This window comes from Nocardia niigatensis NBRC 100131, from assembly GCF_000308655.1.
GTDB lineage: Bacteria > Actinomycetota > Actinomycetes > Mycobacteriales > Mycobacteriaceae > Nocardia > Nocardia niigatensis.
The window spans coordinates 56,175-170,480 of sequence record NZ_BAGC01000035.1 but is presented as its reverse complement, the minus strand read 5'-3'; the positions used below and the strand labels follow the sequence as shown (position 1 = coordinate 170,480).

Sequence of the window (114,306 nt, the reverse complement as noted above, 5' to 3'; positions counted from 1 at the left end):
ATCTTCTGCAGGTTGCTGTTGATCTGGTCGCGCTCGGACAGCAGGGTGTCGAGGTCCTCGCGGCCGAGCACGGAACGCAGTGTGGTCTGGGCGATCTGGGAGGTGGCGACGGCGTGGTTCTCCACCTCGATGACGCTGCGGACCGCGTCGATGACGCGAAAGTACGCGACGGCGTTGACCCGGACCGGCACATTGTCGCGGCTGATGGCTTCCTGCGGTGGGATGGTGAGTGTGATGGTGCGCAGGTCGACACGCACCATGCGATCGACGAGGGGAATCAACGCCACCATGCCCGGACCACGCAGCGGGCGCAATCGGCCCAGCCGGAACACCACGGCCCGCTCATATTCGCGCAGAATCCGCAGGCTCGACACCGGGAGCAGCAGGGCGGCGGCCACGGCCGCAGCGACGCCGATCATGAACACCGGGAACTCCTTTCGGCCACCGGAACTCCGGCGGGGAAGTCGGCGGGCGTGTGCCGAAAATGGGCGGTCAGAACGAAGGCGGCGCACACCCAGCCGAGTGTGATCGGCGCCAGCGCAATCAGATCCGTGGACGTGGGATGCATGGCCGCCGCGATGATCAGGAACGCGGCGGCCAGCACGATCAGCACCAACGCGATCCCCCGATGGAAACGACCGGCCTCCGAATGCGGCCAGGGGTCGACGGCCTTGGTGATCTCCCGGCCCGCAGCGGAGTCGGTGCAGTCGCGCTTCTCAGGGCAAGCGTTGCATACCGACGGACGTGCCCGATAGCGGATCAGGCGGGCCCGGTCGTCGATGCTGTGCGGCCACAACGGCTCATTCGCCGGGCACACCCAGTAGTCGTGTTCGGGGAGATACCGGAATCCGGCATTGCGATGCCGATCGGAGCGCCGATGGATCTGCCGCGCCAGCAGATCCAGGCCGAATGCGGTGGCGATGAGCAGCATCGCGTACCCGCCCATCAGCAGTGTCTCGACCGCCGGGTGCACCACCATCATCGGCTCTCGTTGCCGGTCAGCTCCACCAGTTCGTCGGCGGGCACCTCCCGTGCCGCGCCGGTGATCTTCGTACTCTCCGGCGGTGGCGTTCCGCCCGTGCCGCGGTATTTCACGGCCAGCCACATGATCCACGCCAACGGCGCGATACCGCCGGCGATGAACAGGATGTCGCCCGGCATGCGCAGCCATTCCAGCACCGAATTGGCGTTGCTTTGAATGTAATTCAGCTCCCGCGCCTCGTAGTATCCACTGTCGACGGCCTTGTAGAGCTGCAGGATTCCGATCGGCAGCAGGGTGGCGAACACCATCCACGCCAGCCCGATGTTCAACGACCAGAACGAGATTCTCGCCAGCCTGTCCGGCCATTTGTCGGCCGGAATCATATAGCGCACGCAGAACAGCGCGAAGGCGCAGGCGAGCATGCCGTAGACGCCCATCATCGCCGCGTGCGAGTGGTTGGCGGTGAGCGCGGTGCCGATCTCGTAATAGGACACGATCGGCAGGTTGATCAGGAACCCGAAGATGCCCGCGCCCAAGAAGTTCCAGAATCCGACCGCGACCAGGAACATGACCGCCCACCGGTGCGGGAACTGCGCGGCCGACCGCGACTCCTGCTTCGACCCCAATTGCAGGAAGCTCCACGCCTCCACGGTGAGGAAGGTCAGCGGGACCACCTCCAGCGCGGAGAACACCGCACCGAGTGCCATGTGCTCCACCGGAGTTCCGTTGAAGTACAGGTGATGCATGGTGCCGATCACCCCGCCCGCGGAATACAGGATGATGTCGAGATAGATGACGATCATGCCGACCCGCTCACGCACCACCCCGAGCAGGACGAACATATAGGCGACCATGACGGTGGTGAACAGTTCCAGGAAGTCCTCCACCCACAGGTGTACCACCCAGAACCGCCAGAACTCGGTGTGGGTGAAGTTGTCGCCCGGCCTCGCCAGCAGCCCGACCGCGTAGACCACCGGAATGGCGAGCGCGGCGAGGAAGAACAGCCACGGCATATTGCCCTTGTGCTCGTCTGCCAGCCGCCCGCGTAACCCGCGCCACAGGATCCCCGCCCAGATGGCCAGCCCGGCCACCAGCAGGAGCTGCCAGACACGGGCCAGGTCGAGGAAGGTGAATTGCTGTGCGGCGAAGAAGTTGCCGTACGACACCTTGCCGTGGATGCTCAGCGCCTCGCAGATCAGGCTGCCGAACACCACCACCGCCACCGCCCCGAGCAGGACATACGACAACCGGCCCTGCCCGCGCGGTTCGCGCCGGGCGATCAAGGGCGCCAAGAAGATTCCCGCGGCGAGGAACGCCGCCACCACCCAGAACAGCGCCAGCTGCAGATGCCAGGTGCGAGTCAGGTTGTAGGGCAGGATCTTCGCCAGATCGAAGCCGAAGAAACTGGTGACATCCGCGCGGTAGTGTTCGGTAGCGGCGCCGAGCAGGCTCTGCGCACCGAACAGAATCACCATGATCGCGAAATACCATCGGGTGGAGCGTTGCCCGGGGGTCAGCGCTACTTCGCCGGGCGCCCGGAACGACAAGGTGGCCGCCTCTCGGCCCTTCCACCCGAGCCGGTAACCCCAGCGGCCGAAGGCGGCGAACAACAGCCCGATCCCGCCCAGCAGTGCGATGAGCGAGACAACGCTCCAAACCACCACATTCGCGGTGGGGGCATTGCCGACCCGAGGTTCCGCCGGCCAGGAATTGGTGTAGGAGTAGTCGTGACCCGGACGATGCGCCGCCGACATCCACGCCGTCCACGAGAAGAAGGCGGTCAGATCGTGGATCTGCGCTCGATCGGTGAGCAGCTCCGGCCGCAGCCCCAACCCGGTTCCGGTGCGGCCGAACACGTCGGCGTAATGGTCGGCAAGACGTCCGAACGCCTGCGCCTGCTCAGTGCTGTAGACCAGCACACCGGTGTTCTCGTCGAAGCGATTGGCCTGGAAATCGGCGAGCACGCGCGCCCGCGCCCGATCGTCGTTCCCCAACTGCTCCAGCGCGAGATCCGTCGACCGGCGCAGATAGTCGGCGGTGTAATCCGGTCCCAGCCACGCGCCGTGCCCGAGGATCGACCCGTACTGCATGAGACCCGCCGCCAGGAAAATCTGCTGACCGTGTTTGACATCGTCGGCGGTGAACAGCGTCTGGCCGGTCGGCGACTGCACACGTTCGGGAATCGGGGCCGAACCGGAATAGGTCCGGTACGCCAGCAACCCCATCACCAAGAACCCGAACATCGCGACCAGCACGCACGCCTGAATCCATCCCCTACCGACGAGCAATTGCCGCTTCGTCTCGCCGCCCACCTTCTCACTGCTCACGCTCGGTCCTCCGTTTGATGAGAACTCGCTGATCGCCGAACCGTTCGCCGTTCGCTCCGGCGCCCAGTGGAATCTTGGAGGTACCACGCCAATACGTGTGGCAACTTTCCAGCGTGTCGCCCAAACAGGCGATTGCCCGGGCCTCGCCGATCTGGTTCGAGTACATCGGCCACACCCCACCCCGCGCGCCGACCAGATCGTCCTGTGCGGCAACCCCAGGACTCACCGCCCACTACCAGTCGGATCGAGTCGATGTTTCACATCCGGTACCAACAGCGTGCCGACCCGGCCGCCGCCATCGAGGAGGGCTCGCGGCCCACGCACGCCGGCATCGGGCTCGATCGATCCGACCCCTCACCACGCTGCGCGGGCCTGGTTTTCGACCATGCGGGTCGCGAGACCCGCCGGGCAGTTCAGCGGATGGTCTGCGCTCGGACCGATCCCACGGTTGGGTTCACAGTGGGGCCGACCAGTGCACGCGGGTGCCGGGCCCGTGGAGGCCGGTAGCGGTGGCGGGGCCGAGTTCGCAGTGTCCGCCGGCAGTGTGGGCTCGGTGGGTGAGGTTGGTCAGGCCGCTGGGGGTCAGCCCGTCGGGTAGGCCGCATCCGTTGTCCTCGACGACGATCACCAGATCGTCGTTCACGGTGAGTTCGACGGTGAGGGTGTCGGCGCCGGAGTGGCGGACCGCGTTGGAGACCGCTTCGCGGACAACGGCTTCGGCGTGGTCGGCCAGTGTCGCGTCGACGACGTCGAGGGGGCCGGTGATGCGGACGCTGGTGTGCAGGCTGGTGTCGGCGGTGTGGCGGCGGATGAGCTCGTCGAGGCGTTGGCGCAGCCGGGTGGGTCCGTTGCCGTCGTGCAGGTCGAACACGGAGGTGCGGATTTCGGTGATGACGGTCTGCAACTCGTCGATGTGGTCGGAGAGGCGTTGGCGGACCTCGGGGTTGCGGGTGCGGGCGGCGGTGCCCTGGGCGGCCATGCCGATCGCGAACAACCGCTGCAGGACGTGGTCGTGCAGGTCGCGGGCGATGCGGTCGCGGTCGGCGAGCACGTCCAGCTCCCGCATTCGTTGCTGGGCTGCCGCCAGTTGCATGGCCAGTGCGGCTTGGCCGGCGAATGCCTCGGTCAGCTCCGCGGTCTCGCGCGGGTAGGGCAGGGCGTCGCCGCGCTGGACCACGAGCAGCCCGAGGGTGGCCTCGCCGGTGTGCAGCGGCAGCACCAGCGCGGGGCCCGCTCCGATCGGCAATTCCCCGGCATCGACGTCTGCGGTGGTGTCGTCCAGGTGTAGTGGTGTCGCCGAGGCCAGTGCTCGGGCCAGGATCGTGCCCGTGATCGGGATGCGTTCGCCGCGGTGGGTGTGGCCGGGCCCGGACCATTCGGCGATGGCCAGCTCGGTGGCCTCGCCGACGGGCAGGTCCGGGTCGGGCAGGACCGCCAGCCACGCGTACTGGGAGTCGGACAGGGTACGGACTCGGTCGACGACCTGCCCGAGCACGGTGTCGGGGGTGGCGGTGGCCAGGAAGGCGGTGGTGAGGTCGCGGGTGGCCGCGATCCATGCTTGCCGGGCCTGCGCCGTCTCATAGAGGCGGGCGTTGTCGATCGCGACACCGGCTGCGGCCGCCAGCGCGGCGACGATGACCTCGTCGTCCTCGGTGAACGGCATTCCGTTGTCCTTCTCGGTCAGATACAGGTTGCCGAAGATCTCCCCGCGGATGCGCACCGGCATGCCGAGGAAGGTGCGCATCGGCGGGTGCCCGGGCGGGAACCCCACCGAGTCGGGATGATCGGCGAGATTATCGAGGCGGATCGCCTTGGGTTGGGCGAACAGCAACCCGAGCACGCCCCTGCCTTCGGGCAGGTTCCCGATGGCTTCGGCGGTGTCGGCGTCGATGCCTTCGTGGATGAACCGGGCCAGCTGCCCGTCGGGGCCGCGTACCCCCAGCGCGCCGTAGTGGGCGTCCACCAGCGTGATCGCGGTGCGCACGATCCGGCGCAGGGTGTCCTCCAGATCCAGGCCCGTGGTCACGGCGAGCATCGCCTCCACCAGGCCGTCGACTCGGTCACGGGCGTCGATGATCTCCGCGACGCGGTCGCGCACCTCGGCGAGCAGTTCGCGTAACCGCAACTGCGACAGCGTCTCTCGAATCATGCCACCGCCGGTGCCGGTGTCACCGTGGTCGTTGCGAGCGTCAGTCGGACCTGACATAACCGCAGCACCCCTTCCTTGACCAGTCACTGGTCAGTAGACCAGTCTAGGGTCCAAGGCCCCTTTGTCGCAGAGACCAACGAATCAATCTTGGGTGAATACTTCTCAGCGGGAACCAGCACCCCCTGCCGCCGCACAGCAGCACCCGGTTGCCGTGGTCGCGGCGGAGGGGAAGCCGGTCACCGAAACCCTTGGCGGCACCGGCACATTCAGCGACAACAACACCGTCTACCGCATCCCGTTGGTACACACCTGAATCTGACGAGATGGCACCAATGGTGGGCAGCGGCACGCCTGCAGCGGTGATTCCGCCGTCGTCTGAATCCAGCAGAGGGTCCCTGGAAGCAGACACTCCGCATGTCGAGTCGTGTACCGAGCTGTGCGGTCCGGGAAGTTCGATCTCGGCTGATGTCCGGGGATGGCCAGGGCTCGGGCCGCGGCATGTCGATGCCCACGCCGCTCCGGGCCGGCTGCCGGCCACCGCGGGGGTCGCCTCGGCTACGTGCCCGCGCGGGGACATTCCTCGAGCCGCACCCTCGCCGCGCGGGTCACCGGGGACCACAGCGGCACAGGTGTTCCCTGGCTCGACGCGGGTGCGGTCAGCCTGCGGTGATGCCGATCGGGCAGCGGTCGAATCACGGTCCGTGCCAGGACCGGTCATTCCGTATCCCTGGCGATGGTCACGCAGAATTGGGGCGCTTCGCGGGATGCATGACCTCGTGCCACCACGATTCGAGCCGACTCGGCTCCGGCCAGCGCACCACTGGCACATCGTCATCGGAACCGCTGGTGATGGTGGGTGGCGTCGGACGCCGTTTTCCCGGCCGGCGAGCGTGCCTGTCGCCGCGTGGTTCAGGTGGTGTTTCTGTCATGACGTGCCTCCGAATCTGTGCCCGACGCCGGGTCTCACCGGGCGGGCTGGATTCTCAGCTCGCGGCGGCGGTGTACGCCGAGGTCGACCGCGCGCTAGGAACGCCACGAAGGCCCAGGGGCAATGCCGAGGGGTCTGCGCCCACCGCAAAGGGGGCCGACGTGCGCCATAGTAGGCATTCAAGGTCAACAGCAGGCTACGTTCGAGCCGATTCCTGGGGACTACATCCGAAATCGCACCCCGGAACGCACCGCCACCAGTCGCCCGCAGTCGTCGTGGGCTGCGACAAGCAGCGACCCGAAGACCTCGCTGCTGGTGTTGCCGGTCGGCCGGCCGACCGGCAACACCAGCGGAGCGTCGCAGCAGGAGCATGCGTCACGCCTGCCACCGCCCGGCCCGGTAGGTGCTGTCCACGCGCTTGCCGATCACGCCCTCGAACACTGCCGCGAAAGATACCGAATGGTCGCATTATTGTGATGCTCCGGAATCTCGTACCCCTCGCGCTGTTCGCGCAGAATTTAGGGCGCTTCACCCCCCATTGATCAGCACGTCCGGACATGAGGAGGCAGCCCTATGACCACGGCACGAGACATCATGAGACCCGGTGCCCAGTGGATATCGCAGGATGAGACCGTCGGCAAAGCAGCACAGGTGATGGCCGAGCTCGGCGTCGGATCGGTGGTCGTCGCCGATGAGAACGAACGGATGGTCGGCATCATCACCGACCGAGATATCGCGGTGAAGTGCGTTGCCCAGGGGCTGTCGCCGGAGACCACCCGAGCCCATGCGCTGTGCGAGGCCACGCCGCGCTGGGTCGCCGACGACGCCGACATCTCCGAAGTACTCGGGTCGATGGAAAGCCACCGGGTCAAGCGCATGCCGGTGATCGACGGCCACAAGCGCATGGTCGGCATGATCAGCGAGGCGGACCTGGCGCGGCACCTCGACGAACACGCACTCTGCGAATTCGTCACCGCCATCTACGGACGGGCTTGAGCCACAAGACCGATCAGGGGCCATAGATGGCTCGTGCGACTCCGATGAAGATTGGGCGGCCCGGACGCTGCGGGAAAGGCGTCCGGGCCAGGCCCGGAAAGTGGTTGCCAGCGCCGCGGCCTGCCGGGCGCTGACCGGTGGGGTGTCCGGGGATCGGCGGGCGGTGTAGATCGCGATCTGTGAACACTGCGGGGGTCGTCGGCCTGGTGCTCGCTCGGTCCGGCACGCCCTGCATCAACCGATCCGGACCAACCGGCGAACCGGTCACCTCTCAGTGTGAAACACCCACGCCGCCAACGTATCCCACCAATCCGGGGCAGCTGCGGGCACCTGCGGGGCCCGGCCGGGCCGACAATACGTGGTGCGGGTGGATCGGCCGGCGAGCACGTGGCCGCGGGGTGCAGGCGGCGGCGAGGTACCGCGGAACGTGATTCGAACCCGTGCACGACCCAGCGCTACTGCCGGAGAGCTTCGAGCGCATCGAGTATCAGATTCAGGCCGTACGCGAATTCGCCGGTGTGGTCGTAGCCCGGCCGCAGAGCATGGTCGACGATCATCTCGCGCAGGTACGGCAGTTGATCCGGCGGCACGCGTTCGAGGACGTCGCCCGCGACGTTTTCGACATCGGCGGGCGTCGTCACCGGCAGGTTCGCCTCTTGGAGAACGTAGCCGTTGGTATAGCTGTCGATGAGCGAGACGGCGTGCGCAGCCATCGGCAGCGAGAAGCCCGCCCCACGAAGCACACCGAGGACCGCGTCGTGATGGCGTAGCGTAGCCGGGCCCGGGTTGCGCCGGGAGTCCATGAGCCCGAGCGCCCAGCTGTGCCGCGACAGGATCTCTCGCGCGGAAAAGGCCCGGACACGAATCGCGTCACGCCAATCGCCGCCTTCGGCCGCGGGCAGCTCGATCGCGGCGAACACCGCATCGACCACACCGTCCAGGACCGCGTCCTTGTTCGGTACGTGGTGATACAGCGACATCGCCTCCACGCCCAGCTCCTGCGCCACCCGGCGCATCGTGATCGATTCCACGCCGCCGCGATCCGCGACTCGGATTGCGGCCTCCATTACGCGGTCCCTGCTCAGTGGTCGAGGTGGTCGTGACACGGCGGCTCCCGAGATGAGGTGTTGACAGGCTTACAAGCGTAAGACACCCTTACGGGTGTAAGTCCTACTTACGCCCGTAAGGCAGTCGATGTCGAGCCGGGCGCCGTCCTCGTCACCGTATTCGGCCCGGTGGCGATGGCGCTCTACCGTCGCGAACGCTGAGATGAAACACCGCACGAGAGAAGGAGATTCACCATGCCGATGCCGAAATGGTGGGGGCGCGTGAACAAGCGGGTGTTCAACCCGCGTGCGATCGCGAGCGGGAAGTGGCCGGTGTTGACGCACGTCGGCCGCATCTCCGGCGCGACATACCACACTCCGCTGGACGCGTATCCCGTCGACGGAGGCTACCTCTTCATCCCCGTGTACGGATCGGGCTCGGACTGGGTGCGCAATGTCCTGGCGGCGGGCGGGGCCAGACTCCGGATCGATGGGAACGAGGTGGAGCTCACCGCGCCGCGTTTGGTCGGGGTGGACGAAGCATTCCAGGCTTTCCTCGACGAGTCAGCGCGTCCACCGCGCTGGCTCCGAATCACCGAGTTCCTCCGTATGGATGTGGTCGCGCACTGATCGTTCGCACAAGTGCCGACGTCGTCCCCGCGCGCCCTCGGCCTTCCATCGAACGCGGTGGGCCAGGATCGCGCTGACCTGCCGATCGAATGTCGCGATTCCAGGATGCTCGGATTCTTGCGGCTGTTGGGTAGTCTCGGCCCATGGGTACGTTCTGGCACTCCGTCACGCCGCCGCCGGCCGCCTGATCGGGCGCAGCGGCAGATTTTCGTTTCGCGCTCCGGCTGACCCCTCCGGGTAGGCCGGATTCGTCGTGCGCCCGTTTCGATTCCTTCCCCCTTCGGAATTCGACGACGGAGTACTCGACAGTGTCCGAACGCATCTCCACGCGCACTCCTGCACACACCTCCTCGACCTCCTGGCGCGGCAGCGCGCCGATTCTCGCCGCCTCGGTGCTGTGGGGCAGCACCGGTACGGCGGCCTCGCTGCTCCCGGCCGGAATATCCGCTGCCGCAATCGGTTCGGCCGGATTGGTCCTCGGCGGACTGTTGTTGTTCCTCACCGGCTGCGGGCACCGAATGCGAGCCTCGGCGGCGGAGCGCTCGCTGCTGATCCTCGGCGCCTGTGCGGTGGCCGGGTACCCGGTCACCTTCTATCCGGCCGTGGCCCGCACCGGCGTCGCCGTGGCCACGGTCATCGCTCTCGGGAGCGCCCCGGTCTTCGCGGGCCTGCTGGCCTGGCCGACCGGACCCCGTCGGCCGGCCGCGCGCTGGTGTGTGGCCACCGGAATGGCCGTAATCGGTTGCGCCGTACTGGTCATCGGCCCGAGGTTCGGCGCCGATGTGGCGATCGATCTGCTGGGCGTGCTGCTCGCGGCCTGCGCCGGCCTCAGCTACGCCGTCTACTCGTTGATCGGCGGCACCCTCATAGCGCGCGGTCACGCCTCCGGCTCGGTCATGGGCGCCATGTTCGGTCTCGCTGCCGTCCTGGTCCTGCCCGTGGTCGCGACGTGCGACCCGATCTGGCTGACCACTCCACGCGGCGCGGTGGTCGCCCTGCACCTGGCGCTCTTCACGACGTTCCTCGCCTACCGCCTGTTCGGATACGGCCTGCGGCACACCACCGTCGCGGCCGCCACCACCCTCACCCTCGCCGAGCCCGCGGTCGCCGCCCTCCTCGGCGTCACCGTCGTCGGCGAGCGGCTTCCCATCCTGTCCTGGTGTGGCCTGGTCGTGCTGGGTGCGGGTCTGGCCGTCCTGACATTTCCCGTCAAACGCTGAAAGGCGCTGCTCACCAAGCACTTCCATGGCAGCGCTCGCTCATCGCGGTCCGGCGCGGCAGATTCGCCCCGGCGTCAGTCCTTGAAGTACACGAGTTGGTGGCTGGTGGCCAGCGCGGTGCCCTGCTCGGTCCACAGGTGGGCCGACTGGTCGAAGAAGCCATTGCCGAAGTGCTGTGCCCGGGCGGTCGCCAGGACGAACCGTCCCGGATCCGCCTGCGGGTCCAGCTCGGCGTGGAAATAGACCGTGAGGGAGACGGTTCCGGCGGGCACCATGCGGCCCAGGCGCAGCATGACGCGCGGGAAGAAGATGTCGCTCATCGCCGCAACGGCCGGGTAGTCCAGCGTGCGAGCGGGCGTGTCCCGAACCCACAGGGTGGAGGTGGAGGTCGAGGCCGGCGCGGCGTCACCCGCGAACGGGCCACGGCCGGCCACGAACCGCATCTCGTAATTGCCCAGCCACGCAGGAGTTTCCGGCAGCTCGGCCACTTCGAGGGCGTCCGGCGCGGGCGCGTCGGGCGGGGCGATCTCGGTGTCGGACCAGGTCGGGCGACGCAGCGCGCACACGACGGTCGCGGTGGTGGCCACGGTGTCGTCCTGGCGCATGGTCACCATCCAGTGCTGGGTGGTGCGATTGGTCCGTACTGGCTCGGCCTCGATGGTGAATGCCCCTGTCGCGACGGGCCCGGCGTAATTGACCGTCAGCGACAGCGGGCTGCCCGCGCAGCGCTGATCGTCGAGCACGGCCCGCAGCATGGTGGCCGCCGTGATTCCGCCGAAGGGGCCCACCATGTTCGAGTACTCGACGCTGGTGTGGCCGAGGAAGCGGCCCTCCCCGTCCGGCTCCAGCGTGGTGGCGGCATCGAACGGGTGCTCGAGGGCTGTGGTCGACCCCAAGGCGAAATCTCCTTCGAACAGGTGCGTATTCGTGCGCGCGAGCGCGTGGCTCTCCGTCTCGCCGGAGAATAGCCTGCCCCGACTATAACGACCGTTATATCGGACCGGTGGGCGGGGACCCGCCCGGCATGGAATCGCCCGGCCGCGACACGAATTCGAGATCTATTGCCTGGCCGATGCCCGTGGTTACAGCCGGCCTATGACGGTTCACGCCACGCTTGCCGCCCGCGGCCTCCTGCTCGACATGGACAGCACCCTCGTGAATTTGCACGGCCGCCAGGGTTGGGCAACCATGGCCGACCGGACCGCGGCGCCGACCAGCCGCCCCGTCCAGGCACGGGCCGCCAAAGCCCATAGGACCGCGAGAATTCCGGTGAAAGCCAGCGCGAAGGTCACGCCGCGAGATTAGCCCGCCGCGGATACGGCACGAGCGGGCCCAGCAGCGGTTCATCACGGGATCTCCACATTTCCCGCGGTTCTGCTGCATGCTCGGCAGTTGCTGTCGTCGGTGACGGGAGGGACGGCGGCATCGGGGGACGCAGAGGTGAGCGAAATCGCATCCGCGACAGCGGAATTAGCGGGATTCTGGCGGGCGGGCCAGGAGTGGCGGCGGGCAGGTATCGGTACGAGGGTGACCCGGGGTCTGGGCGGCGCCGTCGTCGGTGCGCCGCCCGGAGTCCTTCCGGCTCAGATGTTCTCGATCGAGGCCGGACGGCCCAGACGGGAATTGAAGCGGGAATAGCCGAAGTAGATGATGAAGCCGACCACCAGCCAGGTCACGAAGCGCACCCAGGTTTCCCAGGGCAGAGACCAGATCAGGTAGATGGAGAAGCCGATGCCGACCACCGGGACCATCGGCATGAGTGGCAGGCGGAATTCACGTGGCTCGTCGGGGCGAGTATATCGGAGCACGATCACCGACACGCTGACCACGATGAAGGCCATCAGGATACCGATATTGGTCAGTTCCGCAACGGTATTGATGGGCAGCAGCCCGGCCAGGCTCGCCGAGCCGGCGCCGACGATCCACGTCACGCGGGTAGGCACCCTGCGGGTGGGATGGGTCTTGGCGAACCAGGCGGGCAGCAGTCCGTCGCGGCTCATGGCGTACCAGACGCGGGTCACGCCGAGCATGAACGTGAGGACCACGGTGATGATGCCGACGATCGCGCCCACGGCGATGATGTTCGCGATGCCGGGCATCCCTGCGGATTTGAACGCGGTGGAGAACCCGGAGGTCGGGCTGATCTCGGTGTACTTCTGCATGCCGGTGAGCACCAGCGTGGCCAGCACGTAAAGCACCATGGCGATGGCCAGTGAGTAGATGATCGCCTTGGGCAGATGCTTTTTCGCCTCGGTGGACTCCTCGGCCGCCGTGCTCATCGCGTCGTACCCGAACACGGCGAAGAACACCGTGGCCGCGCCCGTCCACACCGCGCTGGTGCCGAACGGGAAGTACGGGTGGTAGTTCGCGCTGTCGATCTTGAACAGGCCGAGCACGATGATCAGCAGCACGATCGCCACCTTGATCCCCACCGCGACCGTCTCGAACCGGCCCACGCTCTTGATCCCGCGCGACAGCACCCATGCGCTGCCCAGGCAGAACAGGATCGCGAACACATCGACCACATGTCCGTCGCCGGTGCCGGAGGCCCCGAGCATCCAGTGCGGCAACGTGATTCCGATCTGATCCAGCAGGAAGTTGAAGTACCCGGACACGCCGATGGCGACCACCGCCGCCACGGCCACGTACTCGAGCAGCAGGTCCCAGCCGATGAACCAGCCCGCCAGCTCACCCAGCGACACATACCCGTAGGTGTAGGCCGACCCGGCCTTGGGCACCATGCCCGCGAACTCCGCGTAGCAGAGCGCCGCGCACGCACTGGCCACCCCCGCGATCAGGAACGAGATGAGGACCGAGGGCCCGGTCGTAGTGTGGGCGACCGACCCGGCCAGGGCGAAGATGCCCGCGCCGATGATGCCGCCCACCCCGATGGCCGTCAGCTGCCACAGACCGAGGTGTTTCGACAGCCGCTCGTCGGAGGGCGTGTCGTCGTCTACCTCCGAGATCGGTTTGCGGCGCAGGATCTGGCCGCGCAACTCCGCAAAAGACATGCGGGATCCTTTCGTTCCGCTGCGTTCGCCGCACTGCGGTAGCGCAGGTCACACTAAGCTAGCTCAGCTAATCGGACCACGACCGCCGCTGTGATCGGGCGGTTGGTTGAATAAAGTTCAGAAACGTTGTCCGACCGGCCGACGCGGCCGGCCCCGGCGCAGCACGGCCGGGGCGGCGCGGTCTGGTCATCGGATGGATCAGCTGCGCGAACCAGGGCCGAACGAGCGCAGGAAGAACGCGAGATTGGCTGGGCGCTCGGCCAATCGGCGCATGAAATAGCCGTACCATCGATCGCCGTAGGGCAGATAGGTGCGCAGATGCGCGCCCGTGCCGACCATCCGCCGCTGCTCGTCGTCGCGAATGCCGTAGAGCATCTGGAATTCGAAGCCGTCCGGGCCGCGACCCGTGCACCGTGCGGACTGCGCGGCCGCCTCGAGCATGACCGGGTCGTGGGTGGCTACCATGGGATAGCCCCGGCCGCGCATCAGGATGTCGAGGCAGCGCAGATAGGACGCGTCCACCTCGTCGCGGCTCTGGAACGCGACCTGCGCCGGCTCGCGATACGCGCCCTTGCACAGGCGGATTCGCGATCCCGGGCCCGACAGCTCGCGGCAGTCGGCCTCGGTGCGCAGCAGATACGCCTGCAGTACCGTGCCCACCCACGGGAAGTCGGCGCGCAGTGCACGGACGACGGCCAGCGTGGAATCGGTGGTGGCGTGGTTCTCCGCGTCCACCGTCACCCAGGCCCCGGCCGCCGCGGCCGCGGTGCAGATCTTGTGGGCGTGTTCGAGGGCGATCACGTGGCCGTCGCGGGGCAGCGACTGGCCGAGGGCCGACAGTTTGAGCGAAACCTCCAGCGGGCGAACCTCTCCCGTGGAACCGGGTAGCGCTCCGAGCGCCCCGAGCAGGGTGAGGTAGTGCGAGACGGTCGCCCGCGCCTGCTCGATATCGGTGGTGTCCTCGCCGAGGTAGTCGATGCTGACGAAGCGGTCCGAATCGAGCAGTGCGCGGGTGGCCGTGGCCGCCTGGGTCTCGGTCTCCCCAGCGACGAAGCGCCGCACCACCTTCCGGGTCGACGTCAGCCCCGTCACCGCTCGTTCCACCCGGGGCGACCGCGAGGCCGCCAGCAGCGCCGGACGCAGCACGGTCGTGAACATCAGCGCTTCCCCGCTTCCGTCGCGACGGCCTGATGCGGATACCGGTGATCGGTCGGCGGCACGAAGGTCTCCTTGATCGTGCGCGCCGAGGTCCAGCGCAGCAGGTTCTGCGCCGATCCGGCCTTGTCGTTGGTGCCCGAGGCCCGCGAACCGCCGAAGGGCTGCTGCCCGACCACCGCACCGGTCGGCTTGTCATTGATGTAGAAGTTGCCCGCCGCGTAGCGAAGTCGTTCGGACGCCGTCGCGACGGCCGTCCGGTCGTCGGCGATCACCGCGCCGGTGAGCCCGTACGCCGACCCGCGATCGACCAGATCCAGCACCGCGTCGAACCCGGCAGGTGCTGTGTCGTCGTAGACGTGCACGGCCAGGATCGGGCCGAAGTACTCCTTCCGGAACGCCTCGTCGGTCGGATCCTCACCGAGCAGGACGGTCGGTTCGACGAAGAAGCCGATGCTGTCATCGGCCCGTCCACCGGTGAGCACGGTCAGGCTCGGTGTGGCCTTGGCGCGGGCCAGCGCCTCGGCATTGCGTTCGAAGGCATGCCGATCGATCAGCGCCCCACCGAAATTCGTGAAATCGGTGATGTCACCGTAGGTCAGTTCCGACACCTTGGCCAGGAAATCCCCGGACATGCGGGACCACACCGACTTCGGAACGAACGCCCGCGACGCCGCGGAACACTTCTGTCCCTGGTAGTCGAAGGCCCCGCGAATCAGGGCCGTGCTCAACACGTCCGGATCCGCCGAACTGTGCGCGACCACGAAATCTTTGCCGCCGGTCTCCCCGACCAGCCGCGGATAGGTGTCGTATCCGGCGATGTTCTCCCCCACCGCGCGCCACAGATGCTGGAATGTCCCCGTCGAGCCGGTGAAGTGGATGCCCGCCAGCCGCCGATCGGCCAGCGCCACCGCCGACACTTCCGGCCCGTGCCCGTGCACCAGATTGATCACACCGGGTGGCAGCCCGGCCGCCTCCAGCAGCCGCATCGTCCAATAGGCCGAGAAGGCCTGTGTGGGTGAGGGTTTCCACACCACGGTGTTGCCCATCAGCGCCGGCGCGGTCGGCAGATTGGCCGCGATGGCGGTGAAGTTGAACGGCGTGACCGCGTAGACGAACCCTTCCAGCGGCCGGTACTCCACCCGATTCCACACTCCCGGCGTCGAGATCGGCTGTCCGGCCAGGATCCCGCGCGCGAAGTGCACATTGAATCGCCAGAAATCCACCAGCTCACAGGGCGCGTCGATCTCGGCCTGATACGCCGTCTTCGACTGTCCCAGCATGGTCGCCGCCGACACTGTCTCCCGCCACGGACCCGCCAGCAGATCCGCGGCCCGCAGGAACACCGCCGCCCGCTCATCGAACGACAGCGCCCGCCACCCCGGTGCCGCAGCTGCCGCGGCCGCGATCGCATCGGCCGCATCCCGCGCCTCGGCGATGGTGATGGTCCCGAGCACCGTCGAATGCCGATGCGGCTGCACCACATCCACTACTTCTCCCGCACTGCGTCGCTCTTGCCCGCCGATCACATGCGGAATCTCCAACGACATATCGCTGAGCTCGGTCAGCTTGGCCTGCAGTCGCGCGCGCTCCGGTGTGCCGGGCGCGAAGGTCCCCACCGGTTCGTTCACCGGCGGCGGAGTGACTGTGACGGCGTCCATGAAATCCTCCTGGCTGATGTGGCCCGGGTCACTGGGCGAATACGCCGAGTCAACCCCGAACCACACCGGAGATATTCAGCCGATCGGTCAAGGAACTGCTGCCCGTGTTGTACGTTCGGCCGAAGGGTGAGCCGCTCTGCGCACACGGCGAGAAGTGCCGTCGCAACGATGGGGCGCGCCCGCTCGCATCGAGGACACAGGAGGCAGGATCGTGGCCGCACACAAACCGAACAGCGCACCCGCGACGCGACCGGCCCTCTCGCGTGAGGCGCAATCCATGGCCGCAATTCCGGATGGGCCCGACGGAATTCCGGACGAAGGCGGCGGGGCTCGGTCGAAATCGGGGACGCCCGATCGCGAACCGGAGGGAGCGGCCGAACCTGAGGCGCCGCTCCACGGAACGCTCGACGAGCCGGTTGGCCGCCATCGCGAGCGCCCCGGTAGCGGCGTCATCTTGCGGGATCTTCTCGCGGCCCTTGGTACGACACTTGTCGAACTGGTGGACGCGCCACTCGGGGACGAGCTGGCTATTCGGTCGGTCGCCCTGGTGGACGGCTCCGATCTGAGCTCGGAAGCCGTTGTGCACGAGCCTATGTCCGATATGTATCTGCATGTCGGGGTCGTCGAGGTCGAGGCGGTGCGGTGGCTCGAGGAAGTAGGGCAGCGCCCGCCCGGGCAACGGCCTCGGGCGGTGCTGACCAAGTCGGCCGTCGAAGCGGCCGGTCTGCGCCGGGCGGCCCTGCGGGTAGGAGTGGCGGTGGTGGCGGTGCATCCGCAGGCGCGCTGGGATCACGTGTATCCGCTGATCCGGCGGATGCTGGACCGCACCCGACCGGCTCGGGACAGCGCGGAACAGGATCTGCTGGTGGCGGACACCGATCTGTTCGGGCTGGCGCAGATCATCGCGCGGAACGCGGGCGGGATGGTGACCATCGAGGACGCGCACTCGCAGGTGCTCGCCTACTCCGCGTCGAATGCGGCCGCGGATCCGCTTCGGATCCAATCGATTCTGGGTCGCGAGGGCCCGCGCGAGTACCTGCGCATTCTGCAGCAGTGGGGTGTCTTCGACCGGCTGCGGCAGACCGACGAGGTGATCGATCTGCCCGCGCACCCCGAGTTCGACATCAAACACCGTCTGGTCGTGGGGATTCGGCGGCCGGGTGCGGGCAGTACCGCCCGGGTCCTCGGGGCGATCTGGTTACAGGAGGGCGAGCAGCCCTTCACCCCCGATGCGGCCGAGGTGCTGCGCGGCGCGTCGGCGATCGCTGCCCGCATCATCTCCCGCAGCCTGGACGCCCCCTCCACCGAGGAGGTGCTCGTACAGCGGTTGTTCGGTGCGCGCGGCGGCGGCGTCGACGTGCCTTCGGTGGCGAGCGGGCTGGGTATCCCGATGGACGGTCCGGCCGCGCTCATCGGCTTCGCGCTCATCGGCGCGGCCCCCGCCGGCGCGGACCTGTCGGCGGTGGGCAGCACACTTCGCCTGCGCGCGAGCGCCTTTCGCCACGATTCGCTGGCGACCCTGATCGGCGACCGCGCCTACATCCTGCTCCCCGGCTACCAGTCCGCCCGCGCGGTGACCGCCTGGACCCGGCAACTGGTCGAGCAGCTGGAATCCACCGGAGCGCACATCCTGCGCGCCGCCATCGCCATCCCCGTCCCGGACCTGACCGAGGTCGCCCGCGCCCGTCTCGAGGTGGACCGCGTCCTGGACAGCACCGAGGCGGGCGGGTCGAAGGACCGTGTGACCACCCTCGCCGAATCCCGTACGGCCGTACTGCTCGGCGAGATCCTCGATCTCATCGCCGCCCGCCCGGAACTCGAGGACCCGCGCCTCACCGCCCTGTTCGACTACGACCGCGGCCACGCCGCGCAACTCGAGACCAGCGTCGATCACTACCTGCGCCACCACGGCGATGTCCGGGCGGCCGCCACCGCACTGCGCATCCACCCGAACACACTGCGCTACCGCCTGCGCCGCGCGCAGGACATCACCGGCATCGACCTGGACGATCCGGCGGATCGGCTACTGCTCGAACTCCAACTGGCCCACCACCGCCGCGCCGCCGACGGGGGCGGCGGAGGCCGCCTCAATCGCGCGAGAACGCCGCAGCCGCAGCCAATTCCAGATCCAGGTACGGTTTCCCGCTGACATCCTCGATGACCTGGTGCATGACTCCGCCGGTGAACGGGAACGGTGACCGATAACGCGCGGACACGGACTGACCACTGTCCCGGCCCACCCGGACTCCTTCGCCGACTCCGGAGAACACGGTCGGCTGGATCCGCATGTCATCGAGTGAGCCCACCACCTTCTCATCGATGTAGAGGACGGCCTCGCCCGTGGGCGTGAAGTGGTCGGACCGGGTGCCGTGCCGTTCGTAGCGAACCCCGAGGATGTGATCGCCGAGCGGAACCGTGCGATCGGAGACGATCATCTGCTCTTCCTCGCCGAGGAAGTTGTAGATGTAGCAGAGGTGGCCGTCCTGGACGAACAGGGAATGCCCGCCGAGCCGTCCGCCATGGGCGAACAGCACTCCCTCCGCGTCCTCGCTGGTGATGGTCGTCTCGGCGAGCAGCGCGAACGAGCGACCCAGAATCTCGAGTGCCGCGCCCGGCCCGACCTCCGCGCTGTCCGGATAGTAGACAGCCCTGTCCAGGCCCTTGGCGTAGGTCGGGCGATACCGCATCATCGCGGAGACGAAGTCGAGGTCGTTGAGCGGCATGCCGTTGTACTTCTCGGCCTCCGAGAACCACAGGGCCTTCAGCACTTCCAGCTTCTCGGGATGTTTTTGGGCCAGGTCGTGCATCTGGCTGCGGTCCTTGTCGAGATGGAACAGTTCCCAGCGGTCCTGGTCGAAATGGCCCCAGCCGGACGGGCATGCCGCGTGAATGGTGTTTGCGAACCACCCGCGATGCCAGATGCCGCGCGTGCCCAGCATCGAATAGAACTGGGTGTGCTTGCCGACGTCGGCGTTCGCGTCGTCGAACAGCGCCTGGAAGCTGACCCCTTCCAGAGGACGCTGCTTCACGTTCTTCACCTTGTCCGGGGGCGTGATGCCGAGCAGCTCGTAGACGGTGGGGGTGATGTCGCAGACGTTGAGGTACTGATGGCGGACCTCGCCGCGGGCCGCAATGCCGGCCGGCCACGACATCAGGCACGGGTCGGCGATGCCGCCTTCGTGCGAGGCGTACCGCTTGTACAGCTTGTACGGGGTGTTGAAGGCCATCGCCCACCCGATGCTGTAGTGGTTGTAGGTGGTCGGCATACCGAGCTCGTCGATCTTGGCCAGGCTGTCCTCGATCGAGTCGATGTAACCGTTGAAAAACTTCATCTCGTTGGCCGAACCGTTCGGACCGCCCTCGCCGCTGGCGCCGTTGTCCGAGAAGGTGACGATGATCGTGTTGTCCAGCTGGCCGGTCTCCTCGAGATAGTCCAGCAACCGGCCGATCTGCGCGTCCGTGTACGACAGGAATCCGGCGAACACCTCCGCCTGCCGGCTGAACAGCCGTTTCTCGTTCTCGGACAGCAAATCCCATTCGCGCACCGTGTCCTGTGCCGGCCACGGCTTACCGTCGGCACTGGTGACGTTCGAGTAGGGGTTCATGGGTGACAGCTCGGTGTTCTTCGGCACCAGGCCCATACGTTTCTGGTTCTCCAGCACTATCTCGCGGTACTTCTCATAGCCCATGTCGAACCGGCCGCGGTATCTGTCGGCCCACTCGTGCGCGACGTGGTGCGGGGCGTGCCCGCATCCGGGGCACAGGTACATGAACCATGGCTTGTCGGGGGCGATCACCTTTGCGTCGCGAATGAACTCGATCGACTTGTCGGCCAGATCCTTCGACAGGTGATACCCCGCCTCCGGAGGATAGGGCTGGGTGATCGGGTGATTGTCGTACACCAGATTCGGATACCACTGGTCGGCCTCACCGCCCAGGAAGCCGTAGAACCGCTCGAAACCGCGCCCCAGCGGCCAATGCCGTTTCGACGCCGCGAGATTCTCCTCCTCCAGCGGCGTCATGTGCCATTTGCCGACGGCGTATGTGTTCCATCCGCGTTCGGAGAGGACTTCGGAACACAACGCGGTGTCGGCCGGGATCCGTCCCGACATGCTCGGGAATCCGTCACTGAATTCCTCGATCGTCGCCATGCCGACCGATGACGCATTACGCCCGGTCAGCAGCGAGGCGCGGGTGGGCGAGCACAGCGCGGTGGTGTGGAATTGCGTGAACTGCACCCCGCGCTCGGCGATGCGCCGCATGTTCGGCATCTCGACCAGGCCGCCGTAGCAGTCCCAGGTGGCGATTCCGATGTCGTCCCACACCAGATACAGCACGTTGGGTGCACCCTGCTTCGCGGTCGGCTCCTCGTACGGTCCCCAATCGGCGACCGAGTCCCGGATATCGAGGGCGACATGTCCTTCGAACTTCTTGGCCATCATCCACCTCTGGAAAGGAGAATTGTTCGTTCGATCACCGGTTTCCGTACCCATAAAAGAGTACCGAGCGGCATGTTTTCATATCGGCAGTTGGCCGAACACGAGGCCGGAGCGGCCAATTATGTAGAGCCCGAGCACGATCAGCACGACCGGGATGACCCAGCGGCTGTAGCGTCGCAGAGTTTCGACCAGCCGGCGATGAGTTGTCAGCACCATGCTCGCCGAACACCAAGCGGCGGTGAGAACGGCGAACACCATGACGGTGAGCAGTGCGTCGGCCAATCCCATGAGGCGAAAGGCCGGAGCGTAGACGGAGATATTGTCACCGCCGGAGGCGACGGTGAGTCCCATGACGGACCACAACCCGGTCCCGGCGACCGGCGTAGCGCGATCGCGGCGCCGGCGGGCCGTGACCAGCATTCCGATGCCCAGGCACAGCGGGATCGCGCCGAGCAGTCCGATCCACTCCTGCGGGACGGCACAGAGGCCCAGCGCCGTCAGCCCGGACACGGCCACGATCAGCCCGACGCCGAGGTATTGACCGGCCCAGATCTGCCAGCGTCTCGGGACCCCCGTGCTGTGCGAGGTGACGTTGAGGACCGTCAACACGAGCGCGTTGTCGACATTGGTGCCGGCGAACATCGCAGCGGCGGTCACGACGGTGGCCATCCCCGCCGATCCTCGGTGCGCATCAGGTGGGGCAATTCGTACCAGGGACGCAGAAATCTGGTCATCCCTCGCCGTCGAATCGTGTCGGGATTGCGGTAGTCGAGATCATCAACGCGAAAGTGGCTGTTCGAGTCTACGCGCGTGGCGGTCTATTGCACGAGTGCCGCTTCGAGAATGGGCCACGATTCATGAAGATCCTCTTGCCAATACGGCCAGGAATGCGTGCCCTGCGGGTGGAAGACGAAGGTGGCCGGTACGTCGATCGCCTGCAATCGCCGCTGGAACGATTCGGTACAGTCGTGCACCAGATATTCCAGTGCCGCGCCGAAGGTCACCGCCTGCGGCATGAGCGGATCGGTGAGCGATTCCAGTCCCGGCGTGCCGCTGCCTGTCGATACATAGACCGTCTTGCCGCGCAGTGCGGCCGCGTTGGTGAGGGGATCGTGGGCCTGCCAGGCCGGATCGGCGTCTGTTCCCCACATATTGTCCGGATTGCCGCCGACCCAGCGCACCGAATTACGAATGGCGAGTTTGGCATTCATGCTCGTGGTGTCGAGGCAGCCGCTGAAGGCCGCCACACCGCGATACAGTTCCGGATAGCGGGTGGCCAGGGTGAATGCCGACAGTGCGCCCATGGACAGGCCGCCGATGACATTGCGTCCATCGCCGTGGAATTGCGCGTCGACCAGCGGCGGCAGCTCTTGGGTCAGGAACGTCTCCCACATCTGTGCCCCGCCGAGCGCGGGATCGGGACGCTTCCAATCGGAATAGAAGCTACCCTTGCCGCCGACCGGTAGCACCACATTGACACGCTTATCGGCGAAGAACGACACGATATCGGTCTTCTGCGTCCAATTCGTCTCCGCGGCACCGGAATCCACGCCGTCGAGCAGATAGTAGGTCGGCCGCGGCTCGTCGTCGACGGGATGCAGCACGTCGACGGTGACCGTACGGTCCATGGCGGCCGAATACACCGATACTCGTGTGCGCGCCGGATCGAAATCGCGTACATCGGCGATGGCCGATTCCGCCTGGAGGACGATGGGTGAATCCGCCGGTGCGTCCGTCGGTTCCTCGGCGTGTACGATGCCGGTTCCGGATATCAGTAGTGCCACCATGGTCACTGCCGCGGCTGCGGCCTTACGTATCTCGGCGGTCATCGATGATCCATTCCGGTGCGATGGTACGAGCGAGCGCGGAAACGGCACCCTGGCGGGCAATTCGGTTTACTAAGTGAAATGTCAGCGACTCAATGGAAACGACGCCGAAGCGACTTTGCTCGCTGTTTGCTAATCACTGTAGATGATCAGCGGCCAGGCCCGGTGCACCCCGCGGCACCAGTCGACCGGCCAGCAGATCCTCGATCCATCAGGGGGCAGTGGAATCGACAGCGCGCCAACGATGAAGTGCTCCCCCGGAAACGGCTGCAACCGCGCCACCCGCGCACCAGTCGTCGAACAGCTGCTGTGCGCCCGCGAACGGAACGAATATCTCGTTCGCACCGTGGAAGAGGAACACCGGTTCCGGCGCGGCGGTTCGGGCCGGCGGGAAAACGCGCGCAACGGGCCACCGTGCCGGATCGTTCTGGCACCCTGTCCCAATGAGGTGGTCAATCGTCCTGGTCGCCCTGCTGACGCTGGCGGCCGGATGTGCTGCGCGGCCATCGGATTCACCGTGGCGCGAGGTATCGCTGCCGCAACGCGGGGCACGGGTGCTGGAATTCGCGCCGATCCCCGGCGGCGTGCTCGCGCTGGGCTCGGTTCCTTCCGCCGATGGGCGCGCCCCGGCCGCTTGGTCCTCCCCCGACGGCGTCCGCTGGAACACGATCCCGGTACGGCCGGACAGCCCGTATGGTGCTCTGGCGGAACTGATCTCGGCGGGCACCGGCACCCACACCGTGGTGCTGGGTCAGGCATTCGGTGGCGCGCACAGCAATCCGCGCATGACCATCTGGAGCGGCGACGCCCATGGTCTGGCCGAACACGCCCAGGCCATGGAGATGTTCGGTGGCCCGCACGCCATCGCGGTGACCGCGGCCGCCGCGCGGGACGGCACCGATCTGCTGGTGGGCGGCTGGGACGGCGACAGCGGCCGTTACGGTGCCGCGTTCTGGACCTCCGCCGATGGCGCCGACTGGCAGCGCCACGCGGATGATCCGGCGCTGTCGTCCGCACCCGGAGAACAGACCGGCGTGGCTGGGGCCGGTGCCGGTCCACAGGGTTTCGTCATCGTCGGGGAAACCCTGCGCGACAACGTTCTTCGTCCGCTGGAGTGGACCTCACCCGACGGGTTCGGATGGCAGCGTCATGAGCTGCCGGGCTCTAATGCGGTCGCCGCCCGCGTGGGCTGTGACAGCACCGCCTGTACGGTGCTCGGTCAATCCATCGGCGCCGCGCCGCACGTCCTGTGCTGGCCGTCCACCGCCGCCGTCGCCGTGCCCGGGCCGGGCGCGTCGACGGTCGACGTGCTGCAGGTCCTGCCGACCGCGTCGCGGGTCCTGGTGCTCATGGCCCTCGACCACGTGGTGCGGCTGGCCTCGCTGACCGCGAATTGCACCGAGTGGCAGCAACTCCCCCTGCCCGGCAGCGTCCCCATCGCCCGCATGATTACCCTGCCCACCGGCCTGCTGCTGGCCACCACCGGCCAAGACCGCAGCAGGCTCTGGCTGCATGACCTGCCCTGACGGCAGGGCAGAAGTCATCGCATCACCAGGCGACGGGCAGTGACCGTACCCCGTACACCATGGCGTCGTACTTGAAATCGATCTCCTCGACCGGCACGGTCAGGCGCAGCCCCGGCACCCGGCGGAACAGCGTCTGCAGCACCATGCCCAGCTCGATGCGCGCCAGCTGCAGACCGATGCACTGGTGCCGGCCCGAGCCGAAGGCCAAGTGCTGTGCGGCATTCGAGCGCGCCAGGTCCAGGGTGCCGGGCTCGGTGAAGATCTCCGGGTTCCAGTTCGCGGTGGCCAGATCGAAGATGATCGGGTCGCCGGCGCGGATGACCTCAGCGCCGACCTCGATGTCCTCGACGGCGACCCGGCGCAGCCCGGTGTCGACGATGGTCATGTAGCGGATCAGCTCGTCGACCGCATTGCCGAGCACCTGCGGGTCGTCGGTGTCGCGAATGGTGGCCAGCTGCTCGGGCTGGTCCAGCAGTGCGATCACGGCCAGCGAGATCATGTTCGCGGTGGTCTCGTGCCCGGCGACCAGGATGCCGACGGTCTGCAGCGCGGCCTCCCATACCTGCAGCTCACCGTCGCGCACCAGTTCGGCGACATCGGAGAGCAGATCCTCGGCCGGGTTCTCGGTCTTGGCCTCGACCAGCTTGTTGAGGAAGCCGAGCATCTCCATCGTCGACTGCTGTTGCTCCTCGGCGGTGGCATTGCCGCCGAAGCCGAGCTCGGTGGCCTCCTGGAAGAACGCGTGGTCCTCGTAGGGGACGCCGAGCAGTTCGCAGATCATGAGCGACGGCACCGGCAGCGCCAGCGCCTTCATCAGGTCGGCCGAGTCGCCCTGCGCCAGCATCGCGTCGATGGTCTCGTCGATGTGCTTCTGGATATTGGGCCGCATGGCCTCCAGCCGCTTGGGGGTGAACGGCTTGGCCAGCATGCGCCGGTAGCGGGCGTGGTCCTGGCCGTCGGTATTGAACATGGTGCGCGGGCTCATCTCCGCGACCGCCTTCATCCCCTCGTGGATGTGCGGGTAGGAGGGATGGTGGTTGTCGGCGCTGACGCGGGTGTCGGCGAAGAGTTGACGGGCCTCGGTGTAGCCGGTGATCAGCCACGGCTGCTTGCCCTCCCAGGTCCGGACCTTGGAGATCGGGCCGGCGTCGGCGAGTTCGCGGATCTCCGCGGCGGGCACGAACGGGCAGCTCGCGGATCGGCGACCGGGATAGAAGGTCGGCTCGGCGGGGGCCTCGGTACTGGACTCAGACATGTTCGGGTCAATCCTCGATCTGTATGGCTTGTGCTGGGCAGAATTCGGCGGCGGCACGCACGGCCGGGGCCTGCTCCGCCGCCGGATTCTCGTCGATCAGCACGACGACACCGTCGTCGTCGCGCTGATCGAAGACTTGCTCGGCCCGCAGCACACAGTGACCGGCTGCGATGCACTTCTCCTGACTGACAGCGACTTTCATGAGGGCCTAGCCCTGCACGACGGCCGCAGCGCACAGCGCGGCGACCTGCGCCCGCATCGCGTCGGTGATCGGTCCCATCTGGGCGTAGCTGTTCCAGGCGGTGTCGAATTCGACCTGGACGGTGAGCCGGTCTCCGACGGTGAAGATGGTCATCTTGGGCGGCATGTTCACCGCCATGGCGAACACCTCGTCGCGCACGCTCTCCAGGCCGGCCGGGAGCGGATGTGCCGGGACGCGGCCCAGATTGGAGAAGCCCAGGGTCGGCTGGGCGGCGAACAGCGCGCTGACCTCCGGGTCCAGCCGGCGTTGCCCGGCGCACATGAACAGCGCGGGGACGTGTGCGTCGAGCGCGCTCCGCATACCGAGTTCGATCATCTTCGCCAGTTCGACCGGGTCCGGGTCGGCGGCCGCGAAGACGGGAGTGGCGAGCCCGCCCACGCAGTTGAGGACGTTCGATTCCGTCAGTGGCGGAACGAGTTCCGAGCGCACGTCCACGGCGTGCCCGGCGACCATCGGCACCGGCGCGGCGTCGGCCTCGATGTGCGCGCGGACCACCGTCGGCGCCGCGCCGGCGAGCAGGCTGTTCACCGACACCTCGTGGACACGGGAGGCCGAGACGAGGCCGGTGGTCTCCTCGGCGGTCAATTCGATGCGCTGCAGGGCGATCCGGCCCAGCGGGTCGGGGTCGCTGCCGTCGCCGTCCGGCGGCAGCGTCCGCGCGGCGAGTGCCGGGTCGGCGGTGGTGGCGATCATGCGCAGCTGGGCGAGGAACTCGTCGACCTGCTCGCCGGTAATGGTGCGGGCCAGTTGATTGTCAGCGCCGTCGACCAGTACGGCGTCCGAATCCGACGGCGGCAGTGGCGAACCCGACAGCCGCGCGGTGTAGCGCTGCCACATCTCGCCGGCGAGCGCGAAGGCCGAGCGCCCGTCGGACATGCCGTGGTGCAGGATCAGCACGATCTGGGTGCGGTCGCCCTCGCGCAGTACTTTCGCCTGAATGAACCCGCGGCTCCAGTCCGGGGCGGTGCTGAGCAGCGCCAGGTAGGCGTCCTCGCCGCCCTCGGCGACCTCCAGAACGGGCTCGAAGTCCTCGCGCAATCGGAAATGCCGTGCGCCATCGGCATCCTCGATCACCTCGGCGCGCAGGAGCACGTGCCCGGCGGCCAGTTCGGCCAGCACCGCCCGCAGCACGTCGATGTCGATGCCACCCCGGACGGTGCTGCTGACGAACAGCGGGCAATCGGCCTTCGGCGCGTTTCCCCACTTGGCCTCGGGGTCGAAATGCCTGACCTCGAACGGAGATAGCGGACGTTGACTACTCATACAGCTGGCGCTCCCCTATGTGAAACATGCGTGTCCGACGATACACACGAAGGGGACAATCGTCAGGAGAGACTGTCAGGGACTAGTACCCGACTCGAACGTCCTAAAACCTTCCGGCGCACAATTATTGCCAGGTTTGTGCCGGTACACGACGTACGGGCGGATCGGGTATACCGACTGCCCAGGCGCGGCAGCCGTGCCTCGCATAACAGGGAAGCCCTTGTGGTCCAGCCGAATTGGTCGGTGTGGTAGTGGTGGAGGTGGCCCAGCGCCTCGCGCAGCGCTGGCCGTTCCCGTGCACGTACCACCCGGTCCGGTACGCACTCATGCCTGCCCGCCGCATCTCGAACGCCCACCTTGATCCCGTTCGAGCGTCGAAATCCCAGGGCGCGTGGCCCATACGGGGACCCGCTGCGCTGACGTGCTCTCGGAGTGAATACGACCCGGCCGCCCGGACCGCCCAGCACCTCCGCGAAGTGACCCACATCACCGCGAAGGCATGTCACAACGCAGGGGCCGCCGGCACCTTGTGTGCGACGAGTCGTCACCACCGAGGAGTAATCGACATGAGCAGAATCGGCATCATCATCGGCAGCACCCGGCCCGGCCGCAACGGCGAGAACGTGGCCCGCTGGGTACAGGCCGTCGCGACCGAACACGCAGGCGACACCGCCGAATTCACGCTGATCGACCTGCAGGAACACCAGCTCCCCCTGCTGGACGAGCCTTTCCCCGCGGCTCGCGTTCCCGGACAGCACCCGCACACCCGTCGCTTCGCCGAGCGCATCGGTTCCTGCGACGCGCTCATCTTCGTAACCCCCGAATACAACACCGCGCCCCCGTCCTCCCTCACCAACTGCATCGACTACCTGCACGCCGAATGGGCCTACAAGCCGGTCGCCTACGTCGGGTACGGCATCTACGGCGCGGTCATGGCGATCCAGAAGCTACGCGCCCAGGCCGGTGTCCTGCGTATGGCCGACATCGCCCCTCAGCTGGCCCTGACCCTGCGCGACGACTTCGTCGACTACACCGAATTCCGCCCCCAGCCACCGCAAACCCCCGCCCTGCACGGCCTGCTCGACGAACTCCTGGCCTGGACCCGCGCCCTGACCCCGCTCCGGGAACCCGCCGCCGCTGCCACGGTCGCGTAGCCGAGCGGTCGTCCTCGGAACCGAAGTCGTTGGGGCACAACGCCTGATCGCCGAGTGCAATCGACCGGGCGGGTTCCTGACCCGCAACCCGGTCATCCGCTACGAAATCGCGGGCGACACACCAGGAGTCGTCACCAATCCCGACGGCGGCATCGGCATCTTGATCCCAGGCGCAGGCCCCCGCTCCCGACCGGCGCTTGCGGAACAGGTACTGCGCGCGGACGCGACGCTGGAGGCCACCCATTCCGTGAATGGCGGGCCGGCCGGGTGAACTGCCTCGGCATGCTCGCCGCCTGCGTGATGGGCGGGCCCGGCGACGGGCGGATGCTGCCCGCCACGGCCAACGGCCAGCCCGCCGCCATCGAATACCACTGGGAACTCGACGGCGTATTGTGCGCAAACGGAATTATGGTGCTGGCTGCGACCGCCACCGGCGTGTCCGGCGTGGTTTCGTTCCACGATCCGGCCCTGGTTGTATTGTTCGGCTTCCTCGAGATGCTTGCGGAATGAGCCGGTAGAAAGGGGTTTTTGTGTCTGCCCCCGTTGCCGCGAGTTCTTGAAACGTCCACGGTACGAATGCGTTTCATCAACGCTGGGTTCTGAAGAATACCCGCAATTCGCGCTGGTAAAACATCGGTATAACTTTTGAATTGCGACGGCGCGAAACGGACAAACCGCCCTTGCCGACCGCCGGAGATCGTGGCACTGTATACCAGGGTTTGGCTCAGTTCAACTCACAACGAGGAGTTTCGAAATGAGTAGCGAACTTTCGTGCGATGCTCCACTCGAGAACGCCTTCGACTTTCTGCAGGTTCAGACCGACAATTCCGCTCTGTACGGTGCGGTCAATTCGCGGAGTCGATCGCTGCACATCGTTCTCGTTGCTCCCCCGTATTTCGACATCCCGCCGGTGGGTTACGGCGGCGTCGAGGCCGTGGTCGCCACGCTGGCAGACGAACTGGTCGATCAGGGTCATCGGGTCACACTGCTCGGCGCCGGCCGGGCAGGCACCAAGGCGAGGTTCATCCGCGTCTGGGACGAGGTCATGACCAAGCGTTTGGGCGAGCCGTATCCGGAGATCGTCAACGCCATGAAGGCCTGGCAGATCATCGAGGCGTTGCACGCCGAGGATCCGGTCGACATCGTGCACGATCACACCTTCGCCGGCCCCGTCAACGCGGCCGCGTACCGGACGCTCGGGATTCCCACCGTCGTCACCGTGCACGGTCCGGTCGACCCCGAGATGCACGAGTACTACCAATCCTTCGATCGCAGTGTGCGGCTGGTGGCGATCAGTGACCGGCAGCGCGCGCTGGCACCGGATCTGAACTGGATCGGCCGCGTGCACAATGCGATTCGACCCTCGGAGTGGCCCTTCCGCACCGAAAAGCTCGACTACGCCCTGTTCCTCGGCCGCTACGCGCCCTACAAGGGCCCCCACCTGGCGCTCGAGGCCGCACACGCCGCCGGTATGCGCCTGGTACTCGCGGGCAAATTGAACGAACCGCCCGAACACGAGTTCTTCGGCAAGCACATCACTCCGCTGCTCACCGACACCGACGATGTGTTCGGCGAAGCCGACGCCACCGCCAAACGCCATCTGCTCGCGGGAGCGCGCTGCCTTTTGTTCCCGATTCGGTGGGAAGAACCCTTCGGCATTGTCATGATCGAGGCCATGGTCTGTGGCACCCCAGTGATCGCACTGCGCGGCGGCGCGGTGGAAGAGGTCGTCGAACACGGCGTGACCGGATGGATCTGCGACCATCCCGACGAACTACCCGGCGCCATCGCCCGCGCCGACGAGATCGACCCCTACGCCTGCCGAGAGCGAGTCGAAAGGCTGTTCGCCACCGACCTGTTCGCGCAGGGCTACGAGGCGGCCTATCGCCGGGCGATCGAGATGGCGACGGAACGGTCGTCGCGAACCTCGGTCCGGGTGCGCGTACCGGCCGGGTCCCGGGTCCTCAGCAGCCACGCGCCGGGCGGTCGCGCGTGAGTGTCTTCAATGCCGGACCACCAATCCTCGTCGAGGGCGGCGCAAGCGTGGTCACCCTCGTCGAGGCCGGTACCTTCTGCCTGTCCGACCGGCTCGGGGACATTCACCCGGGCACCGCCCACGGCTTGTACTACCGGGACACGCGCATCCTCGCCCGCTGGGAACTGCGCGTGGACGGTCTTCCGCCGGAACAGCTTTCGGTGGTGGTGCGCGAACCCTTCCGGGCGCGCTTCGTCGCGCGCAAACCGCCGCCGTACGGTATCGCCGACGCGACGGTGCTGGTCCAGCGCCGGCGCGTCGTGGGCGAGGGCATGCAGGAGATCATCAGCGTGCTCAATCTCGGCGACGAGGACACCGCCCTGACGGTGGTGCTCGAAGCCGAGGCCGACTTCGCGGACCTGTTCGCGGTCAAGGAGGGCCGGGCGGGCGGTGGCGGCAGCGAGTCGGCCGCTTCCGAGCAGACGCTGCGCCTCACCGACCGCAGTTACCAGGGGCGTGGCGTCGTCATCACCGCCACCGAGGACCCCGAGGTGCAGCCCGGATCGCTGACCTGGCGGGTGCTGATCCCGGCGCACGGCAGCTGGCAGACGGTCGTGCACTGCCAGCCGATCAACGACCATCAGGTCGTCCCGATGAAGCTCGACGACGGCGACGAGCACAGCCCGGCGGACAAGATCCGCCGCTGGCGCGCCTCGACCACCACCCTCACCGCGAGCGGCGCCGGCCTCAACATCATCCTGCAGCGCACCGAGACCGATCTGGGCGCGCTGCGCCTCGACGACCCCGTCGACGGCACCTCCTATGTGGCCGCCGGCGCGCCCTGGTTCATGGCCCTGTTCGGCCGCGACAGTCTGCTCACCTCCTGGATGGCGCTGCTGCTGGACTCGGACCTGGCCCTGGGCACCCTGCGCCAGCTGGCGAAACTCCAGGGCACCGAGACGAATCCGATCACCGAGGAGGAACCCGGCCGCATCATGCACGAGCGGCGCTACGGTCCCGGCAGTGATCGGGTGCTCGGCGGCACCGTCTATTACGGCACGGCCGATGCGACTCCGCTGTTCGTGATGCTGCTCGCCGAATGCCATCGCTGGGGCCTCGGCGCGGCGGCCGTGACGGAGTTGCTCCCGGCCGCCGACGCGGCACTGGCCTGGATCGACGCCGACGCCGACCTCGACGGTGACGGCTTCGTCGAATACCGGCGCAAGACCGACCGCGGTCTCGCGAACCAGGGATGGAAGGACAGCTGGGACGCCATCTGCTTCGCCGACGGCCGGCTCGCCGACCCGCCGATCGCGCTGTGCGAGGTACAGGGCTACGTCTACGCGGCCCGGCTCGGCCGCGCCGAACTGGCCGAGGAGGCCGGCGACCATGCCCTCGCCGAGCGGCTGCGCACGCAGGCCGGCGACCTCAAAGCCCGCTTCGACGAGGCCTTCTGGATACCGAAGAGCAGCTGTTATGCCTTGGCGCTGGATGGCTCGAAGCAGCCGGTCGATGTCGGATCGAGCAATCCCGGCCACTGCCTGTGGACGGGCATCGTGCCCGACGAACGCGCGGCCGAACTGATCGAGCGGCTGGGCGCGGAGGATCTGAACAGCGGATTCGGTTTGCGCACACTGTCTTCCACCGCCCGCCGCTTCAATCCCATGGGCTATCACACCGGTTCGGTGTGGCCGCACGATACGGCCATCGCTGTCGCCGGTCTCATGCGCTACGGCCACATTCCCGGCGCGCTGGACCTGAGTGTGAAACTCGCGAGCGGACTGCTCGAGGCCATCCTGGAATTCGGCGCCCGGCCGCCCGAACTGTTCTGCGGCTTCGCGCGCTCCGATTTCAGTTCGCCGGTGCCGTATCCCACCTCGTGCTCGCCGCAGGCGTGGGCGAGCGCGGCGCCCCTGCAGCTCATGCGCTCGTTCCTGGGACTGATGCCCGACGTGCCCGGGCGCACGCTCACCATCGCGCCGCGCCTGCCGGAACGGGCCGGCACCATCCGGCTCACGGATCTCCGCCTGGGTCCGGCCATCGTGTCCATCGAGGCGTGCGGCACCGAAGCGAAAGTCGAAGGGCTGCCGCCGGATTGGCAACTGCACCGGAGATAGCAGCGGGCGGCTCCACTTACCGGTGGGCCGCCTCGAATGCTATCGCACCGAGCATCGTGTGACTGCCGCGGGTGCATTTCTCTTGGTAGACAATGAGACTCGGAGAAATGATGCTGTCACCGGATGCCTTCGAGGGCACCCGCCGTCACGGTACTCGCGCACCAGATCGTCAGCATCGGCCGTGAGATGTTTTTCTCGGCGTGACCAACCGCTCGCACCAATCCCGATGCCGCCGAACGTATTCCGGGTATCTTCCGCTGGTCTCATCTTGCTCCCTGCCGTATTCCTGAACGGTGTCGAGCATTCGGAAGCGGATCGTGCCCGCGGTCTCCTCGCGGATCAGGATCCTATATTGGGGCACCGGCGGCTCAAACCCAAGGGCCAGGTAGAGGTTGGGCGGAGGACCGAAGGATGGCGCGACGGTCTTCTTGCCGAGTTCGTCGGGGTCATCCGGCGAGGAATAGAGCCCGACGGCTGCCCGATTTCAGAGGGATAGGTAGGTGGCATCAGGATCCCGCGCCGCGCGTGTTCGTGGAGACCCGCAGTGCCCGCAGTGCGGCGCCGAGCTCGAGGACGGTTTGTGGATTGTTCAGCGAGCGGCTCGTCAGTTCCTCGATTCGGCGCAGCCGGTAGCGCACCGAGTTCGGGTGGAGGAAGAGTTGCCGACCGGCCTCGATCGCGGAGCCACTCGCCGCGTACCAGGTGCGCAGGGTTTCCAGCAGTCGCTCGCGCTCGTCATATGGCAGTGCCAGCAGTGGTCCCAGCGAAACTCGCACCATCCGTTCGGCTTCGACCGGGGCTGCCGCGATCAGCATGGCTAGTGGGTCGTCGTCGAACAGCGCCACACCGTGTGTGCGACCCCGCAGCCCGGCCAGTGCGAGCCGCGCGAAATGCAGAGCCTGTGGGGTTTCGGGTAGCGCGTCGTAGGGCGGGCTGACTCCGACGCATGTGCGGTGTTTCCGTAATGCTTTGAGTGCGGCGGGTTCTCGTGCGGCGGGCAAGGCGAGAACGCCGATCTGCTGGTCCGGTAGCAGTCGCCAGGCGGAGGTGATCTGCTGGGCGCGCAGCGTGGCCTCGATGCCGGGCAGCGCCTCGCGGCCGGTGGCGGGCGCATCCGCCGCGACGACGACATACCGCCCGGTGGGCGGTAAGCCGAGAATCCGGGTGGCCTCGCCGAGCGTGGCAGGATCGGCGATCATGCCGGTGAAGAGAACCTCCACGAGTACTGATCGCTCGTGTTCGCGTTGCATCACCAGTTCCGCTGTCATGTCCCGGTAGGCGGCGGCGACCGCGACCGCGTACTCGCCGGACAGTGCCCACACGTCCGCGGCGAGCGGGACGAGCATGGCGTCGGTGACCTCGGGGTGGCGTCGGGACTCGGTGACGAGTTCGGACCACAGGAATTCGAATCCGATGCGGAAGGCGTGCAAGGTTTCCGCCAACGGCACCCCCTGTTGTGCGCGTAGTCGTCCGGTTTCTTTCGGTGGCTCCGGATCCGCCGGTGCGTCGGTGGTGAAGTGCCGCAGCATGAGTGCCAGATTGCGGGTACACGACGTTCGAATGCTGTCGAAGGGAACCTGCGCCTCGTTGCGGTAGGTGTCGAGTTCGATCAGGAAGCGCTGGGCCAGCCGGAGTCCTAGGTCATCGATTCGTTCGAGCAGTTTGTCCGCTACTTCGACGACCTCTTCCGGCGGGATGGATCGGGACATTTCCGCAGATTACCGGCATCGGGACTGTTCCTGAAGACAATCGAAGCGGCAGTGATGTTGTTCCCGCAGCCATGGGACCGCCGTGACATCGGTGCAACGATTTCGGTGTCTTGGTTCAGCGCTAACGGAAAGTCGACGATGTCCGCCCTGATCGTGAATCTGCTCCAGTCCGCTCTGCGCTTCCCGGACCGGGTCGCGGTGCGATTGGACGACACGGTTCTGACCTACGCGCAACTCGGGGAACACGCCGCCCGCGTCATCGCAGTGCTGCGCGCCGAGGGCGTGACCCCGGGTAGCCGGGTACCGATGATGCTGCCGAACGTCCCAGAGTTCGTCGTCCTCTATTGCGGCAACTTGCGTGCGGGTTGTGTTGTGGTGCCGATGAATCCGCTGCTGAAGACGCGCGAGGTCGCCGACTATCTGGCCGACTCGGGGGCGCGGCTGCTGTTCGACCGGCGGGACGCGGCGTTGACGCTGATCCCGCCCTTCGAGCCCGCCGTGGTCTTCGATGCCATCGTCCGGGACAGGGTCACGATGTTCGCCGGTGTGCCGACGATGTACACCGCTCTGCTGCACGATCCGGGGGCCGCGACCGCTGATGTCGCGTCGCTGCGACGATACGCGTCGGGTGGCGCGTCGGCGGGTGCAAACCCTCGGCACGTGTGGTTCCTGGACGAACTGCCCACCGGCCCGACCGGCAAGATCCTCGATCGTGCCATCACCCGGCCCTGAATCGCACTGACGCTCCCCATATTTCATTCGAACGTTTGCACAGGAGTATCTCCATGTCCACATTCACCAGCAGTGACGGCACCGTCATCCACGTTCGCGAATGGCTGCCTACCGACCGTGAGCCGATCGGTATCGTGCAGATCGCGCACGGGATGGGCGAATTCGCCGGCCGCTACACTCACCTCGCCGAGCGGCTCGCCGACCTCGGATACGCCGTCTACGCGAATGATCACCGTGGCCACGGCCACAGCATCGCCGGTACGCCCGGCGACCTCGGTGCAAACGGATGGAACCTGCTGGTGGAAGACCTCGCGACACTGACAAAGTTATTGCGCGACAAACACTCCGGAATCCCTGTCGTGCTGTTCGGCCACAGCCTCGGATCCTTCGCGGTCCAGCAGTACATCCTCGATCATTCGGGATTGGTGGACGACATCGTCCTGTGCGGGACCGCCGCCGTCGACCAGCTGTTCGCCAGAATCGCCGAGTCCGATGGAGATCTGCTGGGGTTGTTCAATGCTCGGTTCCAGCCGACTCGAACGACCGCCGACTGGATCAGCCGTGACGCGGCTCAGGTCGACGCGTACATGACGCATCCATGGTGCGGGTTCGAGATCGACCCCGACAACATGGCATTGCTGGCATCGGTCGCCGCCGAACGGTTGTCGAAGCCGACGACCGTTCCCGTTGACCTTCCCATCTACGTGATGGTGGGCGACCAGGACCCGCTGAACGACGACCTGCGTCTGAGCGACCAGCTGATCGCGCGCTACCGTGACGCCGGTCTGACCGACATCACCTACCGTGTCTATGAGGGCGCTCGCCACGAGCTCCTCAACGAGATCAACCGTGACGAGGTCGAGGACGACCTGATCGCCTGGATTGCTCGCGTGAGCGAATAGCTCGCGCCCTCACGTGTTTCGAGGAGTCCGGCGCGGCGGTGGCGGATTGGGCGAGCTGAGTGTTCATCGCGGCCGTCCGGCCAGGAAAGTTTCGGACTGCCGCAGCAGCTCGGGGGAATAGCGGGCCATGACGGAGGTGACCCGCAGGCCGAGAGGGTGAAGACCGGGTGGCGTTCTGGGACAACGAGATTCGTTCGCTGAGGCGGGCGGTCGACAGTGCCGCGCCACGCTCTTCGGCGGCAAAGATTTCGATGAGGGCCTCGGCGTCGGATCAACGGAGATCGATTGGAGTAGTCCAGAGTGGCCTCCAACGCCAGGAAGTCCCCCGCCTACAGCGCCGTGATCGTGCAGACGATCCGACAATCAGGCCGACCTCACCGGCGCGTCACCCCGGCGGCGAACTGCTGCAGGCATGCACAAGATCGCCCCGGACCTGGCGACCACCAACCTCTACAGCACAAAACAACGACTGAAGCTCGCTGCGGTCGCTGATGGTCGAGCACTCGGAACGTATGCCCCGCCAGGCATCTTATGGCCTCAGCTCGACCGGGACATCGATCAGATCGAATGGTTCGCCTTGCCGGTCGATCTCTGCCACGCGCCGAACCCATGGTGCCAGGCCCCATGGTTCCATCCCCAACCGACAACGTAAACGTGCTTACCGGGGGCCCGCGCTTTCCCGTTTGCGCTGGTCATCGGGATGCCAGCAGTCCGCACCCCTCGACGAGTGGGAATAGCTCGCCCATCTTCGTCATCTCGTATAACCCCCCAAGACCGCCCTGGTTGAGCACCGCAGGGTCCACGCCGGGGTCTTGTGAACCTCATGACCGAGCCGTTCGTGAGCGTGGGCATTCGCTGAGGGTGTACCCGTACCCGTAGATCGGTGACGCTTTCGGCACTGAGGTCGGCGACAAACGACCCTGGAGTTGCCGGGACGAGGGGAGTGCACTCGGAGGTGAGGTGTTTCGGCGGCGAACCGGCGCCGTCCACCATGAGGACGAACACTCACGCAGCGGCGTCGACAACGGGCGGTTTGCGCGATCACCCGTCGGTGAGGTCGGGTACTAGGAGTTGTGTGCGATGAAGACGGTGACAGGACTCCTCCCGCTGGCGGTCGTTCTCTTGGTGGCGGTCGTCCTTGTCTGGTGGTTGCTGGACCGCGGCAGTGCCATGGGTGCGTGGCTGGTTGCGGCGATCCTTTTCGCGCACGGCTGGGTGCATCTGGTCTTTCTCCTTCGGATACCCGCGCGCGGGTCCGCCGCGGACAACCCGTTCGATATGGACCGCTCGTGGTTGATCGGGCGGGGCGTCGACAGTCGACTTGTGCACTCGGTGGGTGCTGTGCTGGCCGTCGTCACGTTCGCAGCATTGGCCGCGGCGGCGCTAGCGGTGCTGGGATGGCTGGTTCCGGACGCCTGGTGGTCCGGTCTCACAGTCGCCGGCGTCGTTGGTTCCACAACGTTGCTCGTGTTGTTCTTCGCGCCCACCCTCATGCTCGGCTTCGTCATCAACGCCGGCCTGGTCGCCTTGGCGCTCCAGACGGCCTGGGAGGTGCCTCGGTGACACCGAGACATCGGGGTCCGAGAGACTTCGCCGCCAGCCATTTCTGCACCCGCACATCGATATTCAGACCGGAGACCACATCGGAAACCGACGGGACCTTCGCGCCTTGGGTGCACGGCAGCGACAAGCCGAGCTGGAAAGAGATTCACACAGACTCGAGGCACTGGTGATGACATCCCGATTCAGATCCTGTCGATCGCGGGACGCACCACGTCGCAGATTCCGGACGGTTTGATCGATTGTCAATGCACAAGGCTTTCGGGGGTGCCCGAGTGAAGCGAATTACACGAAACCGCTGAACGCCAGAGCGAACCCGCGGGTCACGGTCCTGTTCGATGTCGAGAGCGAGCAGGACGATCGGAGAGTCCTGCGGATTCGCGGTCGTGCCACAGTCCGCGCCGACTCCGGGCTGCGCTGGTGGTATCTGCGCCACGACATGTGGAAGTACTTCGTGAACTGGCGTGGGTTCAGGAACGCGATCACGCACGCTCGCCTTCTGTTCGTCGTGCGCCACTACCTGTCGTCCGGGGTCGCAGGATCGGATGTGCGTGCTCGAGGTCCTACCGGAGACAACAGAAGTGCTGACCGCGCCCGAACGAATCCGAAATCTGGAGGCGTCCTGGGCCCGGACAGCGAGCCATCGAGCAGACCGCCGAGGGTAAACGGGTAGGCCGGATGGCACCTGCCGCTGGCTCGACGCAGGTCCGACCAAGCTCCCAAGCGTCCGGCCACACTACAAGACAGCAGCCCCAAGCGGATGACGATGAGACCCTCTCGGCGAACCCTGTGAATCGTGGGGGGCCAATATGGCTTCAGAATAGGAAGTCGTGAATTCCTTTGTGTGGCAAAGGAATTCACGAGACATTGTGTCCGGAGGGGGACTTGAACCCCCACGCCCTAATACGGGCACTAGCACCTCAAGCTAGCGCGTCTGCCATTCCGCCACCCGGACCGGTGGTGCTCAGCAAGGTTATCGGATCGGGCCGTCTGGACCAAATCGGCCCCTGTCCTGCGGATTTACCGAGGATACGAAGGCGGTGGGAGTGGTTGCCGCCGGGTCGGCTGCGCGACCCGGCAGGCCACCCCCCGATCTCAGGCCTTCAACGCCTCCAGCAGGGCGGCACGCTGCCGGGAACCCAGGCCGCCGATACGACGGTCCGCGGGGATTTCGGCCTCGTCCATCAGCTTGGCCGCCTTGACCGGGCCGATGCCCGGGAGCGCCTTGATGACCGCCGCCACCTTCGTCTTCTTGACCAGGTCTTCCTTGTCGGCGCGCTTGAGCACGTCGGCGAGGCTGACCGACCCCTTCTTGACCTGCGCGATGAGTTCCGAGCGGGCCTTACGAACCGCCGCGGCCTTCGCCAGCGCCTCGGAGCGTTGTTCGGGGGTCATGGTGGGCAGAGCCATATGTCCTTACCTTTCACTCGTTCGCTGGTACGTCGCCGACGATTCAACATGACACCGGGCCCTCCGCAAGTACGACACACCGCGTGGACGTGGCCGACACGTCGATCGACCGGCGAAATGCAGACACCGGGTACTGCTCGCACCCTCGAAAATACACCGGTCAGGCGACCAGGAGTTTGCTGGAGAGCGGAGCCGGCAAATAGGGGACGCGATGGGTGGCATCGGTATTACGGTGGGCCGAACATCACCGGGCACCGGCGGAAGGCGGGGCAGATGAAGGGGTTGTACACGTACGCCGAGTCGGCCACGACCGCACCATCATTGGCGGACCGATACGACAGCGCAGACCCCGTGAACTGGAACGGAGTGCAGGTCTACCCCCTGCACTCGGAAGTTGTCGGCGGCTCCCCCATGACGGTCCGGCTCGCCCTGCGCAGCGCCGCCCCGCTGCCCGGCGTCCACAGCCTCGGCATCGGTCTCGCCGTTGACCGCGGCGATGTGTTGCTGGACGGCCGCTGGCTCAGGGGGGTTGACGTCTGGAGCGATGCGATGGCGGGCGGCATCGAACTCGAGGTGTGCCCGGCCGAGGACGATGCCGCCATCACCCTGACCCCGGTCTGGGTGGACGACAGCGGGGACACCCTCTCCTGGGCCGGTAACTACGGGTTGCTCATCACGCGCGAACCCGGCATGACGGTCCTGCACTGCAGCACCGGCGTCGGCCCGCCCGACTTCGGCGAACTGGTCGTCGAACTCACCACCGCAATCAGCCCGCCACCCCCGGCTCCGGCCGCCGATGCCAGCCGTTATCAGAACGCGCTCTACGAGCTGGGTGTCGCCATGCAGAGTCGCGGCGACGACGAACAGGCCTGCCAACTATGGACGCAGGCAGCCGAATTCGGTCATCCGGCTGCCGCGTACGACCTCGGTGTCTTCCGCTATCGGCGGGGCGATTTCACCGAGGCCGAACGCTGGTGGCGCACCGCGGCCACCCATGGTGATACCCGTGCCATGGCGGGTCTGGCCGAACTTCTCAATCGCCGCGGCAATTCCGGCGAGGCCGGGTTCTGGCGGGCCGCCGGCGCCGCGGAAACCAGTACCCCTGAGGCTTTTCGTCAGGCGGACCTGTAGCGGCGCAGGTACTTCCCGGTGAGCGAGATCGGATCGGTGAGCAGTTGGGCGGGGGTGCCGGTGAACACGACCTCGCCGCCGTTCTTGCCGCCGTCGGGCCCGAGGTCGATGACCCAGTCCGCGTGCGCCACCACGTCCAGGTTGTGCTCGATGACCACCACCGTGTTGCCGCGATCGACCAGATTGTCCATGAGCGTGAGCAGGGTGTCGACGTCGGACATGTGCAGGCCGGTGGTGGGTTCGTCGAGGACGTAGACCGTTCCGGTGTTCTGCAACTGCGTCGCGAGTTTCATGCGCTGGCGTTCACCGCCGGAGAGCGTGCTCATGGCCTGGCCGAGGCTCAGATAGTCCAGGCCGACCTCGTTCATGGTGCGCAACTTGGCATTCAGTGCCTTCTCGGGGAAGAACTCCACGGCCGCCTCGGCAGACAGTTCCAGGACATCGGCGATGGACTTGCCGCGCAGAGTGAGCGCCAGCACCCGGTCGGAAAACCGCCGCCCGTCGCAGGATTCACAGTGGGTGGTGACCGGGTCCATGTAGGCGATCTCGGTGATGATCACGCCGCGGCCGCCGCACTCGGTGCAGGCGCCGTCGGAGTTGAAGCTGAACAGGCCGGCCGGTTCACCGGTGGCCTTGGCGAACAGCTTGCGAATCGGATCCATGAGCCCGAGGTAGGTGGCGGGCGTGGATCGGGAGGAGGCGGCGACGGCCGACTGGTCCACGAAGACCGATTCCGGGTGGCGGACCAGGAATTCGTCGCGGATGAGGCTGCTCTTGCCCGAGCCCGCGACACCGGTGATGGCGGTCAGAATGCCGGTCGGGATGGCGACGGTGACATCTTTCAGGTTGTGCGCGTTGGCATTCGCTACCGTCAGCACCCCGGTCGCGGACCGGAAGCTCTCCTTGACCCCGAAGGTGCGGCGCAGTCCCGCGCCGGTGGGGGTGTCGGCCTGCCGCAGTTCGGCGAAGCTGCCGGTGAAGACGACCTCGCCGCCGTGGACGCCCGCGCGGGGACCGACATCCACGATGTGGTCGGCGATCTGGATGACATCCGGGTCGTGCTCGACGACCAGCACGGTATTCCCCTTGTCGCGCAGCGCCTCCAGCATGTCGTTGAGCCGGCCGACATCACGCGGGTGCAGGCCGACGCTGGGTTCGTCGAAGATGTAGGTCATCCCGACGAGGGTGCTGCCCAGGTGCTTGATCATCTTCAGGCGCTGGCCCTCACCGCCGGACAGGGTCGAGGTGGCGCGGTCCAGGCTCAGATAGCCCAGGCCGATGTCGGCGACGCGTTCGAGCGCGACCCGGGTGGCCGCGGCCAGCGGGACGGCGGCCGGGTCGTCGATCTCTCCCAGCACCTCGATCAGATCCGTGATCTGCAATCGCGACCAGTCGGCGATATTGCGTCCATTGATGGCGGTGGCCAAGGCTTTCGGATTCAACCGCGCGCCCTGGCAGGCCGGGCACACGCCCTCGGTGAGAAACCGCTGGATCTGCTCGCGGGTCTTCTCCGACAGCCCGGAAGTGTCGCGCTTGAGCCGGGTGCGGGTGAACTTATCGACCAGGCCTTCGTAATTTGCCTTCCAGGTGCCTTTCGCGAAAGACAATTCCACTTTGCCGCCGGTGCCATGAAGCAGCTCGTGCCATTCCGTCTCGTCGTATTCGTCGAGTTTCTTGTCCGGGTCGAACCGGCCCGAGTTCACGTACATCTGCCAATCACCGCTGCCGACGGTGTAACCGGGCACCAGTAGTGCGCCCTCGTTGAGCGATTTCGTGCGGTCCACGAGTTTGGCGGGGTCGGCGGTAATGGTCACGCCGAGTCCGTCGCATTCGGTGCACATGCCCTGGGGTGTGTTGAACGAATAGTCGTAGACCAGTCCGGTGGATGGAGAACCGAAGCGCGCGAACAGGGCTCGGATCAGCGCGTAGATGTCGGTCATGGTGCCGACGGTCGAGCGCGGGCCGCCGCCGACCGCCTGCTGGTCGATGATGACCGGCGCGGTCAGGTTCTCGATGGCCTCCGCGTGCGGGCGTTCGTAGCGGGGCAGGAAATTCAGGATGAAGGCCGGGAAGGTGGCGTACAGCTGCCGTTGGGATTCGATGGCGATGGTGTCGAAAACGATGGACGACTTGCCGGATCCGGAGACGCCGGTGAAGACGGTGATCTTGTTCTTGGGAATGTCGATCGAGACGTTGCGCAGATTGTGCTCGCGGGCGCCGAGGATCCGAATCGTTTCGGTGGAGGCCGGGGACATGTCCCCCACCATGCCAGTACGACCCCCCTCAACGTGCGGTGAAATGTGATACAAATCACAGTGAATTGGCTCGGATCTCCGGGTCCAGCCCCGATTGCCGAGCGGTCGCGCCCATCTACAGTGGCGGTCGATCGCACGGCCGACACACCGCCGCGCACGACCCACGAGGAACGCATGATGAACACCGCCCGATGGACGGCCGTGGCCGCCGCCGCACTGACCGTCGCCCTGCTCTCGGGTTGCTCGGATGTCGAGAAGGCTCTCAACCAGGGTGGCGACACCAAGTGCAGCGACTACCTCGCCCAGAACGCCGACACCCAGCGCATCACCATCACCAAGTTCATCAAGCAGCAGACGGGCAGCGACCACGAACCCGCCGGCACCCAGGTCGACCTCTCCATGGCCGCCGTCCAAGGCCTCTGCCAGGTCCAGGCCAACAAGGACACCCCCATCAAGAACGCGAATCTGGCGGGCATCCTCCACTAGCCCCCCAAACCTCCCCTCGCGCACCTCATTTCGCCTGGCCAAGCTCCGATTTCCATTTCCGCCAACCTCTCCGCTAATCTTGTGCAGCATCACCGGTCCGGGTGGCGGAATGGCAGACGCGCTAGCTTGAGGTGCTAGTGCCCGTATTAGGGCGTGGGGGTTCAAGTCCCCCTCCGGACACAGTCGATAAGCCCGCGGGCGGTTATGGAGAAACTTCTCCACGACCGCCCGTATTTCGTTCTCGCGGCGACCGACCGCAGCCGTATGCGGTGCCCTTCGAACCGGTCGGCCAGAAACTGGTCATCGTGCACGAATCCTCCTCGATCTCTGCCTTCACCTCGATGACGAACGGCGCCGGAAAACGTGACCGGGCGGCCTCGGGTCACGTTTCCCCGCCGCCGTACGTCAATGCAGCGGAACAAGATCCGGCGGCAACCACCGGGCGGACGTGGGAGCGCCGAGCCGCATGGATCGCCCGAGCTGAGATTCGAGAGGAGAGCACGATGCGTGCGATCGAGGTGGGAAGGCACCCTCGCCCCCGGTTCCTTCCTTGTAATCTGCACCATCACAGCCGATTTCGCCCCCGCGCAGGTAGCAGCCGCCCAGAACGTCTACCGCATCCGCACAATGCCCGTGCAGGTCCGCACCCACGAAGAACTCACCGCCTGGTTCACCGGCCTCGACCTCATCTCCCCCGGCATAGTCCCCCACGCCGCTGGGCCTCACGGAAACCACCGATATCCCACCCGCATTCGACGCCAAGGTCTTCTGCTACTGCGGCGTAGCCCGCAAACCCCTGATCGCGCGATCGGTGTCCGAGTATCAGCCCGTGGAAGCACGGCCGCATCGTGCTGCTGATCCGGATCCGCCCAGGGCGGGGTACTTTGACCGTCGAAGCGAGTGGACCGGGGGGCTGGATGGAGCAACCGCTGTGGCGTGCGGGTGACGTCGTGGATCGTTCTTTCGATGTGGTCCGGCTTATCGGAATGGGGCGTACGAGACAGGTTTATCAGGTTCGCCATCGGCACTGGAGTCTCGATCTGGCGGCGATTGTTCCGAATACGGATGTGTTGCAGGCGCCAGGAGAGCATGCGCGGTTCGTTCGTGAGGCGGCGGCCTGGCTGCGACTCTGGTCGCACCCGAACGTCTGCCGCTGTCACTACGTCCGCGAGATCGCCGGCGTCCCAGTGCTGTTCGCGGAGTATCTACCCGATGGCGATCTGCCGGGCTGGATCGAGGACGGCCGGCTATATCAGGGAGCGCCGGGCGGGGCCCTGCTCCGTATCCTGGATATCGCGATCCAGTTGGCGTGGGGTCTCGACCATGTTCAGGGCCGGACCCCCGTGAACCGGAGCATCGAGCCCGCCACCATCCTGATCGATTCGTCCGGCGGTGATATCGCAGTCAAGGTCACGGGGCTCGGAGGCACCGATGTGCGCGGCTATGCCGAGTCGGTCCGGCAGATGTTCACCGGCACTCGCGAGCCGATGACCACAATGCCGACAGCACTGGCTGCGCTACTCGAACGCTGTACAAGTCCCGATCCCTCACCGCGGCCTGGTCCGATGAGGGCTGTCGCTGCCGAGATCATCGAGCTCTACCGCGAGGTTTCGGGTGGAATCGCCTATCCGAGAATGGTTCCGCAGGCACTCGAGCCGCTGGCGGATGAGTTGTCCAACCACGCGACATCGCTGCTGGACCTGGGCCGGGCAGACGAGGCGGATCAGCTCTTCCGGGCAGCACTGAGGGCCGACCCGCGGCATCTCGCGGCTACCTACAATTCGGGACTGCTGCGGTGGCGGCGCGGCGCCGTCACCGACGAAGGACTGCTCGGCGAAATCGAGGCGCTGCGTGCGGATCTCGACGACACCTGGCAGGTCCGGCGGCTTTCGTCCCTGATTCACATGGAGCGCGGCGACCTCGTATCTGCTGGACGACTCCTCATCGATATCGCCGATGACCAGCAGAACGCCGGGGATCTCCAGGACATCGCCGAACTCCTCTGGACGAGTACCGACGCCCATGCCCGGCGCCTCGCTGCGATATCGATTCCGTGGCAGAACTACACGCGAGACGCGATCCCCCCTGAGCATTCGATCAGGCTCACCCCCGACCACCGATTCGCACTGACCGGAGGCGCCGACCGCGCGGTCAGCCTGTGGGATGTGCACTCCGGCCGGCGAGTGAGAAGACTGTCCGGCCACACAGATCGCGTCTGTTCCGTTGATATCAGCGCTGATGGGCAGTACGGGATATCCGCCGGCTGGGATCGCACTGTGCGTTTCTGGGACTTGGCCGGCGGCCGCCAGATCCGGTCCGTGGACGTCACCAAATGGATCAACGGCAACGGGCCCGAACGAAGACGGCGAGCCGACGAGCAGAACGAGCTGAACAGGATCGCCGGTCGCCGGTACAACCTGTGCAAGCTCCGGGCAGATCCGGATTCCCTCACGCTGAATACCGCGAGGTCCGCAGTCCGGGTGAACCGGGACGGGAGCGTCGCGATGTGGGCCGAGCCGGATGGCCGGATTCAGGTCTGGGACCTGCGCACGGGCCGCCATTCGATGACTCTCGACGGCGCCCCTGGCCTCAGGTATCTCGAGGTCGTCCCGGATGGGCGATACGCGTTGTCGTCCAACCACGCCGGCCTGCAACTCTGGAACCTGACATACGGAAACTGCCCTTGGCAGGTAGCCGACTATCCCGGCACAATCCACGACCTATGGCTCGGTCCAGGTGGCGATCATGCGGTCGTACTGGGCGGTGACAAGGTGATCCGCGTCTGGGATCTGGTGCGGCACCGTTGCGTCCGCGCTGTGCGGCTCCCCTCGGATTCGGCCGTCAAGTCGGCTGCGCTGAGCGCGGACTCGCGCTTTCTGCTGCTCGGCGACAGCCACGGACCGCTCACCTACTGGGATCTCGCGCACGGCCGCTGCCTGCGCACCTTTCGGGCACACCACGACACCATCAGCGCCGTATCGCTGGGCCCGGATGATCGGACCGCCCTGTCGGCCGGCTTCGACAATGTCGCGCGCTCGTGGCGGTTGCCCGGCGGATTCAGCGCGCCCGCCCAGCTGACCCGCCCCTATCGCCACAGCGAGCTGAATCGCGCCGCCGCCCAGCACCGAGCATTGCTCGCGGCCGCGCGGGATGCCACGACTGCCGGCCGCTGTGAGGAGGCATTCACCCGCCTCACCGCAGCGCGGTCCCTAACTGGGTTCGAACGCACGCCACGGGTCATGACGGCGTGGCGTGCCCTGGGTGACCGAGTGACGCGCACCGGCCTCCGATCCGCGTGGCCCGCAGCCACTCTCGCTGCTCGCACCGGCGAATACCGTGACAGTGTCAACGGCCGCAGTCTCGATCTGACATCCGACGCCCGCCTCGGCGTGTACAGCGACGTCGATGGAAGACTTCAGATTTGGGACCTGACCACGGGACTCCGAAGCCGCGTGATCGACTCTCAGCAGCGATCCGTGGACCAACTTCGACTGGCCAGTGACGGTGGCAGGCTCGTGTCTGCGGGGGACGGCACCATCAAGGCTTGGTCGATGTCGTCCGGCGAGGGTTTGGCCTCGTATAACGTTCCCCGCCTTCACCGGGCCGTCTTCGACGCGGATGCGCGTCTGGCCCTGGTCTCACACCGGGGAACCGCGACCATGACGGTGTGGGATCTGCTCCTGGGCAAGGAGCTTCACTCACTGACGCCCACCGGAAGGGCGACCAGGACGCTGTGGATTTCTCCCGACGGTAATCGTGCGATAGCAGTGAACGACAGCGATCTGATCAGCCTGTGGGAGCCGAGGTCCGGCCGATGCCTGCGGACCGTTCAGTCGCCGCTCGAATATGTGTTGTCCGTATGCCTGAGCGGCGACACCGGCATTGTTCTGGCCGCGGCCGGCGGAGGCATCGCCATGCTGGATGCCGCGACCGGTGACACCATGCGCAGGTTCGTCGAACCGCGGCAGTCCATCAGCCACCAAATCGAAGCAAGTTCGGATGGACGGTTCCTCTTCACAGCGAGCACCGAACCGGTCGTCCGAGTGTGGGATGTCTCGACCGGTGCCTGCGTGCGCAGGCTGGACGGCCAGATGCGGGGAACGACAACCCTCTCCGTGACCCCTGACGCCAACTATCTGTTCACCGCGGATCGGGACGAGACCCTCCGGCTCTGGGCGCTCGATTGGGAACTCGCGGTCTGATCGAAAACCTCCGGTGGAACGGCGATCTCATGTCCCCGGCAACGAATCAGGTCATATCCTGGGGCGCCCACATTCAACAGTGACCAGAGGTCCGTAATTGTCACGATTCGCCGGCGCGGTCGCGGCCCTCGACGAAGAACTCGTAAACCGCGTTCGCATCACCCAGGGAGGTGAGTGTGCGTGCGGCGCCGAAGGATTCGTTCCAGAAGGGGCCGGTGGGCTGGTCCCGGGGGCCTACGTAGGCGTAGGGGGCGGGGATGTGGGAGTCGCCGGGTGAGACGCCGTAGTTGATGCGGTCGGCGGTGATGGCCAGGTCGAAGTGTTCGGGCCAGAGGACGGGGGTTTCGGCGGGCTCGAGGCGGCGTAGGGCCCGGTTGCCCCAGTCGAAGGCGCGGGCGACGGTGTGGGCGTGGTCGAAGTCGACCTGGATGGGGTCGGTGAGTATGCAGCCGGAGGAGTCGGCGTACAGGTCCGCGGGTGCGCCGGCGTCGATTCCGGCATGGGCCGCGAGGTCGGCATAGGTTGTGCCGCTGAGCTTTCCGATCACCGTGCCGGCGACCAGCAGGAGGTCGCCGTCCACCGCGATGAACGGAGGATGGATCGTGGCGAATCCCCCGGCGGCGGGGCGCAGCTTGATGGTGCCGTGGGCACGGTATTGCGGCCCTGCCATCAGAAGTTCGGCCACGCCGTGCAGGCAGCGGCGGGTCATGGCGTAGTCGTCTGATGCCAAGGGAGCGTCCTTCCTCCGGTGGGTATCTCGGCTATGTCCGGAAGCGTATTCGACGGATTCGTGCGATGCGGTCAGCGCGCGGCGAAGGGGTGGCCGGCGATGAGTTCGGTGCGGTCGATCGACGAGGGCCACTTTCGAGTGGCCCACTCAGCCGGTGAGCAGGCGGGTGAGGACGGTTGTCACCGAGGCGCGGGCGTCGGCTACGGACAGGGACTGGTGGCGGCGCAGGACATCCCAGGATTCCCAGGAGCAGAGAGCGTAGGCGGCCTCGCGGACGGGGGCGTCGAGGTTCTCGAGTTCGGGAAGATGCGTGCGCAGGTGGGCCCGCAGTGCGGCACGGCTCTCGTCCAATCGTTCGGAGAGGACGGGGGATTCGTGTTCGCGCAGCAGTGCCGCGCGACGGGTGGCCGACACCCGCTCGAACAGTTCGGCCCGCAGCGCGACGAGTCGATCGATGCGTTCGGTGAGTTCCCCGTTCACGGGCTCCATGAGCACGACCCAGTGCCGGGCGATCTGAGTCTGCGCGGCATCCAGATACAGCGTCTCCAGGTCGCGGAAATGGTGATACACCGAGCGGGTCGCCACGCCCGCGCGTTCGGCCACAGCCTGCGCGGTGGGCTGTAGCGTGCCCTCGTCGATCAACGCCAGGGCGGCCTCGAGCACCGCCTGACGGTTCTTGGCACCTCGTGCGGTCCGTCCATCCATCGACGGCCACGCTACACGCGCCCCGAAGAAGTTGCAGACATCATGCAACAACATTATCGTCGGCCCCATGCACGCACTGCGGACACCGGACGAACGGTTCGCCGATCTGCCGGACTTCCCTTTCGAACCCCACTACCTCGAGGTCGAGGCGGGCGACGGCAGCGCAACCCGCTTGCGGTCGCACTACCTCGACGAGGGCCCGCGCGACGGTGAGGTCGTCCTGCTGCTGCACGGCGAACCGTCCTGGAGCTTTCTGTACCGCCATCTGATCCCGCCGCTGGTCGCAGCCGGGAAACGCTGCGTCGCACCGGATCTCATCGGTTTCGGCCGTAGCGACAAGCCCGCCGACCGCGCCGACTACACCTATGCCCGCCACGTCGAATGGCTACGCGAGGCACTGTTCGACCACCTGGACCTGTCCGGGATCACCCTGGTCTGCCAGGACTGGGGCGGACTGCTCGGCCTGCGACTGGTCGCCGAGCATCCCGACCGCTTCGCCCGGGTGGTGGTCGCCAACACCGGCCTGCCCACGGGCGAGGCCAAACTGACCGACGCCTTCAGCGCCTGGCAGCGGTTCTCGCAGGAGACCCCGGAATTCCCGGTCGGCGGCATCATCGCGGGCGGCTGCCATACCGAGCTCTCCCCCGACGTAGTGGCCGCCTACGACGCCCCCTTCCCGGACGAGACCTACAAGGCGGGCGCACGAGCCTTCCCGCTACTGGTCCCCACCCGTCCCGACGATCCCGCCGGTCCCGCCAACAAACAGGCGTGGGAACAGCTGGCGCACTTCGGAAAACCGGTACTCACCGCCTTCTCCGACGGAGACCCGATCACCGCGGGCGGCCACCGCATCTTCCAGGAGCGGGTGCCCGGCGCCGCCGGTCAGCCCCACACCACGATCGTCGGCGCCGGTCACTTCCTGCAGGAGGACCGCGGGCCGGAACTCGCGGCAGTGGTCGCCGAGTTCATCGCCGCCAACCCGACTCCCGACAACACTGGAGGATCCGCGAAATGATCAGCAGGCGAGGATTTTTCGGCACCGGCGCGATGGCCGGGGCCACCGCCGCCGCGGTCGCCGCCACCGGCCCGGCCGCCGCGACACCGCGGCGCATGGACGCTCATCCGGACCGTCCCAATATCCTGGTGGTCCTGGTCGACGAGATGCGTAGCCCGATGTGGTTCCCCGAGCAGTCGGTGCTCGACACCATCCTGCCGAATATCGCAGCGCTGCGGAGCAAGTCGGTCTCCTTCGAGCAGCACTACACCGCCGCCAACGACTGCACCCCCTCGCGCGGGGCGCTGGTCACCGGCCTGTACTCGCATCAGACCGGCTGCCTGTCCACCTCGCAGTCGGAGCTCGCGGCGGCCTTCCCGACCTGGGGGTCCATGCTGCGGGAACAGGGCTACCGCACCTCCTGGTGGGGCAAATGGCATCTGGGCCACTACGCCGACACCACTCCCGGCGGCCTGGATCGCTACGGCTTCGACGGCGGCACCTACCCCTCGCCGAACGGCGCGCCCGAGCAGGGCCTGCAGATGGACGGGCGCATAGTCGACCAGTTCGTCGACTGGTTCAATACCGATGCGGGACAAGGCCCCTGGTGCACGACGGTGTCGCTGGTCAACCCACACGACATCCAGTGGTGGCCCCGCTGGACGCGACGCACGCTGGCGTTCAACAACATTCCGCGCTGGATCAATGACCTGCCGGGCAATTTCGAAACCCTCGAACAGCTCTCGCGTAAGCCGCGGCTGCAGAAGGCCCTGGTGGAGGTATCGGCCGCGACGTTCGGGCTGGCACCCTACGGCACGCCCGGTGCCGACCAGGAGTGGATCGACATGCGCAACCTCTACCTGTGGTTCCAGCAGCAGGTCGACATCCAGATCGGGCGCGTGCTCGACGAATTGGCGACCCAGCCGGAGGTCGCGGCGAACACGGTCGTGGTGTTCACCTCCGATCACGGCGACTATGCCGGGTCGCACGGCCTGCACGGCAAGGGTGGCGGCGCCTACGACGAGGCGATCCGCGTGCCGCTGTTCATCCATGACCCGCGCGGTCAGCTGACCGCCGCGCCCGGCACCCGCGACCAGCTGACCTCCAGCATCGACCTGGCCGCACTGCTGCTCACCATCGGCACCGGCGGCAACGGCTGGCGGGCCGACGACCGGTACGCGCACCTGGCCGGCCGGCACGACATCGCCTCGGTGGCCGCCGATCCGCGCGCACCCGGGCGGCCATGGATTCTGCACACCACCGACGAGCACTCCATCGAGGAGGCGGCGGTCCGGTTCAACGGCGACGCACCCGGTCATGTCATCGCACTGCGGACTGCGGATGCCAAGTTCGTCCGATACTCGCACTGGGTACCGGGTTCCGCGCAGATCGACCCCGCCGAGCAGGAGGAGTACGAGCTCTACGACTACGCGACCCAGGACGGACAGCTCGAACTGGACAATGTCGCGGCCGTCGGCAGCGACCTGCGCGACACCATGAGCCGGTTGCACGACGAGGCGGTCAGCACCGAACTGCACCAGCCGCTACCCGCCTATCTGCAGCAGGCCCAGCAGGACGGATGGAACGATTACAACACCCAGACGGCGAAGCCCTTCGGCGAGCAGCTCTCCGACTTCCTGCGGGACGGTATCGGTGCGAAATAGCGTCCGGGCGAACCTCGTCACCGGTGCCACCGCCGGACTGCTCGCCACAGTAGCCGGGACCGCGGCCGCCCTCCCGATTCCCGCCGTGCCCGGGGCACCGGCCGGATTCGCCGGCAATCCGGCTGTGGCACAACCGGTCACCGATGTGCCGCCGGTGCCGCAGCACCCGTATCTCGCGCCCAACGGCAACTCCGGCATCCACGACGACGGGTGGATGAGCAACACCAGCACCCGGCCGGGACCGCTCGGGCACGACCCCCGCGTGGTGTCGGCGGTGATCGGCGGGGAGTGCGGATCGATCACCTTCGACCGCGCCGGCCGCATCGTCACGACCTGCATCGGGCCCTCCCCCGCGCTGTATCTGCTCGACCCGGTCACCTTGAACGTGCTGGGCCGCAGCGCATTGCCGGGCGATCCGGGCGCGTTCCTGCGGCCGGGGGCCTTCGGCAACTTCACCGGCGGCGCCTACTTCTATCTGGACAATGCCGATCGTGCGGTGATCGCGTCTCGCGACGGCCACATCCGGGTGTTCGCCGAGAATCCCGGCGGCGACGGTTTCACCCTCGACCACGATTACGACCTGACCGGTGTGCTGCGGCCCGGGGAGACCTTCAACTCGGCGCTGCCCGACAGCAACGGCCTGCTCTGGTTCGTCACCCGGACCGACGGCGTGGTCGGCACCCTCGACCTGAACACCGGTGCCGCACAGGTGATCCGGCTCGGCGAAGGCGCCGAGGGCGAGATCGAGAACTCCTTCGCGGTCGGCAATGACGGCGATGTGTACATCGCCACCAACCGAGAGCTGCTGCGCTTCGATGCCGGGCCCGGTGGCGAACCCGCCATCACCTGGCGGGTCGCCTACGCCAACAGTGGACAGCACAAGCCCGGCCAGGTCGATGACGGCACGGGCACGACGCCCACCATCCTGTCCGGTGGCTATGTCGCCATCACCGACAACGCCGATCCGATGAACGTCGTCGTCTACCGCACCGCGCCCGGGGCGGCCCAGCGTCAGGTATGCGCGGTGCCCGTGTTCGGCGCCGGGACAAGCGATACCGAGAACTCGTTGATCTCAGCGGGCAATGCGCTGATCGTGGAGAACAACTACGGCTACACCGGGCCCGAGGCCACCCTGCTGGGCAAGACCACCACCCCTGGATTCGCCCGCATCGATATCGATCCCGATGGCAATGGCTGCCATCAGGTGTGGGCCAATACGACCGCGGCCGCGCCCACCGTGGTGCCCAAGCTGTCGCTGGCCACCGGCCTGATCTACACCTACACCAAGGGCACCGACGTCAGCGATCCCTGGTATTTCACGGCCCTCGATTTCCGCACCGGAGCAACGGTCTGGAAGCAGCTCACCGGCACCGGCCCCGGATTCAACAACAACTACGCCGGAATCACGATCGGCCCCGACAGCACCGCGTATCTCGGTGTGATCCCGGGCCTGATCGCCGTCCACGACGGGTAAACGATCGAGAGCCGCTGCACGGCACCGGCTCTCGATTCTACAGCCGCCCGCCGCCGCCCACGGGTTGACCGGCACCGACCGCATGCCCCGAGCTGTCCAGCAGCCGCCCCACGACTTGAACGCTCGGAACACGAGGCGCTGGTCGACGACGACCGCATCATTGAGCGCATTGGCCGTACGGCCGAGAAGGTCGCGGGCCAGATCCCGGTAGCTGGCCCGGCCGTTGTGCTGGAGCGCCAGGAACAGGTCGCGATCAGCCGACTGGAAGGTCCGGTAGCCGTCAGTGGACACGTGATCGCCTGCGGCAGACCGACCGGCATCTACGAGCGATCCTGGCCCGAACCATCGGGTCGGGCGGAAGCGGATTCGGCAGGTGGCAAATAATCAGCTGTGATGACTTCTTCGATCGGAGGAGAACGCATGGAACGCCTGACCAACCCGCCCACCGGGAAGGGCCCGGCCGACTGGTTCACCGGCGATGTCTGGTTCGACCAGATCTACAGGGGCGAGGAACCGTCACGAACCCGGATCAACACCGTCCGCTTCGCGCCGTGCGCCCGCACCGCCTGGCACACCCACGCGGTCGGGCAGACGCTGCACGTCACCGAGGGCATCGGACTGGTCGCCACCCGCAACGGCCGCGTCATCGTGATGCGGCCCGGCGACACCGTCCACACCCCGCCCGGCGAATGGCATTGGCACGGAGCGGTTTCCGACCGCTTCATGAGCCACCTCGCCATCTGGGAGGGCACCGGCGACCCCGACCAGCCCGAAACCACCTGGGGCGAACACGTCACCGGCGACGACTACGCCCACGCCGCCGCGCACCTCCCCCAGCACTGACCGAAATCGGCACCGAGCGAAGGAGTCTCATGCGAGCGACCTACATGTACGGTGCCGGTGACGTCCGCGTCATCGACGCTCCCGACCCCGGCATCCAGCACCCGACCGACGCCCTGGTCCGGGTGGTCCGCAGCTGCGTGTGCGGATCGGATCTGCATCCCTACCACAACATGCCGGTCTCGGAGCGCGGCCGATCCATGGGGCACGAGTTCGTCGGCATCGTCGAGGACATCGGCAGTGAGGTCCGCTCGGTCCGCAAGGGCGAGTTCGTCATCGCCCCGTTCGCCTGGTCCGACGGCACCTGCGATTTCTGCCGCGAAGGCTTGCAGACCTCGTGCCGCCACGGCGGATTCTGGAACGCGGGCGACGTCCGCGGCGGCCAGGCCGAGGCCGTCCGCGTGCCACTCGCCGACGGGACCCTCGTCCCGGTGCCGGTCGAGGAGAACTCGCCGCTGATCCCATCGCTGCTGACACTGTCGGACGTCTACGGCACCGGCTATCACGCGGCGGTGAAGGCGCGGGTCGGCGCGGACACCACCGTGACCGTGATCGGCGACGGCGCGGTCGGTCTCATGGGCGTGCTGTCCGCACGACAGCTGGGCGCACCGCGCGTCATCCTCATGGGCCGCCACAAGGAACGCACCGACCTGGGCCGCGAGTTCGGAGCCACCGATGTCGTCGCCGAGCGCGGTGACGAGGGTATCGCCGCGGTACGCGAATTGACCCGGGGCGACGGCACTCACGTCGTCATCGAAGCGGTCGGCCATCTGCCCGCCTACCAGCAAGCCCTGGGCGTGGTCCGGCCCGGCGGCGTGATCAGCCGTGTCGGCGTCCCGCAATACGACGAGGCTCCGGTCGGCTGGCCCCTCTTCGGCCCCAACATCACCCTCACCGGCGGTCCCGCACCCGCGCGCGCCTACATCGAGACCCTGCTTCCGGCAGTCCTCGACGGCAGCGTGGACCCGGGGCGGGTCTTCGATACCGAACTCCCCCTCGAGGAGACCGCCGAGGGCTACCGCGCCATGGATCAGCGTCGCTCCCTGAAGGTCCTCCTCCGCCCCTGAGGTCATCTCGAGACATTCACAGGAATGGTTCGCGACACGCGCCGACCGGTGGTAACCGGCGATTTCGACGCTCCCGGACATCACCTACGCGCCGGGGCCGGGTGGCGATCGCGTGGGCGCCTCACTACGGTGGGGCGGGCAGTCGGAAGCCCGGAACCGGGGGTGTGTGGATGCCGTTGTCGACGGTCGAACAGGTGACCGCCACGAATCAGGATGCGCCGCAGCGGCGCTCGATTCCACCGGCCGCGGTGTGGCTGGTAGCGGTGCTGGGCGGATTGGCCGGGTGGTACTACCTCGGTCAGCTGCTGGCCGCGCCGCGCACGATGCTGCACCTGGTCGATCTCGGCGTCTATCAGATCGCGGCCGACCGTGTGGTGCACGATGTTTCGGTGTACGACACCCCGTTGCGCGGGCACACGCGCGGCGTGTGGGAGTTCGTGTACACCCCGTTCGCGGCACTGCTGTTCGTGCCGCTGGCGGCACTGCACGGCACGCTGTTCACCTGGGTCGGCGGCCTCGCGAATTTCGCCATGCTCACCGGATCCGTCTGGGCGGCACTGTCGGTGCTCGGTTATCGCCGTGACCGGCGCATGCTGATCATGGGACCGACCGCCGCGGCCCTGCTGCTGCTGTGCGAGCCGATCCGCGAGACCGTGGCCTTCGGCCAGGTCAACATCCTGCTGCTGCTTCTGGTGCTGGCCGATATGGCACTGCCCGATTCATCCCGTTTCAAGGGCGTGCTGACCGGAATCGCGGCCGGCATCAAGCTCACCCCGGCCTTCTTCATCCTCTATTTCCTGGTCACCCGTCGAATCCGGGCCGCCGCCACGGCGACCGGCTCCCTGGTCGCGACCATGGTGATCGGTCTGGCTGTGCTGCCGAAGGATTCGCTGACCTTCTGGAGTGGCGCCTTCGCCGACCCGACCCGCGTCGGTGTCCCGGATAACCCGCAGAACGAATCCCTGCGCGGCATGCTCGCCCGCACCCTGGGTGCGGGCGGCGGCATCCAAATACTGTGGCTCGCAGCCGCTCTCGCCATCGCGGCGGTCTGCTTGCTGCTGGCCCGCCGCCTCTCGTTCACCGGCCGCGAACTCCCCGCCGTCGTCCTGTGCGGCCTGACCAGTACGGTCGTCTCCCCTTACAGCTGGATCCACCACTGGGTCTGGCTGGCTCCCCTGCTGATCTACCTGGCCGACCTCGCCCTGCGCCACCGCTCCCTGCCCACCGCCGCCGGCCTCCTCGCCGTCTTCCTCGTCTGCTCGGGCGGCGTCTTCGATCTGCTGGACCTGCACTACGGCAGCGTCTTCGACCTCCCCGGCCACGGCCCCTTCGCCGTCGTGGACCACAACGCCTACATCTGGCTCACCCTCGCCCTGTTCGCCGCCACCGCTATCGCCGTACGCCGCGATTCCGAACCACTCACCGCGCTCTGGGCTCGGAAATCCGCGCGCCCGCACAGTTCGGGCGGCGCGGATTCCGAATCCGGCTCCAGCGCAGGAGGTTCCCCGACAGCGGCAACCTCGGCTTCTGGTTCCTGAACAGCAAAGGCGCGCTGCGGAACCCGCTTACGCGGTGGTCACGGTGTGGCCACTGCGGGTCGCGCGGCGGCTTCCGGCCAGTAGTAGTCCGCTCGCGACCAGGATCATCGGCCACGGGGTGAGGATGAGTGCCGCGGCGATGAGCAGGCTCCAGATTCCCAGTGCCCAGGCGAGGAAGGCGGGTGGCGTGATGTCGTGGCGGTCCAGCCACAGTATGGTCACGCCGATGAGGGCGAGCGGGACGCCGAAGCTCGCCACCGAGAGCCAGAAGGCGCTGTTCTCCGGGCTCATCGCGGCGAGGTCGTCACCCCAGAGTCCACCGGTGAACCAGGTTCCGGCGTGGCCGGCCGCCCGTTCCACCGTGAGGGCGAGCAGTGTGTGTGCGGCTCCGAAGATCGTGATCAGCCAGCCTGCCCATTTGATCATGTCGAGCACCCCTTGGTCGTTGCTGGGCCACCGCCCGATTCTGTTATACGGTGGCGTATATCAAGCAGGCTAGGCGCTGATATACGGTGCCGTATATACCGGGATCAGTGAGAGGAGCCACACCCATGGGCGTGCCCCGCACTCCGCGCGAGGCGTGGATCGAGCAGGGCTTGCGAACCCTGGCCGGCAACGGTGTGGACGCGGTTCGCGTCGAAGTGCTGGCCAAGGCGCTCGGGGTCACCAAGGGCGGGTTCTACGGCTACTTCGCCGACCGCGGCGCGCTGCTGGAGGCCATGCTAGACACCTGGGAGCGTGAGAGCGTCGATGAAGTCCTCGAACACATTGCGCACGAACAGGATCCCCGTGCCAAGGTCGTCCTTGCCGGCCGGCTCACCCTGTCCGATGATCGGTTGCTGTCCATCGACCTCGCCGTCCGCGACTGGGCCCGCCGCGACGATGCGGTCGCCGAGCGTCTGCGCCGGGTCGACGACCGTCGCATGGACGTGCTGCGCGAGGCGATCGGCACCTTCTGCACCGACCCCGACGAGATCGAAGCACGCAGCCTGCTCGCCTTCTGCCTGGCCATCGGCCTGCACTTCCTCGGTGCCGATCACAAGGGCCGCACCCGCGAGGAGGTTCGCGCCCGCGCCTCCTCGATCATTCTCGACTCGGCGCAGCGTCCCGACGGCACCGCGCGATGAGGCGTCTCACACGCGATATCGGGTGACGAAGCGGCGCAGGAACTCCTGCGGTACCGTGATGCGTTCGCGGTGCCCGAGCGCGGTCAGGTAGTCGGCCTCGCTCGGGTCGAAATAGCCTTCGTGCCGGTAGATTTCGATGCGCAGGGCAAGTCCACGGCCGTCGAGCTCCGGGTGGAACTGGGTGGCGTAGACGTTCTCGCCGACCCGCACCGCCTGCACCGGGCAGGCGGCCGATTGCGCCAGCAGTACCGAGCCCGGCGGGACATCCTGACACGACTCCTTGTGTCCGACGAACGCCCGGAACGTATCCGGAAGTCCTTGCATCAAAGGGTCTTTCGCCGCGTCGTCGGTGAGTTCGATGGTGGTGGCCCCGGGTGTTTCGGCGTAGCCCTCGGTCCCGACCCGTCCGCCCAGCGCGTCGGCCAGCACGCTCAGCCCGTAACACGCACCCAGATAAGGGAAGTCGCGGCGCACGATCTCCATGAGCAGCTTCTTCAGCTCGGGCTCGAAGACCCGCTGATAGTCGTACTTCTTGGCCTCGGGGTAGCTGAGATTGCTCGGCCCGCCGCCGACGATCACCGCCCAGTGATCCTCGAGATCCAGGTCGGGCATCCCGCGATTCATCTCGACGCGCACCACGTCCGCGGCCGAGAGACCGCCTGCGTAGAGGATTGCTTCGTACTCCTGATCGGAGGCCGCTTGCTCGGGTCGCAGCTGCAACAGCAGACAAGACTTGGGCATGACCACATTGTGGGCGGTCCGGCCGCTCCGATTGACGGCTATGCGGGGATTGACCTCGAGTGGGGTCGAGGTTGCAGGCTGGAAGCATGACTCGACCAGTAGAAACCTGGAACGCCGTCTACGACGAGGACACCGCGCCGTGGGTGATCGGCGAACCTCAGCCCGCAATCGTGGCGCTCGAGCGCGCCGGCGAGATCAGCGGCCGCATCCTCGAACCCGGCTGCGGCGCCGGGGAGCACACCATCCTGCTCACCCGCCTCGGCTACGACGTGCTCGGCGTCGACTTCGCCCCCAGCGCAATCGAATACGCCCGCGCGAATGCCGACGCACAGGGCGTCCCTGCCGTGCAATTCCAGGTCGCCGACGCCCTGGCTCTCGCCGGGAACACCGACTTCGCGGGCGATCCCCCGGGTTCGGCACCCGCCTTCGACACCGTTGTAGACAGCGCCCTGTTCCATGTCTTCGGCACCGAACCCGAGGTCCGCGCCGCCTACGTCCGCAATCTCCACGCGGTCTGCAAGCCCGGCGGCGTGATCCACCTCCTGGCCCTCTCCGATGCCGAACCCGGCTTCGGCCCGCGCATCAGCGACACCGTGATCCGGGAGTCCTTCGGCGCGGGCTGGGATCTGGAACGCCTCGAACCGACCCGCTACCGTGGCCGGGTCACCGCCGCCGTCGCCGATCAAGCGGCCGGCCTCGAGGTGTCTCCCACGGGCCTGGTGGACGTCGCGGCCTGGATAGCACGCATCCGGAGGCTCTGATAGAGTCCGGGCCACCTCATCAGTGATTCTTCTGAAAAGACAAAGTACGTGTAACCAACGGTTACACGTACTTTGGTTTTCGGCTCCCCTCTCGTGCTCGCGGCGGCCTAGTGATCGCGGTGTGCCATCAGCTCGGCCAACGCGGTCAGATCGTCGGAGGCGAGATCGCGGGGCAGTGCCGCGAACGCGGCGTCCAGGGCGGCGGACGCGCGGCGCAGGGTGCGCTGGCGGCCGCCGGCCTCCTCGATCAGGTCCGCCGCCCTGGACGCGCGGGCCGCGTTCATGGGATGGCGGGCGTGATAGAGCCGGGCCAGTTCCCGCCCGGCGGGTGTGCCCGATTCCAGGGCGCACACCACCGGGAAGGACTGTTTGCGGTGAATCAGGTCGCTGTGCGCGGGTTTTCCGGTGATCTCGGGATCGCCCCAGATGTCGATGAAGTCGTCGACGAGCTGGAAGACGAGCCCGATCTCGATGCCGAAGGTGTGCATGGCCGAGACCACGCGGTGGTCGGCCCCGGCGCACAGCGCACCCAGCGCGCACGCACAGCCCAGTAGCGCGCCGGTTTTCCCGGCGGCCATGGCCAGATACTCGTCGACGCTGACGGTGGGCCGGGTCTCGAAGGCGCAGTCCGCGTACTGACCCCGGCACAGCGTGACCGTCGCCTTGGCCAGGCGGATGACCGCCTCGGAGGTGACGGTCTCGGGCGCGCCGTCGCACAGCACGCCGAGCGCCACGGCCTGCATCGCGTCGCCGAGCAGCGTCGCATTGGTCTCACCCCAGATCCGCCAGACCGTGGGCCTGCCGTGCCGGAATGGATCGGTGTCCATGACGTCATCGTGCACGAGTGAGAAGTTGTGCAGCAGTTCGACGGCCGCCGCGGCGTGGACCGATTCCTCGACGGCGCCGCCACAGGCCGCGGCGGCCGCGAAGGTCAGGGCCGGGCGCAGCGCCTTGCCCTGCGCGGCGGTGACGACGTTCCCCTCGGGATCACACCAGCCGAAGTGGTAGCCGGCCATCACGTCCAGGGGTTCGGCCAGCGCTCCGACCGCCGACCGCAGCACCGGGTCGATGGCGGCCCGGGCCTCGGACAGGCGTCTGCGGGCTCTTCGCTCGGTGCCCGCGTCGAGCGGGCGGGATATGGATTCGGGTGCGCGGACGCGGGTTTCGTCATGCCCGGCCAGGGCGGCCGTGACCGGGCGGGACAGTCCCCACCGGCGCTTGCTCTCGGTGTGCTGTCCCACGGTGAATCGGATCGGTTTCGATGCTCGCATAATCGGCCCCGCTCGCTCGGACACGGTCGCCGCAGCCACCCGGTGGCGGCTGGGTAGCCATGCTCAGAAGTAGCTCATAGTCCCATCGCAGCCTGAAACCTGGGGGTTGCCTGCGGATTTCATTTCGGCAACGCCGGCGGGTTCCGTGCTCAGGTCAGTGGCAGGCCGTGCTCGAGCGCTTCCGCTGGGGCGCTCGTGTAGCGGGCCGCCTGGTAGTGGTAGTCGTGGTTGGCGCGGACGTAGACGGTGTAGTTCTGGGCGGTGACCAGGGCGTCGGCGCGCTCGCGGCCGGTGAGGCCGGCGTCGTCGAGTTCGGTCGGCAATCGTTGCATCGCCTCGATCATGTGCTCGATGCACTCGGAGAGCATGCCGTTGACCAGTTGCCGGGCCTGAGCTCGGTTGTGCCCGTGGTGATACTGCGCGAGCAGAACCGAGTTGTAGAGGTAGCCGGAGGCCTCGTCGGAGGCGACCGACAACACATCGTTGAACAGGCCCATGTGCTCGACGGCGGCCATGCGCAGGGCGCGCATGGCGGGCAGGTGCCGGACGGCTGCGGACAGGTCCACCCCCTCGGCGCGTTCGCTGATATCGAGAAACACGTACAGCGCCACGCCGTCTCGCCGATGCGCGCGGTAGGTTTCGAGGTCGGGGAGGTTGCCCGAGAGCCTCCCGACGCTCTCGGTGTAGTAGGTCCAGAGCCAGTCGTGGATCTCCCGGCGCACGCTCTGCCGCCAGGGTGCCGACCGGCCGTGGCACAGGCGCTTCCAGAGATCATCGAAGGCAACGGCCAGGACACCGGAAGGCGTTGTCGTACCGTCCAGTACAGCCTCGATTGCGGTGATGGCCTCCAAACACCGGCGTGGATCGGGAATTTCGATGTCGAACTGATCGTCGACGATGAAAGCCCATGCGGTGTACTGGCTCAACAGCGTGAGCTCGGCGACGTCCGCGCTGGGACACCACAGGGCGTACATCCGGGCCGGGCGGGTGCGTTCCATGCGACGGCGGGTGGGCGCGGTCGGGACCAGCCCGTAGGCTTCCAGCCAGGACCACATGCCCGCTTCGGCTGCCGGCTCGGCGGGGTTGACACCCGCGGTGTCGAACGGCATGAAGAACTCGATTACTTCCATACGAAACTACCTATCCCCCAAGCATTTTACCGGCGACATCGTAACGATAACGGCATTTCGGACGTTTGCACTCGCATATGAAATCCCACTCATCAGGATTCTGCGAACAGTGTGCCGTCAGTCGGGGAGCCGGACCAGGCGCTGCGCGCTGTCGAAGAGGGTGCGCTCGGCCACCCGCGTGGCCGCCAGTGCGGCCAGGGTCGTGGCGGCGAGCAGCATATACATTACGACGATCTGGTAGCGGATGGCCGTGAGCGGATCCACGCCCGCCAGAATCAAACCCGTCATCGCGCCCGGCAAACTGATCAGACCGACCACCTTGGTCGAGTCGATGGCCGGAATCAGGGCGGTGCGCAGCGCGGACCGCCGGTTGGGCAGGAACGACTGGTGGGCCGAAAGCCCCAGCGCCAGCCGTGCTTCCACGGCATCGCGAGCCCGGCGCGCGTCCTCCACCAAGCGGCGCAACGCGATTCCGGTCGACTGCATGGCCGACGACACGATCATCCCGCCCACCGGCACCACCACCCGCGCCTGCGTCGAGATGATGCCGAGCACGATGAGCGCGCCCAGCGTGATGGACGCGCCGAACGACACTCCGATGGTCGCCGAGCGCGTCGCGTGCGGCAGCCCCGCGCCGCGCCGACCCGCCACCTGCCCGGCGATCACGATCATGAGCACCACCCAGCCCAGCGCGCCCGGCAAACCGGTGTGGCGGAACAGGATCAGCAGAATCGCGCCCACCGCGATCAGCTGCACGCCGGCCCGGGCGGCTGCGATCAGCAGTTCCCGCGTCAGATGCAACTGCTGCCGGTAGGCGATGGCCGCCGCCAGCGCGACCAGGACCAGCGAGGCGCCGACGCCTGTCCAGTCGGGAACCGAAAGTCCCTGGGTCATGGCTGATTTCCCGTCTGCGCGCCGCGGGTGAGTCGGCCGGCCGCCAGCGTCCACACCTCGTCCGACACCTCGGCGACGAACCCCGGATCATGGCTGACCAGCACCACGCTGCCGCCGGCCCCCACATGCGCCCGGATCAGCTCACCGATCGCCACCGCCGAGGCCCCGTCCAGCGCCGAGGTCGGCTCGTCGAGCAGCAGCACCCGCGGCTCCACCGCCAGCGCCCGCGCCAGGCAAACCCGTTGCGCTTCACCCCCGGACAGCTCGGCGCAGCGGCGCGCCGCGAACCCCTCGGGCAAACCGACCACCCCGAGCAACTCCGAGACTCGCTCGGCATCGACCGCCCGCCCCACGCGCACCTCCTCGGCGACCGTATCGGTGAGCAGTACCGGCCGCTGCGGCACCAGCCCCACCTGTCGCCGCAGCGCCAGCACATCCAGGTCGCTTATCGGAACCCCGTTCAGCAGCACCCGCCCGCTGTCGGGTTCCTCGAATCGATTCAGCAACCGCAGCAGCGTCGTCTTGCCCGCCCCGCTCGGACCGACCACAGCCGTGCACCGCCCGGCCGCGAAGGTCGCGTCGACCTCCGCGAGTACCGAGGTCGATCCGTGGCCGAGACTGACCCGCTCCAAGACAATGCAGGGCACCGCCTCACCTTGCCGCATTCGGGTTGCGTGATGCGGTGCGGGGGTCCGTCTACTCGGCCGACGTGGCCGGAAGACCGAGCCCCTCCGTGAGTTCGGCCCGGTAGGCGCGGTCGGGATCGATGAGCGCCTGCGCGGCGACGGCCACCAGCAGGGCCTGATAGCGGGCTCCGACGGTTCGGCCCGCCTCGTCCGCGTCGGTTTCGCCGAAGAGCCGGGCCAGACCCGCCCGCGACTCGTCGATCTGCTCGGCGAGCTGGGGGCCGGCCGATATGGTTCTGCGCTCCGAACGAGATCTATTGCATGCCCGTATATTTCGGAAATGGCAAGATCAACGCCTGCCTTGCCGTACGGTGGCCCACCGTCCCTGAAGAGTTATCGGCACCACTCGGAGGCACCATGCTGTCCCTGCAGGAGATTTCGGACCGGATGGAAATAGAGGACCTCATGGTCCGCTATTCCCACGCCGTGGACACCCATCAGTGGGAGCTGCTGGACGAGATCTTCACCCGCGACGCCCACATCGACTACACCGCCATGGGCGGCCCGGCCGGTGACCTGGAATCCACCAAGAAGTTCCTGGCCACCGTCATGCCGAATTTCTCGGCCTTCCAGCACATGATCGCCAACTCCTCCATCCACGTGGAGGGCGATCACGCCACCGCCCGCACGATGTGCCACAACCCCATGCTGGTCACGGGTGCCGATGGCGCGCGGCAGCTCATGATGTGTGGCCTCTGGTACCACGACACCTTCGTGCGAGTGGACGGCCAATGGCGTATCCAACAGCGAGTAGAGGAGAAGAGCTATATGTTCATCGCCCCCGACGCGGTCCCCGAGAGCTGATCGAACAGGTCGCGGTAGCCGCGCAGTGCCTGCCGCATTTCCTCGGTGTCGGCGGCATCGCCCCGCGCCCAACGGCTTTCGAGCTCTTCGCGGCGGCGCGCGCACCGGTCGGACAGCTGTTCGAGGGCCTCGGCCACGAGTCCGTCGGCGCGGGTGACCGCGTCTCGGGGATCGTCGACGAATCGGATCTGAATATCGCGCCATTGCTCGCGCAGTGGATTCTGATCGGTTGACATGGATACTTCCTTACTTCCCGGTTCCGGCTTTTCCGGACCGGCCGGCGTCGACCAGGTCCACGAACAATTCGCGGTAGTCGACAATGGCCGAACGCATTTCCTCTGTGGATACATCGCCGTGGTCGGCTCGGGCGGCGATGTCGTGGGCTGAACGGAACCGGCTCAGCGGCCGTGCGTGCTCCACCGACAGGTCCGCCAGCTGCTGGTCGTAGCTCTCGCTCGGGTAGCCGCGATCCGTCATCGCCTGGGTGACCAGCCGGTCCGCCGCGTCCAGCGCGCCTGCCGGATCGTCGATGAACTGCGCCTGTACCTGAGCCCAGGCCGCCTGATAGCGGTGCGTCTCCTCCGCCGACAATTCCCGCAGGTCCAGCTCGTCGTGCCGCTTCTCGCGATCGGTGAGTTGCTGCTCGGCGATCCTGCGGTTCTCCGCCTGCTGCACCGTCCGGTCGTACTCCGGTCCGAATCGGTCCCGGAGGCGGCGACTTCGCATTCTGGGGCGCAGGCTCAACGCCGTCGCCAGGGTCAAGGCCACGATCGCGACGATCACCACGATCAGTACTGTCCACGCTGTACTCGACATTCGATCCTCCTGGTCGAGTCCGTTCTCTCTGTGTGGACGCAATGCCTCGAAACCGGAGGGTCAAACCCGGTTGATCGCCGCCGCTGCCGCGGCTCGGCGAGCGGAGCCGGGGATCCAGGTCGGCAGGTTGTGAAACAGCGCGCGGACTGCCGCGATTGCGGCCCGCGCGATGCGACCTCGCGCCATCATGGGATATCGCTCGGTCCGGTCGCACCGCGAGGAGTTTGCGCCATGACACAGCTGCCAGTCCCTTCGCACCAGCGTGCGGAGCTGGAGAAGGCCTGGGTGCGGTGGACCACGGCCTCTTCCGGCCACCCGCCCGGCACCGAGGTGGTGCTGCGCAACGAGGTGGCGGAGTCCTGGAAGCGGTCGCTGCGGACGGTTGATCCGACGCGCGCGGTGGCGCCCGGCACCGACCGGGACGAATTGGGTTCGCGCTGGGCCGAATCGCCGCTGCGCACGCCCATTACCGAGATGGCCGGTGAGCTCCGGGCGCTGGCGGAGGACTCGGGCATGGTCGCGGTGGTCACCGATGACACCGGGACCGTGCTCTTCAGCTGTGGCGACCGGTCGGTCCGGAGGCGGGCGGAGTCGGTGAATCTGGCTCCCGGCGGCTGCTGGGACGAACCGTACATGGGCACCAGCGGCGTCGCGCTGTCGCTGTACAGCGGCCGGCCCACCTCGGTCTGGGCCGCGGAGCATCTGGTGGAGGCGCTGCACGGCTGGGTCTGCTACTGTGCGCCGATCCGGGCCGCCGACGGTCGCCAGCTCGGCGTGCTGGATCTATCGACGTATTGGGATCGCTCGCATCCGCTCATCCTTACAACGGTCAGAGCCCTGGTGACAGCCATCGAAGCCCGAGTCCATGCCGGACAGTCCCGGCCCGTGGGCAATACCCGCCTGGAGTCGCTGGGGGTGCCGCGGCTCTACAAGCAGGGCAAGCAGATGGCGATGCGGCCGCGGCAGCTCGAGATCCTGACGCTGCTCGCCCTGGAACCCGAGGGGTTCACACCGGAACGCCTGCACGAAGCTGTTTATGGTGGTCGGTCGGTATCCTCCAGCACCCTCAAGGCCGATGTCTCCCGCCTGCGCGCCGCCACCGACGGTGGCATCGCCGACCGCCGCTACATGCTCATCGAACCCCTCGCCTGCGATGCGGTCGAACTGCTCGCGGCCCTCGAAGCGGGAGACCTCACCACCGCCGTGCGCCTGTATCGCGGTCCGCTGCTGCCGGATTCGGATGTTCCGGGCATCGTGCAGTGGCGCGAACACCTCGATGTCTGCCTGCGCACCGCCGTGCTCGCCGACCTCAACCCCGAGCACGCCCTGCGTTTCGGTCAGCGCTGCCCGGACGACATCGAGGTCCACGAGTACGCCCTGCGACTGCTCCCCCAGGGCGACAGCCGCCGGGCCCTGGCGACCGCGCGCCTGCACACCGCCTTGCGCTCCTAGATGGGCGCACTGCATGCGCGTTTGCGTGCTCTGCAGTAGCTGCCTCATGTGTGTCCGGATTGTCCGATACCGTCGCCCTCTGCGACGGCAGTGACTCAGCAACGTTTCGCCAACCCGACGCCAACCTCCCGCCAACCTTCGCGGTTCATAGTGACCCCCGTCACCGCAGATATGCGATCAGGAGCCGCGCCATGATCTATGCCAAACCCGGCACCGACGGGAGCATCGTCAGCTTCAACCGCCGCTATGACAACTTCATCGGGGGCGAGTGGAAAGCGCCGATCGAGGGCAGATACTTCGACAATCCCTCGCCGATCGACGGTGAAACCTTCTGCCAGGTGGCGCGTTCGAGCGCCGCGGACATCGATATGGCCCTCGAGGCGGCGCACCGGGCGGCCGAGGCCTGGGGTGCCACGTCGGTGACGGATCGTGCCAACATCCTGAACAAGATCGCCGACCGGATCGAGGCGAACCTGGAGCGCCTTGCCGTCGCCGAGACCTGGGAAAACGGCAAGCCGGTCCGCGAAACCCTCGCCGCCGACCTGCCTTTGGCGGTCGACCACTTCCGGTACTTCGCCGGCGCGATCCGCGCGCAGGAGGGCCACCTCTCTCAGATCGACGCCGACACCGTCGCCTATCACTTCCAGGAACCGCTGGGCGTGGTCGGGCAGATCATTCCGTGGAACTTCCCGATCCTCATGGCCACCTGGAAGCTCGCGCCCGCACTGGCCGCGGGCAACTGCGTCGTCATCAAGCCCGCCGAGCAGACGCCGGCCTCGCTGCTGCTGGTCATCGAGCTCATCGCCGACCTGTTGCCGCCCGGAGTCGTCAACGTGGTCAACGGTTTCGGCGTCGAGGCCGGAAAGCCACTGGCCTCCAGCCCGCGGGTGGCCAAGGTCGCCTTCACCGGCGAGACCACCACCGGCCGGCTCATCATGCAGTACGCCAGCGAGAACATCATCCCGGTCACGCTGGAACTCGGCGGCAAGAGCCCCAACATCTTCTTCCCCGACATCATGGCCGCCGACGACGACTTCCTCGACAAGGCCGTCGAGGGCTTCGTGATGTTCGCGCTCAACCAGGGCGAGGTCTGCACCTGCCCGTCGCGGGCGCTGATCCACTCGTCCATTTACGACGAGTTCATGGCCCGCTGTGTCGAGCGGACCAAGGCCATCAAGGGCGGCAATCCGCTCGACGACGCGACCATGATCGGCGCGCAGGCCAGTAACGACCAGTACGAAAAGATCCTCTCCTACATCGATATCGGCCGCAAAGAGGGCGCGAATGTGCTCACCGGCGGCGAGATGCGCAAGGTCGAGGGTTTCCCCAATGGGTACTACATCGAGCCGACGATCTTCGAGGGCCGCAATGACATGCGGATTTTCCAGGAGGAGATCTTCGGTCCGGTGGTAGCGGTGGCCCGCTTCGACAACGAGGTCGAAGCGGTAACCATCGCCAATGACACGCTGTACGGCCTCGGCGCCGGCGTATGGACCCGGGACGGCAGCGCCGCCTACCGGGTGGGCCGGGCCATCAAGGCCGGCCGGGTGTGGACCAACTGCTACCACGCCTATCCGGCGCACGCGGCCTTCGGCGGTTACAAGAAATCCGGCATCGGCCGTGAGAACCACCGCATGATGCTCGACCACTACCAGCAGACCAAGAACCTGCTCGTGTCGTACTCCCCGAAGAAGCTCGGATTCTTCTGAGCCGCACGCACTTCGAGTCCTTCGAACTGCGAGCCCTTCGGGGTCGGACGAGCGAGCCGCACGGTCTGCGAGGAGCGTGATGAAAGCAGGTTCCGTATCCCGGGTGACCATCACCGAGGCCGCCGCACAGGTGCTGCAGGACCTCATCATCCACCACGGCCCGGTGATGTTCCACCAGTCGGGTGGCTGCTGCGACGGCAGCTCCCCGATGTGTTACCCCCTGGGCGAGTTCCGGGTGGGCGCGGCCGATGTCCTGCTCGGCCGTGTCTTCCCGGACACGGCGTTCTGGATCAGCGCCGACCAGTACGAGTACTGGCGTCACACCCATCTGACCGTCGACGTGGTTCCCGGCCGCGGCGGTGGTTTCTCCCTCGAGGCTCCCGAGGGAGTCCGATTCGTCATCCGGTCACGCCTGTTCACCGATGCCGAGACAGCGGTGTTGGAAGCGGCTCCTGCTCCGCTGCGCGGCAACGAGCTGGCCGGATGAGGGAAGGTGGCGCGGCCGGTTTCTCCGGGTCGGCCGCGCCATCGCAAATCTCTGGATCCGAAAGTCCTTATCGCGGAACGCGACCGGTGCCCAGCCACGCGGTCGTCGACAGTGGTGTGCCCGGCACGTAGTGCTCGCGCAGATAGTCGATCATGACCCGTTCCTGGGCCGCCCAGGTGGCCTTGTCGGTGCGGCGGCGGGTGGCCTGCAGCGGCGCGCTGCCCCGGGTCAGCCGATCCCACATCTGCTCGGCGCTGTCGTAACTGAACGATTCCGAGTGCGGCCGCAGGACGACTTCGGTGAATCCGGCCGCGAGCAGTTCCTTCTCGAACACGTTCGGATTCTCGAGGCTGTCCGGATTCGGCTGGGGTGCCGGGAATCCCGGGATCCCGGCCTGGAACGCCTCGAACAGCAGCGTCATCAACGGCGAGTCGGTGACCGGAGCCCAGCTCGACACCACCGCGGTGCCGCCCGGACGCACCACCCGGTGCAGCTCGGCGAATCCCCGGGCCCGGTCCGGGAAGAACATGAGCCCGAACATCGAGAAGGCGGCGTCGAAAGTATTACTGGCGTAACGCAATTCCTGTCCATCACCCACGCCGGTGAGCACATTGCCGATCCCGGCCTGCATGATGGCGCGCCGCAGCCGCCGGATCATGGCCTCGGAGAAGTCGACCGCGACCACCTCCGCTACCCGCGGCGCAGCCAGCAGCGCCAGCACGCCGGGCCCGGTGGCCACATCGATGACCCGGGACCGGCCGCTCAGCTCCGCGGCCGCCAATGCGCGAATCGCGAACGGCCGCATCATGTCCGATACGACGTCGTCATAGCTCTCGGCGACCTGGTCCCACGCCCCCGGCGCGGCAAGCGGATTCTCCGACATTCGACCACCCTTCCGACGGGTACAGTGTACGCACGCCGGACGGGTGGTCCAGCGGGGAGACTCAGCGCCCTGGCAGGAACCTGATGCCGCGGGCGATGGCCATGAGGAACGGCTGCCACTTGTCCTGCGGGATGAAGGCCGGGGCATCCAGGTTCAGGAACCGCGTGACCACGATGGACTGGGGTTCGGTGAACTTCAGCAAGCCGTCGGGACCGTGGCGGCGGCCGACGCCGGAGATGCCCATGCCACCCATGGGAGCGCCCGTGGAGCCCCACGCCGGCGCGTAGCCCTCGTCGACATTGACCGTGCCCGCGTGCAACTGCTCAGCGATGCGCTCGCCCTCGGCCTTGCTGCCCGCCCAGACGCTGGCGTTCAGGCCGTACTCGGTGTCATTGGCACGGGTGATGGCCTCCTGCACCGAGTCGACCGGGTAGATCGACACCAGCGGACCGAAGGTCTCGTTGCGGCCGCACTCCATGGCGTCGGTGACCTCGGACAGGACCGTCGGTTCGAAGAACAGCGGGCCCAGGTCCGGGCGGGCATTGCCGCCCGCGAGCACCTTCGCGCCCTTGGATACCGCGTCGGCGACGTGCTTGGTGACCGTCTCCAGCTGGGCCTCCGAGATGAGGCTGCCGATGTTCTGCGAGAAATCGTACGCGGCACCGACTTTCGCGGCCTTGACGGCGGCCACGAACTTCTTGGTGAACTGGTCGGCGACCGCGCGCTCGACATACAGCCGTTCGATCGAGATGCACAGCTGGCCCGCATTGGAGAAGCAGGCGCGAACCGCGGCCTTGGCGGCCTTGTCCAGGTCGGCGCCGCGGGTGACGATCATCGGGTTCTTGCCGCCGAGTTCGGCCGAGAAGCCGATGAGGCGGCGGCCGCACTGCTCGGCCAGGGTGCGGCCGGTCGCGGAGGAGCCGGTGAACATCAGGTAGTCGCAGTTTTCGACGATGGCCGTGCCGACCACCGTGCCGGGGCCCGGGACCACCGCGAACAGATCGCGCGGCAGTCCGGCGCGGGCGAAGAGTTCGGAGTTGGCCAGCGAGGAGTACGGGGTCTGGCTGTCGGGCTTGACCACCACGGCATTGCCGGCCAGCAGCGCCGGGATCGAGTCGCCGACCGAGAGCAGCATCGGGTAGTTCCACGGCGCGATCACGCCGACGACGCCCTTGGGTACCGCGCGCACCGAGGCACGGTTCAGCACCGGGAAGGCGCCCGCCACGCTGTGCGGGGCCAGCAGTTGCGGGGCCACCCGGGAGAAGTAGCGGGCCGCGAACATCAGGCCCATGATCTCTTCCTGGGCCGCCCACCGCGCCTTGCCGGTCTCGGCCTGGATGATGTCCATCAGGAATTCGCGGTTCTCCACCACGAGCGCCCGATACCGTTCCAGCACCTCGGCTCGCTGCTTGGGCGTGCGCGCGGCCCACTCGGCCTGCGCGGCACGCGCTTTCGTGATCGCGAGGGCGACATCGTCGGCGGTCCCGACCGGCACCGAGCCCAGGGTCTCGCCGGTGAACACCTCGGTGATCGCTCGGGTCGCGTGGTCCTGAGTGGTATCCACGGCCGCGAACGAGCGCAATCGTTCGAATACCGCGGCAGCCGGCACCGGCATCATCGCCTCCTACTTACGAGTAACCTCTGGATACACACAATCTACCCCGCGCCGCCCGCGCCGGGCCGGGACTGCGGGATTCCGCCCGCTCGGATCGAGTTTCCGGCCGAGAACTCCAGTCGGACGAATTGTCGTTATTGCCCAAATTTCGCTTCTACCTGCGAAATCTGTAACTGATCGTGATCGGGAAGCGAAGAAACAGCCAGTGGTATCCGGGCAGGGATCCACAGCCGATGAGGCAGCACCGGCGAAGCGGGACCCGATCCCGCGCACGCACGAGGGGTGCGTGCGCGGGATCAAGTAAAAGCTTGCGGGGCAAGGCTATTCGTTGACCAGCACCGGAATCGACAGCATGTCGGCCGAAATCGCCGCGTCGGCCGGGACAGCGGTGATGGTGAAGGGAATGCCATTCGGTTTCGGGGCGTGCGCGCCTCCACCGGCAGGTTTTTCGTCGGCGTGCTGGAAGGTTCCCGCACCGACCAGGTGACCGGTGGCGTCGTAGAATGGCCGCGCGCACCTCCAGCGCCAGCACGTCACTGACATCGGCGGTGACCGCGAGAGTGCCGCGCAACCGGATGATCGGTGAACGGTCCCGGGGCCAGTCGCACCTCGCCTCTTCTCGATGATGTCGAAACCGGCGCATCCGTGGTCGGCGGTCACGGCCACCGTGATGTGGCCCTCCCGCTTGGCGAAGTCCATGCCGCGGTGTCCCGGGCGCGGACGAACGTAGTGCCGGCGCTTTGCCCGCTTCCGACTCGCGGGACGCTCACAGGTGGCTCGAAGGTAAACGCATTCCGAAGGCATTACCAGGAGCTGGGCGAATCGGTGGCATACGTGACTCCACCTGCCACTATCAAAGTCCGTCTTGCGCATAAGGACTGGATCCGGCGCGTGAATCACGACCCAGTTATATTGTAGCAATGCGCCTTTCGGGGTCGGGGCGGAAGCTGGGACATCAGGCGCCTTATCCAGGCAATTCGGATGCACGCATGAATGAATGTGTCAAATCCGTTCCCGTTCAACGGGATATGGTGAGCCGACATTTCAGATCACCGTTATATTGTGCGGATGTTCAGACCGAGGCTGGGTGTCCGCACCCGTGTTCTCTCCATTGCATTGGTCCCGAGCTTGGCCTTGCTCGGGATCGGTGTAGGTGGCGCCGGGTACCTGGTTGTTCAGGGCAAGCACGCGCAACAGTTCGCCGATACGCTGACGTCTGCGACACCGTTGACAAGGGAACTCGTCGAAGCTGTACAGGCCGAGCGGCAGGTGACGCTCGCGCAGATATCCGGCGAGGAGCCGAACCCGAAGGCACTGCTGCAGGCGCGGTCCCGGCTCGACTCCGCTCTGAACGTGTTCGTCGTCGAGACGACGAAAGAGCTGGCCGACGTCGGGCCGGATGGGTTGCGTGGCAACGTCGGCGGATTCAACACCCTGATGAAGGGGTTGGCCGGCGTGCGAGCCGGTGTCGACAACAATGCGATCTCGGTTTCGGACACCTACTACTTCTACGGTCAACTTCTACAGGTCGTATGGGTCGGAACCCGAACCGTTATCTCCGACGCGCCCAGTTCCGACGTGGCGCGGCAGATCTCCAACGGACTGGTTGTCATTCAGTCCTCCGAAATGCTCGCCCGGGCGGTATCACTGGCGACACCGCTCATCGACGGCGTCGCACTGCCACCCGAGCTGGCCATCGAATTCAGCCGCGTGATCGGTACCTACCGGGTGAACCTCGGCATTCTCGCGGGCGGAGACGGCGGTAACGGCGACAAAGACATCGTCGCGCTGCTCAACGACCCTGACTGGACCAAGATCGTCATGATGGAGAACGTGCTGCTGTCGCGCGCGCTCGACCCCATGACGGTTCCGCCCGCCAAAACCGGTGCCCCGGCGCAGACCGCGCCGCTGACCTTCACGGCGGAGGAATTCCGGGCCACCGCCGCCCGCCTCAACAAGAGCATGATCGACCTGTGGTCCTCGGAAAGTAAGCACACCCAGGAAGTGGCCGCGGATTTGGCCCGACAGAACGCGCAGCAATCCGCTCTGGCGGGCGGCGGGGTCGCGGCACTGTCGCTGGTGGCCTTCGCGGTCTCGTTGCTGTTGGCCAACCGAACCATCCGCCGCCTCAAGCGACTTCGTGACCAGACTCTCGAATTGGCCGATGAGAGACTGCCCGAGACCATAGCCCAACTGCGTACAGGCGACACCGGCGACGCCGCCTCCGAGAAGGCCACGCTCGATTTCGGCTCCGACGAGATCGGTCAGGTGGCGAACGCGTTCGTCCACGCGCACAATGCCGCTGTCTCCGCGGCCGTCACAGAGGCCCGCACCCGTGAGGGTGTGAAGGCGATGTTCCTCAACATCGCGCACCGCAGTCAGGTGATCGTGCATCGTCAGCTCGAGATTCTCGATTCGGCCGAATCCCAGCAGGAGGATCCGGCCCTGCTGGACATCTACTTCCAGCTCGATCACCTGGCCACCCGGGAACGGCGCAACGCCGAGAACCTGATCATTCTCGCCGGTGGTCAGCCGGGTCGCCAATGGCGAAATCCAGTGCCGCTGCTGGAGATCGTGCGCTCGAGCGTGGGCGAGACCCTCGACTACACCCGGGTGAAGATCACCAGGCTGCCGGGAGTCTCGGTCGCGGGGAGCGCTGTGGCCGACCTCGTGCACCTGCTCGCGGAACTGGTCGACAACGCGGCCCACTTCTCACCACCACAGTCGCAGGTCGAGGTGCGCGGCAATGTGGTGGGCCGGGGCGTGGCCATCGAGGTCATCGACCAGGGCGTCGGCATGCCGGAGGAGGAGTTTACGAGGATCAACGAGATCCTCCGCGAAGCACCCGATTTCGGTGTCGCCATGCTGCCCGACGACTTCCGCCTCGGCCGCTTCGTGGTCGCCCAGCTGGCGGCCCGCAACGGTATCTCGGTACGGCTCACCGAATCCGACTACGGCGGCGTACGGGCCATCGTGCTGGTGCCCAACAGCCTGGTCGTGCAGCCCTCGAGCCACACCGGTGAGATCCCGGTCGTACCCCGCCAGCTTGATGCCGCCGAGCCGTCCGCGGCGTCTCTGGCGGTGGCCGCGCTGCCGCAGCTGCCCGCGGCTCCGGCGGTGCCGGCCTCGATGATCTCCAGTTATGATCTGCCCATCGTCGGATACGAGGGAGACCAGCCCCCGGCCGCCCCCGAACCGCCCGCCAGGCCCACCGCGCCCCAGCCGGAGCCGTTCGGGCCGTCCACCGGTTCGTACGTGCCGCCGGTGATGTCCTTCGGCGCCGCAACGCCGTTCGACCCGCCGACCGGCCCGCGGCCGGACCCGAATCCGCCGGCCGGGCCGATCCCGCCGGTGGAAAACGGCTTCCGCTCTCGCGAATTCGGGCGATCGCATTACACTGGCTCCGACGCCCGGCCCGCGCTCCCGCGTAGGCGCCGGCAGGCAAGTCTCGCACCGGAATTGGCGCAGGAGCAGTCGGTCCCCGAACCGACGGTCCAGGCCACCCGCACGGCCGAGCAGGCCCGAGACCTTTTCTCCGCCATCGAAAACGGAACCAGGCAGGGCCGCCAGGCCGACCCCGGTTCGTTCGGGCCTGAGTCCCAGGCCTTCTTCGAAGGCACACAGTCGGAACGACAGGAAGGCGACGGTGACCACCTCAAACGCTGGTGATCTCAACTGGCTACTCGATGATCTGGTCGACCGGCTCGCAGGCGTCCGTCACGCGGTGGTGCATTCCACCGACGGGCTGCTGCTGGGCCGCTCCTCCGCCATGAGCCGCGAGGACGCGGAGCACTTCGGTGCCATGTCCTCCACCCTCTACGGTCTGGCGCGCAGCGCCGGAGGCAGATTCGACGGCGGCGGCGTCCGCCAGGCGGTCATCGAGCTCGAGCGGGCGGTGCTGTTCGTGACCGCCGCCGGCAGCCACGCCTGCCTCGCGCTGCAGGCCACCGAACAGGCCAACCTCGGCATGGTTGCCTACGAGATGAACCTGACCGTGCAGCGCGTCGGCAACTACCTGTCCACCACCCCGCGCCACAACCTGGCCGGACAAGGCAACCCCCGACTGTCATGAGACCGGGGCCGGGGGAACAGTGGTTCGATGACGCGGCCGGTCCGCTCGTGCGTCCCTACGCACGGACCGGTGGCCGAACCATGGGCGCGGGGCACGATCTGGACATGCTCACGGTGGTGGTGGTACCCAATGCCGCCCCGCCGCTGCGTCGTGTCGAACCGGAATACACGGAAATCGTCCGGTTGTGCCGGCTGCCGTTGTCGGTGGCCGAGGTATCGGCCGCCCTGCGGCTGCCGCTGGCGGTGACCAAAATCCTGGTGGGGGACCTGATCTCAGACAACATCCTCAACTTCCGCGCGCCGGCCTCCCCCGAGGCCGCGCCCGGTGACCTCAACATTCTGCGAGCGGTACTCGATGGCATTCGAAAACTCTGATACCGCCCAGCCCATGGCCGCCTCGGTGAAGATCCTCATCGCGGGCGGCTTCGGCGTGGGCAAGACAACCATGGTGGGGGCGATCAGTGAGATCACCCCGCTGCGCACCGAGGAACTCATTACCGAGTTGTCCGCCGGCGTCGACGATCTGCGCGGCGTCGAAGGCAAGACCACCACCACGGTCGCCCTGGACTTCGGTCGCATCACCATCGACCAGAACCTGGTGCTCTATCTGTTCGGCACCCCCGGCCAGGACCGCTTCTGGTTCCTCTGGGACGAACTCGCCCGTGGTGCGCTGGGCGCGGTAGTGCTGGCCGACACCCGCCGCCTGGAGGGTTCGTTCGCCGCGATCGATTTCTTCGAACGCCGCGGCGTCGCCTTCACGGTGGCCGTGAACTGCTTCGAGGGCGCACCGCTCTACACTCCGTCCGAGGTCCGCGACGCCCTCGACCTGGATGAGCGAATCCCGGTGCTGCTGTGCGATGCCCGCGACCGCGGCTCGTGCAAAAACGTCCTGATGACGCTGGTCGAGTACCTGATCGACCGGGCGGCCACCGCGGGCGTGCGCTGACGCTGTTTCCCGATACGCGGCGAGCCCGTCCGGAGATCTCCGGACGGGCTCGCCGCGTCTTCGCTTGTCCCGCTGGTCAGTTGGGGACGACGTCCGCGAAATCGCTGATCCAGCGGTGTGTCCCGCGCGGGCTGTTGGGTTCGCCCGGTCGGGTGACGCCGATCGCCTGCCAGCCCGCGGCGACGGCGGCGTCCACCTCGTCGGGGTGGTCGGACAGGAACAGGATCTGGTCGGCCGGGACGCCGACGGCGCTCGTGATCTTCTCGTAGGACGAGGGTTCGCGCTTCGGACCCGCGGTGGACAGGTCGAAGTGGCCGCTGATGAGCGGGGACAGGTCGCCGCCGCGAGCGAAGGTGAACCAATCCTTCTGGTTGCGAACCGAACCCGACGAGTAGATATAGAGCTCCAGACCGGCGTCGCGCCAGGCGCGCAGGACCGGCGGCACGTCGGGGAAGAACTCGCCGTGCAGGGCGCCGTTGCGGAAGCCCTCGGCGCAGATGATGCCCTGGGCTGACTTGAGCGGCTCGGACTTCACATCGGTGTTCAGCCAGCCGATGAGGATCCCGGCCACCTCGGCGGCGTCCGCGTCCGGGCGATCGGCCTGGACGCGGGTCGCCTCGATGATGGGATCCGCTGCGCCGCCCTGATTCTCGGCCAGCCAGCCCGGCAGCCGGGTGCGGGTGTAGCCGTAGAGATCCTCCCGCACCGAGCTGGTCGGGCTGGTGGTTCCCTCGATATCGAGCACGACCGCCTTGATCATGCCGGGGCCAGCAGATCGTCGAGGGTCGGGAAACCGGACGAGATCTTGTCGCCGGTGAAATCGCCGATCCAGCCGTCCTCTTCCTCGAAGAAGCGCACGGCCACGAACTCCGGCCGGGTGCCCATGTCGAACCAGTGCAGCGTGCCCGCGGGCACCGAAACCAGATCGCCCGCAGTGCACACCGTCGCCAGCACCTCGTCGCCCAGGTGCAGGTAGAAGCAGCCCGTGCCCGCCGCGAAGAAGCGGACCTCGTCCTCGGCGTGGCGGTGCTCGTCGAGGAACTTGGTGCGCGCGGCGACCGCCTTGGCGGACCACTCCGGGTCGCTGTCATCGGGGTGGATGCGGGCCACGTCGATGAACTTGTAGCGGCCGTCGGCATTCAATTCGTCGATGCGGGACCGGTATTCGGCCAGCAGCTGCTCGGTGGTGGTGGCGGCGCTGAAACCCTCCAGCAGCGGCCAGCGTTCGAAGGTGATGCCGCGCTTGCCCAGTTCGGCGGCGATCACCGCGTCATCGTCGGTGCGCAGGACGACATCACCGGCGTCCTGGTCGGACATGATCTGCAACAGAGTCATAGGGTTCCTTTCTCGGAACTAATTGTCGCCCACGGGAATCTCGCGGTGACCGGTCAACATGGTCAGCTCGCACATGGCCTCGAGGCACTCCGCGCGATCCCGCGCCTGCGCCAGGCTCGCGCCCCAGGCGGTGACGCCGTGCCCGGCGATGAACAGCACCGGCGGGGCTTCCGGGTGCTCGGTCAGATACTTCTCGATATCCGCGCCGATCTGCGGGACATCGGCGTGATTCGGGAACACCGGGATGTCGATGACGTCCGGGAGGGCCGACCCGAGGCCCTTGATCAGCTCGTAGCCCGCGAAACGCGCTGTGGTGATGCCCGATTCAGCGGTCTTGATCGAGACGGCCGTGGCGTGCGGCGGGTGCACGTGCACTACCGCGTCGGCGCCGCGAGTGCGGTAGACGGCAGTGTGAATCGTGGTCTCTGCCGACGGCTTGCGGCCGGCGGCGTCGATCGGCTTCGAATCGACCACCGCGACGGTCACCATGTCGGACGCGGTGAGCTCGCCCTTCGACAGTCCGCTGGCCGTGACGACGGCCGTATCACCCTGGCGCACGGAGATATTGCCCGCCGTGCCCGGCATCCAGCCGCTGGCGTAGAGGCCGCGCGCGATCTCCGCGATCTCGGCACCGGCCGCCGACTTCGGAGCGGTGGCCGCGGAGGCGGAGGTCCGTGCTTCCGCCGGATTCTCGAGCACGCCGAACTCGGTGACCACCGCGGTGACCAGCTCGGCCGGGGTGACATCGAACGCCGGGTTGAAGGTCCGGGTTCCTTCGGGAGCCGTTGCGACGCCACCGAATCCGGTCACCTCGCTTGCCGCGCGCTGCTCCACCACGATGTCGGAACCCTTCGCGGTGGAGATGTCGCGCGTCGACTCGGGCGCGACCACGATGAACGGAATGCCGTGCTGTTTCGCCGCGATGGCCAGCATGTAGGTGCCGATCTTGTTGGCCACCGCGCCGTCCGCGGTGATCCGGTCCGCGCCCACGACCACGGCGTCCACCTGCTCGGTGGCCATGGCCCAGGCGGCGGCGGAATCGATGGTGAGCCGGTGCGGGATACCGGCTTCGGCCATCTCCCACGCGGTCAGGCGCGCACCCTGCAGCAGCGGGCGGGTCTCGTCCACGATCACCTCGGCGAGCGCCCCGCGCTGCTGCAGCACCCGCAGCGCGCCGATGGCGGTGCCCCACGCGGTGGTGGCGAGGCGACCGGTATTGCAGTGGGTGAGCAGCCGCAGCGGGCGGTCCGCGCACAGCCGCTGGATCAGATCGGCGGCCGCAGTGGCGGCGGCCAGGTTCACGCGGCCGTCCTCGGCCAGCAGCTCGAGAGCCTCGTCGAGCACGGCCTGCACTCCCTCGGGGAGGCGGGCCAGTGTGCGCTGTACCCCCCAGGCCAGATTCACCGCGGTCGGGCGGGCGTCCGCGATGCGCGCGGCCTCGGCCTCGACCTGTGCGGTATCCACGACTCCGTCGACCGTGGCGGCTCGCGCCGCGATCACCACTCCGAACGCACCGCACACGCCGATCGCGGGAGCCCCGCGCACAGCCAGGGTCTTGATCGCCTCGATGACCTCGTCGACCGTCGTGATCCGAAGCTCCCGCATCTCGTGCGGCAGCGCCCGCTGGTCGATGGTGACGAGCGCACCGTCGGCCCACGCGATCGAACTCTGGTCCATCTAGTTCTGTCCTCTTGACTGGAGAATTGCGGCAACGCCCACGGCGTGGGCACACTCCACCGTATCGAACCCGGATCCGCGCCTGACCGGCAGGTTTCGGATCACTCGAATCCGAATCGCCGGTTTTCGTGCGGGATGCCGCGAGAACGGGTAATGCGATGCCCGGCGGTGTCAGCTCGCTTCCGCGGGGCATACCGCTTTACTATCGCGGTATGGCGAGACCGCGTCGTACCCGCAAGATCACCGTGACGATGCCGGAGGAGATCGCCGCCACTCTCGACGATTGGCGCAGCTCCGGCCGCATCGCCTCGATCTCCGCGTTCGTCGCCGAATCCGTCAAGGTCCGCGTCGACCGGGCCGAATCGCTGGCCCGCCTGGAGAACGCGCTCGGCGGCCGCCCGCCCCTCGATCTGATCAATCGCGCCCGGGCCGTCCAGGGACTTCCGCCCTTATCCGAGAAGGAGAAACCCGGCGATCGCGCCGGCGCGGCATGACCACCGCTGCCCCGACACTGGGCGGCGTCGTGTTCGACACCGCCGCGCTGACCGCCTGGGCTCATCGCGTGGCGTACGTGCAATCGGTGGTGTGGGCGACCGCGGACGCCGGGCACACCATCATCATCCCGGCCACCGCCCTCGCCGCGGCCCGCGCCCTGATTCCGCCCGGCCGCCTGGACATCCTCTCGGTGCTGCTGGATCTGCCGAACACCGTCATCCAGCCTCTCGACCGGCTCACCAGTGATCATCTGGGCGATACGCTCGCCGATCGTCACGACGCCGATGCGCTCATTCCGGCCGGGCACGCGACTCTCGAAGCGGTGAGCCGGGATTGGCCGTGTCTCACCGACCGTCCCGAGACCTTGCGCAAGCTCGACCCCCGCGTTCAGACCGACAAACTGCCCTGATCGCTCGAATCCGGGTGCGGCCCAAAGGTCTTCGATTCAGGCGCGCCCCAGTGCGAGCGTGACATTGTGTCCGCCGAAGCCGAACGAGTTGCTCAGTGCGTAGCGCAGCTCCTGGTGACGCGGCTTGTCGGCCACCACATCCAGCTCGGTGTCCGGGTCCGGAGTCTCGAAATTCAATGTGGGCGGCACGATCCGCTCGTTGAGCGTACGCAGCGTCAGCATCGCCTCCAGCGCCCCGACCGCGCCGATGGAATGACCCAGTGCCGACTTGGGTGCGTACACCGAGGCATACGGCGCGACGGCCATGATCGCCTTCGCCTCGGAGGCATCGCCGACCTGGGTGCCGGTGGCGTGGGCGTTGATGTGGTCGATGTCCGGACCGGTCAGGCCCGCCGTGGCGAGAGCCTTGCGCATGGCACGTGCGGCGCCGTCACCGTCGGGCGCGGTACCGGTGATGTGGTAGCCGTCCGAGGTGATGCCCGCACCGAGGACCCGGCCGAGAATCCGCGCACCCCGCGCCCGCGCATACTCTTCCGACTCCAGGACCAGCAGTGCGCCCGCCTCGCCGAACACGAATCCGTCCCGGTCCCTGTCGAAAGGCCGTGAGGCGCGCTCGGGTTCGTCATTGCGGGTGCTCATGGCCCGCATCATGGCGAAACTGGCGATCGGGACCGCGTCGATATGCCCCTCGACGCCGCCCGCCACGACGACATCGGCCTCCCCGGTGGTGATCAGGCGCCAGCCGTGCGCGATGGCCTCGGCGCCGGAGGCGCAGGCCGAAACCGGTGCGTACACACCGCCTTTCGCCCCGATCTCCAGCCCGACCGTGGCCGCCGAGCCATTGGGCATGACCATGGGCACCGTCATGGGTGGCACCTTGCGGTAGCCCCCGCTCTTCATCAGGTCGACGGCGTTCACCAGCGCCTCGCCGCCGCCCAGCCCGGTGCCCACGGCGACCGCGAGCCGTTCCGCCTCGACGTCGGGTGTGCCCGCTTCCTGCCATACCTGCCGGCTCAGCACGAGTGCCAGTTGCTGCACGAACGACATCCGCCGCTGTTCGATTCGGGTCAGCTGCTCCCCCGGCTGTGCCACCAGACGGCCGCCGATGCGCACCGGCAGGTCGTTGTCGGTGACGAAATCGTCTGTGAGCGTGGCGATTCCGCTGTCTCCTGCCAGCAGTCGCGACCAGGTGGACTCGAGATCGGCTCCGAGGCAGGTGGTCGCCGCCATGGCCGTCACCACGACCGTCCGGCGAGTTTCTGTACCAGTTGTTACACCCATGCCGACATGGATACCTGTACCACCCGCTACAGTCAACCTGTGCCCCGCCCACTCGACCACGCCCGCCGCGCCCAGCTCCTCGCAGGCGTCATCGCCTACATCGCCGAGCACGGCCTGGCCGAACTCTCCCTGCGCCCGCTGGCCGAATACCTGGGCACCAGCTCCCGCATGCTCATTCACTACTTCGGAACGAAAGAGGCAATGCTTGTCGCCGCCTTGGAAACCCAGCGGCCCGACATCGCCGCGCTGTTCTCGGGCATCGACTCCGCGGAGGTCCTCCGTGAGCGACTCTCCGCCTCCTTTGCGATCAATACCGCAGGCGAACTCGCGAACAGCCTCCCGGTACTGCTTCAGGTTCTCGGAGCGGCCACCGTCCCGAACAGCCCGTTCAAGGCTTACGCGACCGACGCCATCCTTGTGCTCATCACCGCAATGACCCAGTCCCTCAGCCGAATCGACCCCACCATCCCCGACCCCGAGGCCTCGGCCACCCTTCTCATCTCGGGTATGCGCGGCCTGATCCAGGACTGGTGGGTCACGGGCGACACCATCCGGGTCCACCGCGCCGTGAACCTCCTCATAGCCCAAGCCATCCCCACGGCCTCCTGAACAGGGTCCCGGTAGTAACCGCCGAAAATCCAACGAAGTTCGGGATGTGCCCTGGTAGAGGGTGATTCGCCGGTCGGGGTGCGGGGTGGGTTGGTTGGTGCTTGCCCTCGGATGAAGGGCGTGCCTTGTTCTACGAGCGCTCCCGGCTCGGGTGCAGGATGCGGTCCAGGCGGACGGCTGCGTAGCCGAGGGTGGACAGGCAGCCGAGGATGAGCAGGTCGGTGGCGGCGAGCGGTTCGGTGCCGAGTAGCTCGCGCAGGATGGGCACATACAGTGCGGCCACCTGCAGGCCGAGCGCCGCGGTGACAGCGACCAGCAGCATCGGGTTGGCCAGCGAGCGGGGGCGGGCTCGGGAGCCGAGGGCCGCGCCGAGTTGTGTTGCGCCCAAAGCGAAGAACGCCATGGTCTGCCAGGGTCGGTCGGTGTGTCGCGCCCACACCGCGACACCTAGAGTGACGGCGGTCAGCACGATCGCGATGCGCGGCACCCGCTGCCACAGCCCTGCTCCGAGAATGCTCTGGCTCGTCGGGCGCGGTGGTCGCGCCATGAGGTGCGGGTCGGCGGGCTCGCCGCCGAGGGCGACACCTGGCAGACCATGGGTGAGCAGATTGATCCACAGAATCTGGGCCGGCAGCAGCGGCAGCGCAAACCCGAGGAACGGACCGGCGAGCATGACCGCGATCTCGGACGCGCCGCCCGCCAAGCCGTAAACGAGGAACCGGCGAATGTTGGCATAGATCCGCCGGCCTTCCTCCACCGCCGCGACGACCGTGCCGAGGTCGTCGTCGGCGAGCACGAGATCGGCTGCTTGGCGAGCGACTTCGGTGCCGCGTCCGCCCATGGCCACACCGATGTCGGCGCGGCGCAGGGCGGGCGCGTCGTTGACCCCGTCGCCGTTCATCGCCACGATTTCGCCTTTGCCGCGCAGGCTTTCGATGATGTCGAGCTTCTGCGCCGGGGTGGCACGGGCGTAGACCGTCACCTCCGCAAGACCATGATCGGGCTGGATGCGACAGTCGACGACCGGCTCGTCGGCATCGACGATGCCCACCTCGGTGGCGATTGCACGGGCGGTGCCGGGATGATCACCGGTGATCAGCACCGGTCTGATCCCGGCACGGCGGCAGGCCGAGATGGTGTCCCTCGCCGTGCTGCGAGGTGGATCGACGACCGCGACCAGGCCCAGCAGCCCGAGCCCCCGTTCCAGATCCTCACCGGGCAGCGGCCTCGTGTCACGCTCGGTCTGCGTGACGGCGAGCACCCGGAACCCGTTGTGCGCCAGGCGATCGGCTTGTTCGGTGGCGCGGGCCAGCAGCGCCGGATCGTCGGACAGCACGTCGGGATGCAACAGCATCTCGGGCGCTCCCTTGCAGATCACTCGGTACCGCCCGTCGGGCAGCTGGTGGACCGTACTCATGCGTTTGCGGTCACTGTCGAACGGTCGCTCCGCGATGCGCGGGAGTTGGGCATTCAACTCGTCGCGATGCACACCGAGTTTGCCCGCAGCCGACAGCAACGCGAGCTCGGTCGGATCTCCGAGCGCGACCCAGCCATCGCCGACGCCGCCGGGCGGTGTCAGGCGCGCGTCGTTGCACAATGCCGCCGCGGACAGCAGCGCGGCGATCTGTGGTGCGTCGGATTCCGCGAGAACCCGCTCACCGGTGCGGACTTCCCCGATCGGCGCGTAACCCGAGCCGGTGACGACGGCCTCCATCGTGGGCGTCCAGATCCCGCGGACGACCATCCTTCCCTCGGTGAGGGTTCCGGTCTTATCGGTGGCCAGCACCGTTACCGAGCCCAGCGTCTCCACGGCGGGCAGCTTGCGGATCAATGCATGTCGCTGGGCCATGCGCCGAGCGCCCAGCGCCAGACCCAGGGTGACAACGGCCGGAAGCGATTCCGGAACCGCGGCGACCGCGAGGCTGATGGCGGTCACCACCATCAACTCGACCGGCTCGCCGCGCACCAGCCCCAGCACCAGCACGATCACGCACAGCCCGACCGTGACGCCGGCCAAGAGCCGACCGACGTCGACGAGCCGACGCTGCAGCGGCGTCAGCCCGCTCGCCTGGTCCAACATTCGGGCGATGCGCCCGGTGGCACTGGCCGCCCCGACTGCGGTGACAACCGCTTGCCCACGGCCTTTGACGACAACCGTGCCCGCCGAGGCCGTATTGTCACCGCCCGCCGTCTTGTCCACGGGCACGGATTCACCGGTCAACGCGGACTCGTCCACCAACAATGCCGCCGCTTCGATCACCATCGCGTCAGCGGCCACGATGTCACCCTCGGCCAGCACCAGCAGATCACCAACCACCACATCGGCGGCGGCGATCTGCTGCTCGATGCCGTCGCGGATCACTCGTGCCACCGGCGCGGTCAACCGCGACAAGGCCGAGATGGCGTTGTCGGCGCGCACTTCCTGCACCACACCGACGGTGGTGTTGGCGATCACGACCAGCGCGATCACCGACATATCGGTCCAGTCGCCGGTCACGATGGTCAATGCCGCCGCCACCAACAACACCACGATCAACGGATCCCGCAACTGCGCGAGCACGCGCTGCCACAACCGGATCGGCGGACGCTGCGGCAGTATGTTCGCGCCATCGGTGGTCAGCCGATCGGCCGCCTCTGCCGACGACAGCCCGCTCGGCGCTACCGCAGGTTCGCCTCGACTCCGCGACATCTCAACCCCAGTCTGCTCCATGCCGCCGACAGTGTCCCTTCCTCTGCCGTTGGTGTAGTTGGGTACGACGTCTCTGGCCGGGTTCCAGACGGTCTCCAGGTTTCCTTGCGCGCCAAGTCCTCGGCTGCGCGCCAAGGTCACCGAAATCAGGGCCATTGGGCCTGGTTCGCCGGCTCGGATAACGGTATCCGGGCAACATTCAAGTCAGTCGCAGGGGTTCTGAACAGCCTATATGCCAGATTTCGTGGTTTTCTGCGCTGCTTCTACCGTGACCCCTTGAATGGCGAACACGCCTTGGCGCACACACCGGAAATTGGGCTGCGCCAAGGCATGCCGGCGGGTCAGGCGGGGGTGAGGGCAGGGCGATTGCGCAGGATGGCGGCGGCTGGCACGGACAACGCCAGCAGGGTCAGCGCGAAGGTCGTCGCGCCGGTCGAGAGGCCGACGATGTCGCTCAGGTACCCGGCGCTGACGGGCAGCAGACCGGCCGGGATGTAGCCGCCGATATTGAACGCCGCGTTGGCCTCTGCCAATCGAGCGGCCGGGACGGAGTGGTTGAGCAGGGAAAGCCCACCCAGCTGACCCAAGCCCTGCCCCGCCCCGGCGAGCAGCGCCGAGGCGATCAGGGAGGTCGGCGACTGGGTGTGGACGGCGATCACGAGGGTGAGCATCGCGAGGGCGGTCGCGGCGGCAGAGATCGCCATCGTCGCCGGGCGCGGCAGGGACCGCGCAGCGAACTGGACGGCGGTGGCGGTCAAGAACATCGCGAAGGCCATGGCGCCGGCGACGATTCGGCTCGTCGTGCCGAGCAGGCCGGACAGCAGGGCCGGACCGAGAGACAGCACGAAGGAGGTGGCCGTGATTCCGGGTGCGAATACCGCGATGCCGAGGAAGAGCTGGCGGCGGTTCGCGTGGGGCACTCGTGGCACCCGGATCCACGAACCTGCACCCCGGTGCGCCGGACGGCCGAGGGGCATCCGCAGCACCGTCGCGAAAGCGGTCGCCAGCAGCGCGATCTCGACCAGGAACACGGTGACGGTCGGGGCCGGGACGGTCTCGGACAGGACGCCGGACAGCTGCGGGCCGACGCCCGCGCCCAGGACCATCGCCGTCGAGGCGAAGAGCGCGCCCAGGCGTTTGCGCTCAGGTCCGGCGACATCGGTCACGGCGGCCATGCCCGCGGACACCGCTGCCCCCACCGCGATACCGGTCAGGAGGCGAGCGATCATCAGCGCGATCACATTCGGCGCGGTGGCGAAGATCAGACATGCGGCCGCCGCGAGGATCAGCGCCGGGATCAGCACGGCCTTGCGGCCGAGCCGGTCCGAGGCGACGCCGGAGACCAGCAGTGATCCCAGCAAACCGACGATGTAGAACGCGAAGACCACGGTCATCGTGCCCTTGGAGAAGCCGAAGTCGCGTTGCCACAGCACATACAGCGGCGTCGCCGCGTTCGAGAGCACGAAGACGGCGGTCACCGGCCATGCCGCGAGCCAGATCCACCATCTCGGGGCGATGCGAGATTCGGCGCCGAGATCGGCCGGCTTCGCGGTATCCGCGGGACGGGATTGTGTCGCAACCACTTCCACTACCTCCACTCATAGTTCGAATAGACTCGAACTAGTACGAATGAAGTCGAACATAACATGCTGTACGATCAAATTCGTACTAGTGCCGACCGTGAGGAGTTCACCGATGCCGACCAGGCAGCGCCCCGGGTCGAAGTACACGCTCCCCGCGGAGCCGGCTGTTGTTCCGGAGCCCCTGCCGGAGCCCGCGATCGACGAGCTGCGCCTGGAAACCGTCCTGGGCGCACTCAGCGACCCGCTGCGGCTGTACATCGTCCAGAAGCTGCTGCTCGACTCCGAGGCGTTCGACCACTCCTGCGGCTGGTTCGGCATCGACCGCCCGAAATCGTCACTGACGCACCACTTCAAAGCGCTGCGCGAGGCCGGTGTCACCCGCCAGCGGCAGTACGGCCTCGAACGCCGCAGCCAAATCCGCATCGACGACCTCGAAGCCCGCTTCCCCGGCCTGCTCGACCTCGTCGCCGAATGGCGGCCCGCGGACTGATGCCCGCTAGGCTGCGCCAATGCGAACGGAGCGGGAGCAGCGGCTGATCGACACGGTGGCGTGGGTTCGGATCGAAGACGGGCGCATCCTGTGCGCGCGACCGCGCGGCAAAGACGTCTTCTATATCCCCGGTGGCAAACGCGAGGGCGCGGAGACCGATATACAAACGCTCGTCCGTGAGATCCGTGAGGAGCTGACCGTCGAGCTCGCGCCCGATACCGTCGCCCATGTCGGCACGTACGAGGCCCTGATGCTCGACGCAGTCGTGCGCATGGCCTGCTACACGGCCGAATACTCCGGCGCCGTCGCGGCCAGCAGCGAGATCGACGAGATCGCCTGGTTCAGCTACGCGGACCGACCGCATGTACCGCCCGTCGACCAGCTCCTTTTCGATGATCTGCACGCCGACGGCCTGCTCGCGTACGCCTGACCGGTTCCGGCAACTAGAACATGTTGTTGACATCGACCTACGGGTAGGCATCGGGAGACTGGTCCTAATGTAGAACATGTTCTAGTGTGGTGGGCACAACATTTCCAATGCCGGAAAGTTCAGAGGAGCCCACCACACCATGCGTACCGAGATCTGTGATCGCCTCGGCATCGACGTGCCCATCTTCGCCTTCACCCACTGCCGGGACGTGGCCGCCGCGGTCAGCAATGCGGGCGGTCTGGGTGTGCTCGGTGCGGTCGGGTTCACCGCCGAACAGCTCGAGGTCGAGCTGCAGTGGCTCGACGAGCACGTGCAGGGCGTCTACGGCGTGGACCTGGTCATCCCGTCCAAGTACGAGGGCAAGGGCGTCGAGGGCCTGAGCCCCGAGGAGCTGGAAGCCCAACTGGCCAAGCTGGTTCCGCAGGGGCACCGCGATTTCGCCGAGAAGATCCTCAACGATCACGGCGTGCCGCACCTGCCGCCGGAGGAGCACCACAACCAGCTGCTGGGCTGGACCGCCACCACGGTCGCCCCGCAGATCGAGGTGATCCTCAAGCACCCCAAGGCCAAGCTGGTCGCGAATGCGCTGGGCACCCCGCCCGACGACGTCATCAAGCAGATCCAGGACTCCGGCCGCCTCATCGGCGCGCTGTGCGGTTCGGTCAAGCACGCGCTCAACCACAAGAACGCCGGGCTGGACTTCGTGGTCATGCAGGGCACCGAGGGCGGCGGCCACTGCGGTGAGATCGCCTCGATGGTGCTGTGGCCGCAGGTCATCGACGCGATCGGCGACATGCCGGCGCTCGCGGCCGGCGGTATCGGCAATGGCCGTCAGGTCGCGGCCGCCCTGGCCATGGGCGCGGCCGGTGCGTGGACCGGTTCGCTGTGGCTGACCGTCGAGGAGGCCAATGTGCCGCCCGCGCAGATGCAGACCTACATCGATGCCACCAGCTCCGACACCGTGCGCTCGCGCTCGTGGACCGGCAAGCCGTGCCGCATGCTCAAGAACGACTGGACCGAGGCGTGGGAAGCGCCCGAGAACCCGAAGCCGCTGGGCATGCCGCTGCAGATGATGGTCGCCCTCGACGGCGTCAAGCGCGGCCACCGCTACCCGGAGCAGGCCAAGGACGTGAACTTCAATCCGGTCGGCCAGGTCGTCGGCATGATGAACAAGATGGAGCGCTCCGCCGACGTGGTGCAGCGGCTGATCACCGAGTACCTGGAGTCCTGCGAGCGGCTGAACAAGCTCAACAACGCCTGATTCTCAGGGACATCGATATCGCCTGATTCTCAGGATGATTCGGCGCGCCGGGTAGGGGCTACCCGGCGCGCCGTCCTGTGTCCGGCCTGCGTTACCGGTGGATGCTGCTGAGTGCCGGTTTCGGATTGCTCGAACAGTGTCTCGCTCAACGGTTGCTGGGTCGCGCCGGGCCGTGGTGGCGGTGCCGGTGGCCACCGGGCCGGTCGTGGAGGGCGCGGCGTTCGCCATAGCCTGATGGCATCAGATCCAGCGCGACGCGGCCGACGCGCTGGTACCTCGGCGGGAAGCCGTGAACCACTATTGTTTTCGATCTCAGCGGGACTCAGTATGGAATTGCGGCGAGTGTGCCGCAGGTCCGGTTCCGGAGGCGATTTTCGGGTCGCGGTGTGACACCGGTCTCCGAAACCCACGTGCGGCTTGCCGTTTCGGGGCACTGATTGTCAAGGTTTGCGGGATATGTTGCACACGAAGCCGTCACGCCAGTCGAAGCCCCTGTCCCCGGCCGCCGCGAGCGGTGATGCACGGTGACATGGTCGAAGATCCGTTCCTCCCCCGCTCTACGCCGTCTGCTGAAGGCGGTGCTGTCGCTGCTGTTCGTGGTCGCGCTGGCCGTCGTGGTCGCCGTCATCGAAAAGCACGGCGGTACCGGCAAACCGGATGCGAGTGGGCCTCCCGTACCCGATCGCGGCGCACAACCGGCGGGGTCGGCCAAAGAGATCACCAGTCTGCTGGGAAAACTGAAGGTGGCCGACGAACTGCCGATGACCGGCTACTCGCGCGACCGATTCCCGCACTGGGACACCGAAAAGCCCGAACACGGATTCGGTGACGCCTTCGCGCAATACAGTCGCTGCGCCACCCGCGACGTGGTACTGCTGCGCGACGCGACCGGGCCGGTGACGCTGGATCCGAGCAGCTGCAAATTGAGCGTCGGCACCAATGGCGGCTGGCGCGATCAGTACGGGGTCATGGACAAGAAGACCAATGCCCTCAAGCCCTACAAGTGGACTACCGATTCATCGGCCCTGGATATCGACCACATCGTGGCGCTGGCCGAGGCATGGCGTTCAGGCGCTGCGAAGTTCGACGACGACACCCGGCGCCATATCGCCAATGACGCGGTGAACCTGGTGATTTCCGATCCCACCGCCAACCGCTCGAAGGGCGATCAGGATGCGTCCAGTTATCTGCCGCCCGGGAATTTCCGGTGCGGCTATATCGGGCACTACATCCAGGTGAAAGTAAAGTACGGATTGAACGTCGATGCCAAGGAGCAGACCGCACTGCAGGCCGCGGTGCAGGACTGCGTCAGCAAGGGAGAGTTCACATAATAGCCATCGTCGAAATCCGCAGTGAGGCAGCCGTCATGACCCGGGAAGAGGGAACGGTCTCCGGGGATCTCGATGTGACGCTGGATTATTCGGGCCACGGGCTGGTGCGCTATCGCGGCACCGCCACGTGGTACACCATCGGCAATCTGGAGGACGAGGAACCACGCAGCTGGTCCAGCGTGCAGGAGCTGGCCACCGCCATCGAGAACGAGAGCGGTGGCCGCGACGCCTCCGGGAATGTGACGCCGTTCGAAGCGTGAGCGTTAGGCCGTGTCTCCCAATGGTTTTCGCCATTCGACGGTGGAGTGCGTGACGACTTCCGGCTGGGTCGAGGCGAGCTCGGCGATCAGGCGTGGTCGGTCGGGTTCGCGAGGTGGTTGTTGATGCGGCCGAGCAGGTCGAACAGTTGCGCGCGTTCGTCGTGGCTGAGCGGGGCCATGATGTGTTCGTTGACCCCGTCGAGGACGCGGTCGAGTTCAGCGAGCCGGTGTTCGCCGGCGTCGGTGATGGTGATGACGTTGCGTCGTTTATCGGCCGGGTCGGGGGCGCGGTGGACCCAGCCATGCCCTTCGAGGTGGTTGAGGACCGAGACGAGGTCGCTCTTGTAGATGCGGGTGCGATCGGACAGGGCTGCCTGGCTCGCGGGGCCGAATTCGGTGAGGGCGGCCAGTGCCACGAAGTGGTCTTTGTGGGCGCCGACCGTGCGCAGGGCATCGCCCGCGACGCGGTGCGTCTGTGCGGCCGTCATTCCGACGAGGCGTGAAAGCTGGCCCTTGAGCCGGATAGGGGTCTGCTCACCGTCGTCGAATCGCAGTTCATCACTGGTCTGCACGGAGTCAGCCTACCCCTCTTGCGTTAGAGCCACTAACGATCTAGATTCGTTAGTGACATAAACGTTAGAACTTCGAACGAATAGGGTAGGCCGTTATGACCAGCACCGACACCCTGATCCGCGACCTCGCCGACCGCGCCGAACTCACCGACTTGGTCGCCCGCCACAGCCTGTGGATCGACGAGGGCCGCTTCGACGAGACCGACCGGCTTTTCACCGAGGATGTCGTCGTCACCTCCCCACGCGGGCAGGTCAGCGGCATCGAGGCGCTCATCGGACTCGTGCGCGCGGGCCACGGCACCTACGCACGGACCCTGCACAACAAGTGCAACCTGGTCATCAACCTCGACGGTGGCACTGCCACGGTCCGCGCTCACGACATCGCCGTGTTCGTCATCGACGACAAGACCGAGGCCGTCGCCGCCGGGATTCACCGCTACCGGGCGCGCCGGACCGAGGACGGCTGGCGCTTCGACCGCCTCGAGATCAATGCGGTCGCGCTGACCGAAGCCCTCGGCCGCGCCCTGTAAACCCTTTCCCGATGAGGTACGACCGGCCCCATGTTTGGGGGGCCGGTCGTTCATCATGGCCGTCTCAGCAACTGCACTCGATGACCGGCATCGTGTTCTGACCGACGAACAATGGGAACTGCTGGAGCTACTGCTGCCGAAATCCGAAGGCCACGTAGGCCGTAACTTCACCAACAACCGTCTGGTGGTGGAAGGCATGCTGTATCGGCTGCGCGCCGGTCTGCCATGGCGGGATCTGCCCGAGCAGTTCGGTGCATGGCAGACGGTGTGGAAACGCCATCGCCGCTACGGCGCCGACGGCACGTGGGACCGCGTGCTGACCGCGTTGGTCATGTTGGCCGACAGCACGGGCGGTCTGGATTGGGTCGTCTCGATCGACTCGACGATCGTGCGGGTGCATCAGCACGGCGCCAACCTCGCCCGTCATACGCGACCACCGTCGAATTACACGAGTCTTCACGATGAACCGGCAGATCACGCGATCGGCCGATCACGCGGTGGGCTGACCACCAAGATTCACCTGCTCGCCGACGGCGCCGGTCGCGGTTTGGCGGTGCTGGTCACCCCCGGGCAGGCCGGTGACAGCCCGATGCTGCCGGACCTACTCGCGGGGCTGGTGGTGCCCCGCCTCAACGGCGGCGCACCGCGCACCACGCCGCGGGCACTGCTCGGCGACAAGGCGTACTCATCGGCAGCGAACCGGGATCTGCTGCGCCGCCGGCGAATCCGGGCCGTGATCCCTGAACGAGCCGATCAGGTTGCCAATCGCAAACGACGCGGCCGTTCCGGTGGCAGGGCTCCCGCCTTCGATTCGCGGGCATACAAGCGCCGCAACGTGATTGAGCGGGCCTTCAACAAAGCCAAACAATGGCGAGCCGTGGCCACCCGATACGACAAGTTAGCGCTGAACTACCGGGCTGGAGTCGTCCTGGCCCTGGTCATCGAATGGCTCAAATTATTGGGAGACGCGGCCTAGTCGCGCGCGGCTTTCAGGGCCTCGGCCCGCGTCTTGACGGCATCGGTCATACCCTCGAATCCGGTGGTCAGCGCGCCGCCCAGCAGGCCGGAGACCACCGGGGCCAGCGGGCCGTTGAGCTGGAAGTGGGAGACATAGCGGGTGCGGCCGTCCTCGAGCGAGGTCAGGGTATGCGAGCGCTCGCTGCTGAGCAGGCCCAGCGGCGCGGGTTTCATGCGGTAGCTGAATTCCTTGCCCGGTGTGTGGGAATGGATGAATTCGCGCTGCTGCTTGGGCTTCGGCCCGACCAGTCGCACCTTCATGTCGATCGGTGACCCCGGTTCGAGGGTGGTCTTGCACTCCAGGCAGAAGGGATTCCACTCCCCGTACTTGTCCACGTCGGTGAGCACCTGCCAAACCAGTTCGGCGGGCGCGTCGATCTCCACGGTTCTGTCGATGACGAAGGCCATGGGGGAACAATACTGAAACCAGTTCTAGAAGGTCGGGTGGGTCGTCACTCTGTGGAGGGATGGCGGTCTATCTCGCCCAACTGGCCCCGGCACGCCGCCATATCCGCCACCATCGCTACGGTCCCATCGAATTCCGGCTCCGCACAATCACATACGGCCCCCAGCACCGGCGCCGCGCCCTCGGTACCGTCGAACCATGACGCTCGCCGACCGCTACCCCCTCCTGCACACGCCCGCCCGCTGGGAGTGGGGCGGCCTGGACGTCCAGTTCTCCACCGACCTCCCGCCCGACCACCTCGTCACCAACATCCACGTCATCTGTTTCGTCGGCGACCACATCGTCCTCTGCCGTGACGACCGCGACCGCTGGATCATTCCCGGCGGCACCCGCGAAGCCGGAGAATCCATCGAGTCCTGCGTAATCCGCGAACTCGCCGAAGAAGCCGGTGCCGAACTGACCGGCCCCCTCCACCACATCGGCGCCCACTACGCCACCACCGACCGCCCCACCCCCTACCGCCCCTGGCAACCCCACCCCCACAAGGCATGGCTCTGGTCCACCGCCGACGTCACCCTCACCGCCCACCCCACCAACCCCGCCGACGCCGAGCAAATCCTCGAAGTCCGCCCCTTCTCCCTCTCGGAGGCCCTCCACCACGCCGCCACCGACGGCCCCCACCTCCCCGAACTCCTCCAACTGGCCGCCGAACTCCACCCCCACTGACCCGAACCCCTCAGTGACAGTGGGTTATCCATCCGACTGAACGGCGCAGCGCGATCGCGACCTCCTCGGCAGGAGTGAAGGTGCGGCCGCCGGCCGCGGCGCGCACCTCGTCGAGGCCGGGGTCATCGGACATTTCCGGTAGTCCGCTGCGGTGTTGCAGGATGTGCCGCACGGTGATCGTGCGTCCGTCCATGCCATTGCAGTACAGCAGCCCGGGCAGATAGGCGTCGACGGGTTCGTCGAGCCGCACCCCTTCGATGCCAGTTGCATGATGATCGCCGCCGCAGAGGTTTTGGAGATGCTCCCGACCCGTACCTGCTGTGGCGGGGCCATGGGAATCGGGGCCCCGGCTGCTGCGGTCCCCGACCCCGGCGGTGAGGGTGACGGCCTGCCCGTTCTCGGTGAGGGTCGCGATCACGCCGGTGGTCCTGGCCCGCGCCAGCCCGTCGATGTCGTCGCGAATCCGCTCTACCCGGTCGGGTGACACCATCATCCGGGTGGTCGAGACCGGTTGCGGCGCAGAGGTTGTCACGGTTCCGCATCCCGCGGCCGCCAGCACCGTCACCGTCAGTCGGATTCGCATATCTCGACGGTAGGGTCGGCCGCGGTCAGCGACATCCGGACAACCCCTGAGACCGTTTCTGAGGATCTACCCGGATACCGGTGCGGCCTTCGGCATTCGCGCAGCCAGGCCCAGCACACCCGCTGCCACCGAAGCGCCGGCGATCACGTACCAGCCGTGCCGGAAGGCATCGAGAGTCGCCTCCGCACCGCCGGGTGTACCCAGCACCGCCACCAGAACGGCCACGCCGACGGCCATTCCGAGTTGCCGCGCCATACTCAGCACTGCCGACCCGGTCGCGAACTGCTGGGGCGGCAGCCCCGCGGTGCCCGCCGCGACACTGGTCGGCATGGTCAGGCCGACGCCGAGACCGGTGATCAGCATGCCGCCGAGCAGGCCGGCGGGATAGTTCGGCGGCAGTGTGATCGCCTGTGCCCACCACACGATTCCGGCCGCGAACGACACTCCGCCCAGCGCGAGCACCGGACCGACACCTATCCGGGCGATCAGCCGTCCCGCCGAGATCGCCACCAGCGGCACGATCAGCGGCCCGGGCGCGATCCCGAGACCGGTCTTCAAGGCCGACCAGCCCCACACGTTCTGCATCCAGAGCACCGCCGACAGCAGCATGCCCGCGAACGCGATATTGAACAGCAGCGAATTGCCGAGCATGAGCGCGAAATTCGGTACCCGCAGCAATCCCGGATCGACGACCGGACTGTGATGGCGACGCGACGAGACCACGAACGCCACCGCGAACACGACAGTCGCGGCGAAGGCGCCGACCACACCGGCCGATCCCCAACCCCAATCCTCGCCCTTGACCACGGCCAGGATGAGCGATGCCACCGACCCGATCAGCATGAGCGCACCGGCCCCGTCCGGCATCGATCCGCCGGTACCCGACGGCCGCGGCAGCAGCCGCATGCCCAGGATCAGTGCGATGATCCCCAGCGGCACATTCACCAGAAATACCCAGCGCCAGTGCAGTTCGACCAGCAGGCCGCCGATCACCGGTCCAAGCGCCGCGCCCAGACCTCCGAACGCCACCCACAGCCGTACTGCGGTCGCGCGCCGCTCGGCCGGTGTCGCGGCCAGCAGCAGACCGAGCGAGGACGGTGTCAGCAGAGCCGCGCCCGCCGCCTGCAGGACGCGGAAGGTCACCAGCGCACCGGTGTTCCACGCCACCGCGCACAGCGCCGATCCGAGCACGAACACACCCAGCCCGATCAGGAATGTGGTCTTGTTCCCGTTCCGGTCACCGAGTCGCCCGGCGGGTACCAGCAGCGCGGCGAACACGATCGAATACGCGTTCAGCACCCACGACAGCCCCGCGATCCGGGCCCCCGAGAAGTCGACCGCGATCCGTGGCAGCGCCACATTGACGATGAACAGGTCCAGGCTCGACAGCAATACCGCCACCGCGACGATCCCGAGCACCACCCGCGGATCGACGGCCCGCCGTTCCTGCTGCACAACAACCGTATTCATCGCGCTCTCCCCTGCGTCCGGCCACCGGCCCGAGTGAGTTTCTTCATAAGACGGACGATAGGCGAGTGAGTCTCTTCAAGCAACCGACTATGCTGGAGTCATGCGTCGAACCAGCTTCGAGGACATGAACTGCTCCATCGCCCAGTGCCTGGAGGTGGTGGGCGAATGGTGGACCCTGCTCATCGTTCGGGACGCCCTCTTCGGCATCACCCGCTTCGACGACTTCCGCTCCCGTCTCGGCATCGCCCGCAATGTCCTGACCCAGCGCCTGGAACACCTTGTCGCCCAGGGCATTCTGGAGAAGACCCCCTACCAGGAAAACCCAGTCCGCTACGACTACCTGCTCACCGACAAGGGCCGCTCCCTCTGGACGATCCTGGCCGCCATGCGCCAATGGGGCGACGAATGGGCCGCCCCCGACGGTCCCCCGATCGAATCCGTCCACAAATCCTGCGGCCACATCATGACCGTCCAGCCCGTTTGCTCGGAATGCGGCGACCACCTCACGGTCAAGGACCTACGCCCCCAGCTCGGCCCAGGCGCCCACGACCCGTCCCTGCTGCCCAGCCGGGACTGAGGTAGAAGTCCGTCAGCGACGGGGCTGAATCACATCAGCAGTGCTCCCGTACCAAGGCGTGAACCCTGTCGGGCCACTGCGTGGTGTCGTCGTATTTCGCATGGCCCGCGATAGCTCCCGCGATCTGCACGTGTTCAGGAAGTTCCTTGACCACCGTGAAGTCACCACTCTTCGCTGACGATCTGCGGTACCTCCGAGCGGTGGTGTGAAACACAACGGTGCCGGGTGGCTCGGAGGCATAGAATTCAATGTCTCGGGCGAGTCGAATGGGCTCGCGCACAGTAGATTCGGGGGGATCTCGGGATGTCGGACGTTCGTCGGACGCGGTGGAACTGGAAGTTCGTCGTCGCATTGATTGTGGCGGGTGGGTTCTGCCTCGCCAGCCTGGTCAGCCTCATCGTCAACTTCGATCACGTCGAACCGTGGACGAAGTACCTCGCGCAGGCGAGTTTGGTCGCCACCGCGGTGTTCTGGCTGCTGGGCTGGTTTCCGAACGGCAGCGGGAGGGCGCTGTGGAGGCGCACTTCGACGAAATGAGCCAGGTGGCGACTTGTGTCAGACCGGGCGGACTTTGGTCGCCGGCTGGCCGGTGGCCCTGGTGATGCGGGGTAGTTCGGCGGTGATCTGGGGTGTGGGGACGGGGACGTTGTCGAACATGGAGACGGTGAGGTCGCCCTTGTCGAGGTCCCAGGTTCCGGTGATTCGGCCGCCGGTCAGGACCAGTGGGGAGATCCAGCCGGCGGTGCGGCTGACCTTGGCGCGATGGTCGCCGGGGAGCAGGATGGTGTCGCCGGTGCCGGGTCCCAGGACGTACTGGTCGAATTGGCCGAGGAGGTGGACGGCGGATGTTGGTTCGGTCCGGGTGAGTTCGTCCAGGTGCTCGGTGAGGAAGTAGCCGGGGCGGCCTTCGACGTCGATCTCGGTCAGCTCGTCGCCCAGTTCCGAAAACCAGCGGCGCACAGTCGGTTTGCTCAGGAAGCCGCGGGTCAGCCAGGTATTGAAGATTTCCGGCGTGGCCGGGCCGTAGGCGCCGAGGTAGGCGCGGATGATGGCGGGCGCGGCGACATCCGGGGCGGGGATGCCGGCCCAGCCGGGAATGATGTGCGCGGGGTTCGTGAAGGTGACCGAGGTGCCGCGGGACGGTCCGTGGCACAGGGCGCCCTGCCAGGCCAGGGGTTTCAGGATCGAACCCCAGCCGGAACGCAGATGTTGCTCCAGCGGCCGGAACCGGGACTCGGCGATCAGCTCCGCGACCAGTTCGCCGCGCGTCAGCACGCGTCCGTCGAGGATGTCGCCGACCGCCTTGACCAGTGCCGCCACATCCTCCGGTGTCGCCCCGGAAGCCTTGGTCCACGCGGGCTTCTCCCACGTGCGCGCCGCGGCCATGAGCGACAGCGCCGCAGCCCCCTGCTCCGGGGTCAATGCGTGCAGCGTGCCGCGCATGGCCCAGGTCTTCAGCAGCGCGCCCTCCTCCAGCGCCTGCACGACCGCACCGGGCTTGCCGGCCGAACGCCGCAGCGCCACAGCGGTTTCCGCCGCCGATGTCACCTGCGCCTGCACCCCGCACAGCCGCTCGACCACCGCGACGGCATCACCCTTCGTCCGCGGATCAACGAACTGCCGCCGTACCCGCCAGCCGAACACCTGATCCCACGAAACCCGCACAGCGCCTCCCACACCCGGTCCGCACGCCAGCCGTACGCCGGCCTCAGCCTAAGGCCGACCCCCGACACGATCGGCCATCTCCGATGTGCCACCGCCCTTCCGGCGCCACACCTGCCGGGGTCATCCGATACTCGCCGACGCGCGGCAGACCGCCACCGAGGTGAACGGTCGTACCGACGCCCGCCGTGCCTCACCGCAGTTCGCGTGGGCGACGACGGGTGTCGGTCACCGATTCGAATCCCAGCGGTCAGAGTCGTTCGATGATGGTGGCGTTGGCCAGACCGCCCGCCTCGCACATGGTCATCAGCCCGTAGTGGCCACCGGTCTGCTCGAGGTGGTTGAGCATGGTGGTGAGGATGCGGGTGCCGGAGGCGCCGAGCGGGTGACCCAGGGCGATGGCGCCGCCACGCGGGTTGAGCTTGGCCGGGTCCGCGCCGAGTTCGTGCGCCCAGACCAGCGGCACGGGCGCGAACGCCTCGTTCACCTCGTAGACGTCGATGTCGTTGATGGACAGCCCCGCCCGCGCCAGCACCTTGCGGGTGGCGGGAATGACAGCGGTGAGCATGAGCAGCGGGTCATCACCGGTGACCGCGAACGAGTGGAAGCGGGCCCGCGGCTTCATGCCGAGCTGAGCGGCCTTCTCCTCGCTCATGATGAGAGCCGCCGACGCGCCGTCGGTCAGGGGCGACGAGTTGCCGGGGGTGATGGACCACTCGATCTCCGGGAACCGCGCCTTGAATTCGGCGTCGACGAAGGCGGGCTTCAGCCCGGCCAGGCCCTCGACGGTGGTGCTGGGACGGATGGTCTCGTCTGCGCTGATCGATCCCGCCGGGACCAGTTCGTTGTCGAAGCCCCCGGATGCCGCGGTGGCGGCGGCCAATTGGTGCGAGCGCGCCGCGAATTCGTCGAGCGCGGTCCGGTCGAACTTCCAGCGTGCGGAGATCACCTCGGCGGAAATGCCCTGCTGCACAAGCCCGTCCGGGTACCGGTGCGCGATCGGCCCGCGGTTGGGGTCCTTGCCCTGGATGTTGGAGAACATCGGCGCCCGCGACATGGACTCGACACCGCAGGCGATGGCGATGTCGTAAGCGCCGGCCATCACACCCTGCGCCGCGAAGTGCGCGGCCTGCTGCGAGGATCCGCACTGCCGGTCCACCGTCGTGGCGGGCACCGCTTCCGGGAAACCGGCCGCCAGCACCGCGGTGCGGGAGATATTGCCCGCCTGCTCACCGGCCTGCGTTACGCAACCGCCGATCACATCATCGACCAGTGCGGGATCGATCCCGGTGCGCTCGACCAGGCTGCTCAACACGCCGGAGAGCAGCGTCGCCGGATGCACTTCCGAGAGGCCGCCACCGCTTTTCCCCTTCCCGGAGGGGGTGCGTACAGCATCGACGATGACGGCGGAGGTCATGACTTCTCCTAGTTCCCATTGGACAATCCAGAAGCGAATTCCGGTTAACATATGCACTGTACCGCACTGTGGTCGCGCCGTCAGCAGGGTCGTTTTCGGCCCCCGGCGGGCCGCGATTCGATTGCTAGCCTATTGCTGTGACTGCGACCGGCAAGCGACCCTACGAGCCCTTCTGGGGACTCGAGATGCGGCTGTCCGCGGTTCTCTCCGCGCTGGCGGGATTCATCGGCGCGGCCGCGTACGCCCACTCCGAGGGCTATTTCGTCACCTTCATGACCGGCAACACCGAACGCGCCATCATCGGCAACTTCGCCGGCGACCACACCCTGGCCGTGGGCGCGGCCTCGATCCTCGCCGCGTTCATGGCCGGCGTCTTCATCGCCTCGATCTGCCGCCGCTACTGGTGGACCAATCATCCGCACGGCGCGACCGTGCTCACCACCCTCGCCTTGGCGCTCGCGGCCATCCTGGACGTCGTACTGGACGAGCGCGGGATCGGCCTGTTCCCGATCCTGTTCGTGGCGTTCGGCATGGGCGCGCTGAACACCTCGTTCGTCAAGAACGGCGAGGTGTCCGTCCCGGTCAGTTACGTCACCGGCACCATGGTGAAACTCGCGCAGGGTGTGGAACGGCACATCTTCGGCGGCGGTGGTGTCCGCGACTGGCTCGGCTATGCGACGCAATACTTTTCGTTCGGACTGGGCGCGCTCATCGGTGGCCTGGTGTCGCTGGTCGTCAACGGTTCCTCGATGCTCAATGCGGCGGTTGCCGGTTCGCTGCTGGTCGCCGGATACACCTGGCGGGCCGACATCCGCTGGGTGCGGCGCACGCTGCGATCGAGCGCCGAGCAGAACGTCCGGCTGAACACCGATGATGAATGAGGCATGTCACAGCCGCGCAACACTTAGCTAATTGAACGCAAATCGCCCTATCTGGTCATATTCTGCTGAACATGACAACCAGCAAAGAGGGAGTTTATGAAGGGCCGGTCCATGCACTGGCCCGCAGTGCGTGGCAGTCGATCCTGGTCACCGGTCTTCTCTCGGTGGTGCTGGGCATCCTGGTGCTCGTGTGGCCTGGACCCACCCTGGTCGTCGCCGGTGTCCTGTTCGGCATCTACCTGCTCGTGTCCGGCGTTTTCCAGCTGATCGCGGCCTTCGGTCTGCACGTCAGCGCCTGGATGCGGGTGCTGTCCTTCATTACCGCCATCCTGTCGTTCATTCTGGGTTTCTTCTGCTTCCGCAATGAGTTCCAGGCCATCGGCCTGCTGGCGCTGTGGATCGGCATCACCTGGATCTTCCGCGGCACCGCGGTGCTGGTGGCCGCGCTGTCCGATTCGGCGGTTCCGGGCCGGGGCTGGCAGATCCTGTTCGGCGTGCTGCTCATCGTCGGTGGTGGTCTGCTGATCGTGGAGCCGTTCCGGTCGATCACCGCGCTGGTCGTGGTGGTCGGGTGCTGGCTGATCGCCATCGGCGTCTTCGAGGTGGTCTCGGCGTTCCAGGTCAAGAACCGCGCCAAGAATGTTCCGGCCGGCATCTGACCGTTTCCTCCGCACACCCCGTGGCGGCCGCCCTACCGAGGGCGGTCGCCTTTCTTCTGCGGCACAGCGGGATTCAGCGCAGCCGCTTGGGTCGCTTGTCCATCAGCCGCAGGATCAGCGGCGTGAAGATCAGTTGCATCGCCAGATCCATCTTGCCGCCCGGCACCACGATGCTGTTGGGCCGCGACATGAACGAGTCGTGCAGCATGGACAGCAGATACGGGAAGTCGATGACCTTCGGATCGGCGAAGCGGATCACCACGAAGCTCTCGTCCGCGGTCGGAATGGTCCGGGCGGTGAAGGGATTCGAGGTGTCCACCGTGGGCACCCGCTGGAAGTTCACGTACGTCCGTGAGAACTGCGGGCAGATATGCTTCACGTAGTCGGGCATGCGCCGCAGGATGGTGTCGATGATGGCCTCGCTGGAGTAACCGCGTTCGGTCTTGTCGCGATGGACCTTCTGAATCCACTCCAGATTGATAATGGGAACAACGCCCACCAGCAGATCGGCATAGCGGGCCACATCGATTCCGTCGCCGACCGCCGCCCCGTGCAGGCCTTCGTAGAACAGCAGATCGCTGCCCGGTGACAATTCCTCCCACGGCGTGAAGGTGCCCGCCGGCTGCCCGAAGGGTTTGGCTTCTTCATCGTCGTGCAGATAGCGCCGGACCCCACCGACACCGGTCTCCCCGTATTCGCGGAACAGCGATTCCAGTTCGGTGAGCAGGTTCGCCTCCGGCCCGAAATGCGAGAAGGTCAAGTTTCGCTGCTGTTCGGCCTCGGCCATGGCCAGTTTCATCTCGTTGCGGTCGTAGCGATGGAACGAATCCCCTTCCACGATGGCCGCATTGATTCCCTCGCGGCGGAATATCTCCTGGAAGGTTCGCGTGACGCTGGTCGTTCCCGCACCGGACGACCCGGTGATCGCGACCACGGGATGTTTGACCGACATGGCACCTCCTCGATTGCCGGACAACAGCTTTCACGCACCCGGCCGTCAGTGCCGGGACGCGCGGAACAGGGAGCGGGAACCGAAGAGCGAGGCGTCGAAACTGGGCCCCTCCTCCGGCTCGCGGTGATAGCGCTCGATCCGCTCGACCTCGTTGCGGGAGCCGAAGATGAACGGGATCCGCTGATGCAATTCCTCGGGCCGCACATCCAGCACGCGTTCGTGCCCGGTGCTGGCCGCGCCGCCGGCCTGTTCGACGATGAAGGCGATCGGGTTGGCCCCGTACAGCAGCGAGACCCGGCCCGGCCGTTCGGGATTGCGGGTGTCGCGCGGGTACATATAGAGCCCGCCGCGGGTCAGGATGTGGAAGGTGTCGGCCACCAGCGAGGCGACCCAGCGCATATTGAAATCCCGTCCGCGCGGGCCGTCCACGCCCTCGAGGCATTCGTGGACGTAGCGGCGGACGGGACGTTCCCAGAACCGCTCGTTGGCGGCATTGATCGCGAATCCGGAGGTGTCGTCGGGGATTCGCATGCGCGGATGGGTGAGTACGAACGCGCCCACTTCGCGGTCCAGCGTGAATCCGTCGACCCCGTTGCCGGTGGTGAGGACCAGCATGGTCGCGGGCCCGTAGAGCGTGAACCCCGCGCACACCTGCTGGACGCCCGGCTGCAGGAAGTCCGCGCCGGCCGCCTCGCGCCCGTCCTCGGGCGCGCGCAGCACGCTGAAGATCGTGCCCACCGGCAGATTCACATCGATATTGCTGGACCCGTCCAGCGGATCGAAGGCGAGCAGGTACTTCCCGCGCCGGTACTCGGTGGGCACCTGATGGCAGCCGCGCATCTGCTCGGAGATGAGCGCGGCCAGCGGACCGGTCCACTGGCTCTCGGCCACCATGATGTCGTTGGCGATAGCGTCCATCTTCCGGTGCACGGTGACCGGCAGATTGTCGGCATCGGCAGCGCCCAGGGAGCCGACGATCGCTCCCCGGGTCACTTGATTCCCGATGATCTTGGTTGCCGTGGCCAGCACGTTCAGCAGCGCCGAGAACTCCCCGGACGATCCGGGATGCCGGTGCTCCTGCTCGATGGTGTAGCGGGTGAGGGTCTTCAGTCCTTCGGGCACAATCGCTCTCAATTCGTCATGGAGGGGCCCCCTCGTCGGCGAGGGCGTCCGCGAACACGCTGCTGCCGAGGACATCGCTGTCCGTCAGGGTGATGAGATCCGTGCGCCCGACCGGCCGGTCCAGTTCCACCAGGCGCTTGGCCTGGCGCAGCCGGCACCGGTCGAGGGCATTGCGCACACTGCGGGCATTGGCGAAGCGGGGGCGCGCCATGCGCAGTTCGAGGTAGCGTGAGAAAGCCTGCGCGGCTTCCGGATCGAAGCGGAAGTTCTCCTGGCGCACCATGAGTTCGGCGATGGCCATGAGCTCGTCGTGGGTGTAGTCGGGGAACTCGATGTGATGGGCCACCCGGGAGGACAGCCCCGGGTTCGCGGAGAAGAAGGTCTCCATGCGATCCGGATAGCCGGCGAAGATGACCACGAGGCTGGTGCGCTCGTTCTCCATCTCCTGCAACAGGATCTCGATGACCTCCTGCCCGTAGTCGCGCTCGTTCTCCGGGCGGAACAGGTAGTAGGCCTCGTCGATGAACAGCACTCCCCCGGCCGCCTTGGCCAGCGCCTCCTTCGTCTTGGGGGCGGTATGGCCGATGAACTGGCCGACCAGGTCGTCGCGGGTGACGGTGTGCACCTTGGGTTTCCGGATGTACCCGAGGGCGTGCAGCATCTCGGCCATGCGCAGCGCGACCGTCGTCTTCCCGGTGCCGGGTCCGCCGGTGAAGCTCATGTGCATGGTCGGGCGGGTAGCCTGGAGCCCGAAACGCTGACGGGCGCGATCGATCAGCAGCAATGCGGCGATCTCCCGCACGCGGCGTTTGACGTTCGCCAGACCCACCAATTCCGCGTCGAGGCGGGCGAGGGTGTCCTCGACGTCTTTGCCCGCGACATCTGTCGACAGGTCCAGCAACGCGTCGTCGGCCAGCGGGGACAGGTGGCCGGCCGCCGAATCCTCCGGTCGGGGAAGCTCATCGGCGGCCGCACCGCGCATCGGTGCGGGGTTCGTGACCCCGGGCCGATGCATCTGGAACCCGCCCGCCGGGCGGCCGGCTGCAGGCTGCCGGCCGTCCGGTACCGCGGGGTGTTCCGCGCTCACAGTATCCTCCAGTTCCGAAAGGTGTTCAGCCGCCATACCTTTGGCCAGGACGGTCATCGAGTGCGTAGGCGTGGAAGCCGTAGTGCTGGCGGCGGTCCTCGGACTCGGTGCGGTCGAGACGGAAGCCGGGCTCGTCGGCCGGGCGCTGGACGATGAAACTGATCGCCGTGGTCTGGCGACCGTAGGAGGCGTCATAGGCGTTCACGCGAATGTAGTGGCGCGGGAACGTGGCCCGGCAGGCGTTGATCTCTGCGAGCACCCCGTCGGGCTCGTCCAGGTCGAACAGCGGCAGGCCCCACATCTCCCAGTAGTTGTTGCGCGGGTGCGGATCGTCGGTGTACTCGATGGACACCGGCCAGTTGTTCAGCAGGGCGTAGCGGACCTGAGCGGCGATCTCGGTGTCGTCGAGTTCCGGCAGGTGCGAGAAGGTGCCTTGGCGCAGATGCATGGGGATTCCTCGACTTTCAGCGGGAGGCCGTCGGGACGGCGTCGGGGGCGTCGGTGGAGGTGTAGTCGAAGGTGACATCACCCCAGGTGGCGAGCGCGACATCGAGCGGGCGGCTGATCTCGGCGGCGCGGCGCAGCACGTCGGGGCCCTCCTTCAGCAGGTCGCGACCCTCGTTGCGCGCCTTGACCACTGCTTCCAGCGCGACCCGGTTGGCCTCCGCGCCCGCCGCGATGCCCATCGGGTGGCCGATGGTGCCGCCGCCGAACTGGAGAATGGCGTCATCGCCGAACAGGTCCAGCAGCTGATGCATCTGCCCGGCGTGGATACCGCCCGAGGCGACCGGCATGACGCCGGGCAGGCTGGCCCAGTCCTGGTCGAAGAAGATGCCGTTGACCGGGTTCATGGGAATGTGGTTGTCCCGCAACGTGTCATAGAAGCCCTTGACCGTGTGCGGATCGCCCTCCAGCTTGCCGATGACCGTGCCCGCGTGCAGGTGATCCACGCCGATCAGCCGGCACCACTTGGCCAGGACCCGGAAACTCACGCCGTGGGTCTTCTGCCGGGTGAAGGTGGAATGCCCGGCCCGGTGCAGGTGCAGCAGCATGCCATTGCGGCGCGCCCACTTCGACATGGACTGCATGGCGGTGTAACCGACCGTCAAATCCATCATGATGATGCAGCTGCCGAGCGATTTCGCGAACTCCGCGCGCTCGTACATATCCTCCATCGTGGCGGCCGTGACATTGAGATAATGGCCCTTCATTTCACCGGTTTCGGCGATGGCGCGGTTGACGCCCTCCATCGCGAACAGGTACCGGTCGCGCCAGCGCATGAACGGCTGTGAGTTGATGTTCTCGTCGTCCTTGGTGAAATCGAGTCCGCCCTTGCAGGCCTCGTACACCACGCGGCCGTAGTTACGCGCCGACAGCCCGAGTTTCGGCTTCACCGTGGCGCCCAGCAGCGGGCGGCCGTATTTGTTCAGATACTCCCGCTCCATAACGATTCCATGCGGCGGACCCTGAAAGGTCTTGACATACGCCACGGGAATACGCATATCCTCCAGCCGCAGTGCCTGCAGCGGTTTGAAACCGAATACATTGCCGATGACCGAGGAGGTGAGGTTCGTGATGGAACCCTCCTCGAAGAGATCGAGATCGTAGGCGACGTAGGCGAAGTACTCGCCCGGGCGCCCCGGCACCTCGTCGACGCGGTAGCACTTGCCCTGGTAGCGTTCGTGCGCGGTCAGCCGGTCGGTCCAGACGACCGTCCAGGTGGCCGTGGAGGATTCACCCGCGACTGCCGCGGACGCCTCCACCGGATCGACGCCCTGCTGGGGCGTCACCCGGAACACCGCCAGGACGTCGGTGTCCTTGGGCTGATAGTCGGGGGCGTAGTATCCCATCGACGCGTAGGACTGCACACCCGGATCCCACCGGCTGCGCTGATCATCGGCAGATCCCGCCATCTTTCCTCCTGCGAACCGGGTTGGGCGACTTGTGATTCCCAGGATGACGGGGCCGTTAACGACAAACAATTCGATTGTTTCTGTTCTCGCTCAACCTTTTCGTCGAGTTTGCTACCGTTGAGTATGGGTACGGTGAGCGCGGTGCGCATGGAAACCTTTCTCGCCGTTGCCAAGCACTCCAGCATTCGCCGAGCGGCCGCGCAGTTGCACATCACCGAGGCGGCGGCCTCCGCGGCCGTAGCACACATCGAGAAACAACTCGGCGCGAAACTCGTGGCCAAATCCGGGCGGGGTATCGCGCTCACCGACGCCGGGCGGATATACGCCGACTACTGCCGCAGCATCCTCGGATTGATGAAGGAGGCGCACGCCGCCGTGCGGGAGGCGGAGACCGGCCGGCTGCGGATCGGGGTGGTGGCGACGGCCGGCGAATACGTGCTGCTCCGGCTGCTCGCGTCCTTCCGCGTCCGGTATCCGGACATCGAGCTGGGGCTGTCCATTCAGCCCCGTGACGTGCTGTACCTCGAATTGACACACCACGAAACCGATCTCGTGGTCGCGGGCCGTCCGCCCCGGGACGCGGGACTGATCACCCGGGCGCGGCGACCCTGCCAGCTGGTCGTGGTCGGCGCTCCGAAGCTGTGGCCGGACCCCTGCGAGGCCACCTGGCTGCTGCGCGGCAACGGCTCGGGCACCCGCGATACCACCCTCGCGCTCTTCGACCGGCTCCAGATCCGGCCGCCCACACTGACTCTCGGCACACACGGGGCAGCCCTCGCCGCGGCGCGGGAGGGACTGGGCATCACCCTGATCCACTCCGACGCCATCGCCTCGGACCTGGAGGCCGGTCATCTGGAGGTGCTCGAGGTCGAGGGCACTCCCCTGACCCGGCCGTGGCACGCCGTCACCACCCGCACTCCCACGCCGACGGCTCGCCTGTTCCTGTCTCACATCACCGATCCGGATCGGGTCGGCGACAAGGCGTTCCGCGGGGTCTGATCAGCGCCGCGCGGCGAGCGCCGCGACAGGGACCACCGCCAGGGCCAGTAGCCCTCCCGTCAGCGCGAGCGCCGGGAAGCTTGTCGCCGCGACCATCAACCCCGAGCCCATTCCACCCGTCGCACCGGCGATCGCGATCGAGACGTCCACCGTGCCCTGGGTTTTCGCCCGGGTCGCCAGTGGCGCGGAATCGGTGATGATGGCGGTCCCGGCCACCAGGCCCAGGTTCCATCCCAGGCCCAGCAGGGCCAGGGCCACCGCCAGCCACCCGATGGTGTCGGTCGGCGCCACCGCCGCGAGCGTACCCGCGGCCAGCAAGGTGACGCCCGAAGCTGTTGCGACGGCGAGCTTTCCATAGCGGTCGACCAGCAGACCGGTCACCGGAGACGGGAGGTACATTGCCGCGACATGGATCGCGATCACGATGCCCGCCGCCGTCGTGCCGTGACCGTGAGCGTGCATGTGCACGGGCGTCATCGTCATGATCGCCACCATCACCAGCTGCGTCACGACCATCACCAGTGCGCCGATCGCGATACCTGTGCCGCGCGCGTTCTCGGGCTCGCTGTCGAGGCCGGCCTCCCGGGACTCGCTGTGCAGCGCCCGGGCCAGCAGCAGCGGATCGGGCCGCAAGTAGAGAGCCAGCACCACCGCGGCCGCCCCGTAAGCCGGCACGGCCAGCAGGAATGGCCCCGCCAGATGCGGAATCCCCAGTGCCGCAGCGAAGTTGCCGGTGGGCGTGGCCAGATTGGGTCCGATCACGCCGCCGAAGGTGGTCGCCACCAGCACCGTCGAGACGGCCCGCCCACGATGCGCGGGGTCGGCGAGATCCGCGCCCGCGTATCTGGCCTGCAGATTGGTCGCCGTTCCCGCGCCATAGACGAACAAGGCCGCGAACAACAGCACCGGATTCGACAGCGTCGCGGCCAGGATGACACCCAGCGCGCCCACCGCGCCCACGCCGTATCCGAGCGCCAGCCCCGGCCGCCGCCCGTAGGCCTGGGATATCCGGCCTACCCCGACCGCGGCCAGCGCGGACCCCGCCGTGAACAAGGCGCTCGGCAACCCTGCCAGCCCGGTCGATCCGAGCATGTCCTGCGCCAGCAGCGCGCCGACGGTGATTCCCGCCGACAGTCCGGCCCCGCTCAGCACCTGCGAGCCAACGAGTATCCGGAGGATGCGCCGCTGCGCCAGTTCGCGGTTCATGGGCAGGACAGCGGTCATCGACGGTCTCCGAGCAATCGCGTACATCAGGGCAATATTCCAAAGAATATTGGAATATGGAGGCCGGCGGCAAACGCCCCGGATCGTCGCCGATGGCGGACCGACCCGACATTGCGCTTGACCTTGCCCCCGGGGGCAGGGTTTACCGTCGGCGCGTGAGAATAGGGCAGGTTGCGCAACTGGCGAAGGTGAGCCCCAAAGCGGTTCGGCGCTATGAGGCACTGGGTTTGATCCAACCGGCCCGTTCGGGCAACGGCTATCGCGAGTACTCCGAACATGATGTCCGGCTCATCCGTGAGATCCGGGAGCTGAGCCGGCTCGGCATACCCGTCGAGGAAACCCGTCCATTCCTGGACTGTCTGGCCGCCGGCGGCGAGCACGGCGACGACTGCCCGTCATCGCTGGCCGAATATCGGCGTGCCATCGACGAAATCGATTCCCGGATAACGGCTTTGGCCAGGCGCCGCGATGCGCTGAACGCCCGGTTGCAGGAGGCGTCCTATCGCGGCATGCAAACGGTCCGGCCGCCGGTGGATCTGCTCGACCTGCCGCCGAACCTGCCGGTGCCCGTCGACGACGACGCGGCCGCGCATCTGCCCGGGATGGCATTGCCGCCGATCTCGTTGCGGTGCACCGACGGCACGATCGTCGACCTGGGCGCTCTCCCCGAGGGCCGGACTGTCATCTATCTCTATCCGCTGACCGGCCGCCCGGACACCGATATCCCCGTGGGCTGGAACGAGATACCGGGCGCGCGCGGCTGCACCACCCAGGCGTGCGATTTCCGAGACCACCACACCGAGCTGCACGCGGCCGGGGCGGTGAGGGTGTTCGGGCTCTCCAGCCAGACCTCCGAGTATCAGCGCGAAGTGGTTGGCCGCCTGAACCTCCCGTTCGGCATACTCTCCGATCCTTCGCGTCGGCTCGGCGCCGAGCTGTCGTTGCCGACCTTCGAGGCGGTAGGCAGCACCCTGTACAAACGCCTGACCCTGATCGTCCGCGGCGGCGTCATCGAGCACGTTTTCTACCCGGTCTTCCCGCCCGACCGGCACGCCCGGCAGGTGATCGACTGGCTTCGGTCGAATGCCGGTCAGTCGTGGTCCGGGCAGGCGAGTCCGGTGTAGGTGGGGTCGAGTGCCTGCTGGACGAGGAAGCGACAGCGGGTGACCGCGGAAGGATCCCGTGATCGACAACGTCTGTGGGGCATACGTCCTGGACCCACTCGTTGCGGACGGTGGCGCCGGGTCCGGCCTGTAGGAAGCTCGCTTCGGGAGGCGTGGAGATCGGCGCGGCTGGCGATCGCCGCGCGTCCTGTGCTGCTCACGTCCTCCGAAACCCCTTCTGTGAAAACCGGCGCTCACCCGGGCGAACGATGCATACGCCCGGGTGTGGTCGCACTGAAAACCGCACAACGCTCTGTTTTTGTGCGCGGGATCTCGGGCGTGATCCGGCCCCTTGATTCATGTCGCGTCCAGTCAGCGGGACAACACCCGATTTCATTAGTTAGCAACATGCAACTATATTTAGGCGCTGTTCGTTCGTTGACTTTGCGGGAGGCTCTGATGGCTGCGGCCCCAACCACCGGTTTGGATACCGGTGATGTCCAGACCATTCGGAGGCGACTCCGAATCGAGCATGATCACCCGCACTACAAGTGGGTAGCTCTGTCCAACACGACCCTGGGCATGCTCATGGTCACGATCAACTCCTCGATCGTGATCATCTCGCTGCCCGACATCTTCCGGGGCATCGATCTCAACCCGCTCGCGGCGGGCAATGTCAGCTACCTGCTGTGGATGATGATGGGCTTCCTGCTCGCGTCCGCGGTGCTGGTGGTCATGTTCGGCCGGCTCGGTGACATGGTCGGGCGCGTCAAGATCTACAACTACGGGTTCGTGATCTTCACGATCGCGGCGGTCGCGCTCTCGTTCGATCCGCTCACGCACGGCGGCGGCGCGGTGTGGCTCATCGGATGGCGTGTGTTCCAGGGCATCGGCGGCGCCATGCTCATGGCCAACGCGGCCGCCATCCTCACCGACGCGTTCCCGGCCGAACAGCGCGGCTTCGCGCTCGGCATCAATCAGGTTGCGGCCGTGGCCGGTTCATTCCTGGGCCTGCTGCTGGGCGGCCTGCTCGCGCAGTGGGACTGGAAAGCCGTGTTCTGGGTGAGCGTGCCGTTCGGCATTCTCGGGACCGTGTGGTCGTACCGGTCGCTGCACGACAACGGTCAGCGCAATGCGGGCTCGCTCGACATTCCGGGCACCGTCACCTTCGCGGTCGGCCTGACCGCGCTGCTCACCGGCATCACCTACGGCATTCAGCCGTACGGGGATTCGAAGACCGGCTGGTCCAACCCGTGGGTGCTGGCCGCGGTGTTCGGCGGTATCGCGGTGCTCGCGCTGTTCTGCTGGATCGAGACCAAGGTGGAGCAGCCGATGTTCCACCTGTCGCTCCTCAAGATCCGGGCGTTCGGGCTCGGCAACCTGGCAGGGCTGATGTCGTCGCTGGGTCGTGGCGGTCTGCAATTCATGCTGATCATCTGGCTGCAGGGCATCTGGCTGCCGCTGCACGGCTTCGACTACGAATCCACGCCGCTGTGGGCGGGCATCTACCTGCTGCCGCTGACGGTGGGATTCCTTGTGGCGGGGCCGGTTTCGGGAAAGCTGTCCGACCGCTACGGCCCGCGACCGTTCGCGACCCTCGGCATGGCGATCACCGCGGTGACCTTCGTGCTGCTGGTGGTGCTGCCGGTCGACTTCTCCTACTGGGCGTTCGCGGTGGTCATCGCGCTCAACGGTCTGGGCTCGGGCATGTTCGCCTCCCCCAATACCGCCGAGGTGATGTCCGCGGTGCCGGCGTCGCAGCGCGGTGTCGCGTCCGGCATGCGCGGCACGCTGCTCAATGGCGGTATGGCGCTGTCGATCGGTGTGTTCTTCTCGCTCATGATCATCGGCCTGTCCAACTCGCTGCCCAGCGCCATGAACTCGGGTCTGCAGGCGCAGGGCGTGCCCGGCGATGTCGCGGAGAACATCTCCGGTCTGCCGCCGGTGGGCAGCCTGTTCGCGGCGTTCCTGGGCGTGAACCCGATCGAGGCGCTGCTGGGCCCGACCGGCATCCTGGACCACCCGGGCGTGCACAAGGACGTCCTCACAGGTCAGGAGTTCTTCCCGCACTTGATCTCCGGCCCGTTCCACTCGGGTCTGGTCGTGGTCTTCCTGGGAGCCGCGATTATGATGCTGATCGGCGCGGTGGCCTCGTGGTTCGCCGGCAGCCCCACCGTCCCGGACGAGGCTGCCGAACTCCGCGAAGCCGCTCGCGAGGGAATCTGACCGGAGGAGATCACGCTGCCCGAGCCCACGAGCGTCGCCGACCCCGACCAGCTCACCGAAGCCGCTGAGCTGTACCACTCGATCGGCCGCCTCCTGCGCTTGTTACGTCAGTCCGGCGACCTCGGGGCGCTGAGCCCCGGGGCCGCGTCGGCCCTGGCCACCGTCGCCCGCTCCGGCCCCATACGTCTCGGCGACCTGGCCAATATCGAACGGGTCAGCGCCCCGACCATGTCCCGCATAGTGACGGGCCTGGAAAAGGGCGGCTACCTCACCCGCGACGCCGACCCCGAGGACGGCCGAGCCCAACTCCTCACCGCCACGGCCGCCGCCCACGACCTGGTCACCGGCCTCACCTCGGCCCGTATCCAGCGCTTCGCCGGGGCCCTCGAATCCCTCACCCCGGCCCAGCGCCAGTCCGTCAAATCCGGCCTCACCACCCTCATCGAGGCCCTCGACCAATAGTGTCTCTTACGGTGTTTCCGCCCTGGGCAATGCCGTGTCGGCCGCCGGTTCGATATCCCTTGAACATGGGTGAAGCGAGACGGCATCGTGTTCTCGACCCGCAGACCGTCGCCGACAGTCTGGCAGCCTTACAGATCGACGACACGTTGGATCTATCGGCAGCCCAACGCTGCCCAGGAATACCAGGCCGCCGCCTATGCCGACGCTCGGCGCCGCCCCCGCGGCGCGGCGTGAAGCGCGGCGAAGTCTGGCAGCACTCCCCCTACTGCTCCGCAGCGGCACCCCGTCGCCTCGAAGTGACCTGTTGTCGTCGTATCGGATCCGCAGTCATCTCTTCGCCCTATCGCTGGCTGCACGTCGTGCCTTTGGTTCAGGCCGACCCTGGGCATGTGCTTGCCACGTACACAAACTCCGGCTGGGCCGATGCCCGCGAGCTGCATCGCGTGTGCCGACCGCGGCTTACCGACTACATCGGTGAGCTCGGCGCCGAAGAAATGGAAGCGCTCGACATTCGGCTTCGTTCGACGCTGAGTCTCTGATATCGGCGGGATTTCAGGTCAGGACGGTGCGGATTCGGTTGTTCGGGTCCACTCGGCCGCGGAGGTCGGCGAGGCGGGTGTGGTTGGGGCCGTAGTAACGGGACATGGGGTCGCCGGGTTCGAGGTAGTTGACGTAGGCGCCGACCGAATCGGGGGCGATGGTGGCGTGGGCGTCGGACAGCCAGGCGAGGGCCGAGTCGTGCGTAATCGGTTCGTAGGCACCCCATTCCACCATGGCGGCGTGGTTGCGCCAGGGGAAGGCGGCGGCGGTGGGCGACAGGTCGCGGATCGCGCCGTCGAGGGTGTTGATCTGGACCCAGCCGGTGCCGCCGACGCTGGAGAACCGGGTCATCGCCTCGAGGATCCGGCCGATGGTGTCGGGGGTGAGGTCCGAGACGATGTCGGAGCCGTTGGTGAATGAGACGCGCGGCTGATCGGGGGTGCCGCCCGCCAGATACACGACGGTGTCCATGTGCGAGAGGGTGCGGGCGTCGGTCTCGATGGCGTCGACGCCGATCGCGTCTATCAGCGCGGGCGTGACCGTATCGGCCGAACCCGCGGGACACACCAGCTGCATCCAGCAGCGCAGGCCGCCCTCTCCGTCGGCGTCCACGCTGACGTCGGCCCACTGCTCGCGGTCCGCGCCGCGCAGCCAGTCCTGCCAGCCGGCGATGACGCGATCCGCGTTCTCACCCGAGAACGTCAGGCGGACCACGTCTTTCGCAGTCGCGGGGATGGTTTCGAACGTCAGTGACGTGACGATGCCGGCAAACGAGCCCGCGCCCCGCAACGCCCAGAACAGGTCCGAGCCGTCGGTGGCGGACACATCGTTGATGGTGCCGTCGGGCAGCACCACGGTCGCGGCGGTGAGCCGGTCACAGGTGAGTCCATGGGCACGGGATTCGAAACCGAGTCCACCGCCCAGGGTGAGACCCGCGATGCCGACGCTGGGACACATGCCCGTCGGCAGGCTCTGCCCGGACCGGTCGAGTTCCCCGTAGACCTCGTAGAGGGTGTGGCCCGGTGCCACGACAGCGGACCCGGGCTCGACTCGGATGCCACGCAACCGTCGCACGTCGATGACGAGCGTGCCGGTCGCCGTGGAGATCCCGGCGTAGGAATGTCCGCCTGCCCGGGCAGCCACCTCGAGATCGTTCTCCGCCGCGAAACCGAAGGCCGTGGCCACATCGTCGGCATCCGCGACCTGCACGATGGCCATCGGCATCTCGCCGTCGAAGCGAGTATTGAAGACCTCTTTGGCGCCCGGATACCACAGATCGCCGGGCATCAGCAGCCGGCCACGCAGCTTGTCCTGCAGCGCACGCCATTTCGGCTCGGCACTGCCGGTGCCGGAACCGGTGACGCTGTCCGAGGGGCCGCCGCCGGCGGCGGACGATCCCGCGGCGGGCGCCGCGTCCGAGGCAGGCAGCCGGGTCGTCCCGGCGAAACCGACACCAGCGGCCGCGATTCCGAACGCGCCGCGCAGAAACACGCTGCGTGAGAAGCGTGGTGTCACAATGTGCTCCGCAGGCCGTTCGAAATACGATGCCCCACCCGGTTATTCACTGTCGACATCAAAGCCTGCGACCCACCTGTACTCATCGGACAACACAGCACCAATCGATCATGGTTCACTCACTGTTCATTCGGTGAATCGCCTGCGGGCGTGTCGACGGTGAACACCACCCCGGCGAGCGAGGCTACCCAACCGGAGACCGACCGGAACCCCATATCCGCCGGAGTGTCGGATGGAACGAACCACACCGGAACGGAAGTGCCACAGAGCCGTCGAGAATTATGCGGCTGGTTCGGGGTGGAGGCGGGTACGGAGGTAGGCCAGGATTTCGTCTCGGGCCTGCAGAGTGGGGTGGCCCTGTTCGTCCACCAGGTGGGCGGTGACGACGCTGTGGGGAGTTCGGACCACCTCTTGGAAGAAGGGCGGGGGGTTGGGGTTGGCATGGGCGCCGGAGAGGACTCGGCCGTCGAAGCGGTCGCCGAGAAGTTGGGCGTACGCGGCGAAACGTTGACCGGTGCACCACTTGTCGTTGTCGAAGCGGTAGGCGAGGGCGCGGAGGTCGTCGCGTTCGAAGCGGGCGGCGATGGCGGTGGCGTCCTCCGGAGACAGCTCCAGGCCGGCGGGGTCGTCCAGCGGGAGGGACGGGTGGTTGATCACGGGGGCGATGACCGCGGGCTCCAGAGTCATGGTGAGCGCGAAGTTTCCGGTGAAGCACATCCCGACCGCGCCGACGCCCGGGCCGCCGGACTCGCCGTGGGCCAGCCGGGCCAGGGCGCGCAGCCACACCGCGACAGGGCTGGTGCCGCCGCCCGCGAAGGCACGGAACTCCTTGCTGACACAGGTCTTGCGCGCGATCGGATCACCGAGTTCGACGGTCGGGTACGCGCCGTCGACACCGAACAGGGACGGGACGTACACGGTGAAGCCCGCGTCGCGAACCCAGCGCGCGAAGCGCAGCACGTCGGGGCTGATGCCCGGCATCTCCGGCATGATGACGACGGCCGGTCCGCTGCCCGCTACATAGACGGTCTTGTCCTCGCCCTCCAGCGAGATCGTGCGCCGGGTGAAATCGCCCAGAGTGTCATCGGGCATTGGGTTTTCGGACTCCACGGGCGCACGGCCTTCCTCGATACGACGAATCGAGTCGATCGTAATCGGGGCGGCCGCGGCCGAGCCCGGTGCGGGCGTCCGTCAGCCGTGCTGCAGGTATTTGACCAGCGCCTCGCGCTCGGTTTCCAGTTCGGAGATCTGGCTCTTGACCACGTCTCCGATACTGACGATGCCGATCATCCGGCCGTCGCTGAGGACCGGGAGGTGGCGGATTCGGTGCTCGGTCATGGTGGCGTTGAGGGTTGCCACGCGATCGTCGGGCGAGCAGGTGTGCACGGCGGCGGTCATGATCGAGGAGACGGGGGCGTCGAGGAGTGCGGCGCCTTCGGTGTGGAGCCGGCGCACGATGTCTCGTTCGGAGACGATGCCCGACATGGCGGCGCCGTCGCGAGAGACGATCACCGCGCCGACATTGTGTGCCGCCAGCACTCTGAGCAGTTCACGCACTGTGGCATCCGGTGCAATCGTCACCACGCCGCTGCCCTTCCGGCGCAAGATCTCGGAGATTCGCATATGCCCACCGCCCAACGCTCGGGACTATCGATGATTACAGGATGCCGCTGATCACAGCGCGTGACCAGCAACGATTGCGATTCGATGCCTAACCGGACGCAAGGGCATCGGGCGCGCGGCCCGTGCGCGGTGGTTCGCGAGGCGGCAACCGCTGCTATCCGCGCCCGCGCCGCGAATCGAAGGTGAAGACGCGGCCGCCGAGCAGTGGCCGGCTGCCCGGTTTCAGCACGGTCGGCTGTCCCGGCACCGCGCCCACCCAGTCGGACGGGCCCGTTCGCCGGACGCCCGGCGCTGTCCCCCAGCCATATCACGGCCCCGGAACCGGGCACCCGGTCGTCGCGCAGTGCGAACACACCCGGTGATGCCGGGATCCCCGATCGATGATCCACGGCCACCCCGTACCGCTTGCGCGCCATGCGTACCTGCCCCCTGTGCAACGACCGAGCGAACTCCATCCGCTAGGACTCGCGCTCCAG

General features: G+C 67.0%; 107 protein-coding genes and 2 tRNA genes (1 of these 109 cut by a window edge). 55 read left to right on the top strand and 54 right to left on the bottom strand.

The window, feature by feature from the left end; genetic code table 11:
• From ON33_RS10350 to ON33_RS10330, 5 genes are all read right to left on the bottom strand, one after another.
• Positions 1-419: the 5' portion of a slipin family protein gene (locus tag ON33_RS10350; RefSeq protein WP_040857783.1), read on the bottom strand. The gene continues 340 nt to the left of window position 1, outside the view; 419 of the gene's 759 nt are visible here — the first part of the coding sequence; it begins with the start codon at positions 417-419; the stop codon falls past the left edge of the window.
• Complete coding sequence (locus tag ON33_RS38105; RefSeq protein WP_157184469.1) at positions 416-982, bottom strand: hypothetical protein; 567 nt, start codon at positions 980-982, stop codon at positions 416-418. Before ON33_RS38105 ends, ON33_RS10350 begins: the two co-directional genes overlap by 4 nt.
• Positions 979-3,309, bottom strand: a complete 2,331-nt coding sequence (locus ON33_RS10340; RefSeq protein ID WP_051151867.1) for a nitric-oxide reductase large subunit — start codon at positions 3,307-3,309, stop codon at positions 979-981. The genes ON33_RS38105 and ON33_RS10340 overlap by 4 nt, the downstream gene beginning before the upstream one ends.
• Positions 3,299-3,475 carry a hypothetical protein gene (locus tag ON33_RS10335; RefSeq protein WP_157184468.1) on the bottom strand — a complete coding sequence of 59 codons (177 nt, stop codon included), beginning with the start codon at positions 3,473-3,475 and terminating at the stop codon, positions 3,299-3,301. Before ON33_RS10335 ends, ON33_RS10340 begins: the two co-directional genes overlap by 11 nt.
• A gap of 288 nt (positions 3,476-3,763) precedes the next feature.
• On the bottom strand, positions 3,764-5,515 hold the full coding sequence (locus tag ON33_RS10330; protein WP_083868804.1) for a sensor histidine kinase: 1,752 nt from the start codon (positions 5,513-5,515) through the stop codon (positions 3,764-3,766).
• A gap of 94 nt (positions 5,516-5,609) precedes the next feature.
• Between ON33_RS10330 and ON33_RS41075 the strand changes: the two genes are divergently transcribed.
• Positions 5,610-5,771, top strand: a complete 162-nt coding sequence (locus tag ON33_RS41075) for a hypothetical protein (RefSeq protein ID WP_157184467.1) — start codon at positions 5,610-5,612, stop codon at positions 5,769-5,771.
• Positions 5,772-6,959: 1,188 nt separating this feature from the next.
• Positions 6,960-7,382 carry a CBS domain-containing protein gene (locus tag ON33_RS10325; protein WP_040857778.1) on the top strand — a complete coding sequence of 141 codons (423 nt, stop codon included), beginning with the start codon at positions 6,960-6,962 and terminating at the stop codon, positions 7,380-7,382.
• A 455-nt stretch (positions 7,383-7,837) separates the two neighbouring features.
• On the opposite strand, the gene ON33_RS10320 is transcribed toward ON33_RS10325, so the two are convergent.
• Entirely contained in the window at positions 7,838-8,449 is a 612-nt protein-coding gene (locus tag ON33_RS10320; RefSeq protein WP_174391504.1) for a TetR/AcrR family transcriptional regulator, read from the bottom strand.
• Positions 8,450-8,683: 234 nt separating this feature from the next.
• Here ON33_RS10320 and ON33_RS10315 point away from each other — a divergent pair, with 234 nt between their 5' ends.
• Together ON33_RS10315 and ON33_RS10310 are read left to right on the top strand one after the other, a co-directional pair.
• Positions 8,684-9,058 carry a nitroreductase family deazaflavin-dependent oxidoreductase gene (locus ON33_RS10315; RefSeq protein WP_040857774.1) on the top strand — a complete coding sequence of 125 codons (375 nt, stop codon included), beginning with the start codon at positions 8,684-8,686 and terminating at the stop codon, positions 9,056-9,058.
• A gap of 308 nt (positions 9,059-9,366) precedes the next feature.
• Entirely contained in the window at positions 9,367-10,278 is a 912-nt protein-coding gene (locus tag ON33_RS10310; RefSeq protein WP_051151866.1) for an EamA family transporter, read from the top strand.
• Positions 10,279-10,352: 74 nt separating this feature from the next.
• Here the strand turns inward: ON33_RS10310 and ON33_RS10305 are convergent, their stop codons facing one another.
• Entirely contained in the window at positions 10,353-11,174 is an 822-nt protein-coding gene (locus ON33_RS10305) for an acyl-CoA thioesterase (RefSeq protein ID WP_040857772.1), read from the bottom strand.
• Positions 11,175-11,373: 199 nt separating this feature from the next.
• On the opposite strand from ON33_RS10305, the gene ON33_RS10300 reads away from it, so the two are divergent.
• Positions 11,374-11,583, top strand: coding sequence for a hypothetical protein (locus ON33_RS10300; RefSeq protein WP_040857770.1), 210 nt, complete (start codon positions 11,374-11,376; stop codon positions 11,581-11,583).
• A gap of 278 nt (positions 11,584-11,861) precedes the next feature.
• On the opposite strand, the gene ON33_RS10295 is transcribed toward ON33_RS10300, so the two are convergent.
• The 3 genes from ON33_RS10295 to pruA all read right to left on the bottom strand — a co-directional run bounded on the left by ON33_RS10295 (position 11,862) and on the right by pruA (position 16,105).
• Positions 11,862-13,289 carry an amino acid permease gene (locus tag ON33_RS10295; RefSeq protein ID WP_040857768.1) on the bottom strand — a complete coding sequence of 476 codons (1,428 nt, stop codon included), beginning with the start codon at positions 13,287-13,289 and terminating at the stop codon, positions 11,862-11,864.
• Positions 13,290-13,487: 198 nt separating this feature from the next.
• Positions 13,488-14,447, bottom strand: a complete 960-nt coding sequence (locus ON33_RS10290; protein ID WP_040857766.1) for a proline dehydrogenase family protein — start codon at positions 14,445-14,447, stop codon at positions 13,488-13,490.
• Positions 14,447-16,105 (bottom strand): L-glutamate gamma-semialdehyde dehydrogenase, encoded by a 1,659-nt coding sequence (gene pruA, locus ON33_RS10285; RefSeq protein ID WP_040858087.1) that lies wholly within the window; start codon positions 16,103-16,105, stop codon positions 14,447-14,449. Before pruA ends, ON33_RS10290 begins: the two co-directional genes overlap by 1 nt.
• A 499-nt stretch (positions 16,106-16,604) precedes the next feature.
• Here pruA and ON33_RS10280 point away from each other — a divergent pair, with 499 nt between their 5' ends.
• Positions 16,605-18,254: a PucR family transcriptional regulator gene (locus tag ON33_RS10280; RefSeq protein ID WP_063710970.1), complete on the top strand. Its 1,650-nt coding sequence runs from the start codon at positions 16,605-16,607 to the stop codon at positions 18,252-18,254.
• Here the strand turns inward: ON33_RS10280 and ON33_RS10275 are convergent.
• The 3 genes from ON33_RS10275 to ON33_RS10265 all read right to left on the bottom strand — a co-directional run bounded on the left by ON33_RS10275 (position 18,193) and on the right by ON33_RS10265 (position 22,373).
• Positions 18,193-20,544 carry an arylsulfatase gene (locus ON33_RS10275; protein WP_040858083.1) on the bottom strand — a complete coding sequence of 784 codons (2,352 nt, stop codon included), beginning with the start codon at positions 20,542-20,544 and terminating at the stop codon, positions 18,193-18,195. The genes ON33_RS10280 and ON33_RS10275 overlap by 62 nt on opposite strands.
• Before the next feature lie 78 nt (positions 20,545-20,622).
• A complete protein-coding gene (locus ON33_RS10270) occupies positions 20,623-21,213 on the bottom strand; it encodes a cadmium resistance transporter (protein WP_040857764.1) in 591 nt (196 codons plus the stop codon).
• 149 nt (positions 21,214-21,362) lie between these two features.
• Positions 21,363-22,373: an alpha/beta hydrolase gene (locus ON33_RS10265; RefSeq protein ID WP_245550461.1), complete on the bottom strand. Its 1,011-nt coding sequence runs from the start codon at positions 22,371-22,373 to the stop codon at positions 21,363-21,365.
• Between the two features lie 440 nt (positions 22,374-22,813).
• Here ON33_RS10265 and ON33_RS10260 point away from each other — a divergent pair, with 440 nt between their 5' ends.
• A complete protein-coding gene (locus ON33_RS10260; protein WP_157184466.1) occupies positions 22,814-23,896 on the top strand; it encodes a hypothetical protein in 1,083 nt (360 codons plus the stop codon).
• A gap of 22 nt (positions 23,897-23,918) precedes the next feature.
• On the opposite strand, the gene ON33_RS10255 is transcribed toward ON33_RS10260, so the two are convergent.
• The 3 genes from ON33_RS10255 to ON33_RS10245 are packed head-to-tail and all read right to left on the bottom strand — an operon-like array spanning position 23,919 to position 26,676.
• Positions 23,919-25,163 carry a cytochrome P450 gene (locus tag ON33_RS10255; protein ID WP_085996717.1) on the bottom strand — a complete coding sequence of 415 codons (1,245 nt, stop codon included), beginning with the start codon at positions 25,161-25,163 and terminating at the stop codon, positions 23,919-23,921.
• The gene (locus tag ON33_RS10250; RefSeq protein WP_040857757.1) at positions 25,159-25,353 is read right to left on the bottom strand and encodes a ferredoxin; all 195 of its coding nucleotides are present in this window, start codon (positions 25,351-25,353) and stop codon (positions 25,159-25,161) included. Before ON33_RS10250 ends, ON33_RS10255 begins: the two co-directional genes overlap by 5 nt.
• A gap of 6 nt (positions 25,354-25,359) precedes the next feature.
• Positions 25,360-26,676, bottom strand: coding sequence for a phthiocerol/phthiodiolone dimycocerosyl transferase family protein (locus ON33_RS10245; protein ID WP_040857755.1), 1,317 nt, complete (start codon positions 26,674-26,676; stop codon positions 25,360-25,362).
• A gap of 566 nt (positions 26,677-27,242) precedes the next feature.
• Here ON33_RS10245 and ON33_RS10240 point away from each other — a divergent pair.
• From ON33_RS10240 to ON33_RS10225, 4 genes are all read left to right on the top strand, one after another.
• A complete protein-coding gene (locus ON33_RS10240) occupies positions 27,243-27,830 on the top strand; it encodes an NADPH-dependent FMN reductase (RefSeq protein ID WP_040857753.1) in 588 nt (195 codons plus the stop codon).
• Positions 27,831-28,097: 267 nt separating this feature from the next.
• Positions 28,098-28,340, top strand: coding sequence for a sigma-70 family RNA polymerase sigma factor family protein (locus ON33_RS10235; RefSeq protein WP_169336795.1), 243 nt, complete (start codon positions 28,098-28,100; stop codon positions 28,338-28,340).
• A gap of 244 nt (positions 28,341-28,584) precedes the next feature.
• Entirely contained in the window at positions 28,585-29,826 is a 1,242-nt protein-coding gene (locus tag ON33_RS10230) for a glycosyltransferase family 4 protein (RefSeq protein WP_083868802.1), read from the top strand.
• Positions 29,823-31,922 (top strand): amylo-alpha-1,6-glucosidase, encoded by a 2,100-nt coding sequence (locus tag ON33_RS10225; RefSeq protein ID WP_040857749.1) that lies wholly within the window; start codon positions 29,823-29,825, stop codon positions 31,920-31,922. The genes ON33_RS10230 and ON33_RS10225 overlap by 4 nt, the downstream gene beginning before the upstream one ends.
• 506 nt (positions 31,923-32,428) lie before the next feature.
• Here ON33_RS10225 and ON33_RS10220 read toward each other — a convergent pair.
• Complete coding sequence (locus ON33_RS10220; protein ID WP_083868800.1) at positions 32,429-33,631, bottom strand: PucR family transcriptional regulator; 1,203 nt, start codon at positions 33,629-33,631, stop codon at positions 32,429-32,431.
• A 138-nt stretch (positions 33,632-33,769) separates the two neighbouring features.
• On the opposite strand from ON33_RS10220, the gene ON33_RS10215 reads away from it, so the two are divergent.
• The 3 genes from ON33_RS10215 to ON33_RS38100 all read left to right on the top strand — a co-directional run bounded on the left by ON33_RS10215 (position 33,770) and on the right by ON33_RS38100 (position 36,828).
• Positions 33,770-34,363, top strand: coding sequence for an AMP-binding protein (locus ON33_RS10215; RefSeq protein ID WP_040857747.1), 594 nt, complete (start codon positions 33,770-33,772; stop codon positions 34,361-34,363).
• A gap of 53 nt (positions 34,364-34,416) precedes the next feature.
• Positions 34,417-35,265, top strand: coding sequence for an alpha/beta fold hydrolase (locus tag ON33_RS10210; RefSeq protein WP_040857745.1), 849 nt, complete (start codon positions 34,417-34,419; stop codon positions 35,263-35,265).
• A gap of 1,080 nt (positions 35,266-36,345) precedes the next feature.
• A complete protein-coding gene (locus ON33_RS38100) occupies positions 36,346-36,828 on the top strand; it encodes a hypothetical protein (protein ID WP_051151865.1) in 483 nt (160 codons plus the stop codon).
• An 867-nt stretch (positions 36,829-37,695) separates the two neighbouring features.
• On the opposite strand, the gene ON33_RS10200 is transcribed toward ON33_RS38100, so the two are convergent.
• Together ON33_RS10200 and mihF are read right to left on the bottom strand one after the other, a co-directional pair.
• A tRNA-Leu gene (locus ON33_RS10200) sits at positions 37,696-37,780 on the bottom strand.
• A 140-nt stretch (positions 37,781-37,920) separates the two neighbouring features.
• The gene (mihF, locus tag ON33_RS10195; protein ID WP_040857743.1) at positions 37,921-38,235 is read right to left on the bottom strand and encodes an integration host factor, actinobacterial type; all 315 of its coding nucleotides are present in this window, start codon (positions 38,233-38,235) and stop codon (positions 37,921-37,923) included.
• Positions 38,236-38,508: 273 nt separating this feature from the next.
• Here mihF and ON33_RS10190 point away from each other — a divergent pair, with 273 nt between their 5' ends.
• Positions 38,509-39,366 (top strand): SEL1-like repeat protein, encoded by an 858-nt coding sequence (locus tag ON33_RS10190; protein ID WP_157184465.1) that lies wholly within the window; start codon positions 38,509-38,511, stop codon positions 39,364-39,366.
• On the opposite strand, the gene ON33_RS10185 is transcribed toward ON33_RS10190, so the two are convergent.
• A complete protein-coding gene (locus tag ON33_RS10185; protein WP_040858074.1) occupies positions 39,351-41,621 on the bottom strand; it encodes an ATP-binding cassette domain-containing protein in 2,271 nt (756 codons plus the stop codon). The genes ON33_RS10190 and ON33_RS10185 overlap by 16 nt on opposite strands.
• 177 nt (positions 41,622-41,798) lie before the next feature.
• Between ON33_RS10185 and ON33_RS10180 the strand changes: the two genes are divergently transcribed.
• From ON33_RS10180 to ON33_RS10170, 4 genes are all read left to right on the top strand, one after another.
• The gene (locus ON33_RS10180) at positions 41,799-42,107 is read left to right on the top strand and encodes a hypothetical protein (RefSeq protein ID WP_040858071.1); all 309 of its coding nucleotides are present in this window, start codon (positions 41,799-41,801) and stop codon (positions 42,105-42,107) included.
• A gap of 95 nt (positions 42,108-42,202) precedes the next feature.
• Positions 42,203-42,287: transfer RNA gene (locus ON33_RS10175), tRNA-Leu, on the top strand.
• 228 nt (positions 42,288-42,515) lie between these two features.
• Positions 42,516-42,965, top strand: a complete 450-nt coding sequence (locus tag ON33_RS44375) for an SAM-dependent methyltransferase (RefSeq protein WP_083868798.1) — start codon at positions 42,516-42,518, stop codon at positions 42,963-42,965.
• Positions 42,966-43,174: 209 nt separating this feature from the next.
• Positions 43,175-46,309 (top strand): protein kinase family protein, encoded by a 3,135-nt coding sequence (locus ON33_RS10170; RefSeq protein WP_169336794.1) that lies wholly within the window; start codon positions 43,175-43,177, stop codon positions 46,307-46,309.
• Between the two features lie 100 nt (positions 46,310-46,409).
• Here the strand turns inward: ON33_RS10170 and ON33_RS10165 are convergent, their stop codons facing one another.
• Together ON33_RS10165 and ON33_RS10160 are read right to left on the bottom strand one after the other, a co-directional pair.
• Positions 46,410-47,039 carry a hypothetical protein gene (locus ON33_RS10165; RefSeq protein WP_218001396.1) on the bottom strand — a complete coding sequence of 210 codons (630 nt, stop codon included), beginning with the start codon at positions 47,037-47,039 and terminating at the stop codon, positions 46,410-46,412.
• A gap of 147 nt (positions 47,040-47,186) precedes the next feature.
• On the bottom strand, positions 47,187-47,744 hold the full coding sequence (locus ON33_RS10160) for a TetR family transcriptional regulator (protein WP_040857735.1): 558 nt from the start codon (positions 47,742-47,744) through the stop codon (positions 47,187-47,189).
• A 67-nt stretch (positions 47,745-47,811) separates the two neighbouring features.
• Between ON33_RS10160 and ON33_RS10155 the strand changes: the two genes are divergently transcribed.
• The 6 genes from ON33_RS10155 (at position 47,812) to ON33_RS10130 (ending at position 55,321) form a co-directional block, all read left to right on the top strand.
• On the top strand, positions 47,812-48,759 hold the full coding sequence (locus ON33_RS10155; protein WP_040857732.1) for a haloalkane dehalogenase: 948 nt from the start codon (positions 47,812-47,814) through the stop codon (positions 48,757-48,759).
• Positions 48,756-50,402 (top strand): sulfatase-like hydrolase/transferase, encoded by a 1,647-nt coding sequence (locus ON33_RS10150; protein WP_040857730.1) that lies wholly within the window; start codon positions 48,756-48,758, stop codon positions 50,400-50,402. Before ON33_RS10155 ends, ON33_RS10150 begins: the two co-directional genes overlap by 4 nt.
• Positions 50,392-51,876: a hypothetical protein gene (locus ON33_RS10145; RefSeq protein ID WP_040857728.1), complete on the top strand. Its 1,485-nt coding sequence runs from the start codon at positions 50,392-50,394 to the stop codon at positions 51,874-51,876. The genes ON33_RS10150 and ON33_RS10145 overlap by 11 nt, the downstream gene beginning before the upstream one ends.
• Positions 51,877-52,296: 420 nt before the next feature.
• Positions 52,297-52,719: a (R)-mandelonitrile lyase gene (locus ON33_RS10140; RefSeq protein ID WP_040857726.1), complete on the top strand. Its 423-nt coding sequence runs from the start codon at positions 52,297-52,299 to the stop codon at positions 52,717-52,719.
• 29 nt (positions 52,720-52,748) lie between these two features.
• Positions 52,749-53,783 (top strand): zinc-dependent alcohol dehydrogenase family protein, encoded by a 1,035-nt coding sequence (locus ON33_RS10135; RefSeq protein WP_040857724.1) that lies wholly within the window; start codon positions 52,749-52,751, stop codon positions 53,781-53,783.
• Positions 53,784-53,953: 170 nt separating this feature from the next.
• The gene (locus tag ON33_RS10130) at positions 53,954-55,321 is read left to right on the top strand and encodes a glycosyltransferase 87 family protein (protein ID WP_063710969.1); all 1,368 of its coding nucleotides are present in this window, start codon (positions 53,954-53,956) and stop codon (positions 55,319-55,321) included.
• Between the two features lie 27 nt (positions 55,322-55,348).
• On the opposite strand, the gene ON33_RS10125 is transcribed toward ON33_RS10130, so the two are convergent.
• A complete protein-coding gene (locus tag ON33_RS10125) occupies positions 55,349-55,747 on the bottom strand; it encodes a DUF6463 family protein (RefSeq protein ID WP_063710977.1) in 399 nt (132 codons plus the stop codon).
• Between the two features lie 125 nt (positions 55,748-55,872).
• On the opposite strand from ON33_RS10125, the gene ON33_RS10120 reads away from it, so the two are divergent.
• Positions 55,873-56,448 carry a TetR/AcrR family transcriptional regulator gene (locus tag ON33_RS10120; protein WP_040857722.1) on the top strand — a complete coding sequence of 192 codons (576 nt, stop codon included), beginning with the start codon at positions 55,873-55,875 and terminating at the stop codon, positions 56,446-56,448.
• A 6-nt stretch (positions 56,449-56,454) separates the two neighbouring features.
• On the opposite strand, the gene ON33_RS10115 is transcribed toward ON33_RS10120, so the two are convergent.
• Entirely contained in the window at positions 56,455-57,189 is a 735-nt protein-coding gene (locus ON33_RS10115) for a glutamine amidotransferase (protein ID WP_040857721.1), read from the bottom strand.
• An 86-nt stretch (positions 57,190-57,275) separates the two neighbouring features.
• On the opposite strand from ON33_RS10115, the gene ON33_RS10110 reads away from it, so the two are divergent.
• The gene (locus ON33_RS10110; protein WP_040857719.1) at positions 57,276-57,950 is read left to right on the top strand and encodes a class I SAM-dependent methyltransferase; all 675 of its coding nucleotides are present in this window, start codon (positions 57,276-57,278) and stop codon (positions 57,948-57,950) included.
• 107 nt (positions 57,951-58,057) lie between these two features.
• Here the strand turns inward: ON33_RS10110 and ON33_RS10105 are convergent, their stop codons facing one another.
• The 4 genes from ON33_RS10105 to ON33_RS10090 all read right to left on the bottom strand — a co-directional run bounded on the left by ON33_RS10105 (position 58,058) and on the right by ON33_RS10090 (position 61,892).
• On the bottom strand, positions 58,058-59,221 hold the full coding sequence (locus ON33_RS10105; RefSeq protein WP_083868794.1) for a polyprenyl synthetase family protein: 1,164 nt from the start codon (positions 59,219-59,221) through the stop codon (positions 58,058-58,060).
• A 149-nt stretch (positions 59,222-59,370) separates the two neighbouring features.
• Positions 59,371-60,351 carry a terpene synthase family protein gene (locus tag ON33_RS10100; RefSeq protein ID WP_051151864.1) on the bottom strand — a complete coding sequence of 327 codons (981 nt, stop codon included), beginning with the start codon at positions 60,349-60,351 and terminating at the stop codon, positions 59,371-59,373.
• A gap of 117 nt (positions 60,352-60,468) precedes the next feature.
• Positions 60,469-61,245 carry an ABC transporter permease gene (locus ON33_RS10095; RefSeq protein WP_040857717.1) on the bottom strand — a complete coding sequence of 259 codons (777 nt, stop codon included), beginning with the start codon at positions 61,243-61,245 and terminating at the stop codon, positions 60,469-60,471.
• Positions 61,242-61,892 carry an ABC transporter ATP-binding protein gene (locus ON33_RS10090; RefSeq protein ID WP_245550460.1) on the bottom strand — a complete coding sequence of 217 codons (651 nt, stop codon included), beginning with the start codon at positions 61,890-61,892 and terminating at the stop codon, positions 61,242-61,244. The genes ON33_RS10095 and ON33_RS10090 overlap by 4 nt, the downstream gene beginning before the upstream one ends.
• Positions 61,893-62,288: 396 nt before the next feature.
• On the opposite strand from ON33_RS10090, the gene ON33_RS10085 reads away from it, so the two are divergent.
• Positions 62,289-62,735, top strand: coding sequence for a nuclear transport factor 2 family protein (locus ON33_RS10085; RefSeq protein WP_040857713.1), 447 nt, complete (start codon positions 62,289-62,291; stop codon positions 62,733-62,735).
• On the opposite strand, the gene ON33_RS10080 is transcribed toward ON33_RS10085, so the two are convergent.
• Complete coding sequence (locus ON33_RS10080) at positions 62,696-62,971, bottom strand: hypothetical protein (protein ID WP_051151862.1); 276 nt, start codon at positions 62,969-62,971, stop codon at positions 62,696-62,698. The genes ON33_RS10085 and ON33_RS10080 overlap by 40 nt on opposite strands.
• A 10-nt stretch (positions 62,972-62,981) precedes the next feature.
• Complete coding sequence (locus ON33_RS10075) at positions 62,982-63,551, bottom strand: hypothetical protein (RefSeq protein WP_040857711.1); 570 nt, start codon at positions 63,549-63,551, stop codon at positions 62,982-62,984.
• Positions 63,552-63,782: 231 nt separating this feature from the next.
• Here ON33_RS10075 and ON33_RS10070 point away from each other — a divergent pair, with 231 nt between their 5' ends.
• The 3 genes from ON33_RS10070 to ON33_RS10060 all read left to right on the top strand — a co-directional run bounded on the left by ON33_RS10070 (position 63,783) and on the right by ON33_RS10060 (position 67,199).
• A complete protein-coding gene (locus ON33_RS10070; RefSeq protein WP_040857709.1) occupies positions 63,783-65,003 on the top strand; it encodes a transcriptional regulator in 1,221 nt (406 codons plus the stop codon).
• Between the two features lie 191 nt (positions 65,004-65,194).
• Positions 65,195-66,712 carry an aldehyde dehydrogenase gene (adh, locus tag ON33_RS10065; protein ID WP_040857707.1) on the top strand — a complete coding sequence of 506 codons (1,518 nt, stop codon included), beginning with the start codon at positions 65,195-65,197 and terminating at the stop codon, positions 66,710-66,712.
• Between the two features lie 79 nt (positions 66,713-66,791).
• On the top strand, positions 66,792-67,199 hold the full coding sequence (locus ON33_RS10060; RefSeq protein ID WP_051151861.1) for a DUF779 domain-containing protein: 408 nt from the start codon (positions 66,792-66,794) through the stop codon (positions 67,197-67,199).
• 67 nt (positions 67,200-67,266) lie between these two features.
• Here the strand turns inward: ON33_RS10060 and ON33_RS10055 are convergent, their stop codons facing one another.
• The 3 genes from ON33_RS10055 to ON33_RS10045 form a co-directional block, all read right to left on the bottom strand.
• Entirely contained in the window at positions 67,267-68,082 is an 816-nt protein-coding gene (locus ON33_RS10055; RefSeq protein WP_040857703.1) for a class I SAM-dependent methyltransferase, read from the bottom strand.
• Between the two features lie 61 nt (positions 68,083-68,143).
• Positions 68,144-69,697, bottom strand: a complete 1,554-nt coding sequence (locus ON33_RS10050) for a succinic semialdehyde dehydrogenase (RefSeq protein WP_040858062.1) — start codon at positions 69,695-69,697, stop codon at positions 68,144-68,146.
• A 321-nt stretch (positions 69,698-70,018) separates the two neighbouring features.
• Positions 70,019-70,357, bottom strand: a complete 339-nt coding sequence (locus ON33_RS10045) for a hypothetical protein (protein WP_169336792.1) — start codon at positions 70,355-70,357, stop codon at positions 70,019-70,021.
• A gap of 408 nt (positions 70,358-70,765) precedes the next feature.
• Here ON33_RS10045 and ON33_RS10040 point away from each other — a divergent pair, with 408 nt between their 5' ends.
• Genes ON33_RS10040 through ON33_RS10025 form a run of 4 tightly spaced genes read left to right on the top strand, consistent with a single transcriptional unit; the run spans position 70,766 to position 74,714 of the window.
• On the top strand, positions 70,766-73,366 hold the full coding sequence (locus tag ON33_RS10040; protein WP_040857699.1) for a sensor histidine kinase: 2,601 nt from the start codon (positions 70,766-70,768) through the stop codon (positions 73,364-73,366).
• Positions 73,344-73,769: a roadblock/LC7 domain-containing protein gene (locus tag ON33_RS10035; protein ID WP_040857697.1), complete on the top strand. Its 426-nt coding sequence runs from the start codon at positions 73,344-73,346 to the stop codon at positions 73,767-73,769. The genes ON33_RS10040 and ON33_RS10035 overlap by 23 nt, the downstream gene beginning before the upstream one ends.
• The gene (locus ON33_RS10030) at positions 73,766-74,143 is read left to right on the top strand and encodes a DUF742 domain-containing protein (protein ID WP_040857696.1); all 378 of its coding nucleotides are present in this window, start codon (positions 73,766-73,768) and stop codon (positions 74,141-74,143) included. The genes ON33_RS10035 and ON33_RS10030 overlap by 4 nt, the downstream gene beginning before the upstream one ends.
• Before the next feature lie 13 nt (positions 74,144-74,156).
• Entirely contained in the window at positions 74,157-74,714 is a 558-nt protein-coding gene (locus ON33_RS10025) for a GTP-binding protein (RefSeq protein ID WP_245550459.1), read from the top strand.
• 76 nt (positions 74,715-74,790) lie between these two features.
• Here ON33_RS10025 and mtnC read toward each other — a convergent pair whose 3' ends face one another.
• The 3 genes from mtnC to ON33_RS10010 are packed head-to-tail and all read right to left on the bottom strand — an operon-like array spanning position 74,791 to position 77,726.
• Positions 74,791-75,474 carry an acireductone synthase gene (gene mtnC, locus ON33_RS10020; RefSeq protein WP_040857693.1) on the bottom strand — a complete coding sequence of 228 codons (684 nt, stop codon included), beginning with the start codon at positions 75,472-75,474 and terminating at the stop codon, positions 74,791-74,793.
• Positions 75,471-76,049 carry a 1,2-dihydroxy-3-keto-5-methylthiopentene dioxygenase gene (locus ON33_RS10015; protein WP_040857692.1) on the bottom strand — a complete coding sequence of 193 codons (579 nt, stop codon included), beginning with the start codon at positions 76,047-76,049 and terminating at the stop codon, positions 75,471-75,473. The genes mtnC and ON33_RS10015 overlap by 4 nt, the downstream gene beginning before the upstream one ends.
• Before the next feature lie 18 nt (positions 76,050-76,067).
• The gene (locus tag ON33_RS10010; protein WP_040857690.1) at positions 76,068-77,726 is read right to left on the bottom strand and encodes a bifunctional S-methyl-5-thioribose-1-phosphate isomerase/methylthioribulose 1-phosphate dehydratase; all 1,659 of its coding nucleotides are present in this window, start codon (positions 77,724-77,726) and stop codon (positions 76,068-76,070) included.
• 212 nt (positions 77,727-77,938) lie between these two features.
• On the opposite strand from ON33_RS10010, the gene ON33_RS10005 reads away from it, so the two are divergent.
• On the top strand, positions 77,939-78,220 hold the full coding sequence (locus ON33_RS10005; RefSeq protein WP_051151859.1) for a hypothetical protein: 282 nt from the start codon (positions 77,939-77,941) through the stop codon (positions 78,218-78,220).
• On the top strand, positions 78,217-78,630 hold the full coding sequence (locus ON33_RS10000; protein ID WP_040857688.1) for a hypothetical protein: 414 nt from the start codon (positions 78,217-78,219) through the stop codon (positions 78,628-78,630). Before ON33_RS10005 ends, ON33_RS10000 begins: the two co-directional genes overlap by 4 nt.
• 36 nt (positions 78,631-78,666) lie before the next feature.
• Here ON33_RS10000 and ON33_RS09995 read toward each other — a convergent pair whose 3' ends face one another.
• Entirely contained in the window at positions 78,667-79,911 is a 1,245-nt protein-coding gene (locus ON33_RS09995; protein WP_040857686.1) for a KasA/KasB family beta-ketoacyl-ACP synthase, read from the bottom strand.
• A gap of 39 nt (positions 79,912-79,950) precedes the next feature.
• On the opposite strand from ON33_RS09995, the gene ON33_RS09990 reads away from it, so the two are divergent.
• On the top strand, positions 79,951-80,520 hold the full coding sequence (locus ON33_RS09990) for a TetR/AcrR family transcriptional regulator (protein ID WP_040857684.1): 570 nt from the start codon (positions 79,951-79,953) through the stop codon (positions 80,518-80,520).
• A 130-nt stretch (positions 80,521-80,650) separates the two neighbouring features.
• On the opposite strand, the gene ON33_RS09985 is transcribed toward ON33_RS09990, so the two are convergent.
• Both ON33_RS09985 and ON33_RS09980 read right to left on the bottom strand, forming a co-directional pair.
• Positions 80,651-83,209 carry a cation-translocating P-type ATPase gene (locus ON33_RS09985; RefSeq protein WP_051151858.1) on the bottom strand — a complete coding sequence of 853 codons (2,559 nt, stop codon included), beginning with the start codon at positions 83,207-83,209 and terminating at the stop codon, positions 80,651-80,653.
• A gap of 341 nt (positions 83,210-83,550) precedes the next feature.
• Entirely contained in the window at positions 83,551-84,792 is a 1,242-nt protein-coding gene (locus tag ON33_RS09980; protein WP_169336793.1) for an MFS transporter, read from the bottom strand.
• A 112-nt stretch (positions 84,793-84,904) separates the two neighbouring features.
• On the opposite strand from ON33_RS09980, the gene ON33_RS09975 reads away from it, so the two are divergent.
• The 5 genes from ON33_RS09975 to ON33_RS09955 all read left to right on the top strand — a co-directional run bounded on the left by ON33_RS09975 (position 84,905) and on the right by ON33_RS09955 (position 88,564).
• Positions 84,905-85,282: an ArsR/SmtB family transcription factor gene (locus ON33_RS09975; RefSeq protein ID WP_040857682.1), complete on the top strand. Its 378-nt coding sequence runs from the start codon at positions 84,905-84,907 to the stop codon at positions 85,280-85,282.
• A gap of 19 nt (positions 85,283-85,301) precedes the next feature.
• Positions 85,302-85,712 carry an NUDIX hydrolase gene (locus tag ON33_RS09970; RefSeq protein WP_040857680.1) on the top strand — a complete coding sequence of 137 codons (411 nt, stop codon included), beginning with the start codon at positions 85,302-85,304 and terminating at the stop codon, positions 85,710-85,712.
• Between the two features lie 139 nt (positions 85,713-85,851).
• Positions 85,852-86,973 (top strand): NAD(P)H-dependent flavin oxidoreductase, encoded by a 1,122-nt coding sequence (locus tag ON33_RS09965; RefSeq protein ID WP_040857678.1) that lies wholly within the window; start codon positions 85,852-85,854, stop codon positions 86,971-86,973.
• A 524-nt stretch (positions 86,974-87,497) separates the two neighbouring features.
• Complete coding sequence (locus tag ON33_RS09960; RefSeq protein WP_040857676.1) at positions 87,498-88,304, top strand: HNH endonuclease family protein; 807 nt, start codon at positions 87,498-87,500, stop codon at positions 88,302-88,304.
• Between the two features lie 35 nt (positions 88,305-88,339).
• Positions 88,340-88,564 (top strand): hypothetical protein, encoded by a 225-nt coding sequence (locus ON33_RS09955; protein WP_051151857.1) that lies wholly within the window; start codon positions 88,340-88,342, stop codon positions 88,562-88,564.
• Between the two features lie 86 nt (positions 88,565-88,650).
• On the opposite strand, the gene ON33_RS09950 is transcribed toward ON33_RS09955, so the two are convergent.
• Entirely contained in the window at positions 88,651-89,136 is a 486-nt protein-coding gene (locus tag ON33_RS09950; RefSeq protein ID WP_051151856.1) for a MarR family winged helix-turn-helix transcriptional regulator, read from the bottom strand.
• Positions 89,137-89,231: 95 nt separating this feature from the next.
• Here ON33_RS09950 and ON33_RS09945 point away from each other — a divergent pair, with 95 nt between their 5' ends.
• Complete coding sequence (locus tag ON33_RS09945; protein ID WP_040857674.1) at positions 89,232-89,666, top strand: nuclear transport factor 2 family protein; 435 nt, start codon at positions 89,232-89,234, stop codon at positions 89,664-89,666.
• Positions 89,667-89,721: 55 nt separating this feature from the next.
• Complete coding sequence (locus tag ON33_RS09940; RefSeq protein ID WP_040857672.1) at positions 89,722-90,642, top strand: IS5 family transposase; 921 nt, start codon at positions 89,722-89,724, stop codon at positions 90,640-90,642.
• Here ON33_RS09940 and ON33_RS09935 read toward each other — a convergent pair.
• Complete coding sequence (locus ON33_RS09935) at positions 90,639-91,091, bottom strand: SRPBCC domain-containing protein (protein ID WP_040857670.1); 453 nt, start codon at positions 91,089-91,091, stop codon at positions 90,639-90,641. The two genes, ON33_RS09940 and ON33_RS09935, sit on opposite strands and share 4 nt — an antisense overlap.
• 196 nt (positions 91,092-91,287) lie before the next feature.
• Here ON33_RS09935 and ON33_RS09930 point away from each other — a divergent pair, with 196 nt between their 5' ends.
• Entirely contained in the window at positions 91,288-91,815 is a 528-nt protein-coding gene (locus ON33_RS09930) for an NUDIX hydrolase (RefSeq protein ID WP_040857669.1), read from the top strand.
• Positions 91,816-91,825: 10 nt separating this feature from the next.
• Here ON33_RS09930 and ON33_RS09925 read toward each other — a convergent pair whose 3' ends face one another.
• Both ON33_RS09925 and ON33_RS09920 read right to left on the bottom strand, forming a co-directional pair.
• Positions 91,826-92,398, bottom strand: a complete 573-nt coding sequence (locus ON33_RS09925; protein ID WP_051151855.1) for a serine hydrolase — start codon at positions 92,396-92,398, stop codon at positions 91,826-91,828.
• Between the two features lie 66 nt (positions 92,399-92,464).
• Positions 92,465-93,868, bottom strand: coding sequence for an MFS transporter (locus ON33_RS09920; protein ID WP_051151854.1), 1,404 nt, complete (start codon positions 93,866-93,868; stop codon positions 92,465-92,467).
• A gap of 100 nt (positions 93,869-93,968) precedes the next feature.
• Between ON33_RS09920 and ON33_RS09915 the strand changes: the two genes are divergently transcribed.
• Positions 93,969-94,445 (top strand): winged helix-turn-helix transcriptional regulator, encoded by a 477-nt coding sequence (locus tag ON33_RS09915; RefSeq protein ID WP_040857665.1) that lies wholly within the window; start codon positions 93,969-93,971, stop codon positions 94,443-94,445.
• A gap of 303 nt (positions 94,446-94,748) precedes the next feature.
• Positions 94,749-94,982, top strand: coding sequence for a hypothetical protein (locus ON33_RS09910; protein WP_040857663.1), 234 nt, complete (start codon positions 94,749-94,751; stop codon positions 94,980-94,982).
• An 18-nt stretch (positions 94,983-95,000) separates the two neighbouring features.
• Here the strand turns inward: ON33_RS09910 and ON33_RS09905 are convergent, their stop codons facing one another.
• Both ON33_RS09905 and ON33_RS09900 read right to left on the bottom strand, forming a co-directional pair.
• Positions 95,001-96,110 carry a winged helix DNA-binding domain-containing protein gene (locus tag ON33_RS09905; protein ID WP_040857662.1) on the bottom strand — a complete coding sequence of 370 codons (1,110 nt, stop codon included), beginning with the start codon at positions 96,108-96,110 and terminating at the stop codon, positions 95,001-95,003.
• Between the two features lie 247 nt (positions 96,111-96,357).
• Entirely contained in the window at positions 96,358-97,524 is a 1,167-nt protein-coding gene (locus tag ON33_RS09900) for a thiolase family protein (protein ID WP_040857660.1), read from the bottom strand.
• Between the two features lie 185 nt (positions 97,525-97,709).
• Between ON33_RS09900 and ON33_RS09895 the strand changes: the two genes are divergently transcribed.
• Positions 97,710-98,405, top strand: coding sequence for a YoaK family protein (locus tag ON33_RS09895; RefSeq protein WP_051151898.1), 696 nt, complete (start codon positions 97,710-97,712; stop codon positions 98,403-98,405).
• Between the two features lie 71 nt (positions 98,406-98,476).
• The gene (locus ON33_RS09890) at positions 98,477-99,064 is read left to right on the top strand and encodes an HdeD family acid-resistance protein (protein WP_040857659.1); all 588 of its coding nucleotides are present in this window, start codon (positions 98,477-98,479) and stop codon (positions 99,062-99,064) included.
• 73 nt (positions 99,065-99,137) lie between these two features.
• On the opposite strand, the gene ON33_RS09885 is transcribed toward ON33_RS09890, so the two are convergent.
• Genes ON33_RS09885 through ON33_RS09865 form a run of 5 tightly spaced genes read right to left on the bottom strand, consistent with a single transcriptional unit; the run spans position 99,138 to position 104,138 of the window.
• Entirely contained in the window at positions 99,138-100,016 is an 879-nt protein-coding gene (locus ON33_RS09885; protein ID WP_040857657.1) for a phosphoribulokinase, read from the bottom strand.
• A 45-nt stretch (positions 100,017-100,061) separates the two neighbouring features.
• Positions 100,062-101,138, bottom strand: coding sequence for a class 1 fructose-bisphosphatase (locus tag ON33_RS09880; RefSeq protein ID WP_040857656.1), 1,077 nt, complete (start codon positions 101,136-101,138; stop codon positions 100,062-100,064).
• A gap of 16 nt (positions 101,139-101,154) precedes the next feature.
• The gene (locus ON33_RS09875) at positions 101,155-102,225 is read right to left on the bottom strand and encodes an AAA family ATPase (RefSeq protein ID WP_245550458.1); all 1,071 of its coding nucleotides are present in this window, start codon (positions 102,223-102,225) and stop codon (positions 101,155-101,157) included.
• A gap of 25 nt (positions 102,226-102,250) precedes the next feature.
• Positions 102,251-102,673 carry a ribulose bisphosphate carboxylase small subunit gene (locus tag ON33_RS09870; RefSeq protein WP_040857654.1) on the bottom strand — a complete coding sequence of 141 codons (423 nt, stop codon included), beginning with the start codon at positions 102,671-102,673 and terminating at the stop codon, positions 102,251-102,253.
• Between the two features lie 16 nt (positions 102,674-102,689).
• Positions 102,690-104,138, bottom strand: coding sequence for a form I ribulose bisphosphate carboxylase large subunit (locus tag ON33_RS09865; RefSeq protein WP_040857653.1), 1,449 nt, complete (start codon positions 104,136-104,138; stop codon positions 102,690-102,692).
• 123 nt (positions 104,139-104,261) lie between these two features.
• On the opposite strand from ON33_RS09865, the gene ON33_RS09860 reads away from it, so the two are divergent.
• Positions 104,262-105,137 (top strand): LysR family transcriptional regulator, encoded by an 876-nt coding sequence (locus ON33_RS09860; protein WP_245550457.1) that lies wholly within the window; start codon positions 104,262-104,264, stop codon positions 105,135-105,137.
• On the opposite strand, the gene ON33_RS09855 is transcribed toward ON33_RS09860, so the two are convergent.
• Positions 105,138-106,361, bottom strand: a complete 1,224-nt coding sequence (locus ON33_RS09855) for an MFS transporter (RefSeq protein ID WP_040857651.1) — start codon at positions 106,359-106,361, stop codon at positions 105,138-105,140. It lies immediately after the preceding gene.
• Positions 106,362-106,516: 155 nt separating this feature from the next.
• Between ON33_RS09855 and ON33_RS09850 the strand changes: the two genes are divergently transcribed.
• The 4 genes from ON33_RS09850 to ON33_RS43235 all read left to right on the top strand — a co-directional run bounded on the left by ON33_RS09850 (position 106,517) and on the right by ON33_RS43235 (position 110,691).
• Positions 106,517-107,485 carry a redoxin family protein gene (locus tag ON33_RS09850; protein WP_040857649.1) on the top strand — a complete coding sequence of 323 codons (969 nt, stop codon included), beginning with the start codon at positions 106,517-106,519 and terminating at the stop codon, positions 107,483-107,485.
• A 438-nt stretch (positions 107,486-107,923) separates the two neighbouring features.
• Positions 107,924-109,690, top strand: coding sequence for an MFS transporter (locus ON33_RS09845; RefSeq protein WP_051151853.1), 1,767 nt, complete (start codon positions 107,924-107,926; stop codon positions 109,688-109,690).
• Between the two features lie 99 nt (positions 109,691-109,789).
• A complete protein-coding gene (locus tag ON33_RS09840; RefSeq protein ID WP_218001395.1) occupies positions 109,790-110,152 on the top strand; it encodes a MarR family winged helix-turn-helix transcriptional regulator in 363 nt (120 codons plus the stop codon).
• Positions 110,153-110,217: 65 nt separating this feature from the next.
• Positions 110,218-110,691 (top strand): hypothetical protein, encoded by a 474-nt coding sequence (locus ON33_RS43235; RefSeq protein ID WP_245550455.1) that lies wholly within the window; start codon positions 110,218-110,220, stop codon positions 110,689-110,691.
• A gap of 13 nt (positions 110,692-110,704) precedes the next feature.
• Here ON33_RS43235 and ON33_RS09835 read toward each other — a convergent pair whose 3' ends face one another.
• The 3 genes from ON33_RS09835 to ON33_RS09825 form a co-directional block, all read right to left on the bottom strand.
• A complete protein-coding gene (locus tag ON33_RS09835; protein ID WP_040857645.1) occupies positions 110,705-112,207 on the bottom strand; it encodes an FAD-binding oxidoreductase in 1,503 nt (500 codons plus the stop codon).
• A 279-nt stretch (positions 112,208-112,486) separates the two neighbouring features.
• Complete coding sequence (locus ON33_RS09830; RefSeq protein ID WP_040857643.1) at positions 112,487-113,299, bottom strand: dienelactone hydrolase family protein; 813 nt, start codon at positions 113,297-113,299, stop codon at positions 112,487-112,489.
• A 99-nt stretch (positions 113,300-113,398) separates the two neighbouring features.
• The gene (locus ON33_RS09825; RefSeq protein WP_040857641.1) at positions 113,399-113,830 is read right to left on the bottom strand and encodes a CBS domain-containing protein; all 432 of its coding nucleotides are present in this window, start codon (positions 113,828-113,830) and stop codon (positions 113,399-113,401) included.
• Positions 113,831-114,306 lie beyond the last annotated feature (476 nt).

Coding starts and splice junctions, on each gene's coding strand:
- ON33_RS38105 (WP_157184469.1), bottom strand. CDS start 982: ATGATGGTGGTGCACCCGGCGGTCGAGACACTGCTGATGGGCGGGTAC.
- ON33_RS10335 (WP_157184468.1), bottom strand. CDS start 3,475: ATGTACTCGAACCAGATCGGCGAGGCCCGGGCAATCGCCTGTTTGGGC.
- ON33_RS10330 (WP_083868804.1), bottom strand. CDS start 5,515: ATGTCAGGTCCGACTGACGCTCGCAACGACCACGGTGACACCGGCACC.
- ON33_RS10325 (WP_040857778.1), top strand. CDS start 6,960: ATGACCACGGCACGAGACATCATGAGACCCGGTGCCCAGTGGATATCG.
- ON33_RS10320 (WP_174391504.1), bottom strand. CDS start 8,449: ATGGAGGCCGCAATCCGAGTCGCGGATCGCGGCGGCGTGGAATCGATC.
- ON33_RS10315 (WP_040857774.1), top strand. CDS start 8,684: ATGCCGATGCCGAAATGGTGGGGGCGCGTGAACAAGCGGGTGTTCAAC.
- ON33_RS10300 (WP_040857770.1), top strand. CDS start 11,374: ATGACGGTTCACGCCACGCTTGCCGCCCGCGGCCTCCTGCTCGACATG.
- ON33_RS10295 (WP_040857768.1), bottom strand. CDS start 13,289: ATGTCTTTTGCGGAGTTGCGCGGCCAGATCCTGCGCCGCAAACCGATC.
- ON33_RS10290 (WP_040857766.1), bottom strand. CDS start 14,447: ATGTTCACGACCGTGCTGCGTCCGGCGCTGCTGGCGGCCTCGCGGTCG.
- pruA (WP_040858087.1), bottom strand. CDS start 16,105: ATGGACGCCGTCACAGTCACTCCGCCGCCGGTGAACGAACCGGTGGGG.
- ON33_RS10275 (WP_040858083.1), bottom strand. CDS start 20,544: ATGGCCAAGAAGTTCGAAGGACATGTCGCCCTCGATATCCGGGACTCG.
- ON33_RS10270 (WP_040857764.1), bottom strand. CDS start 21,213: ATGGCCACCGTCGTGACCGCCGCTGCGATGTTCGCCGGCACCAATGTC.
- ON33_RS10265 (WP_245550461.1), bottom strand. CDS start 22,373: ATGACCGCCGAGATACGTAAGGCCGCAGCCGCGGCAGTGACCATGGTG.
- ON33_RS10260 (WP_157184466.1), top strand. CDS start 22,814: ATGAGGTGGTCAATCGTCCTGGTCGCCCTGCTGACGCTGGCGGCCGGA.
- ON33_RS10250 (WP_040857757.1), bottom strand. CDS start 25,353: ATGAAAGTCGCTGTCAGTCAGGAGAAGTGCATCGCAGCCGGTCACTGT.
- ON33_RS10245 (WP_040857755.1), bottom strand. CDS start 26,676: ATGAGTAGTCAACGTCCGCTATCTCCGTTCGAGGTCAGGCATTTCGAC.
- ON33_RS10240 (WP_040857753.1), top strand. CDS start 27,243: ATGAGCAGAATCGGCATCATCATCGGCAGCACCCGGCCCGGCCGCAAC.
- ON33_RS10230 (WP_083868802.1), top strand. CDS start 28,585: ATGAGTAGCGAACTTTCGTGCGATGCTCCACTCGAGAACGCCTTCGAC.
- ON33_RS10220 (WP_083868800.1), bottom strand. CDS start 33,631: ATGTCCCGATCCATCCCGCCGGAAGAGGTCGTCGAAGTAGCGGACAAA.
- ON33_RS10215 (WP_040857747.1), top strand. CDS start 33,770: ATGTCCGCCCTGATCGTGAATCTGCTCCAGTCCGCTCTGCGCTTCCCG.
- ON33_RS10210 (WP_040857745.1), top strand. CDS start 34,417: ATGTCCACATTCACCAGCAGTGACGGCACCGTCATCCACGTTCGCGAA.
- ON33_RS38100 (WP_051151865.1), top strand. CDS start 36,346: ATGAAGACGGTGACAGGACTCCTCCCGCTGGCGGTCGTTCTCTTGGTG.
- mihF (WP_040857743.1), bottom strand. CDS start 38,235: ATGGCTCTGCCCACCATGACCCCCGAACAACGCTCCGAGGCGCTGGCG.
- ON33_RS10190 (WP_157184465.1), top strand. CDS start 38,509: ATGAAGGGGTTGTACACGTACGCCGAGTCGGCCACGACCGCACCATCA.
- ON33_RS10185 (WP_040858074.1), bottom strand. CDS start 41,621: ATGTCCCCGGCCTCCACCGAAACGATTCGGATCCTCGGCGCCCGCGAG.
- ON33_RS10180 (WP_040858071.1), top strand. CDS start 41,799: ATGAACACCGCCCGATGGACGGCCGTGGCCGCCGCCGCACTGACCGTC.
- ON33_RS44375 (WP_083868798.1), top strand. CDS start 42,516: ATGCAGCGGAACAAGATCCGGCGGCAACCACCGGGCGGACGTGGGAGC.
- ON33_RS10160 (WP_040857735.1), bottom strand. CDS start 47,744: ATGGATGGACGGACCGCACGAGGTGCCAAGAACCGTCAGGCGGTGCTC.
- ON33_RS10155 (WP_040857732.1), top strand. CDS start 47,812: ATGCACGCACTGCGGACACCGGACGAACGGTTCGCCGATCTGCCGGAC.
- ON33_RS10150 (WP_040857730.1), top strand. CDS start 48,756: ATGATCAGCAGGCGAGGATTTTTCGGCACCGGCGCGATGGCCGGGGCC.
- ON33_RS10140 (WP_040857726.1), top strand. CDS start 52,297: ATGGAACGCCTGACCAACCCGCCCACCGGGAAGGGCCCGGCCGACTGG.
- ON33_RS10135 (WP_040857724.1), top strand. CDS start 52,749: ATGCGAGCGACCTACATGTACGGTGCCGGTGACGTCCGCGTCATCGAC.
- ON33_RS10130 (WP_063710969.1), top strand. CDS start 53,954: ATGCCGTTGTCGACGGTCGAACAGGTGACCGCCACGAATCAGGATGCG.
- ON33_RS10125 (WP_063710977.1), bottom strand. CDS start 55,747: ATGATCAAATGGGCAGGCTGGCTGATCACGATCTTCGGAGCCGCACAC.
- ON33_RS10120 (WP_040857722.1), top strand. CDS start 55,873: ATGGGCGTGCCCCGCACTCCGCGCGAGGCGTGGATCGAGCAGGGCTTG.
- ON33_RS10115 (WP_040857721.1), bottom strand. CDS start 57,189: ATGCCCAAGTCTTGTCTGCTGTTGCAGCTGCGACCCGAGCAAGCGGCC.
- ON33_RS10110 (WP_040857719.1), top strand. CDS start 57,276: ATGACTCGACCAGTAGAAACCTGGAACGCCGTCTACGACGAGGACACC.
- ON33_RS10105 (WP_083868794.1), bottom strand. CDS start 59,221: ATGCGAGCATCGAAACCGATCCGATTCACCGTGGGACAGCACACCGAG.
- ON33_RS10100 (WP_051151864.1), bottom strand. CDS start 60,351: ATGGAAGTAATCGAGTTCTTCATGCCGTTCGACACCGCGGGTGTCAAC.
- ON33_RS10095 (WP_040857717.1), bottom strand. CDS start 61,245: ATGACCCAGGGACTTTCGGTTCCCGACTGGACAGGCGTCGGCGCCTCG.
- ON33_RS10085 (WP_040857713.1), top strand. CDS start 62,289: ATGCTGTCCCTGCAGGAGATTTCGGACCGGATGGAAATAGAGGACCTC.
- ON33_RS10080 (WP_051151862.1), bottom strand. CDS start 62,971: ATGTCAACCGATCAGAATCCACTGCGCGAGCAATGGCGCGATATTCAG.
- ON33_RS10075 (WP_040857711.1), bottom strand. CDS start 63,551: ATGTCGAGTACAGCGTGGACAGTACTGATCGTGGTGATCGTCGCGATC.
- ON33_RS10070 (WP_040857709.1), top strand. CDS start 63,783: ATGACACAGCTGCCAGTCCCTTCGCACCAGCGTGCGGAGCTGGAGAAG.
- adh (WP_040857707.1), top strand. CDS start 65,195: ATGATCTATGCCAAACCCGGCACCGACGGGAGCATCGTCAGCTTCAAC.
- ON33_RS10060 (WP_051151861.1), top strand. CDS start 66,792: ATGAAAGCAGGTTCCGTATCCCGGGTGACCATCACCGAGGCCGCCGCA.
- ON33_RS10055 (WP_040857703.1), bottom strand. CDS start 68,082: ATGTCGGAGAATCCGCTTGCCGCGCCGGGGGCGTGGGACCAGGTCGCC.
- ON33_RS10050 (WP_040858062.1), bottom strand. CDS start 69,697: ATGCCGGTGCCGGCTGCCGCGGTATTCGAACGATTGCGCTCGTTCGCG.
- ON33_RS10040 (WP_040857699.1), top strand. CDS start 70,766: ATGTTCAGACCGAGGCTGGGTGTCCGCACCCGTGTTCTCTCCATTGCA.
- ON33_RS10030 (WP_040857696.1), top strand. CDS start 73,766: ATGAGACCGGGGCCGGGGGAACAGTGGTTCGATGACGCGGCCGGTCCG.
- ON33_RS10025 (WP_245550459.1), top strand. CDS start 74,157: ATGGCCGCCTCGGTGAAGATCCTCATCGCGGGCGGCTTCGGCGTGGGC.
- mtnC (WP_040857693.1), bottom strand. CDS start 75,474: ATGATCAAGGCGGTCGTGCTCGATATCGAGGGAACCACCAGCCCGACC.
- ON33_RS10015 (WP_040857692.1), bottom strand. CDS start 76,049: ATGACTCTGTTGCAGATCATGTCCGACCAGGACGCCGGTGATGTCGTC.
- ON33_RS10010 (WP_040857690.1), bottom strand. CDS start 77,726: ATGGACCAGAGTTCGATCGCGTGGGCCGACGGTGCGCTCGTCACCATC.
- ON33_RS10005 (WP_051151859.1), top strand. CDS start 77,939: ATGGCGAGACCGCGTCGTACCCGCAAGATCACCGTGACGATGCCGGAG.
- ON33_RS10000 (WP_040857688.1), top strand. CDS start 78,217: ATGACCACCGCTGCCCCGACACTGGGCGGCGTCGTGTTCGACACCGCC.
- ON33_RS09995 (WP_040857686.1), bottom strand. CDS start 79,911: ATGGGTGTAACAACTGGTACAGAAACTCGCCGGACGGTCGTGGTGACG.
- ON33_RS09985 (WP_051151858.1), bottom strand. CDS start 83,209: ATGTCGCGGAGTCGAGGCGAACCTGCGGTAGCGCCGAGCGGGCTGTCG.
- ON33_RS09975 (WP_040857682.1), top strand. CDS start 84,905: ATGCCGACCAGGCAGCGCCCCGGGTCGAAGTACACGCTCCCCGCGGAG.
- ON33_RS09970 (WP_040857680.1), top strand. CDS start 85,302: ATGCGAACGGAGCGGGAGCAGCGGCTGATCGACACGGTGGCGTGGGTT.
- ON33_RS09965 (WP_040857678.1), top strand. CDS start 85,852: ATGCGTACCGAGATCTGTGATCGCCTCGGCATCGACGTGCCCATCTTC.
- ON33_RS09955 (WP_051151857.1), top strand. CDS start 88,340: ATGACCCGGGAAGAGGGAACGGTCTCCGGGGATCTCGATGTGACGCTG.
- ON33_RS09945 (WP_040857674.1), top strand. CDS start 89,232: ATGACCAGCACCGACACCCTGATCCGCGACCTCGCCGACCGCGCCGAA.
- ON33_RS09940 (WP_040857672.1), top strand. CDS start 89,722: ATGGCCGTCTCAGCAACTGCACTCGATGACCGGCATCGTGTTCTGACC.
- ON33_RS09935 (WP_040857670.1), bottom strand. CDS start 91,091: ATGGCCTTCGTCATCGACAGAACCGTGGAGATCGACGCGCCCGCCGAA.
- ON33_RS09930 (WP_040857669.1), top strand. CDS start 91,288: ATGACGCTCGCCGACCGCTACCCCCTCCTGCACACGCCCGCCCGCTGG.
- ON33_RS09925 (WP_051151855.1), bottom strand. CDS start 92,398: ATGCGAATCCGACTGACGGTGACGGTGCTGGCGGCCGCGGGATGCGGA.
- ON33_RS09920 (WP_051151854.1), bottom strand. CDS start 93,868: ATGAATACGGTTGTTGTGCAGCAGGAACGGCGGGCCGTCGATCCGCGG.
- ON33_RS09915 (WP_040857665.1), top strand. CDS start 93,969: ATGCGTCGAACCAGCTTCGAGGACATGAACTGCTCCATCGCCCAGTGC.
- ON33_RS09910 (WP_040857663.1), top strand. CDS start 94,749: ATGTCGGACGTTCGTCGGACGCGGTGGAACTGGAAGTTCGTCGTCGCA.
- ON33_RS09900 (WP_040857660.1), bottom strand. CDS start 97,524: ATGACCTCCGCCGTCATCGTCGATGCTGTACGCACCCCCTCCGGGAAG.
- ON33_RS09895 (WP_051151898.1), top strand. CDS start 97,710: ATGCGGCTGTCCGCGGTTCTCTCCGCGCTGGCGGGATTCATCGGCGCG.
- ON33_RS09890 (WP_040857659.1), top strand. CDS start 98,477: ATGACAACCAGCAAAGAGGGAGTTTATGAAGGGCCGGTCCATGCACTG.
- ON33_RS09885 (WP_040857657.1), bottom strand. CDS start 100,016: ATGTCGGTCAAACATCCCGTGGTCGCGATCACCGGGTCGTCCGGTGCG.
- ON33_RS09870 (WP_040857654.1), bottom strand. CDS start 102,673: ATGCATCTGCGCCAAGGCACCTTCTCGCACCTGCCGGAACTCGACGAC.
- ON33_RS09865 (WP_040857653.1), bottom strand. CDS start 104,138: ATGGCGGGATCTGCCGATGATCAGCGCAGCCGGTGGGATCCGGGTGTG.
- ON33_RS09860 (WP_245550457.1), top strand. CDS start 104,262: ATGGGTACGGTGAGCGCGGTGCGCATGGAAACCTTTCTCGCCGTTGCC.
- ON33_RS09855 (WP_040857651.1), bottom strand. CDS start 106,361: ATGACCGCTGTCCTGCCCATGAACCGCGAACTGGCGCAGCGGCGCATC.
- ON33_RS09845 (WP_051151853.1), top strand. CDS start 107,924: ATGGCTGCGGCCCCAACCACCGGTTTGGATACCGGTGATGTCCAGACC.
- ON33_RS43235 (WP_245550455.1), top strand. CDS start 110,218: ATGGGTGAAGCGAGACGGCATCGTGTTCTCGACCCGCAGACCGTCGCC.
- ON33_RS09830 (WP_040857643.1), bottom strand. CDS start 113,299: ATGCCCGATGACACTCTGGGCGATTTCACCCGGCGCACGATCTCGCTG.
- ON33_RS09825 (WP_040857641.1), bottom strand. CDS start 113,830: ATGCGAATCTCCGAGATCTTGCGCCGGAAGGGCAGCGGCGTGGTGACG.